This window comes from Streptococcus sanguinis, from assembly GCF_019929145.1.
Lineage (GTDB): Bacteria > Bacillota > Bacilli > Lactobacillales > Streptococcaceae > Streptococcus > Streptococcus sanguinis_U.
This window is the reverse complement of record NZ_JAHZOW010000002.1, coordinates 57672-173014: the sequence shown is the minus strand read 5'-3', so window position 1 is coordinate 173014 and position 115343 is coordinate 57672. Positions and strand designations below refer to the sequence as shown.

Genomic DNA, 115343 nt, shown 5'->3' with positions numbered 1-115343 from the left:
CCGATGATGACTGGATGCCCCTTTAGCTTAGGATTATCCCGCTCTTCCACCGAAGCGAAAAAAGCATCCATATCAATGTGGATAATCTTCCGAGATGTATCGTTAATCAGTGGAAAAATCAGCATATCCTCCTCCTTTCTCCTGCCATCAATCTCAGCTGACAAGCTTTCACAAAGTCAGCCCTTTTACTCAAATAAATCTGAAACAGTTTTTCGTTCTTGTAAAAAGTATTTTAAACGTAAGATTCTTCGTCAGCAATTTTTGTATGACATTTTAATTACTTTTATTATAACTTTTTTACCCATTTTTCCAAAATATTTGAAAAGAGTTATGTTTTTCAAATCTATAGTACACATCCGCGACTTTTTACTTTCTGTATTATAAAAGAAAGTCTTTCTTTCTGCCAAAAATGGTTTGTGAAACCGATTACCGTATGATATACTTTACTTATAAATGTAACAGTTTATGTTGCTAGAATAAAGAGGAAAATCAAATGGTTGTAAAAACAGTTGTTGAAGCTCAAGATATTTTTGACAAAGCTTGGGAAGGCTTCAAAGGTGAAGACTGGAAAGAGAAAGCAAGTGTTTCTCGCTTCGTTCAAGCTAACTACACACCTTATGATGGAGATGAAAGCTTCTTGGCAGGTCCTACTGAGCGCTCACTCCACATCAAGAAAATCGTAGAAGAAACAAAAGCTCACTACGAAGAAACTCGTTTCCCAATGGACACTCGTCCAGCATCTATCGCTGATATTGACGCTGGTTACATTGACAAGGACAACGAACTGATTTACGGTATCCAAAACGACGAACTCTTCAAATTGAACTTCATGCCAAAAGGCGGTATCCGCATGGCTGAAACTACTTTGAAAGAAAATGGATACGAACCAGATCCTGCTGTTCATGAAATCTTTACTAAATATGTTACTACAGTAAATGACGGTATCTTCCGTGCTTACACTTCTAACATCCGCCGTGCTCGTCACGCCCACACTGTAACTGGTCTTCCAGATGCTTACTCACGCGGACGTATCATCGGGGTTTACGCACGTCTTGCTCTTTATGGAGCTGACTACCTCATGGCTGAAAAAGTTCGCGACTGGAATGGTTTGACTGATATTGACGAAGAAACAATCCGTCTGCGCGAAGAAATCAACCTGCAATACCAAGCACTTGGTGAAGTTGTAAAACTTGGTGACCTTTACGGAGTAGATGTTCGCCGTCCTGCCTTTGACGTTAAAGAAGCTATCCAATGGACTAACATCGCCTTCATGGCTGTCTGCCGTGTCATCAACGGTGCTGCTACTTCTCTCGGACGTGTGCCTATCGTTCTTGACATCTACGCAGAACGTGACTTGGCTCGCGGTACTTACACTGAATCAGAAATCCAAGAATTTGTTGATGATTTCGTTATGAAACTTCGTACAGTGAAGTTTGCTCGTACGAAAGCTTACGACCAACTTTACTCTGGTGACCCAACCTTCATCACTACTTCTATGGCAGGTATGGGTAACGATGGCCGTCACCGTGTTACAAAGATGGACTACCGTTTCCTTAACACACTTGACAATATTGGTAACTCTCCAGAGCCAAACTTGACCGTTCTCTGGACTGATAAACTTCCATACTCATTCCGTCGCTACTGTATGCACATGAGCCACAAGCACTCTTCTATCCAATACGAAGGTGTAACAACAATGGCTAAAGACGGCTACGGTGAAATGAGCTGTATCTCTTGCTGTGTGTCTCCGCTTGACCCTGAAAATGAAGAACAACGCCACAATATCCAATACTTTGGTGCTCGTGTAAACGTACTGAAAGCCCTTCTGACAGGTCTCAACGGTGGTTACGACGATGTTCATAAAGACTACAAGGTATTTGACATCGAGCCTATCCGTGACGAAGTTCTTGAATTCGAATCAGTTAAAGCGAACTTTGAAAAATCACTTGACTGGTTGACTGACACTTACGTAGATGCCTTGAACATCATCCACTACATGACTGACAAGTACAACTACGAAGCTGTTCAAATGGCCTTCTTGCCAACTTACCAACGCGCTAACATGGGATTCGGTATCTGTGGATTTGCCAACACTGTTGATACCTTGTCTGCTATCAAGTATGCAACTGTTAAGCCAATCCGCGACGAAAACGGCTATATCTACGACTATGAAACAATCGGAGAATACCCACGTTGGGGTGAAGATGACCCTCGCTCAAATGAACTGGCTGAATGGTTGGTTGAAGCTTACACAACTCGTCTGCGCAGCCACAAACTTTACAAGAACGCTGAAGCAACAGTATCACTCTTGACTATCACATCTAACGTTGCTTACTCTAAACAAACTGGTAACTCACCAGTCCACAAAGGAGTTTACCTCAACGAAGATGGTAGCGTAAACTTGTCTAAATTGGAATTCTTCTCACCAGGTGCTAACCCATCAAACAAGGCAAAAGGTGGCTGGTTGCAAAACTTGAACTCTCTTGCTAGCTTGGACTTCAGTTACGCAGCTGACGGTATCTCATTGACAACTCAAGTATCACCTCGTGCGCTTGGTAAGACTCACGACGAACAAGTAGACAACTTGGTTACTATCCTGGATGGCTACTTTGAAAACGGTGGTCAGCACGTTAACTTGAACGTTATGGACTTGAAGGACGTTTACGACAAGATTATGTCTGGTGAAGACGTTATCGTTCGTATCTCAGGTTACTGTGTAAACACTAAGTACTTGACTCCAGAGCAAAAAACTGAATTGACTCAACGTGTCTTCCACGAAGTACTCTCTATGGACGATGCTTTGAGCTAATAACGACTAAGGACTTACAAACCATTTGAAAGAAGATTGGAGATTTCCAATCTTCTTTTTTGTATTTCAGACTTCGTGTGACTGCCAACTTGATGATATTTTTCAGAGGCTTTATGGTATAATGGTTCTATTGCTATACTAGGAAAAGGACTGGGGAAATGACAGAGAAAGGTATCAGGGAAGAAGCCAAAGATTTCAATCTGGCGGTAGATGTCATCATGCTGGCTGGGACACTGCTGCTACAGAGCGGCTCCGAGACCTATCGGGTGGAAGACACCATGATTCGTATCGCTCATTCGCAAGGGATTATCGACTGCAATGCCTTAGCAATGCCAGTGGCTATTTTCTTTTCGATTGAAAATACAAATGTCTCACGCATGAAGCGCAATCTCAAGACTAACTACAATATCGAAAAGGTCTGCGACGTCAATCAGGTCTCCCGTCAGTTGGTAACAGGAGAAATCAGCCTTCAGGAGGCTTTTGATGAGCTGAACCGCCTCAAAGTCAAGGAGCTGCCCTATAACAACAAGCAACTGATTGCTGCGGCAACGCTCAGTGCTCCCTTCTTCTCCATCATGTTTGGCGGAAACTTCTACGATGCTTTGGGGGCTGCTATTGCCACCTTCTTTGGCTTTGCTTTCTCTTTGTATGTTGACAAATATATCCGCATTCCTTTTGTGACAGCTTTTGCTGGAGCCTTCGTCTTCGGACTGCTGGCTCATATCTGGACGCGCTATTCCGGTTTTAACTCCACAGATGATTTGATTATTGCGGGTTCTGTCATGCCTTTTGTCCCTGGCATTGCTCTGACCAACTCTGTGCGTGACATCATGACCAACCATATCAACTCTGGGATGAGCAAGCTCTTTGAATCGCTCCTCATCACTCTTGCTCTCGGTGCAGGCACTTCTGTTGCCCTCCTTATTATGAAATAAGCCTATGACAATCTTGACATTCTTACTGCAAGCAGTTGCCAGCCTGCTGGCCATTATTACTTTTTTAATCGTTCTAAATGTCCAGCGCAGTATGCTGATTCCCGGTGGAGTACTGGGTATGGCTATTTGGCTGCTCTATCTCCTGCTCAAAGGACCGACCAATGTCATTATAGCAACCTTTGTGGCTGCTATCATTGGTTCCTGCGTCAGCCAAATTCTCAGCATCATCTACAAAACGCCTGCTGTTGTTTTTATTTTGGCTATTCTAGCCCCCTTGGTCCCAGGCTATATTTCCTATCGGACGACTGCTTTCTTTGTCACTGGTGACTATAGCCAGGCCATGATTCACGCCACTCTGGTAGTCATTCTAGCCTTGGTCATCTCGATCGGTATGGCCAGCGGCACTGTCGTACTCAAGCTCTATCACTACTTGAAAAAGCGCCAAACCAAACTCACAGCAAACAAACAGTAGAGCCATCTGCTGTTTTTATTTTGGAAAATACATCTTAAGCCTGATTTAGCTGAGATTAGATGTTTTTTGTAAGAGTTTTATTCCTAAGTATGGTAAAATAGTTTTCGGAATATACTAGAATAAAAGGATTTAAAGAGGTCTTATAATGACAATCGGAATCGACAAAATCGGTTTTGCGACCAGTAATTATGTCTTAAAATTAAATGATTTAGCGGCAGCCCGTGGGACTGACCCAGAAAAGCTTAGCAAGGGACTCTTGCTCAAAGAACTAAGTATTGCTCCTCTGACCGAGGATATTGTTACTTTGGGAGCGGCGGCAGCAGAACCCATCCTGACAACAGAGGACAAAGAAAAGATTGATATGGTCATCGTGGCTACTGAGTCAGGGATCGACCAGAGCAAGGCGGCAGCCGTTTTTGTCCACGGCCTTTTGGGCATCCAGCCTTTTGCCCGCAGCTTTGAAATCAAGGAAGCCTGCTATGGAGCTACTGCTGCACTGGACTATGCCAAGCTCCATATCGAAAAACATCCAGACAGCAAAGTTTTGGTGTTAGCTAGCGACATTGCCAAGTATGGCATTCATACACCAGGCGAGCCAACGCAGGGAGCGGGAGCTATTTCTATGCTGATTAGCAGCAATCCTCGTATCCTCGCTTTCAATGATGATAATGTAGCTCAGACACGTGATGTCATGGATTTTTGGCGCCCAAATTACTCGACAACACCTTATGTCAACGGGCTCTATTCAACCCAGCAGTATCTGGATAGCTTAAAAACAACTTGGACGGAGTACCAGAAGCGCCACAAGCTGGCTCTCAAAGATTTTGCGGCCTACTGCTTCCACTTGCCCTATCCAAAATTGGCCCTTAAAGGCCTCAATAAAATCATGGATAAAAGCCTGCCCCAAGAGCAGCAAGACCAGCTCAGAAAGAACTTTGAAGCTTCTATTCTCTACAGTCAGAAGGTTGGAAATATCTATACAGGCTCCCTCTTCCTAGGCCTCCTGTCTCTTTTAGAAAACTCTGACAACCTCAAGGCCGGCGATCGGATTGCTCTTTTCGGCTATGGCAGCGGAGCTGTCTCTGAAATCTTTAGTGCCAATTTGGTAGAGGGCTATGAAAAGCATCTATCCCAGACACGCCTAGAGGAATTAGACCAGCGTCAGGCTCTTTCCATCTCAGACTACGAGCGCATCTTTTTTGAAGAAGCTGAGCTGGATGCGGAGGGCAATGCCAGCTTCTCTGGCTATGAAGACCAAAGCTTTGCTCTGGCAGAAATTGCAGAGCACCAGCGCAAGTACATCAAAGTTGAGAAATCATCATGAAAGTAAACTGGACTGGATTTTCCAAAAAAACTCCTGCTGAACGGCTGCAGATGTTGAAAGAAAAGGGGCTTTTACAAGATGAACATTGGCAGCTGCTAGACAGTCAGCAGACTTTGCCTCTGGAAACGGCCAACCAGATGAGTGAAAATGTACTGGCCACTCTAGCCTTGCCCTACTCTCTAGTGCCAGACTTTTTGGTGGATGGCAAAAGCTATCAAGTTCCATTTGTGACAGAAGAGCCATCTGTGGTAGCAGCAGCTAGCTTTGCGGCTAAGATTATCAAACGTTCAGGCGGATTTGAGACCGAGGTTCACAAACGCCAGATGATTGGGCAAATCGCCCTCTATCAGGTTGATAATGCAGACCAAGCCATTAAAGATGTTCTCAAAAAAAAGAAAGAGTTACTGGAGCAGGCCAACCAAGCCTATCCATCGATTGTTGCCCGTGGGGGTGGTGCTAGAGATCTTTGGCTGGAGCAAAAGGATGACTTCCTCATTTTTTATCTGTCTGTGGATACGCAGGAAGCCATGGGTGCCAATATGCTCAACACTATGCTGGAGGTCCTCACCCTTCCTCTGGAAGAGCTGACTGGTGGTAAGAGTCTGATGGCTATCCTGTCAAACTATGCAACAGATAGCCTGGTAACAGCCCGCTGTGTCATCGACTATCGCTTTCTCAGTCGGGATAAGGCTGAGGCGGAACTTCTTGCGGATAAGGTGCAGCTAGCCAGCAAATTGTCCCAGGTCGACCCTTACCGGGCAGCTACCCACAATAAAGGTATCTTTAATGGTATTGATGCTTTGGTGCTGGCTACTGGAAATGACTGGAGGGCTATAGAAGCTGGCGCTCATGCCTATGCCAGCCGAGAAGGAAGCTACAGCGGCCTCTCTACTTGGACTGCAGATTCAGACAACCGACAGCTTCATGGTCAGATGACACTGCCCATGCCCATTGCAACTAAGGGAGGCTCCATCGGCCTCAATCCCGCAGTGGCAGCCAGCTTTGACTTGCTAGGGCAGCCTCAGGCCAAGGACTTGGCTTCCCTCATCGTATCGGTCGGATTGGCACAAAACTTCGCTGCCCTCAAAGCCCTGGTCAGTACTGGCATCCAAGCCGGACACATGAAATTGCAAGCCAAATCTTTAGCATTACAAGCTGGAGCCCAAGGCGAAGAAATTGCTGCTGTAGCCAATCGCTTAACAGCCAAGAAGACTTTCAACCTCGCTACTGCTCAAGAAATCCTAGCTGACTTACGAAAACAGGACAAGTAAAAAGGCCATTGATGGCCTTTTTTGTATGACTTTATGCTATTTATTGAATCTGTTCATGAGCTTCTTTTAGCCGACCGTAGAGTAGATAGGGGACACTCTTTAATTCTTGCAAATTTCGGCACGACAGGGCGCACATGATGAGGCGCAGATCCGATTTCCAGCCTTCTACAATATCAATAACCTCTTCTACTGAGTGATTTTCCACCAAGTCCAGCATAGTGCGAGAGATGCCAACCGCCTTGGCTCCTAAGACCAGAGCTTTGACCATATCCAAAGGATGGCGGACACCTCCACTAGCCAAGAGTTCGACCTCATCACGCAATGGCTGAAGCACTAATAGGCTCTGCAGAGTAGATTGCCCCCAATCATTGAGGTAGTCACGATTGCCACCCCGCTGATTTTCAATATAGGCAAAGCTAGTGCCGCCCCGGCCGGAAATATCAAAAGTCTGAATCCCCAAGGAGCGCGCTTCTTCAACAGTAGAGCGATCTATGCCAAAGCCAACTTCTTTAAGAATTAGAGGAAGATCCAGCCGCTGACTATAATCAGTCAAGTGCTGGCGCCAAGAACGAAACTCTCGCTCGCCCTCTGGCATCAGCAATTCCTGCATGAGATTGACATGGACCTGCAAAAAGAGGGGCTGCAAATCAGCTACTGCCTGCTGAGCGGCTTGAAAAGGCTTGTCCAAGCCGATATTGGTAGCCAGCAATAAATTAGGCCGACCAGTCGCCACCCGATAGGAAGGATCAGAAGGATTTTTCAAGGCTGCGCTGTAAGAGCCAGTTACAAAAAGAAGGCCGCAACTTTCAGCTACTTGAGCTAGCTTTTCATTTATTTGACCGCCTTTTGGGCTGCCGCCAGTCATGGCATTGATATAAAAAGGAAACTCCCAATCACGACCAGCAAAGTGAGTAGACAGATCAATCTCTGCCAAATCATACTTGGGCAGAGAACGGTGAACCAGTTCCATTTCATCAAAACTGTTGTAACCCAGACGCTGCTCTAAGGCGTATTTGATATGGTCGTCCTTACGATTCTGGCTCATCATGGCCCATCCTTTCTCTGTATAATAGCTCAATGCCAGCTGCTTGCCAGGCTTGAATCAGTTGCTTGCTAGATGCGGCATCAAAGCTGAAAGCAATCCCGCAGTCGCCACCACCGGCACCACTGCTCTTAGCCACACAGTTCAGTCCCTCTGCCGCTTCTTTTAAGACTTTCAGCCTGTCTGTATAAATAGCTGGACTCAGTGTTTCTAAGAGCTGACTAGCCTTTTCCAAACTGGACTGAATAGCAAGCTTCTCTCTTGCTAATAAAGCTCTCTCCAAAGCATCAACCTGCGTCCTGCTTCCTGTCAAAAAGGACTCTGAAATAGCTGACTTGACCTGATTGACCAAGTCCTTAGAGATAGCCGGCTGCTTGGTCCAACCAACCAGAAAATCCATGACTAAGCAAGGCTTAATACTACGAATTTCAAAACCCCAATTCTCTGCTAGTAATTGCTGTAAATCAACTTTGTCCATACGCTTGCGGACCAGCTCTCTATCAAAAGATTGGTAGTAAATCAGGTCTTCATAAGCAATGCAGGCTAGATCTCCCATGGAACCATTGTCTCCGCGCCTGAGGAGGACGTAGGAAGCCAGCTTAAAGAGTAGCTCTGGCTCTAAGTCCAGCTCATAAAGTACTGCCATGGCCTTGATGGTCAGAATAACAACACTACCACTGGAGCCAATCCCGAACTTCTTGCCTTCTCTTTCCATCTTGCCACTAATCTTCAGAGAAAAAGGCTGAAGTTGGTAGCCTAAGGCTAGCAAATAAGTGTTCATAACCCCTACCGCCTCCTGAATCAAGGCATAATCAGGGTCTGGCTCTAGGTTAGCACTATGATCAAACATATCTGATGTCAAGCGATAGGCAGAGGTTGTCTGGATTTCTCCTGCCATATAGATAGGAATGGCCTTGATAATGGCTGGCTGACCGGCTGTCAGCACTGCATATTCACCCGCCAGATAGAGCTTGCCACAGGTTTGGACTCTTGCACTAGCTTTCATCTGATAAGTCTTTTGTTTTGGAGACAATAAGGCGATAGTCCTTCTCAAAAATGGCCACCAGATGGTCTAGGTCTTCCTCCAAGCAGAGCACCTTGACATTGGGCCCCGCGTCCATGGTAAAGTAGCAACACTCGCCCTGGTCCCGCAGCTTTCTGACAGCATCCATAGCTTGGTAGGACTCCTCTGTCAGATAAGAAAACGGCGGATAAGCTTTTTCTGTCGTGGCATGCATCCGAAGAGCATTTTCCTCCGTCAGCTGACCAACCTTAGCAAAATCATTGTCTTGCAAATAGCCTAGCATGGCCTGATAATCCAAGGCAGACTGGGCAATCCAATCTGGGAAAATCGTGGAAGTTTTGGCACAGAGCTCCATACCATCGCGGCTGGAAATGGGCTTTTTCTCATCGTGCAGAACCAGCATAATCATGGCTAGTTTCAAATCCGTCTTGACTGGATAAATGGCCCCACTGTCCTTATCCCAGGCCGCTAGCGGACCAAAGAAAGACCGAGCAGATGATCCTGAAGCAAACTTAGCCAGCTGGGCCAGCTCTTGCGTCTGATAGCCCGTCTGAAAATAAGCATTGCAGGCCTTGACTAGAGCAGATAGACCGCTGGAGCTGGAAGACAGCCCTGCTGCAGTTGGCATATTATTGCTGGTATCAACGCGGACAAAACCATCTTCTGGAGAGCGGAAACGGTCAATAATCTTACTGATTTTGGCATGTTCTGCCAGACTTTGCAGCTGGCCGTCAATATAAAACTCATCTCCAGTCGCTGTAGCCGGCAAAGGACTCAGCTGGGTCTCAGTATACATATTTTCCAGTGTCAGCGAGATACTGCTGGTAGACGGAATCATCTTTTCTGTATCTTTCTTCCCCCAATATTTGATAATTGCAATATTGGCATAGGATTTGACACTTACAGACTTTCGATCCATGTGTTAATGGCCCCTTTCTCTCTCAATAAGGCGGCTAAGGCCTCCGCCTGACTTCTTTCTCCTACAAGAGCAATGACACAGCCGCCCAGACCGCCGCCGCTCATTTTAGCTCCCAAAGCTCCGTTTTCAAGAGCTGCCGCTACCAGCTCATCTGCTTTCTGGCAAGAAACTCCTAGCTTGGCTAGCTTCTCATGAGCCTTGGTCATAGCTTGTCCCATTGTCATCAGGTCCTTGATAGAAATGGCTTTCTCAAGGATTTTCGTTAAATTCCCTAATTCCTGAAGCAAGGGCAGAGCCTTTTGACCCTGACTTTCTACAGCACGGATAGCTTCGCGGGTATGACCGTGAATGCCAGTATCTGCAATGACTAAAAAGGCATCCAAATCCAGCTCAATTTCACTGAAACCAAAATTGCGGATAAACTTAATAGCTACATCACTGAGGCAGGTCTTGGCATCAAGGCCACTGGGATTCATATGGGCAATCATCTCTGCTCGATTGGCCAGAATCTCCAGTGTTTGGTCATCCAGTTCTTCCTCAAAGTAGTCAAAGACAGCCCGAATAGCCGCAATACTGACCGCGGCTGAAGACCCCATACCCCTCTTCTCAGGGACCATGGACTCCACCTGACAGCGTATCTTAGCTCCTTGCTGGCCTAGATGTTCTAGACAGGCAAAAACAGCCATAGACAGCGTATCCTCGGCGTAGAGGGTCCAGGCCCGCTCAGACGGAAAGACCTGACAGGTCACTTCAATACGATTAAGGGGCAGGGAAATGGCCGGATAGCCGTAGACCACCGAATGCTCTCCCATTAAAATAATTTTACTATGTGCCTTGCCGACACCGATTTCTTTTGTCATATTCTTCTCTTGTCTGTAGATTCTCTCTATCTTATTTTAATATACTTTGGCAAAAAAAGCGATTTTTATTAAGAGAAAATCACTGGGGCTAGAGACCGATATTTATATAGGCAGACACGATAAAACTCCGGGGCTTGCAGCCGGAGTCTTTTAAAGTTCTCTTCTTATCAGGTCCATCAGCTGGTTACGGTCTAAGATCCATTGAGCCCGCTCGTCTTTTTCATAGGTCCGGTTGGATAGGAAAATAGCCGCCTTTTGCTCCTTACGATTATACATGATAAAGGTTCCTGTGTAGCCAGTGTGATCCAGCCAGCTGCCCTCCAGATTCCAAGCTAGACTGCGTCTTTTGCCAGGCTCTTTGGAAAAATTCTGGGTCAGATTTGCCGCAAAGTCATCCTGCAGATAATGCTCTAGAAATATTTCCAAATCCCTGAGGGTTGAAAATAAGCCAGCACTGCCAGCATGGACACCCAATACACGCGCCTTGGGATCATGAACCTGACCATCCTGGACACCGCGAACGGTCGGCACAGCCCCTGGAACTGGTCCAAAACTAGTCTTAGCCAAACCCCAAGGCTGGAAAATCTGACTTTGAAAAATCTGATCCAAGGACTGACCGTAGATCTCTTCCAGCATAAAGCCCAAGAGCAGAAAATTCACATCCGTATAGCGGAAGGTCTTATCTTCAAGCACCGTCAAATGATTGAGCGCTGCTTTCAACTCAGGAGCTGTCAGCTGGTCACGATTGGGAATAAAGGGATCCAACCCTGACGTGTGGGTCAAGAGCTGACGCAAGGTCACATCTTCTCGATGAAAGGCCGGATAATAGTGCTGCAAGGGCAAATCCAGCTCCAGCTTGCCCTGCTCATACAAAAAGGCTGCCAGAGTACCAACTCCGACCACCTTGCTGACGCTAGCCAAGTCATAGACCAACCCCGCTTGAGTGGCCTTTCCTTCTTGCGGATCAGCTAGACCAAAGTAGAATTCCTGCCACCGTCCAGCTTGGTACAAGGCCAGACTAGCACCGGGATAGATACCATCTTTTAGCTGTTCTTTGATTTTACTGATGATGTTTTCTAGAGTCATGCTTCAAACCACAATTCAATCTTGCTCGAATCCTGACTCAGCAGGAACTTATCTGACTTGGGTACAAAGACCTCACGTCCTTCAAAGATAGGACGCAGGGCAGCAGTTTCTAAACGATTGACCTGAGCTTTGAGCATGGTCAAGTCCCAAGTTAGGGCATTGTCTGCCTGCAAGTCTTGACCCTCTGCTTCTGTAAAGGTCAGAAAGTCCAGCGCATTTTCAATCTTGCTGTAAAATTCTTGGGCTTCATCGGCATTTGGTACACGAATTTCTACCGTCTCTATCTCAAATTGACTAAGACCGATGAAGTCCTCTTGCTTTTCAAAGTCAGGCACCGCTGTGACTGCTTGCAGACTTGTTCTATTCTCTTCTGCATGCAGGAGAATTAGGTCGCCTTCTGGTGACAGAGCTTCAAAAGCATAGCCTTTCTCTCCTTGATAAAGCTTAGTCCAAGCAGGCTTTTGAGCCAATAGCGACTCGATTTCTTTAGCATCTGCAACCTTGACAACGACTCTGGCTAATTTTTTAGGACCTTTGACTCGCCGCGACCGCATACTGGGCGATTCTTCCAGCTGCAGTTTCTCAGTCTTGGTCTGATCTCCCAAGGACAGAAAAGCAGCTTCCTCTAAAAGGGCCTTCATGCCCAGCTGATTTACAAAAAACTCTTGATTTAAATGACGATTATTTATTTTTAATACAGGGATAATTCTAATAATATGATTCGCGCTCATAATTCCTCCAAACCATTTTATTGTAATGGATTTTCATCTTTTTGACAAGAAATTATGCGCAAATAAACAATTTTTAAAACAAGAAGGCCTTGGATTTATTGGTAAACAGTCTGAGCAATAACCAAACCCCTAGCGGACTCAAACTCGTACTGCAGATAGGACTGGTAGGTACCAGGTGCGATAATACCACGAATATCCAGAATATCTGTCCCAGCCTGCCCAATAATCGAATCTGCTAGCAGGCAACAGTTGGTCGACAGGACAAAATACGTCTTGAAACGACTGGTTTTAAACTTATATAGCTGCGCTCCTAGTTCATGCTTCAACTTGTAGGAGTATGTTGGCTGACCATTTTTCAGTTCTGCTGGCGGCTCCCATTCCACCAACAGCTGATCAATTTCAGCCAGGCGCTTCTCAACCGCCTCCTTCTCCTTATCCGTCAAAGCCAAAGAATAACCAAAAAGTGTTTTCTTGCTTTCTTTTTTGCAAAGCTCAATATAAGCGTCTTTAGGAACCTTGAAGAGAACACCGTCTCCAATCATGCCCTTGCATCGCTCAGAAAAAACATCATAACTGCCATAAGAAATCACTTGTCCCTGATAGCAAATATCTACATGACCAATGGCCCCTAATAAACTTGTCTTTGAAGTATGAACCAAAACCTCTAAGACCGACTTTTTATCTCCACTCTTAACAAGACTATAAACATTTTTACGATCAGAAGCTGCATCTCCCTGAATCAGTCGATTAAAGTGTTCCAGATTTTCTACCGGAATAAAGGCTGCAAAAATAATAGGTAGGTTAATACGAATTTGCCTACGCAGCCGATGTTTTTCACGGTCATTATCAAAAAAGAGGCCATCCCGGATATTGGACATTCCCAGCATCATCAAATAGATTCCCAAAATCAAAAACTGCAAGTGTCCGTCAGTCGCAGGCGAAAGAATACTGGTCAGTCCAATCCCACCATAGAGAATGGTATCAAATAGATAGCGCAAGCCGCCCTTGACATGATTTTGCTGATAAAGGAGATAGGTCACTCCGTAAATACCGGCAGTCAAGAGCTGGTAGCTACCCAAACTGATAATCACGATATTGACAGGCACATCACTGATTCGGTTGAGCCAGCTGATACCCATAGCGACTGCAATCTGAAGCAGACTATGCCAGACAGCCCCTTCTTTCTTGCGCGTAAAAACATGAAGAACAATATTTACCAAGCCAACAACTGTCAGATAAAGCGAAATAAAATCGAAGGCCAGCTTGGTAAATCTGAAGCCATTGACAATGATAATCAGGCCAAAAACAAGGGCTAAAAAACCAAAGAGTAAGGTTCTGCGGCCACTGATCTTATGATATTTTGATACTTGCATCTCCATCTTGACCTTCTCTATCGTTCGAAAAAAGAGCTGGGGAAATCCCCCAACTCTGATTTTATGTGCTTATCCGTAGATTGTTTTAAACAAGAGGACTGCTGTGATACCTGCAAGAATCGGTGCCACAACTGGAACCCAAGAATACCACCATTTTGAATCACCCTTGTGTTTACCCAAAACAGATTCTGGCAGGATGAAGTGGAGGATACGAGGTCCGAGGTCACGAGCTGGGTTCAGCCCAGGTCCAGTAGGGCCTCCCAGAGAGGTTACCAAAGCCATTACTAAGAAACCAAGTGCCAAGTGAGCGACTGAAAGGCTACCAACTTGGAATGGTGCAACTTGATCTTTAGCCTGAGATATTGCAGCAGCAATCTGTTCTTTAGGAACTGAAGTCCCTTGCGCTGCCATCTGAGCAGCTTGCGAATTGATAGTTGCTTCAGCTTTGCTCAACAATTCTGCTCCAAAGAAGTTCTTGGTCAAGCCCATAGCAGCAAAGAAAAGAACAAAAGAACCAACAAATTCATTGATAAAACCATTGAACAAGGCAGCTTTACGTGATTCAGGTGTGCCATGGTCTAGGCTAGAGATAGTAGAGAAAGTACCTAAGATATTGTTAGGATTTTCTGTTTTCAGATAGTAAGGACGGTGGGTCGCAACGACCAAAGCCTGTCCAAAGATAGCTCCCAAAATCTGCGCTGCAATGTATGGCGCAACCTGTGCCCAAGGGAAATAACCGCTGACAGCAAGTCCCAAAGTAAAGGCAGGGTTGATATGGTTACCGGACACATTACCAAACATCAAAGCTGGAATCATAACCCCCATACCGTATCCGACAGCGATGACTAACCAACCGCTCTGGTGTCCCTTAGTTCCTTTTAATTCAACGTTGGCAACAGCTCCGTTCCCCAAGACAATGAGGATAGCTGTTCCTAAAAATTCTGTGGCGTATTTAACGACCCATTCGAAATCCATTTAGTGATACTCCTTAAATATTTTTTAGACAAAGTCTATTTTATCAAGTATAATGGATAATGTAAAGGTCATTTTTTATAAAAATAAGAAAAAGAGGGAAGAATATGCGTTTTAATCAGTATAGTTATGCAAAAACGAAACGGGAAAATATGTTGCTAGAATTAGCTGAATTAGGCTTTTTTTATGACAGCAATCGCTCTGATAAGGAAAATCTTGAAGATTTTCTCCGCACCAGCTTTTTCACTTATAAAAATACAGATTATCCCTTGAAATCCTGGGCTGCTGACAGCCAAACAGACCTGCTGAGCTTTTTCCAGTCTGACAGAGAACTGACGGCGTCTGTTTTTTACACTGTGGCCTTTCAGCTGCTTGAGTTCTCGCCCTTTATTGATTTTACAGATGTTGAGGCCTTTCGCAAAGAAACGGGCTTTCCCATTACATTTGGAGACTTATTGGAAAATCTCTACCAGCTGCTCAACACTCGGACAAAAAATGGTAACCTCTTAGTTGATAAGCTAGTCAGCGAGGGGTTAATTCCTGAGGACAATACCCACCACTACTTCAACGGCAAGAGTCTGGCAACCTTTTCCAGCCATGATGCCATCCGTGAAGTGGTTTATGTGGAATCACGTGTGGACACTGATCGAGACGGCCATCCGGACCTCATCAAGGTCAGCATTATCCGCCCTCGTTACCAAGGGAAAATCCCCGCTGTCATGACTGCTTCTCCTTATCATCAAGGAACCAATGACCTTGCCAGCGACAAGGCTCTCCATGATATGAATGTGGACTTAGCAAAAAAAGAGCCCCATCAAATCACAGTACAAGATCCTGAGCTTAAATTGCTCCAACTGGATTCACCGGCTCCTGCCCAAGAAGTCTCTGAAGCCGAGGAAAAATTGGGTCATATCGGCACCTACACGCTCAATGATTACTTGCTGCCCCGCGGCTTTGCCAATCTCTATGTGTCTGGCGTAGGAACTAAAGACTCTGAAGGTCTGATGACCAGCGGCGACTATCAGCAGATCGAGGCTTATAAGAACGTTATTGATTGGCTCAACGGCCGCTGCCGAGCCTTCACCGACCACACTCGCCAACGGGAAATCAAGGCCACTTGGTCCAACGGAAAAGTGGCTACGACCGGTATCTCCTATCTGGGCACCATGTCCAACGGGCTGGCAACGACTGGCGTAGACGGGCTGGAAGTCATTATCGCCGAAGCTGGGATTTCTTCTTGGTACAACTACTACCGCGAAAACGGCCTTGTCACAAGTCCTGGCGGCTATCCAGGAGAGGATTTTGAATCCCTGACCGAACTGACCTACTCCCGCAACCTTAGGGCTGGTGACTACCTGCGCAACAACGATGCTTATCAGCGAAGCCTAGAGCAACAGCGCAAAGACCTAGACCGGCAAACCGGAGATTACAATCAATTTTGGCATGACCGCAACTACCTGCTCCACGCTGATAAGGTCATGGCCGAAGTCGTCTTCACCCACGGCTCTCAAGACTGGAATGTCAAGCCTCTCCATGTCTATAATATGTTTCGGGCCTTACCGCCCCACATCAAAAAGCATCTTTTCTTCCATAACGGTGCCCATGTTTACATGAACAACTGGCAGTCCATCGACTTCCGTGAGTCTATCAATGCTCTGCTGAGCAAAAAACTGCTGGGTTGTGAATCAGACTTTGAACTGCCAGCAGTCATCTGGCAGGACAATAGCCAAGCTCAAAGCTGGCTGACCTTGGAAGACTTCGGTGGACAAGAGCAGAATCTTCATCTCCAACTAGGCCAAGACTGCCAATCTATCAAAAATCGATATTCAGAAGAAGACTATAATCGTTTTGCTAAAAACTACCAAAGCTTTAAGACTGAGCTCTTTGACGGTAAGGTCAACCAGATTACTCTGGACTGGACCTTGGAAAAGGACCTCTTTCTCAACGGAGCGAGCCAGCTCAATCTTCGCCTCAAATCCAGCGCCGATAAGGGATTGATTTCTGCTCAATTGCTGGACTTCGGACCAGCTAAACGCCTCACACCGATTCCGACACCGCTTGAGCCTAGAGTCATGGACAACGGCCGCTACTATATGCTGGACAATCTGGTTGAACTCCCCCATACTGAAACGCCTCATCGCGTCATCACCAAAGGCTTCATCAACCTGCAAAACCGGACAAACCTACTGAGCGTCGAAGAAGTCACTCCTGACCAATGGCTGGAATTTTCCTTTGAACTGCAACCAACTATCTATAAGATGAAAAAAGGCGACCAACTGCGCCTCGTCCTCTACACTACAGACTTTGAGCATACAGTCCGCGATAAGACCGATTATCAGCTGACTGTAGATTTGAAGCAATCTAGTTTGGATTTGCCAACAATGACATCACATTAATAAAAGAAAAAGACGCTGAAATTCAGCGCTTCAGATTGAAGACAAAGTCCTAAGAACAGAAGTTTCTAAGGGCTTTTCTTTTATTGTAGATTGAGATATTCCTCTGCATATTTTTTATAATCTGGCTTTTCCTTGCGGTTCATAGCAAAGAGCATACTGCCTGTGAGATAGTCATCGTCTGAGTCAGGAATTAGCATAATAGCAATGTTTTTATCTTTCTCAGGAAAGACGATAGAAAATGTTCCGCCATTATCTTTCCGAGTCAGGCCGTAATAACTCACTCCATTCTTAAAACCAACTGCATTTTGAGTATACTCATACTCTTCTTCGTTGACAATAATGGTCTTGTCTTTTATTTCAATGGTCTTTTGTTCACCGCTAGCATCCTGTACATTCCATTTTCCCTGAATTTTGGGACTGCCACTGCAGCCAATTAGGATGAAGAGGGATGAGAGCACTACTAACAGTAAAGCTTTTATCTTCTTGTTTTTCAAGTTGTCTTCTCCTTGGTATATAGATTCATGACCATTCTACTATAAAGGCTAAATTTTTGTCAAACCTCTTAGAAATCTTCTTCTTGCCACTTTTCCAAAAAATGATATAATTTGAAGAGTGAAGATTACCAAGGGCTTAGCCCTTGTGAGAGAAAGGAAAGAAAATCTTATGATGAACATGCAAAGCATGATGAAGCAAGCACAAAAGCTTCAAAAACAAATGGAAAAAGGACAGGCAGAACTAGCTGCAACAGAATTTACCGGCAAATCAGCTCAAGACTTAGTCGTTGCTAAACTGACTGGCGATAAAAAGGTAGTCAGCATTGACTTCAATCCAGCAGTTGTGGATCCTGAAGATTTGGAAACTCTGTCAGAGATGACTGCGCAGGCCCTGAATCACGCGCTGGCTCAGATTGATGATGCTACTCAGAAGAAAATGGGCGCTTTCGCAGGCAAATTGCCATTTTAAGCAAGATAAATAACTTTCCAACTTGACTAAACATAAGTCAAGCAATACTCGAACCAGCAAAAAAGACTGAAGAATCTCAGTCTTTTTTGATTTATAGTCGTTCCCTCATCAGTCCACTACACAAAATTAAGCAAATCTGCTGCCTTACTCATCAAAAGCAGGGCATAGTCGGGATTGTTTTGCAGTTCCTTGATAGAGCTCTGCACCAGCTCCAAATCGTCGGTAATCATGCCATCGACACCCAAGCGGAAGGATTTACCAATGCTATCTGCATCATTGATGGTCCAGTCATAAAGCTTCTTATCTGTCGTCCATAGCTTATCGACAAAGTTTTCATCAAGGGTCGAGTACTCCATCGTATAGCCGGAAGCCTGTGTCCGTGGGAAAATAGTATTGTAGGGCAGGATAAAGAAGGTTGGTATGCCCTTATCATACTGGACTGTCTTGTCAATAACCTGATAGTCCAAAGACTGAATCTGGTGGCCATAAACCTTGATATTGGCTCCGTATTGACTAAGGAAACGGTCCATCATATCAGCTGAGTCCAAGTTGCTAGTCTTGATTTCTATCAAGAGTCTCTGGCCCATTTGATTGGCTCGTTTGAGATAAGCATCAAAGCTGGAAATTTTGGCAGTGTGTCCATTTTCTGAAATATCTAAAGCCGTCAGCTCTTGCAGAGTCAGCTCTTGCGGTCTGGCATCGACGCCGGCCAATGCTTCTAGATTGGCATCGTGCATCATGACAAACTGGCCATCCTTAGTCTCCTGAACATCCATTTCTATATAATCTGGCTTGAGCAGGGCAGTTTTCTCTAGCGACTCAACCGTATTCTGGACACCATTTCCCTGTGAAACTCCACGATGCGAGATAGTCAGAGGGACGTTTTCCAAGGGCAGATTGAGATAGGCAAAGCCTTCAAGGGCAAAGACAGAGCTAGTGACCAAAAGGATAAACCAGCGCATGAGTGGCAGGCCTTTCCTGTATCGGTACTCAGACAGCTTGCTGTCTGTCAGAAAAGCCACGAACTTAATCAGAAAATAGGCTACCATGAAGTAATAAGCCAGCTTGATGAGGCAGTAATTGACAACCGCTGCTATCAAGGCTATCTGATTGGACTGGCCATCCGCATACTGCTGCAACATCAAAATCGGAATACTGCTTAAAAGAAAGAAGAGAAAGCTCTTGGCCAATATCCAAAAGAGCTGCCAAGTATAGCGAATCAAGTGCCCCTTGGTCTTCTCCAAACTATACCTAATCGCGTCTCGTAGGCGGAAATGCTCAAAAAAGAGCTTGGGCAGGGCAAACATTAGTCGGACAGCTATCAAAAAAAGCAGAAAACCTAAAGCATAGATTGATAATTTCATCCATAAGGCCGTCTTGAGATAGGTCACGATAAATTCTGGAATCAGAATTTTATTTAAGTAGTAGATTTTGAGAATTTGCCGCAGAAAGGGAAAGATAAAGCCCATATACAGTGCAATAAAGAGGACCTTGCTGGGCCGGGCGTAGCGAATCAGCGAACCGCTGTATTTAAAACTTTTCTTAATAAACTGAAAGGCGCTTCGTTCTTCCTCGTCCAGAAGATTGCGGAGCCCCATAAATATCAGTCCAATCTGAAAATAAGCGACAAAGAGGTTGGCCGCAAAAAGTGCTAGAAAGGCCAAGCCAACCCAGACATTTGAAGTCAGAACCTTCAGGGCATTCGTATAAGATAAGAAGAGGTATCCTGTCTGCTTGAGCAGAGTCTCTGCTGCAAAGGAGTTGAAAGGCACCCAGGCCAGCTCCATGAGCATAAAGACTGTGAAAAAGAGCAACAAAATTTTATCAAGATTGCGATAGAGACGTAAAAGTCCCAGTCTTTGTGATTTCATTTTCCTCCTTTATTTGTGAACGATACAAAACTTGCTAAAAAGCGATTCTTATTTAAAACAAGGTTGAGACAGATGTCCCAACCTTATTTTTATTTTCCAAATAAACGTGCCCAGAAGCCCTTGCTTTCCTGCTCCTGCACCTTTTCCTTAGCTTCATCCAACTCCAACAGCAAGGTCTCACGCTCATTCATAGCCTTAGCTGTCAGCTGCTGCTGCTGGTCCAGCTGCTTGTCCTTTTCAGCAATCTGGACATCCTTGATGCGCAACTGCTCATCTTTCTTAGCCAGCTGGCTATCCTTGGCTTTAAGCTGTTCATAGAGACGCACAATCTCAGCATTTTTTTCATCCACCAAGATTTCCATCAGCTCGCGTTGCTTCACATCTTCGCTAACAGGTTCATCTTCAAAAATAGTTTTCTTATAAATCTCTTCCAGCTTAATCAAGCCGCTGCGGGTCACCACCGTGACTCCTTTTTCGTTCTTTTCCGTATCTTCTGGCGGCAGTGCCTTGACACGATTGTTAATCGCCTGGCGGCTAACTCCAAGAATCTCGGCTAACTCGCTGACTGTCTTTTCAATTGCCATAATTTCCTCAAAAACTTTTTCTAGTTTGTAGATACCTAAATCTTATCATATCAAGCCTTAACTGTCAAATTTCACAATATTTTTTGAGCCTGACTCCTATCTTTTTAGCACTTTTTTATGATACAATGAGACAGATTAGTCTAGTAAAAGAAATGAAAAAATCGAATGAATTTAGAAAACTAGAGATGTTCAGCTATAGTCTTCCAAGAACATCTGCAAGATAGCAAAATCCTGCTCACCAAGGAAGCACAAGATTTCTGACTAACTGATAGGAACCACTCTCTACGAAAGGAAACCACCAATGAACCATTTCGACACAATCATCATCGGCGGAGGACCAGCTGGCATGATGGCTGCCATTTCCAGTTCTTTCTACGGACAGAAGACCTTGCTCCTTGAGAAAAATAAACGATTGGGCAAGAAACTAGCCGGTACAGGCGGCGGGCGCTGCAATGTGACCAACAACGGAAACCTAGATGACCTCATGGCCGGTATTCCTGGCAACGGGCGCTTTCTTTACAGCGTTTTTTCCCAGTTTGACAACCATGATATCATCAACTTTTTCACTGAGAATGGTGTCAAACTCAAGGTTGAGGACCACGGACGTGTTTTCCCAGCGACAGACAAGTCCCGCACTATTATCGAAGCTTTGGAAAAGAAAATTGCAGAGCTGGATGGCACTGTCATCACCAATACCGAAATCGTCTCCGTCAAAAAAACTGATGAGCTTTTCACTGTCAGATCCAGCGACCAAACTTGGACCTGCCAGAAATTGATTGTGACGACTGGCGGCAAGTCCTACCCTTCAACAGGCTCGACAGGCTTCGGTCATGATATTGCCCGACACTTCAAGCACACAGTGACTGACCTAGAAGCTGCTGAAAGTCCTCTTCTGACTGACTTTCCTCACAAAGCGCTTCAGGGGATTTCGCTGGACGATGTGACCCTCAGCTATGGCAAGCATGTCATTACCCACGACCTGCTCTTTACTCACTTTGGCCTATCAGGCCCGGCAGCCCTGCGCTTGTCTAGCTTTGTCAAGGGTGGAGAAACCATCTTTCTGGATGTCCTTCCTCAGATGAGTCAGCAGGATCTGGCGGACTTTTTAGAAGAAAACCGGGAAAAATCGTTGAAGAACTGCCTGAAAATCCTCCTACCCGAGCGAATGGCAGACTTTTTTGCCCAGACCTTTCCCGAGAAAGTCAAACAACTCAATCTCATTGAAAAAGAAGCCCTCATCAAGCAAATCAAAGAACTAGCCATCCCTGTCACTGGCAAAATGTCCCTGGCCAAGTCCTTTGTAACCAAGGGTGGCGTCAGCCTCAAAGAAATTAATCCCAAAACTCTGGAAAGCAAACTGGTTCCCGGCCTCCACTTCGCTGGAGAGGTCCTAGACATCAATGCCCACACGGGCGGCTTCAACATCACATCTGCCCTCTGCACCGGCTGGGTGGCAGGAAGCTTGCATTATGAGTGATTAGAAAAATATTTTAAAGTAATTGAAAAAACTGGTCGAGGAACATTGCACTGCACTCTAAAAGTTAACTAACTTTTGGGGTGCAGTGCAGAATATTCTCACCAGATTTTATTCTGCATTTGTCCGAACGTAAACTGCAATCACATCTGCTGTGTACTGGGCAGTGCCTGGTCCAAATTGATCGATATTTTTCTTGAATTCTGGATTGTGGACATAGCCCTGACCGATGTGAGCAAAGACTTGCAGCGAGCAGTCAAAACCGTAAGTGCGAATGGCTTGTAAGAGACGTGTAGCCTGCTCTTGATTTTCTGCTGCCTCAACTGGCAAGCCTTGCTGCATATTCTCTGCCAGACTCTGAAAAACTTGGTTGAAGGCTGCAGCAGATTCTTCTTCCCGTCCATTTTGACGAGTTAATGCTTCTGCCATGACTTCTTGACCGTATTCTTCGACGGCTTCTTGATGATATTTGTGATTGTCTTCGTAGGTAAAGCCTGCGAATTTTTCTTTCATTGTCATCTTTCTTTCTCCCTTTTCATCTTGGATGGTTTTTTGTAAGGTGGAAATCAAGGTATCCAAGCGGTCTCTTTCCTGCTGCAAATACTCTAACTGCCTAACCAAATGCGGCAATAAGGCCTGATCGTCCTGACTCAGCAGCTCTGCTATTTTCTCCAAAGAAAAACCAAGATACTTATAGTAAAGGATGACCTGCAGCCGCTCTAAATCAGCTTGGCTGTATATCCGATAGCCATTTTCTGATTTGGCTGGGACTAACAGTCCGATTTTATCGTAATGATGCAGGGTTTTTACAGAAACACCTGACAGTTGTGCCGCTTCTTTGATGTGGTACATGTAATTGCCTCCTTGCCACTATAGTATAAACCCTGACCTAAGGGTAGAGTCAAGTTTTTTTAGAAATTTTTTTAAACCTATTTAAAGTTCCCAAAGCGTCTAGCAATTATTTACGAGAAACCATGGCTATGAAGCCCAGTTTTTCTTGATTCTTTTGGAACATCTTAAACATCTTCATAAACTGGCCGTAGTTCTCTTTTTTAAGGGCATTGAAGCAGATTTTCAGAGTGCCGCCCAGTCCTTCGTCATATATCATCCCTCGAAGACTCATCAAGGTCATTTCACCGACAAAGGTGTCTACACGGTCAAAAGCGTGAGAGCGGGCCAGCTGAATCCAAGAACCTTCTGTCAGAGGACCGACATTGACATTAATCGCACGAGATAGCTCTTCCCGGACATTCTCATCTTTTTGTTTGAGAATGACATCGTGTGTGAGGAGCACTCCGCCTGGCTTCAGCACCCGGTAGTACTCCTCCATACATTTGGCCTTCCCCTTATCTGTCTGCATGGTCAGCATGGCTTCATTGATAACGATATCAAAAGAATTATCATCATAAGGCAGCTTCATGGCATTAGCCTGCTCAAATGTGACGAGTTCACTAACACCAGCTTTGTCACCATTAAGCTTAGCCTGAGCCAGCGCAGCCTTATCCAAATCAACTGCAGTAATCTGACAGCCATATTTTTTAGCTAGCTCGATCGTTGTGGTTCCCATATTGCAGGCAACCTCTAGAACTTTCTTATCGCTGGAAAACTGCCCCTGCTCTATCAACCAGTCTGTTGCCAGCTTACCACCGGGACGAAGACGTTTCTTTCCTAATTTTGCTAAAAATTTATGACCTGCTTCTGCCATTTCCGAACCTCCATGATTTTGATTGCTTCCATTATAGCACAAAATATTATATTTTCAGACAATTCTTAGAATTTAGCAAAAAAACAGACCGAATCGACCGATTCAATCTGTCTTGTATCTTCTTTACAAGCCAAGAAATCCAGCTAGATAGCGCAACAAGGCCACCAAGACTACACCAAACACAACAGTTGCAATTAAGTTCTTATACTTAAAAGCCACATAGCAAGTCGGAAAAACAGCCAGTAAATCCAACCATTTAAAACTTGGAAACTGGCCCGTTTTAGCATTGGTGACGCTGGATAGGATAAGGGCAAAGATGATGGAAACTGGCAAATATTTGAGGAAACGCTCTGCCATAGGCGGAAGACCCTTGTACTTGACTAGGATAAAGGGCAAAATCCGCGGAATCCAAGTGACCAGGGCTGACAAAAGAATGGCCAGCAAAATATATTTACTTATCATCCAAAAGCACCCCCACTGTACAGCCTAGCAAGGTTGCAAAAAGCACCGCCAGCGAATTTTGAAGTAGCATAGTTAGGACTAAGTAGGCAAGGCCCACAACACCCAGAACTAAAAAGAGCTTCTTTATCTTGACCCGTCGCAGCATGATTGTAAACTGAGAAGAGAAGATACCGATAAACATGGAGACTAGGGCAAAATCCAGACCAAAGCTTTCAGGATTGGGCAGAAGGGCGCCGAGAGCTGTCCCAAAAACAGTTCCCACAATCCAAGAAGCATAACTCATAAAATTGTTCCCCATCATCCAGCTAACCGCAATCTCTTCTGTATGCACCTGCTCCCCCATCAAAACTCCATAAGATTCATCAGTCAAAAAAGATCCAATGACAATATTCTGCATCAAGTTAGACTTCCGAAAAAAAGTTGATGCATGCAGACAGAGCAGAAGATGCCGGATATTGATGAGAAAAACAGTCAGTGCGATGGCCAAAACCGGCGCCTGCTGGGCAAATAAACCAATCATAGCAAACTGGGCACTGCCGGCATAAACCAGAACACTCATCAACCCCATCTCCAAGGGATTCATATAAGGCGATGCCATGATGCCGCAGGCTAGACCAATCCCAATATAACCCAGAGCCGTTGGCACTGCTGCTTTTGCACCCTGTTTAAATGTCTGTCCGCGCATTCTTCTCCTTTACTCCATAGTTTCAAAAGCCAGGCTTGGCTTAGCATTCAGGTCCAAACTGGCAAAATTTTCCTTATTCCACTCACTGACACTGGCATAGGCAATCATACCAGCATTGTCACCGCAAAGGCGCAGAGGCGGAATGATCACCTTAACATCCTGAATCTCAGCTGCCAAGCGTTCTCTCAGGCCTTGATTGGCCGCAACACCGCCCGCCACGACCAGAGTCTTGACTGGATATTTTTCCAGCGCTTTCTTAGTCTTGACCATGAGAATATCCATGACCGCCGCCTGAAAGCTTGCTGACAGGTCTTGATTAGACAAGACCTCTCCTTTTTGCCGGGCATTGTGGTGCAGGTTGATAAAGGCCGACTTGAGACCAGAAAAAGAAAATTCCAGATTGTCTTCCTTAATCATGGCCCGCGGAAAATCATAAATATCCTGTCCCTCATGAGCCAGCTGATCAATCTCCCGGCCTGCTGGATAGGTCAGGCCCATGACTCGACCGACCTTATCATAGGCTTCACCGACCGCATCATCGCGAGCTTCCCCCACAATCTTATAGTCACCAGCCTGACTAACATAGACCAGCTCGGTATGGCCGCCACTGACCAAGAGAGCCAGCAAGGGAAATTCCAAGGGCTCCACGCTCTGAGCTGCCATCAGGTGTCCAGCCATGTGATTGACCGGAATCAAGGGAATATCATGAGCCCAAGCAAAAGACTTGGCCGCCGCCAAGCCGACCAGAAGCGCCCCAACCAGACCAGGACCGTAGGTAACGGCCACCGCTGTGACCTGCTCCTCGCTAATCCCTGCTTCTGCCAAAGCCTCCTCAATGCAAACCGTAATGACCTCCACATGGTGACGGCTGGCCACTTCCGGTACCACTCCGCCAAAACGCTTGTGGCTCTCAATCTGGCTGGCAATGACATTGCTCAAAAGCTCCGTCTCATTCTTCAGAACCGCCACACTGGTCTCGTCGCAAGATGTCTCAAAAGCTAAAATATATCTATCTTTCATGGATCTCTCTTTTCATGACAATCGCATCTTCCACCGGCGCATGGTAGTAGGCCTTCCGCCGCGCGATTTCTTCAAATTTTTCTTTTTTGTAAAATAGCAGAGCTGGCCTGTTCGACTCTCTCACTTCGAGGAATATTTCCTTGTCGGCAGGCAAAAAGTCAAACAAGGCTGTCGCGATTTTCTGCCCCTGATAGTTAGGCAATACAGCAATCTGCAGAACTTCTGCTTCAAAGTCTGTCTCCTGCCAGACTAAAAAGCCGACAAGCTGACTCCCATCTTCTGCTAGCGCACATCTATTCACATTCGAGAGCAGGACCTCTTCCAATTGACCCACAGTCCAAGGGCTGACCACATAGACTGCAAGTAAGAGCTGTTCCAGCTCTTCCGCTAGAACTGCCACGTCCACATCCGAGCTGTCGCTCCATTTTCTCAACTTAATCATAGGCGCTGAATGTAAGAATTACTGGATTCCTGGTGGGTCTTGAGCCAATTTTCCTCGGCTTCTACCCGCTTGAGATAGTTAGGAACAAAGTCATGAATAGACTGGGCTGGCAGGTCTAAACCGAGACGACCAATAACTGCCGCATCTGGTAAAGTCGGCTGAACCGATACCCCAGGAAGAGCAGCTTCAATCTGCTCCGTAAAAGCTGTCGTTTCTCCGACAAAGGTGACTGATTGGTTAGCAACGCCAGCTATTTCCAAAACCTCTGCCAATGGCAGATGAGCCTCCGGCCGTACAGACTGACCAGACTGATAAAAGCCAGCATAGACATTATTGCGGCGGGCATCCATGACAGGAATGACCAAACCTTCCACCTGCTCTGGGACTAAAGCCAGCAAACTAGACACACCGACCAGCTCAATCTTGAGGGTATGAGCCAGAGTCTTGGCTGTCGCCACCGCCATTCGCAGACCTGTGTAGCTGCCCGGACCCTGAGCAACTACGATACGATCCAAATCCGTCGGCTTCATGTCCAGACTATTCATCAGAAAATCAATAGCCGACATCAGGGTAATGCTGTGGTTTTTCTTTATATTTAAAGTCATCTGCGCCAGCAAGGTCTCGTCCTCTAAAATCGCGAGCGTCAGCGCCTTACTTGACGTATCAAAAGCTGCAATCTTCATGCTTATCCTCTATTTTTCCTCTTGCCGCCAAAGTGAGCGGCGTTTTAATTTGTCTTCGTAGAAACTATCTACCAAAAATTCCTCTAAAATCTGGCTAAAAGCCTCCAAATTAGGCACTTGCTGCGCCAAGTGTTTTCCAAAAATCGCTTCTTGCTCAGCAATCTTGGGCAGCAAATCCGCTCCAGCAGCAGTCAAGCTCAAGCGAGAACTGCGCTTGTCCTTGCTAGAAATTTCCTTCTTGACCAAGCCTTTTTTAATCAAAGCCTGCACCAAGCGACTAGGGCTTTTTTCCTCACAAATCAGGGATTCCCCCAAGCCCTTGAGAGACAGCGGAGCATGTTCGCCCAAAACGAGCAAGACCTCGCTTTGATTGGGCGTAATTCCCAAAGGCTCTAGCAACTTCCCATATTCTCTCGTCGCTAAGCTCTCTGCACTTCTAAACAAATAGCCAAATCGAATTCCTTCTGCTACCACGCTGCTCTCCTTTCAAAAATCACTTCTATACTATTTTACACTAGATTAGGTAAATTGTTGACAATTTTAGTTAAAAAATATAAAATCTTAAATAGATGATATATCATCTATTTGCAAAAGGAGGAAAAACGGATGACCCCAAACCCTACAAATCAAAAACCAGCTAGAACAATGACCCACGCTTTTGTGACTGGTGCGACCGGTCTTTTAGGAAATAATCTCGTGCGTGCTCTGCTAAAAGAAAACATTCAAGTGACCGCTCTCGTTCGCTCCGAGAAAAAAGCGCGCAAACAATTTGCCGACCTGCCTATCCAGATTGTCAAGGGGGATATTTTAGAGCCCGAAAGCTATCGTGACTATCTAGCAGGCTGCGACAGCCTCTTTCATACCGCTGCTTTTTTCCGCGATAATTATAAAGGCGGCAAGCACTGGCAGGAGCTCTACGACACTAATATTATAGGCACAAATAACCTCCTAGAAGCTGCTTACGAGGCTGGTATCCGCCAATTTGTCCATACTTCCTCCTGTGTCGTACTGGAAGGTGAGGCCAATCAGCTAATCGATGAAAGCATGTCTCGCTCAAAAGATACTCCTTTTGATTACTATCGCAGCAAGATTTTGAGTGAAGAGGCCGTTCGTGATTTCTTGGACAAGCATTCAGATGTTTTCGGTTGCTTTATCTTGCCGAGTGTAATGTTGGGTCCTAGAGACCTTGGTCCGACCTCCAGTGGGCAGCTGATTATCAATTTTGTAGAGCAAAAACTTCCAGGTATCTTAAAGGCTAGCTATAATATGGTGGATGCTAGAGATGTAGCAGATATTCATCTCCGCGCCATGAAATACGGACGCTCAAAGGAGCGCTATCTGGCAGTTGGACGGCAAGTGACCATGACAGAATTGTACCAAATACTGGAAAAAATCACTGGCGTTCCCGCCCCCAAGCGCAAGATCTCCCCTCTTTTCGTCAAAATCTATGCCCAAACAAGTGAGCTCTACCACCGGCTCACCAAAAAACCAATTTTGGTTACCAATGAGCTCGCTCATCTCATGGCCGAAGAATATCTCAAAAGTAATTTTAGCTTTGCCAAAACCGAGAGCGAGCTAGGCGGACAGCATCGCCCTCTCGAAGAAAGCTTAGCTGACGTGGTAGATTGGTACCGCAAGCACGGCTATTTCGCCAAATAAGCAGCCCTCAAAATCAAGTGACCAAATGTTCATCGCTTGATTTTTCTTTTTGTCAAGCCGCTTTGGCTGAAAAACCGTCTCTGAAATTCACCGTCCCGACTTGCTTCCTGCTCTTCTAATGTGGAAGCAAATCACGACCTGCAGACGTTAAAAATAAAATAGTGCTTCTTTTATCATCTTTGGATACTTCCTTGCAAATTAAGCCTTTTCTGATTAAGGATTGAACCAAACGGCTAGGACTCTTTTCCTCACAGATAATCAATTCACCCAAAGCTTTTAAAGAAATTGGAGCATATTGTCCCAAGACCAGTAGAACTTCACTTTGATTCGGAGTCACTCCCAGGGGCTTTAAAGAGTTGCTATATTCTCTCATCGCTAGATTTTCCGCACTTCTGAATAAATATCTAAAACGGTCTCCTAAAGATGACATTCTATTCCCGTCCTTTGCAAATTTCTTCTGTATCTATTTTACACTAATTCCCTTAATTGTTGACAATTAATCTTGCAAAATATAAAATAAGAGAATAGATGACATGTCATCTAAATATGATTTAAGGAGAATATCCATGCCCCCAAAACACCAAAGCCGAAGTATTCACCACGCCTTCGTTACTGGCGCAACAGGTTTATTAGGAAATAATCTAGTGCAAGCCCTTCTAAAAAAAGGAATTCAGGTGACTGCTTTAGTACGCTCTCGACAGAAAGCCTTAGAACAGTTTGGCAATTTGCCAATCCATTTCATTGAAGGAGATATTTGCCAGCCAGACAGCTATCAAAATCATATGCAAGGTTGTGATAGTCTTTTTCACACAGCTGCTTTCTTTCGAGATAGTTTGAAAGGTGGTCAGCACTGGCAAGAACTGTATAATACCAATGTGAAGGGTAGTTTGGAACTTTTTGAAGCCGCTTATAAAGCTGGCATTCGTCAGGCGGTCCATACCTCATCAATTGCAGTTCTCTATGGTGAACAAAATCAACTGATTGATGAAAGCATGCTACGCAGCAGGAATACAAGCAATGACTACTACCGCAGTAAGATATTAAGCGAAGAGGTCCTCTTAGATTTTTCAAAAAAACATCCTGATTTTTTTGTTAGTTTTGTCCTGCCTGGATTTATGTTTGGGCCAGGCGATATCGGTCCCACCTCTGCGGGACAGTTGATTTTCGATTTTGTTCATAAAAAACTGCCTGGAATCATTCCCGGTAGCTACAGCGTCGTAGATGCCCGAGACGTAGCAGACTGCGAAATCCTGGCTATGCAGTATGGCCGACAAGGAGAACGATATTTAGCAGCTGGTAGGCATATGACGATGGAAGAATTATTGAAAAACCTAGAAGCGGTCAGCGGAGTTGCCGCTCCAACTAGACGGATTCCTCTTTTTATTCTAAAGATAATTGCTCAGTCCAATGAACTATATCATCGCCTAACAAAACGTCCTATTTTATTGAGTAAGGCTGCTGTGACCTCTACCGAAGAGGAATATCTCCGGACACATTTCAATTCTGCAAAATCCCAAAATGAGTTGGGAGCCCATTTCCGTCCCTTTGAAGAAACTCTCAAAGATGTCCTAGCTTGGTACAAAGAGCACGGCTATCTCTCATAAGATTAAAAATATCCAGAACAGGCATTTCAGAAATATGGAATCCGAATGCTTTTAGACTAAATCACTCTTACATTTTCTTATCTCCACCTTTTACTATTCCCTTATTTTATGTTATAATCATTATAATTGTAACGAATCAGGATTAATCTACTACTCAGAATTAAATAAAAGAAAACAGCTAATCAGCTGTTGTTTTCTGCAGGTTAATCATGAAAATATGAAAGGAAATGTAATGATTTACAAAGTTTTTTATCAGGAAACAAAAGAGCGCAGTCCGCGCCGTGAAAAGACACGTGCCCTCTATTTGGATATTCAAGCTGACAGCGAGTTGGAAGGCCGCATTCAGGCTCGTAAGTTAGTCGAAGAAAATACCCCTTACAATATTGAATTTATCGAGCTCTTGTCTGACAAACACCTCGAATACGAAAAAGAGTCAGGCACTTTTGAATTGACGGAGTTCTAACCCATGGCATATACCTTAAAACCCAAAGAAGTTGGCGTTTTTGCGATTGGTGGGTTAGGCGAAATCGGTAAAAACACCTACGGGATTGAATACCAAAATGAAATCATCATCGTGGATGCCGGTATCAAATTCCCAGAAGACGACCTGCTAGGAATTGACTATGTCATTCCCGACTACTCTTATATCGTGGAAAATATTGACCGCGTAAAAGCTGTCCTCATCACCCACGGGCACGAGGACCATATCGGCGGTATTCCTTTCCTGCTCAAGCAAGCCAATGTTCCTATCTATGCCGGTCCTTTGGCCTTGGCCCTCATTCGCGGCAAGCTAGAAGAACATGGACTTTTGCGCGATGCCAAGCTCTATGAAATCAATCAAAACACAGAACTGCAGTTCAAGCATCTGAAAGCTACTTTCTTCCGGACAACCCACTCTATTCCAGAGCCTTTGGGAATTGTCATCCATACCCCGCAGGGTAAGATTGTCTGTACCGGTGACTTCAAGTTTGACTTTACACCAGTCGGTGAGCCGGCAGACTTGCACCGTATGGCCGCTCTGGGCGAGGAAGGTGTGCTCTGTCTCCTATCTGACTCGACCAATGCTGAAGTTCCGACCTTTACCAATTCCGAAAAAGTGGTCGGACAGTCTATCATGAAGATTATCGAAGGCATCCACGGGCGGATTATTTTCGCCTCCTTTGCTTCAAACATCTTCCGGCTCCAGCAGGCAGCAGATGCAGCTGTCAAGACCGGTCGTAAGATTGCGGTCTTTGGCCGATCCATGGAAAAGGCTATTGTCAACGGGATTGAACTGGGCTATATCAAGGTTCCTAAAGATACCTTCATCGAGCCAAATGAACTCAAGGACTATCCAGCTGGCGAAGTGCTGATTATGTGTACCGGAAGTCAGGGTGAGCCGATGGCAGCCCTGTCTCGGATTGCCAATGGTACCCATCGTCAGGTTCAGCTGCAGCCAGGAGATACAGTTATCTTCTCATCTAGCCCTATCCCTGGTAATACGACCAGCGTTAACAAGCTGATTAATATCATTTCCGAGGCTGGTGTAGAAGTGATTCACGGTAAGATTAACAACATCCACACCTCTGGACACGGTGGCCAACAAGAGCAGAAACTCATGCTTCGCTTGATTAAGCCAAAATATTTCATGCCAGTCCATGGGGAATACCGTATGCAGAAAGTCCATGCAGGTCTAGCCGTTGATACTGGAGTACCAAAAGACAATATCTTCATCATGAGCAATGGTGATGTGCTGGCTCTGACAGCTGACTCAGCTCGTATTGCCGGCAGCTTCAACGCTCAGGATATTTATGTTGATGGGAACCGCATTGGTGAAATCGGAGCTGCAGTCCTGCGCGACCGTAAAGACCTGTCAGAGGATGGTGTTGTCCTGGCTGTTGCGACGGTTGACTTTGAGTCCAAGATGATTTTAGCCGGTCCAGATATTCTCAGCCGTGGCTTTATCTACATGCGCGAATCAGGTGACCTCATTCGCCAAAGCCAGCGCATCCTCTTCAATGCCATTCGCATTGCTCTCAAGAATAAAGATGCCAGCGTCCAATCTGTCAGCGGCGCTATCGTCAACGCCTTGCGTCCTTTCCTCTACGAAAGTACCGAGCGCGAACCTATTATTATTCCGATGGTGCTTACACCAGACGAAGACAACTAAAAATAAGCTTTGCTAGACTAGCAAAGCTTATTTTTCTGCTTTATTTTTTGTTCGCGAAGCATGCTTGATAATCCAAGCGCAACTCGGACTCAATTTTTCCTCTTGCCAAGATCCAATAACCCTCTCAAACTTTTCAGGATCTTCTTTATATAAATCATTCAGATTATTAGCGACACTTTTTTGGATTGATTTATCCTCATCATCCTTTAGATTCCTTAAAATAGCGGTAAACTCATCAAAATAATCTAAAACCACAGTCTGCTTCTTAGCCCAGGGCAGACGAATCCGCATACACTCGCTAGCTAATCTGCGGACGCGCATATTCTCATCTCGGCTCCACTCTAGCAGTAAATACATCGTAGCTCTAGGATAATTAGCCAGCAAGGGCCGCATGGAAAATTCTCCAGTAAATCGCTTGGTTAATTCCTTACTAAAGGCTGCACTTAACTCGAATTCCTGACCTCCGTAAAGTTCTACGTATTTGCCAATCGGCCACAACCAGTATCCTTCTGAAAACATGCCCAAGCCACCCTCTAACTCTGGACCAAGTATCTGCTCAAAAACCTTCAGAGAATCAGCATAAGAAAGCGGCAAGCATTCTTTGATACTCCTTGCCAGCAGCTCCTGACGCTGAGTAAATTCCAAAGCCTCTAAGTCGCTTTCAACTAGAGACATAAAATGCTGAGCATCAAACTTATCTGTGACTTTTTGCAAACGACGGCTCAAATCCTCCGCATAAACCAAATCATAATAATCTTTAACCTTTTTCGCCATGATTTTTAAATCCCCTTAACAGACTTCTCACTGCTCCTCTGACTTCTGCTTCTTCCTCTTTCTCAGCCAGAAAAAGAGACAACTCGTTCAAGGCACCTGAAATCATGTGAGCTGCCATATCCAGATCAATAGAGACAAGTTTCCCTTCTTTAGATAAAATGTCTAATTGTTCTCTCAAATGAAAGAAAGAATTAGCCTCGTCCTGACGACGCCACTCTTTCCACTCAACGACATTGGGACCATCGAGCAGGAGAATACGTCTATTTTCGGTCAAGGTCGCAAAACGAACAAAAGCAACACAGCCTTCCACCAACTGCTCCCAAGAATCGTGTGCTTCCAGGGCATTTTTTTCTACATAAAATCCCAGTTCGGACTGAATTTGTGCCAGTACGGCGGTAAATAAAGTTTTCTTATTCCCGAAATGATGATAAAGTGCGCCTCTTGTCATTCCCAATTCATCTACAATTTCTTCCAAGGAAGTTTCTGCATAACCCTTTAAAGAAAAATGTTTCCGGGCGATAGCTAATATTTTCTTGCTTGTCTCTAGAGAAGCCTGCTGTTTTTTATTCATCTTCACTCTCCAAATAATTTGCCGCAAACTCAGCGCTAGGTGGAATTACTTGAATCACATCAACCAAAACAGAACCCGGCGCTTCCACAATGAAATGGCGCTGACCAAAATCTTCACTCTTAATAGGAAGAAGGAACTCCATTTCTTCTTGCTGACGCAATTCTTCATAAAAACAATCCACATTGTCAACTTCGATATTGATGATTAGGCCACTCGCCTCAGACTGGTAGGCTTGTGGCACTGTACCATGCTTGCTATCAATAAAAGCAAGCTCAAAACCACTCTCGATATTCTTTAAACTAATATACCAATCTGAACGGAAGGTTTCCTGAAATTGGAAATGCTCAATGAAAAATTGTGCTGATTGATGGACATCTTCACTCATTAATACCGGATATAAACTAGTAATCATTTGTGCTCCTTTTCTTAAGCTATATTTTAACATACATACTGAATGTATGCAAATGAATATTAAAAAACAGAAGCCAAATTGGCTTCCATCTATTTGAGAATGACTCCGTTTAATCGTTTGATAAAATGATATTTGGTAATGCCCTTTTGTGGGACACCTGTTAGACTGGCGTAGATTTCATAGCCTTGCTTGATATAAAAATCCTTGGCTTGATAAGATTTAGTGGACAAGGTAATGCTAGTTACTCCAGCTTCTACAGCCTTTTCTTCTAATTCTGCCAGCAGACTGGCTCCCAAACCTTTTTTCTGATGTTCTTTATCCACCACCAAAGCCTTGACATGAATATTTTCCAGCACCTGTTGGGCATGGAGCAAGGCAATTAACTGGCCATCTTCCTCCCGACTTAAATAATAATCTTGAGGTTCAAGTTTTTCAAGCATATCTGGACCAAAATAGGCTTCATATTGCTCATCAAAAACACGCTTAATAAAATCATGAAATTTTTCCATCTTTCTCCTCCTCCACGAAAAAGCAGGGGATATGCCAATCCTCCTGCTCTAAGTTTAGTATAAATCCAGATAATTATCCACTTCCCATTGGGAGACAAAGGTTGCATAGCTAGCCCACTCGATACGCTTAGCTTCTAAGAAGCTCGTATAGATATGCTCGCCAAGAGCCGCTTTAACGACTTCATCTTCTGTCAAGGCCTTCAAGGCATTGTGAAGAGTTGATGGTAGGTCTGTAATTCCAGCTTCCTTACGCTCCTCTGGAGTCATGATATAGATATTCTCTTCAATTGGTGCTGGAGCTTCGATTTTATTTTCGACACCGTGCAGGCCAACTTCCAAGAGAACTGCCATAGCAATATATGGATTGGCCATCGGATCAACCGAACGCAGCTCCAAGCGAGTACCCATACCACGAGAGGCTGGCACGCGCACCAACGGTGAACGATTACGTCCTGCCCAAGCAATATAAACTGGTGCTTCATATCCAGGAACCAGACGTTTGTATGAGTTGACCGTTGGATTCATGATAGCTGTGTAGTTATAAGCATGGTTAATCAAACCACCCAAGAAATGGTAGGCTGTTTCTGACAGTTGCATACCTTTTGGATCTTCTGGATCGAAGAAAGCATTATTGCCGTCTTGATCAAAGAGAGACATATTACAGTGCATACCAGATCCCGCAATGCCAAACTTAGGCTTAGCCATAAAGGTTGCATAAAGACCGTGCTTACGAGCAATAGTTTTCACAACCAGCTTAAAAATCTGAATTTTATCACAAGCACGAAGCACTTCATCATATTTAAAGTCAATCTCGTGCTGGCCGACTGCTACCTCATGGTGACTAGCTTCTACTTCAAAGCCCATCTTAGTTAGGACATTGACGATTTCCCGGCGAGTATTGTCTGCCAAATCTGTCGGCGCCAAGTCAAAATAACCGCCCTTGTCATTTACTTCCAGCGTCGGATCGCCATTTTCATCCAGCTTAAAAAGGAAAAATTCTGGCTCTGGTCCGAGGTTAAAGGACTTGAATCCCAGCTCTTCCATATGCTTGAGTGCGCGCTTGAGGTTACTGCGAGGATCCCCTAGAAACGGTACATGATCCGTCGTGTAAACATCACAAATCAGACCCGCTACACTGCCGTTTTCATCTCCCCAGGGAAAGACTGTCCAAGTATCTAGATCAGGATAAAGATACATATCTGATTCATTGATACGGACAAAACCTTCGATGGAAGAACCATCAAACATGGCTTTATTGGATAAGACCTTGTCAAGCTGTTCATCCGTGGCAGGAATTTCCACATTCTTCATAGTCCCTAAAATATCAGAGAACATAAGACGAATAAAGGTAACATTTTTCTCTTTTACTTCGCGACGGATATCAGCTGCTGTAATAGACATTAAATTTCTCCTTGTAATTCAAACAAAATAGCTATGGTCGACGCATCTGACCAAAGGTTGGCAGAGAAGAAGCAAAACGGCCTTGCTGCAAGATGTCATGATGCAGGGCACGGCGGACATCTTTGTCACTAATGGTCTTGCGGGACTTAGCTTCACGCTCAGCATATTTCCTCTTAATCGCAGCGATATTATAACCTTCTGAAATATAATCCTTAATTTCTAAAAGGCGGTCCATATCATTCAAAGAATACATCCGACGATTGCCCTCATTCCGAGCAGGGGTAATCAGGTTCTGGTCTTCATAATAACGGATCTGACGGGCAGATAGGTCCGTCAGTTTCATAACACTGCCGATGGGAAAGACTGCCATGTTTCGGCGAAACTCTTTTTCCTTCATTCAAATTCCTCTCTACGCACTATTATAGGACGAAATAAATCTTATGTCAAGAAATAATGTTAGATTTTCTTACACAGATTTTATTTTTTCTTTTCAAAGATGGCTCGCAGCCGATCTATATCAGAATTTACCAGAATCGCGACAAAGACCCCCATGAAGGTTTCAAAGATTCTGGCAAAGACATACAGGATGGTATCTTCCGGCCGAATGGACAGAGTAATAATCAGCATGGCAGATACTCCACCAATGACTCCAGCCTTGTTGTTCATGGCGACATTGGTCATAATTGTCAGCATAGTACAGACCGGCACCAAAAGGAGGGTGACCCAATACTGCTCCTTAAAAACACTATTGGCAATGAAAAATAGCAGAGCGTAAAAACCACCGATGCTGTTTCCCAAGATTCGCGATGTCCCGAAGTGGACACTCTGATCAAAATCCTCACGAAGACTAAAGACTGCAGTCAAAGCACCGATTTGCAGGCCTTTCCAACCAAAAAGCCCAAAGAGCAATAGGATGATGAAGACAGCCAGACCGGTCTTAAAGGTACGCATGCCCAGACGAAATTTCGATTTATCAAACTTGTACTTATTGAAATAACTCATTAGTCTCCTTCCAGGAAATCCTCCCTCTCTTCATTTTAACATATTTCGTCTCAAAAAAACTCTTTCTGCTCAGGACTTTTCCCGCACAAAGAAAAAGCCCTATCAGCTACCGCATCAAGAGCTATCGACTATTTAAAAGCTGAGACATTATCTGTCCCAGCCTCGTTTTTATTATCTTTAGTTTGGATAAATATAAGTAACGCCACCCATAAATTCATTCGGGTTAAAGTAGCCACGATAGTTGTTAATCTGCTTTTGGTGATTGTAGTTCGCTTCCAAGACTTGGATAGAGCTGTCGCTTTGCACATCTGTCACATAAGCAACATGTCCGTATTCGCCACCATCCCAAACTGCAATAGCGCCTGCTACTGGGACATTTCCTGTTGCATAACCCTGAGCACCAGCATTGATTGCCCAAGTATTAGCATTGCCCCACCAGTTGCTTGCCCAAGGAGCCATTTCTTTCACGCCCCAAGTACATTGGCCGATTGGGTAAGAATTGCCATAGTCAGTTGGTGTATTTAAGACAACATCTTCAGTATCAGATACCAAAGCAGCATCGCTTGTCGCTTCATAAGCTGGAGCACTGTATGGATTGTAAGTCTGTGCCAAAGCTGTACCATTTACTTGCAGCACATCTCCTGGGTTAATCGTATCAAAAATTGATTTTCCATTATTGGCAGCCAGTTCGTAAGGATTCATCCCATTGGCGCTAGCAATGGCAAAAAAAGAGTCCCCTTGCTGGACAACGTAAGAATCTGCATTGACAGCTTGAGCGCCGATTGTCGCTAACAAAGCTGTGGAAGTTAAACCAAGAGTCGCTTTAGCAAATGTTTTTTTCATAACTGTTTTTCTCCGTATAATTTGATGATAAAAAAATCATACCTCATTTACATGTCAGTTTTTTTAGAGTTATGTTTTTGTCATGTTACAAATGATTTAGACTTTTGCTACATGAGATTTTGCAGTATTTTTAAAGATAAAAAGGCTAGGGACTTCCTAGCCTCATCTATTATCAGTCTTCTTTACCTTTCAATTTTCCTAGACCTAAAGCACCAATAATGGCTGCTAAACCTAGATATAGCAGATAGACAGTATCTTTGGCTCCCGTTTCTGGCAGAAGAGAAACAGGAATCTTTTTAGCCACTGGAGTTGGATTGGCTCTTCTTGGATCGTTTACACCCGAAACAATCAGATGCTGTGACTTAGGAGTGACTGTTGTAACTGTATTTGAAGCATAGACTACATGATTGACAGTATTGATGTAGGTATTTTCAAAAGTACCCGCAGCAATCCGCTTCATCTGTAGATAGGTTTCAGCCTGAAAAGCTGAATCCAGAGAAATAGTCTCTAAAAATTCTTCCTTGAACCGAATAGAAATCAAGCCTTTCTCAAGATCAATATTCGCAGCTGTATACTCAGTCAAATCTGTACCAGCCTTTATCACCTTACCATCTTTGAGTCTGATATCTACTTTGGCAAAGGTTTTGTAAGCACCCGTGTACTCATCGCCTCGTTGATCATAATCATCCACAAAGCTATAGTCTGTCAAATCTTCAGAGTGGTTAGCAGGGATCAAGCCGCCGATGAGACGGTAGTTAAAGTGCCGTCCCAAAGTCAGTTCCTTGCCATCCAAGTTCTCTGCACTTGTTGGATCCAAACTCAGGGTAATATCTTTTTCAGGACTGATTTTAGGAACATTGTTGACGACTACGTCTGTCGCATAACCATTTCCAAAATCGATTTGATAAGCCCGGTTCTCGAATTTACCGCCTGTGCGGCCCATTCCTTCTTTGACAGCCATAGGGCTTGTTATCGTCAAAGACTTACCTGTTACGACATATTGGTCATAAAAGGCTTGGGCATCGTCTGCTGCAAAGAGTTGGAAAGAACCTTTAATAGTGATATTGGCCTTTTGAAGGAGCTCTCGAACTACTGCAGGGGCTGTTTCAAGGTTCTCGTAGTGGGTCACTGTCACACCTGCCACAGCTTTGCCATCCGCATCTACTAGCTTGACTAATTCCGGACGAAGTTCAAGTGCTTCTTCCGGATAGTCATCTACATAGTAGAAACCTTTTTGAATCGTGCTCTTAGATGACTTGTCACCCTTATACTGATCCAAATCCCAAGTCAGCTCGTAGTAATTAGTCGAACCAGCCAAGACTTCCTTACCATCAATCACCAATCCTGCCTTATTTTTATTGACCTTGGTTGGCTTAATGTAATTATTGCTAGGATTATCTGAATCATCAGGCTTGCCTGGCGTAGTCACGCGTACTACGTTTGAACGGACACCATAGGCATCATTGACTGTCAGGGTGAAATTATTGGTATAAGTCGCGCCATCATTGAGAACTCGACCGACTACTGTTGGAAAGAGCGTAGTAACTTCTTTGGTCCTATCAGCGTTATAAGTAGCTAGCGTTGCTGCAGTTGCCTTGAATGTTACTGTGTGACTAGCCTTATCATAGCTGACGTCAAAACCTGCACTAGCAGCTTTTGTTGCTTCTAAGTCAAATTCGTAGCCACTTGGTAATGGATCAACAATGACAAAAGAAGTCGTCTCGCTGCGTCCAGCTGGAAGAGCTTCTGTCTTTAAGGCAAACTGAACGACAGACTGCTTAGCTACAAGAGTCTTATCAATATTGGTGCCTTGGTCATTTTGAATTTCTTTATTGATCAGCGGCTGAGATTGTAAAAGAGCATAATGATAATGCACAGTCGGTACTACTGGCGCTGCTGGCTCTTTTTGATAAACAGGCTCCGCTGGTCTAGTTGGAAGCGGGCTATAAGTTGGTTCTACCGGCTTATTAGGCTCCGGTGTATCTGGTGTAGGAGTTGGCGCTTCCGGCTCCTTCTCATAAGTCGGTGCTGCCGGAGGTGTTGGCTCTTTTTCATAGGTCGGTTCTACCACTGCTGGCCGGACAGTTTTTTCTACTTCATAGCTTGGCTCAGATGGCTTACTAGGCTCTTGTGTATCTGGTGTACGCGTCGGTGGCGTCGGATCTTTTTCATAAGTCGGTGCTGCCGGAGGTGTTGGAAGAGCCTTCGGTGTTGGTGTAGTTGGAGCTGGATCCAAAGGCTTAAGCGCTTCTTCAGTTGGCACTGCAGGAGCTGTAGGAGCTACTGGCACTTCCGGTTCTTCTACTGTGATGATTGGCAGATCATTCGCTCGAACATCACCATTAATCGCAAACCAAATATTTGGTTTCTTAGGAGCTAGCTTGTCAGCCCTACGTGGATCAGTAGCCTCTGGCTGGCCTAACACTTCAGAAGAGGAAATCGTTCCAATCGTCATGCTGTTGGTTGTACCAGAAATTTCCACCGCTCCTGCCCCATACCATGAGTTAGGAGCATCTGTAGTGTCCCAGCCTGAGTCTGGCTGAGCATTCTTATACATGGTAAAGCGAGATCCGCCAACTCCTTTTTTGAAGTTTTCAGACTCAGTCGCATAGATTTGGCCGTTCTTTTCACCAATAGATGAACCCGAAATCTTGTTGAAAGTTCCGGTATAATCTTTGGCCATTTCGATAGAGTTAGCTTCACGGTTGAGGGAAGCCACGGACATCAAGGCCTGATCAAAATTAATCGGTTGGCCTTTATCATCATAAAAGACAAATTCCGTCTTCACAAAGAGAGAGGTTGCATCTTCAAAATTTCCTGTATAAGCTGAAGCAAAAACTCCCATGGTTGGATCTTTAAAAATACCTAACCAGGCCTTATCATTGCGGAATCGGGAGCTTGGATCAAGAGTATAAGTATAGACGATTTTAGAAACTTTTTTCCCTCGATAATAAGTTCCCTGAAGATTTGTATAGGTTGCTGTTGCAGACTGACCGCGGCTCAGCAAAACAGAAGACCATTCAGTCGGACCTTTACCACTTGTTACGTTAGAACTATAGTCTGCATACTTGCCAACTGTACCAAAACTTTCCTGCTGGTTGGTCTGATAGTTGGCATTTTGAATGTCTGTTACTTTGAAGTTATCCAACTGGAAGAGTTTCTTAGAAAACTCTGCAGTATTCTTCACAGCGGCTTCCATGCCAGCATAGCTGACGAACTCACCAGTTGTAGTCAGTGACAGATCAGCATTAGGTTCTGATTTGAAAACCAGACTTTGCGCAATTGGACGGCTCAGATGCCCGTCTTCAGTCTTCTTTGCTTCTGCGATAGCCAGTCCAGCCTTAATCTTGGCCTGTTCGGCATCATACTTAGCCTTATCTTGCTGATACTTGGCTAATTTTGTATTATAGACAGCCAAATCAGCATTATACTGGGCCAACTGAGCTTGATAATTTGCTTGGGCTTGAGCATTACGCTTCTTGATTTCTTCATTTTCAGCTGCTATAGTGGCATTCTTAGCTTGGTTCTCTGCCAGCTTTTGCTCATATTCTTTTTGAGCTGCCGCATTTTCAGCTTCAATTTGAGTCTTTTTAGCTTCATAAGCTGCTAAATCTGCTTCATATTGAGCTTTTTTATCTTGTTTTTCCTTTTGGATACGGGCCAATTCTGCCTGATAATTCGCCTGAGCAGCTTGATATGCCGCTTCATTATCAGCATTGGTCTTTTGAACCATTGCTAAATCTGTTTTATATTTACTAAGGGCAGCTTCATAAGCTGCCTTCAGCTGAGCATTGTCTGCTGTGATCCGAGCTACTTCTGCTTGATGAGCAGCCAAATCTTTAGCGTATTGCTCCGCTGTAGCTTTGTTTTCTGCTGTAACCCGAGCCACTTCCGCCTCGTAGACTGATACTTTTTCTTTGTACTCCTTGACCTTGGCATCAATTTCGGTTACTTGTGCTTGATAATCTGCTGCAATCTCCGATTTTTTGTCTGCTATTTCTTGAGCAGTCTGGACTGCTCCTTTGTCAACAGCTGGATCTTTGACCACTGTCAGCCCAGCTTCTTGAGCTTTTTTGGCGCTTTCATCTAAACCAGCTGTTGGAACAGTCACTGTCACACCGCCATCTGCCTGACCTGCTCGCGCCTGACTCTCTTTAGATGCCTGACTGGCTGATCCTTGAGCCTGAGGCAGATTGGTCGCTGCATTTCCAGTACCCACCATTTCAGTATTGACAGGACTATTGGTATCAGTTACTACTTCATCTGCTCTTACTTGCATCGTTGACGTTAAAAAAGCCGCACCCAGAACAGCACCGCATAACGTTTTAACAGCCTTATTTTTCCGAAAACCAAAAACTTCTTTTTTCTTCATTTTTCTCCTCCCTCTGCTAACTTCTAAAGTCAGCAGTTTTCCCATGCCCTCAGAACATCAAAAAGTAATGGAAACCTCCAATCGGAAGTTTCTTTCTCATTTTGATCCTCTTTAAGCATCAGAATATATATGTATCTTAATCCTAACAAGTTTTGCCTCGTTTTGCAAGCATTTTTTGCTCCTTTTATTTACCTCGAAACAAAAATAGACACGTATCTATAAATTGTCTATTTTGTTCTTCTTTGCTCTGTCTTCCTTCAAATGAACAATGAAAATACAAGAAAAAGACCAGCTTTCGCTAGTCTTTCCTTATTACAGTTTTGTACTTGTTCTCTACAAGATCAAAGTTTCCAAACTTACTGCTTATTTTTCAGTCAATGCTGCAAGTCCTGGCAATACTTTACCTTCAAGGAGTTCCATTGATGCACCACCACCAGTAGAAATCCATGAGAACTTGTCTGCACGGCCAAGGTTGATGGCTGCGGCAGCTGAGTCACCACCACCGATGATTGATTTCACGCCTGGTTGTTTCACGATAGCGTCCATAACACCGATTGTACCAGCTTGGAAGTCTGGGTTTTCAAAGACACCCATAGGGCCATTCCAGACAACAGTTTTCGCGCCAGTCAAAGCTTCATCAAATTTAGCGATAGATTTAGGACCGATATCCAAACCAAGGAAGCCTGGATCCACTGCTTCACCTTCAGTGTCTTTCACTTCAGTGTAATCCGCAAATGCATTTGCTTCTTTTGAGTCAACTGGCAAGATCAATTTACCGTTTGCTTTTTCAAGAAGAGCTTTGGCAACATCCAATTTGTCTTCTTCTACAAGTGAGTTACCGATTTCGATACCTTGTGCTTTGTAGAATGTGTAAGTCATACCACCACCGATAAGGACTTTATCAGCTTTTTCAAGCAAGTTTTCGATAACACCGATCTTGTCAGATACTTTTGAACCACCAAGGATTGCTACGAATGGACGTTCTGGAGTTTCAACTGCTTCTTGGATGTAGGCAATTTCGTTTTCAAGAAGGAAACCAGCAACTGCTTTTTCAACGTTTGCTGAGATACCGACGTTAGATGCGTGTGCGCGGTGAGCTGTACCAAATGCATCATTTACGAAGATACCATCTCCAAGAGATGCCCAATATTTACCAAGTTCAGGATCGTTTTTAGATTCTTTCTTGCCGTCAACATCTTCAAAACGAGTGTTTTCAACTAAAAGAACTTGCCCATCTTCAAGAGCATTGATAGCTGCTTCCAATTCAGCACCACGAGTGACACCTGGGAAAACAACGTCCTGACCCAATTTAGCAGCCAAGTCTGCAGCTACTGGCGCAAGAGATTTACCTTCTTTGTCCGCTTCTTCTTTGACACGTCCAAGGTGAGAGAAGAGAATTGCGCGACCGCCTTGCTCGATGATGTATTTAATAGTTGGAAGAGCTGCAGTGATACGGTTGTCATTCGTAATCACTCCGTCTTTCAATGGTACGTTAAAGTCTACACGAACGAGGACTTTTTTACCTTTCAAATCAACGTCTTTAACAGTAAGTTTTGCCATGTTACAAAAACTCCTTTTCATATTTTATACGCAACTATTATATCATATTTTCCAAAAGTTTTCTTGATATAAAGAAAATTTTCACAAAAAAGAAGTGCCACGCACTTCTTTCTCTCGAACTTTGGAATTAGAGAATGAGAAAAGGGTTCTGAACTCATTCAGACAATCGTTAAAGCTGGATTTTTCTCTAAGTTTGACAAGTCAAAAAGCCAGTAAAACTAATGACTTTAACTCTTCTCATTACTAAATTGCAAAAGCCTGCCCTACTGCATAGGTGACCGCCATGGTTAAAAGTCCGATCACGAGGTTGCGAATCATAGCATTTTTGAGTGGTGCTTTGCCTAGCTTAGCACTAGTATAGCCGGTTCCCAAAAGAGCCAAGGCCACGATTAGAACGGTTGCCCAGATACGGACGATGGCAGGAAGCAGGATAATGGTAATCATAGGAAAAAGTGCACCAACAGCAAAGGCTAAAAAGCTTGATACGGCAGCATGCCAAGGATTAGTGAACTCCTCAATCTCGATTCCATATTTTTCCTGTACCAAAGCCTCCAACGGCTCCTGGAGAAAAGCCCGATTGGTCATGAGCTGGGCAGAAGTCTCACACTCGCCATTTTGAACATAGGCAGCATAGAGCGACTGCCTAGCGATATCTGGATTTTTCTCTAAAAGCTCTCGCTCTCTGGCAACAGCAGCTTCCTCTGTATCCTTTTGAGTAGAAACTGATACATATTCTCCTCCAGCCATAGAAAAGGCACCCGCAAAGACTGCCGCCAAACCAGACAGAAAGATAATCCAGACATCGTCCGTCGCACTAGCTACCCCAATAACCACACCTGCTATGGAAATAATGCCGTCATTAGCTCCTAAAACCCCTGCCCGCAATATATTCAGCCGTCCACTAAAGTTCGTATCAATTTTATGTTCTTCCACTATTTAATTTTCTCTTTCTTTTTTATTTATAATGATTATAAATAAAATCCAGAACGAATACAAGAAAAAATCGAAAAATAAGAAAAGTTCTACTATTTAAGAGAAGAAAGGCACCAGATTTCTACTATCTGATACCTTTCAAGTTAAATTTATATTTTAGGATTGCTTCTGAATCTCTTCTCGATACTCCGATATCGTCTTTCCTGTCCACTTTTTAAAGGCTCGTGAGAAGGAAGATACTTCCGAATAACCAAGCAAATAGGCTACATCATCCGTTGTCATGTCAGGATTTTTGAAGTAACCAAAGGCTAGAATCTTCTGCACATTTTGCAATTCTTGGTTAAACTTAGTCCCTTCTGTCGTCAGGTTTCGTTGCAAGGTTCGGCTACTGATACCGAGATTCGCTGCGATATCCTCAATACCAAAGGCACCACTTGGGATGGCCTGGTAGAGTTTTTGCTGGACAATTCCTGTGAAACTTTCACTCGTCGTAGCTTCTGCCAAGCGCTCTTTGAGTTTAGGCTCCAGGTAATCCAACATGACATTATTTGCTGTCAGGAATGGCTTCTCCAAATCTGACTTTTTAAAGACAACTTCATTTCCTTCCATTTCTTCCACATGACAGCCAAATACCGTAAGGCTCGCTTCTTCATAAGTATAAGGAGCGCCCACATGTACTGGAATGATATTTTCTCCTGTACCTGTCCGAATCAAATCGACCAATAAAAGCTGTTCATTGAGAAGGGCGAAACGAGGCAAGTCAAGTCCTGAATAATCATAGCGGTAGCTAACACGTACAAGATCATCAAAAGTTTCGATGTTGACAACAATGGGACCTGTAATTTTCTTGTATTTGGCAAAATGTTCAATAGCTGCGAGACCATTTTTTGACGAAAGTGCCGCAAAGAAAGGAGGCATGAACATTTGAATATCCTTGATGCGGCTCATAGCGATAATCTGCTCATCATTGGCTAGCTTGTCAAAAGTCGTCAAAAGATGGTAATAGTCCAGAGTTGAGAGGTTCATCTCTTCCTTCCAGGTGGTATCTGGAAGATTGGCTAGTTCCAGAATCATATTCAGATCTAGGCCAATCAATTTCAAATTGTCAATATACTGCTGACTGAGATTCAGACGCATAGCATTTCTCCTTTTTATCTTAAGAAGCACGCTTCATGATAGCATCAAACCAACGGTCTGGTAAGATAGCATGCAAGAATACCAATGGTTTAGCTCCCATACCTACTAAGTAGCGCGTTTTAGGACGACGGCTGTTGACTGCTTTTGAAATGGCATTTGAAATAACTTTAGGATTTGACATCATATTGCCAGAGTATTGCTTCCGCATCCCTTCTGCTGCCTTGGTGGCTGCTACTTCATAAGCACCACCTTTAGCTGATTCGGCCAGTTTGTCAGCAGCGATGAAGCCCCAGTCCGTTTTAATACCGCCTGGTTCGATGATAGAGATATCAATGCCATAATCAGATACTTCCATACGAAGACCATCTGAAAAAGCTTCAAGAGCATATTTGGTCGCATGATACCAAGCACCAAAGTAGGATGTCAAACGACCACCCATTGAGCCCACATTAATAATGCGACCTGATTTTTGGTTACGCATATAAGGGAGAACGAGTTGGGTCAAGCGAGCTAGACCAAAGATATTGACTTCGAACTGCATCTTAGCTTCCTCAATCGTTACATCTTCAACTGCACCATATGAACCGTAACCAGCATTATTGACTAAGACATCAATACGATTTTCTTTCTTGATGATGAGATTAAGAGCTTCTTTAATGCTAACTTCGTCTGTAATATCCAAACGAACTGGTGTCACGCCAAAGACTTCAAGTGGTTTCATGGCATCCACACGGCGGGCAGCGCCATAGACAATATGACCTTCTTTAGCAAGTTGTTCAGCAGTTTGGTAGCCGATACCTGATGAAGCGCCTGTGACTAAGATAACTTTTTTGTTTGACATGTTTATTTCCTCTTTTGTTTCATTTGATTGATGAGATTATTATACGATACAGAATCCGACAAGTAAATGATAATAACTGACAGGGCGATGACAATTTACGACATAAGCAAGCGTATTTCTTCTACTATATCATTTTTAACCGGTCAAATACTCGAATTGCAATATCTTGTAAAATTTTTAAAAAAATCATTGACATGGAACGCGTTCCACAGGATATACTTTAGAAAAACACCAAACGGAGGCTCATAATATGACAATCAAACGTATTTTTTGCGATATGGATGGAACGCTATTGAATAGCCAAGGCAGACTGACTGACAGTAATGCTAAACTTATTTCTCAGGCCAATCTTCCCTTCACCTTGGTTTCCGCACGTGCACCTATGGAAATGAAAGAGGCCATTAATAAATTAGAACTGACTGGTCCCCAGATTGGTTTCAATGGTGGATTGATTTATACCTACAAGCAAAATCAAATCAAGATCCTGCATCAGCAAGCTTTAGAAAGAAATGATTCCACTTATTTAGTCAACTTTATCAACCAGCATTTTCCTCACTTAAGTCAATCTTACTACGACTTAGAAAACTGGTATACATATAAAATGGACAATGGAATCGACTATGAGCAACAATTGACCAGACTAGAGGCAACTATTATCGGGGAGGAGAAATACCTAAAAGTTCAAACAAGTATTTTTAAAATTATGCTCATCACTTTTGATGGAAACGAAATGAGAGCATTAAAAGCTAAACTCGAAGAATTAGATCTTCCAAATGTTTCTATACAGCAAGCTGGTGACTTCTATCTAGAAATTACACACAAAAAAGCTAAAAAATCAGTTGGCATTGACTATATAATCAAAGAAGAAAAGCTACATAAAAAAGAACTAGTCGCCTTCGGTGATGGTCACAACGATCTCCCTATGTTTGAACGGGTTGGACTGAGTATTGCAATGGAAAATGCTAGTCAAGCAATCAAAGACAAAGTCAGTCTCATTACCAAAACTAACGATGAAGACGGTGTTGGCTATGGTATCCATCACTTTCTTCTGTAAATCCAAGCTTGCCAACAACTCCTATCATTTGGTATAGTGTATAAAGAAAGGGGGCACTATGGTTTCCATACGCGACATCGCCAAACAATCTGGCTATTCTATCTCAACTGTTTCTCGCTACATCAACAAATCAGGTTATGTCTCAAAAGAAGCTGCCGAAACAATTTCAGCTATTATAAATGAACTAGATTATAGCCCTAGTCAGATTGCTAGAGACTTAAGTGCTGGCCATACTCGAAAAATCGGTGTTGTAGTGCCTCATGTTCGACATACCTACTTTACTGAATTGATAAAGGGGTTGCTAGACGCAGCCCTAGAGAGTCATTACCAGCTCCTATTTTTACCATCGGATTACAGTATTGAAGCTGAGAAAGCCTATCTGGAACAGCTACGGAGCAATGCTTTTGATGCACTAATCTTTACTTCTCGGGCTATTGATATACAGACCATAGCTAGCTACCGAAAATATGGCTCCATTGTCTGTCTGGAAGAAACAGACTTACCTGAGTTAATTTCTATCTCAGTGGATCGAAAAACCTGGATATCAAGCTCTCTTTAAATGGATCCAGAAGCATAACCCCCAGAAAGTAGCCTTGTTATTCTCTCGAAACAGTCCAATCAGCCCCACTTTTCGTGAAACCCTATCAGTCTTTGAGGAAATTTTCAAGGGCTTGGAGTATGTAACTTTTGGGGGATTGATGCGATACGAGGATGCAGGATGGATTTTTGAAAAGCTGTGTATGCAAAAAGGTTTAGACTGCATTGTTTCCAATAGCGATGACTTAGCAGTCGGACTACTAGAATTCTATAAAAAAGCTGGTATAGAACCGCCACTCATTGTCAGTCAAACCAGTCAGTTGTCTGGGAAACTGCTCAATATCCCCAGCATTGACAACTATTCTTACCAACTTGGCACACTTGCTTTTAAGGCGGCTATTGCAAAAAATCACCAGTCAATCTGCTTGCCATCAAAATTTCTAATCAAAAGATAATAAAAGTGGTTTAGGCCACTTTTTTAGTTTTGCTAGTTTACTTGTATCTCTTGATACCCATTTTCTGTTATAATAAATTGTTAGAAATTACCGCGAAAGGTCTTACAATGACAAATCTCATCAAACACAAACGGGTGGAATTTAGCGAGCTTTTTTATGACTTGGTTTTTGTCTATGCGATTTCCAAAACAACTGCCCTCATTCATCACCTTCACCACGGAGTCTTATCATTAGATGCTATCTTTGGTTTTCTCATGACACTTCTGGTTCTGGTCAATTCTTGGATGATTCAGACCGTCTACACTAATCGTTATGGAAAGAATTCTCTTTTCAATATGGTCGTTATGTTCGTCAATATGGCCATGCTGCTCTTGATATCAAACATGATTACTAATGACTGGCAGTCCTATTTCCATACCTTCTGCTGGACGATTGGGACACTGACCCTGACCTTATTTTTCCAATACTTGGTTGAATATCTTCGAAAATCTACAAGCTCTGCCAATCGTAAAAGTATCAAAGGATTTCTTTGGATGACCGGTCTCAGAACCGTCCTAGTCTATCTGGCTGCTCTCTTACCAATTCATCTTGGGATTCATGTCTACATGACTGGGATTCTCCTGACCTTTATCATGCCCGTCCTATTGACTCGAAAAGTTTCTCATTTTCAAATCAACCTGCCCCATCTCATCGAACGCATTTCACTGCTGGTCATTATTACCTTTGGTGAGATGATTATGGGTCTAGCAGATTTCTTTACACTGGAACATTTTTCCATTCATTCTATCCTATACTTTATCATCATGGTCAACCTCTTTATGAATTACTTTGGTCAGTTTGACCATGCTATTGATGAGAATGGGGAGAATAAAGGAATCTTCCTAATTTATAGCCACTATCCGATTTTTATCGGCTTAATTATGGTCACTGTTTCCATGAGCTTTCTGGTTAATCCAGAAGCCAATCGTTTCTTTGCGACTAGCTTCTTCTATGCTGGTATCGGACTCTTCCAAGCTGCGGTCTTGTCAAATGGTCGCTTCAACAAGAGTTATCTCCGCTATAACAAGACATTTTACGGACTCCAAGCTGGAATGTTTCTTCTCGGATTGACCTTTTCACTCCTTTTCTCAGCCAACTCAACTATTGTCATTGCTATCGCAACCCTGATGACCTTAGCAATGGAAATTCATTTTACTCATTTTTATATGACACAGACCAAGAAATTCTCAACACCTAATTGGGAATTGTTCTAACAAAAGACCTTGAGAAAATTTTCTCAAGGTCTTCTTTGTATTTGATAACAATAGCATTTGTTGTCTAATGAGGACTTGATTGAAATCTCCTGTAAATGCAATAAGCAAACTAATTATTTCACTACAATATTAACCAGTTTATTCGGCACGCTAATCACTTTTACAACTTCTTTGCCAGCAATTTCAGATTTAATTTTCTCATCTGCCAGAGCGATTTCCTGCAGTTCCTCACGGCTCAGGTCCTTAGCTACGACTAGCTTAGCACGAACTTTACCCTTGATTTGAACTACGATTTCGACCTCTGCTTCGACCAGTTTGCTTTCGTCATAAGTTGGCCAAGCTACATAGGAAATGCTCTCGCCAGTTTGAGCGACTGCCTGCCAGAGTTCTTCAGCCAAGTGCGGTGCAAAAGGTGCCAGCAATTGGATAAAGCCTTTGGCATATTCGACATAGAGCTTCTCTTCCTTGTTAGCTGCATTGACAAAGATCATGAGCTGGGCAATGGCTGTGTTAAACTTGAGCTCCTCAATCTGCTCTGTGACAGACTTGACCGTTTCATGGTAGACCTTGTCCAAAGCTCCGCTATTTTCAGTGACCAGCTCCTTAGAGTTAAGGAGACGATAAACCCGATCAAGGAACTTACGGCTGCCTTCTAACCCTTCTTCGCTCCAAGCGATAGATGCATCCAGCGGCCCCATGAACATTTCATAGACACGAAGCGTATCGGCACCATATTGCTCCACTACATCGTCTGGGTTGACTACATTCTTCAGAGACTTAGACATCTTAGCAGGCGCTTGCTCCAGTTCTTCTCCAGTTTCGATATTGAAGAAAGAACCATCGCGTTTTTCCACCTTGTCTGTCGCCACTAGAGCACCGCGACTATCACGGTAGCTAGTCCCCAGAATCATCCCTTGGTTAAAGAGTTTTTGGAAAGGCTCTTTGGTCGGAACCACTCCGATATCATAAAGGAACTTGTGCCAGAAGCGAGCGTAGAGAAGATGGAGCACGGCGTGCTCCGCACCTCCGATGTAAATGTCAACTGGGAGCCAAGCCTTGAGCAAGTCTTCGTCTGCTAATTTCTCATTGTTGTGCGGGTCAATGTAACGCAGGTAATACCAGCTGGAACCAGCCCATTGAGGCATGGTGTTGGTTTCGCGGCGTCCTTTGACACCATCTTCCCGAGTCACTTCCAGCCAATCAGTCAGATTGGCCAGAGGGCTTTCACCGGTACCAGAAGGGCGGATATCCTTGGTTACAGGCAGAACAAGTGGCAATTCATTTTCAGGAACAGCTGTTGAGGTGCCATCCTCCCAATGAATGATTGGAATCGGCTCACCCCAGTAGCGCTGACGGCTAAAGAGCCAGTCGCGCAGACGATAGGTGACTTTTTCATTTCCGACACCTTCTGCTTCCAGCCAAGCAACCATCTTTTCGATAGCGGCAGCCTTGTCTAAGCCATCTAGGAAGCCGGAGTTAATATGCGGACCGTCTTCTGTGTAAGCAGCGTCAGCAACATTGCCACCCTCTAGAACCGGAATAATCTCTAAATCAAACTGCTTAGCAAACTCCCAGTCGCGCTCGTCGTGGGCAGGAACAGCCATGATAGCCCCTGTTCCGTAGCTTGCAAGCACATAGTCGGCAATCCAGATTGGGATTTCCTTGCCGTTGACAGGGTTGATGGCATAAGCTCCTGTCCATACCCCAGTCTTCTCCTTAGCCAAATCAGTCCGAGCTAGGTCAGATTTGAGACTGGCTGCATGTTTGTAGTCTGCAACTGCTTGGGCTTGTTCTGCACTCGTAATAGCATCAACGAGAGCATGCTCTGGAGCCAAAACAGCATAGGTCGCACCAAAAAGGGTGTCCGGACGAGTCGTAAAGACAGTAAAATCCTTGTCTGTATCCTTAATTTTGAAGGTTACATTGGCACCGGTTGACTTACCAATCCAGTTGCGCTGCATATCCTTGATAGACTCCGGCCAGTCCAGCTCTTCTAAATCATTGAGTAAACGTTCTGCATAGGCTGTGATTTTCAGCATCCACTGACGCATGGGTTTTCGGACAACTGGATAGCCACCGCGCTCAGATGTGCCATCTGGCAGAACTTCCTCATTGGCAATAGCCGTTCCCAGCTCTTCAACCCAGTTTACTGGCACTTCAGCTTCATAGGCCAAACCTTCTTCGTAAAGCTTGGTGAAAATCCACTGGGTCCACTTATAGTAGTTAGGGTCAGTTGTATTGATTTCTCGGTCCCAGTCATAGGAGAAGCCAAGAGCGTTGATTTGACGCTTAAAGTTGGCAATGTTTTCCGCTGTAAAGTCAGCTGGGTCATTGCCTGTATCCATGGCGTATTGTTCAGCCGGCAGACCAAAGGCATCCCAGCCCATAGGATGCAGGACATTATAGCCCTGAGCCCGCTTGTAGCGGCTAAGGATATCTGTCGCCGTGTAGCCCTCTGGATGCCCTACATGGAGCCCCGCTCCTGATGGGTAAGGAAACATGTCCAGCGCATAAAAGTTAGGCTTGTCCTTGTCCGTACCTGTCTTAAATGTATGGTGCTCTGCCCAATATTTCTGCCACTTGGGTTCGATTTCTTTGTGATTATAATAAGCCATTCTTTTCTCCATTTTTTGTACTGTTTCTATTATACCATTTTCAAGGGATTTTGAAAGACGGAATCCAGTTTTCACTGACAAAAACTATAACTCATCTCTAAAGCGTTAGTCTCTGATTGACCTCTAAAATTAAAAGTTGTATAATTCTGACCGGAGGAATAATCATGAATTTACAAACTATTTTCACTTATGTTTTCTTTGTTGTTTTTATTAGCACAGAAATGTGGATTAAAAATAAAACTAAGTCAAACAATGTAAACGACTCTGCAGATAAAGGGAGCCGCTACATCATTATTGGCAGTGTTATCTGTTGCTTATTTTTGATAAACGGACAATTTCTCGACTTTGTCCTCCACTTACCCAGCCTCACTATCTATCTTGGAATCCTCATCTCCCTAGCAGGGTTCGTATTGCGGGTCTATGCAGTCAATTATCTCGGAAAAAACTTTACACTGGCCGTTCAAACAACTGATAATCAACAATTAGTAGACCATGGTCCTTATGCTATTGTGAGAAATCCTGCCTATACTGGCAGTATCTTGTCTATCCTTGGTCTATCTATCACATCACTAAATCCTCTGACAATCATTATCAGTCTTATTTTACTCGTGGTAGGATATAGCATTCGACTTAGAGTAGAAGAAAAAGCTTTAGGCAATCACTTTGGGAAAAATTACGAAGCTTATTGCCAAAAGGTTAGATACCGAGTTTTCCCTTATATCTGGTAATCTCATTAAAAAACAAGCCGCCTCATCAGCCTTATGGTTGAAAAGTGGCTTGTTTTGTATTTTGCTTTTATTTATCCAAATCCCTAACATATTGGTCAACTGCTAGGATGGCACCTGCAATGTCAGAAGCTGAAATCTCAAATGGCATCTGATGGATGGTTTCGCCCTCAATCGTCGCTTGCTTACCAACTTTGAGCAAATCTTCATAGCTAGCATTTTCCAAATGCATTTCTTTCAGAGTGGTCGGCATACCAATCTTTTGATAGAAGCGAATATACTTTTCCAATTCTTCTTTAGGTCGGTTTTCTAAGAAGAGCTGGGTCAAAGTTCCATAGGCAACTTTTTCGCCGTGGGTCAAGTGATGAATATCGCCTGTGAGAGCTGTAAAGCCATTGTGGATAGCATGGGCTGCTGCTAAACCGCCGCTCTCAAAGCCGACGCCACTGAGAAGGGTATTAGCTTCAATGATATTTTCCAGAGCTGGGGTCACGACTTTCGCTTCACAGGCTGCGATAGCCTGCAGGCCATCTGCAAACAGTGTTTCTTCACACTTTTTCGCAATTGCTGCACCAGCTAGACTCTGTCTTTGTCCCAACATGGTAGTGCCATTTTTTTGCTGGACAGCACGCGCCTCTACCCAAGTCGCTAAACCATCTGCAATCCCAGAAGCCAAAAGCCGTTTTGGCGCTCCAGCAATTACTTTCGTATCCACCAAGACGAGTTCAGGGTTTTTACTATAGAAAATGTATTTTTCAAAGGCGCCATCTTCTGTATAGATAACAGAAAGTGCTGAAGTTGGGGCATCTGTAGAGGCAATGGTTGGCGCAATGACCACAGGACGTCCTAGTATGTCTGCAATCGCCTTCGCACTGTCAATCGTTTTCCCACCGCCTAGACCAATAACTAAGTCTGCTCCGTCTTTTTCAGCCAGAGCAACGACCCGTTCTATTTCAGCGTCAGAAGCTTCTCCGTTAAAAGCGACATGCAGCACATGAAAACCATAACGAGTAAGATAGTCATGGAACTTCTCCCCAACAATCTGGTAAACCACATCATCACAAAGCAAGACTGGATGGCTTCCTAACTGAAGAATCTGTTTTGCATTTTCAAACAGGGCATTTTCTCCCTGAATATAACGAGACGGGCTTGCAAAAATTCTCATAGAACACCTCTTTCTTTTTTATAGATAGAGCATTATATATACCTTTTAAATGTATTCCTGATTGTGAATTGCTGACCAGTCAGTAGCAAAGTCATCTACTGCCTTAGCGATAGACGGCATGGCAAAGGCTGCTGCAAAGATATCTGGTCCAGCTGTAATGGCTTGAGCCCCATCAGCAAAAGCACGATTGATTTGTCCAACATTCTTAAAGGAAGCTGCCAATATTTTGCTGGCGGAATGATCCCGCTCAATCGCCTGAGCCAGCTGGCTGATGACAGCATCTGAATCAATATTGAGATTTTCCATGCGGTTATAGTAAGGAGCAAGATAGTCAGCCCCCGCTTCAATAGCTAATAGACCTTGAAAGGTTGTATAAATGGCTGTCGCTGTAATCTTGTAGCCCTCTGCTTTGAGAGTTTTGATAGCTGCTAGCCCAGCCGGTGTGACCGGAACTTTAATGTAGACAGCATCGCCGCATTTTTTTCGAATTTCAGCAGCATCTTTCAAGATTCCCTCATAATCCTTGGCAACAACCTGCACATGGATAGATGGACCTTCTCCTATGATTTCCCGAACAGCGCGAATCCGTTCAAAGAAATCTATTTTTCCTTCTTTTTTTGCGATGGTCGGATTGGAAGTCACTCCCGCCAAAGGGAGGACTTCCGACCATTTTTTTATCTCCTCTAAATTTAAGGTATCAAGCATGAATTCCATAAATTGGACCTCTTTTACAATGTGTGCTCCGTACGTCCAATAATATCATCTTGCGTCGCCTTGGAAAGCACATTGAAGAAAGCAGAGTACCCTGCAACACGAACAATCAAATCGCGGTGTTTTTCAGGATGCTTCTGAGCATCAATCAATGTTTCCCGAGAAACGACATTGTATTGGATATGATAGCCATGCAGACGGTTAAAGAATGTACGAAGCAAAGCAATAAGTTTCACTTTATCTTCTTCCTTAGACAGGGTCTGAGGATTGACTTTTTGATTGAGCAGAACGCCACCAACGATTTCGTCTGTCGGTAATTTAGAAACAGATTTCAATACAGAGGTCGGGCCGTTCTTGTCCATATTGTGGGATGGAGAGCAACCTTCAGCGAGTGGTGTTCCGGCATTGCGGCCATCTGGTGTCGCCAAAGTACCGCGACCTTGACCTACATTGGCTGAAATAGAAGATGTTCCAGAGTATCGGATACCGCCAATTGGACCACGGCCATAACGGGTATTTGGATATTTAGCGATTTCATCAACATAAATATCATAAGCATCTGTCACTAGCTTATCTGCGTAATCATCATCATTACCATATTTCGGTGCATCATGAATCAGCATTTCTTGAATTTCTTTACCACGCTCACCTGCATAGTCCGTTTCAAGTGCATGCCAGAGTTCAGCTGGAGCCAGCCTGCCTTCCTCAAAGACCAGCTTCTTGATAGCCGCCAGTGAGTCTGATAGATTGGCAATACCGACTTGAAGACCGGAAATATAGTCATAGACAGCTCCGCCCTCTTTCAAATGCTTGCCGCGTCCGATACAGTCATCTGTCAAAGCTGAGCAGAGGATATCCGGCACTTCTCTTTCAAGAGATAGGTCGATAGAATTTTCCACGATGACACTCATGCGGGTCAAGTGGCGCAAGGTCTTGTCCCAAGCCGTTTGCAGCTCAGCAAAGCTCTTCATATCTTTAAAGTGACCGAAGCTTGGCGCAAAGCGCTTGCCAGATGCTGGATCAATCCCATCGTTCATAGTGATAAGGAGCACCTTAGGGAAGTTCATGTAGCTCATACCTGTACAACGGTAGCCCCATTTACCAGGCACAGCAGTTTCCACACAGCCGATAGCACTGTAGTCGTATGCGTCTTCTTCCAAAACTCCTTTGGCGATAAAGGACGGAATGATGATTTCATCATTATTGAAGGCTGGCATACCGAAACCAAGCTTCATGACCTCAATACACTCATTCATAAAGCGAGCATCTAAGCCTGCATGATAGCGAACAGTTAGATTAGGCTGAGGAAGATGAGTTTGAGCTACAGATTTCAACACAAGGTAGGAAAGCGGGTTGACTGCATCTCTCTTATCTCTCGTTTGGCCACCGATTGTCACATTTTGATAAAGGGGACTGCCCGCAGATGAGAATGTGTGGGCCTGGCTGCGCACTTTATTAATGGTAATCGTCTTAATCCAAAGATTGGTTAAGCGTTCCACAATACTAGCCTCTGTCTCACGTCCAGCTTCCAAATCTGCCTTGACATAAGGATACATGTACTGGTCAAAGCGGCCATAAGAGAGCGAGTGTCCGTTGGACTCAATCTGAAGGATACACTGGATAAACCAAACAGACTGAACAGCTTCAGCAAAGGTTGATGCTGGCTCGTACGGCACTTTAGAACAAATTCTAGCAATTTCTAAGAGTTCTTGACGGCGCTTAGGCTCTGCTTTTTCAGCCAGCTGATTGGCCAAGGCCACAAAACGCTCCGCATAAGCTTTCACAGCATCCACAACGATGAAAATGGAATCATAGAAGTGGTATTTGTCAATACTAGCCGGATCGGTCAAATCCAAAGCTTCCTTAGCTGCACGAGCTTTTTCTTCAAAACCTTTCAGCCCATAGGCCAAGAGTTTTTGATAGTTGACCGCCAAGTGGGCGTCCCCAGAGTTCATCTTTCCTTCCATACCAAAGAAGCCAGTTTCCATATAAACCTGAACTTCTTCTGGAAGTAGAGCACCTGCTCGAGCACGGAGGTTATTGTTTTCCCAGAAAGGAGCGATGCTGCGGAGCTGCTCTTTGGTCTCCTCTGTGATGTAGAAGACGTCTCCGTCCCGCTTCTCAAAAAGATCTAGTTCATTGAGTACAAACTCTAAAGTATACTCTGGGAAAATAGGCGCGTCTTTATTAGATGAAGCCTGATTACCGACAATCATCGTTTCATCTTCGATATAAAGCGTCATATTTTCCAAAATCTCTTTGAGCATGTAAGCACGTTTCAACACATTCGGTTTTTCCTTATGCTTATCATAAGCCTTGGTAGCTAGGACAGCACGCTCTGCGTCAATATAGGGCTTTTTATTCAAAACATCTTCCCGATATTTATTCATCCGCTCTGTTAAGCTGCCAAAATAGTCTGTTTTTATTGTTGTTCTTTCTACTTCTTTTACTTGAATCATTTGGTCACGACCTTTCTTATGAAATTTAATTTATTTCTTTCGTAACTATTGTAACACGCAAAATCCTAGAATTCAATCATTTATAGGCGATTACTGAATTAAAGATTTTTTGCACATTTGTGCCATCTGAGCCAAGAAACTTTTGTGTTTTTATCCAACAAAATCAGATTATTCTTCATTTTTTAATTCGTTATTGTAGGCAATCTTATCCTGAAACTTCACAAATGGGAAATAGACAAAGGCAGACATAGCTAGGATGACAATTTGAATGACTGCCCCTTGCCAGCCAGCGACCATAAAGCCAGAAATGATAGCCGGTGTACTCCAAGGCAAAGTCACACCTGCGAATGGTTGCATAAAGCCGACCGCAATCGCCATGTAGACAATCAAAGCAGCCAAAACCGGAACCAAAACAAAGGGCAGGAACATGACCGGATTCATCACAATCGGAAAACCAAAGACAACTGGCTCATTGACATTAAAGATTGCTGGGAAAGCAGCAACTTTTCCTAGAGCCTTATACTGCTTGGACTTGGCGGCAAAGAGCATGGCCACGACCACTCCAAAAGTGATACCTGAGCCCGATAAGATAAGAAAGCTATCTAAAAATTGCTGGGTCACAATATGAGCACCTTGACTGACAGACAGCTTATCTGCAGCAAGCAGGGCTTTATTAGCATCCAGATTTGACAGCAGCAAGGCTGTTACGACACCATTGACAACGGACTGGCCGTGGACGCCAAACCACCATAAGAAAGAAATGAAGAAAGCAATACCGATAGCTCCATACAGAGAGCCTGTCAGACCTTGCAGAGGCACCTGAATGACATCGTAAATCATCTCAATAAAGGTACCGCCACCAGTCGCTATCTTGGCAATAATGTAAACAACCATTGACAGCAAGAAAATAACGAAAGCTGGAATCATGGCTTCAAACTGCTTGGCAATCGCTTGAGGAACTTGCTCTGGCATTTTGATGACAATATGCTTTTGAATGAAAATCGTATAGATACTGCCAACTGCCAGACCAATGAGAATGGCCCCAATGATTCCTTGTCCGCCAAACCAGACCTTGGCAATCGCATCTGCAATCGCCTCACCCTTTTCTGGTATGTAGGAGGATTTCAAAAGGATAAAGAAAGAAGAAAGAGACAACACCCCTGCCGGCAGAGGCTCTACACCGCTGTTCTTGGCATAAGAATAACCAATTGAAAAACAGGAAATCAGCCCCATAATGGCAAAGGTACCTGAATAAACCTGCATAAACGGTTCTGTCCAGTCTGCCCCAAACACACCAGCAATGGCTTGATTTAGACCTTCAAACGGCAATTGCCCTACAATCAAGAATAGACTTCCCACAACTGTAAGAGGCAAAATTGCCAACATACCGTCTTTTAAGGCGATAATCCCGCGCATATTGACAAACTTCATAATCGGCGCAATGATTTTTTGAGTATCCACTTTAGACATAACGAAGCTCCTTGATTTTAATGTTTATCCAACAAACTCAAAGCGAGGTTTAACACTTTTTCGCCATCTAGCATACCGTAATCAGCCATCGGAATAACTGCAATCGGAGTATGGCAGCTGTCGCAAATAGCTGTAGATTTGTCCAGAGTATAAGCTACCTGCGGGCCCAATAAAGCGACATCCAGATCCGCTGCATAATCAGCCAACTTAGCCTGAGAGTAGGCTTCAATCTCAGCTTCCATCCCTTTTTCAGCTGCAGCTATTTTCATATTGTTGACCAACATTCCTGTTGAAAAACCTGCCGCGCAAAACAAACCAATCTTAACCATCTTTTCATCCTCCTGATGATTTATTTTTCCCCTTGTAATTCTCTTCTCAAGTCGATGATTTCTTTGATGAGGTTAATCTCTGTAATGCTAGTCATCAAATGATCTTGAGAATGAACAAACAGTGCTGTAATCTCTGTTTTCGTTCCTCCAGCTTCCTGAGCTAGGAACTTGGTCTGCAAGTTATGGGCCTCTAACAGCGCCTTATCTGCCAGCTCAATCTGCTCATCGCATTCTGAAAACTTACCATCTTTAGCTAGTGATAAAGCTTGATAAATATGCTGCTTGGCATCACCAGCGTCTAAGATAAGACCCATGATAATTTGATCTGCTACAATCATTTCCATATGTTACAATCGCTCCTATCTTTATGATTAACAAAAACTTGTTCTTTTGTTTGAAAGTGATTTATTTTTGTTTGTAACTAGAATGTATCACCTTTATCTCAGTCCGTCAATACATTATAGAACAAATTAGCTTATTTAAATTATTTTGCACATTTGTGCAGAATAAAAACTCCCCCCATAAAGGACAGTTCTGTACAGCTGTATTCATCTGCGATTCAAAGGCACTCTATTAGATAAGAACGATAAGCAGATTCGGCACAAAAAAGAAGCAGCGGCTATTTGCTTCTACTTCCTCATATATGCTATTTTAAGAAACCGAAACTTATCTTTTTATACGGCCTTCTCAATTTCCTTTGCTATTTTACTTTTCCGCAATTTCCTCTGGAGGTTGTATTTCAATAAAACAGCAGGATTCAGACTGTAGGATAATTGCCATTTAAAATAATTAATCCACTCGATGACAGCAAAAAACCAAATTGCTAAAAAGATTATGGATGTGGGAAATTCACTGTAATTTAAAATAATTATCAGGGCTCCCACACCCAGTAAAATAAGGTCTAAGAGCTTTAGTATCTTGTAAATTTTGCCTGTATATCTTTCCGCAAATCCTGGATTGGAAATCCTTTTTATCAAAATCCACCAGAAAACAGAGCCCTGTATCAGAATAAAACTAAGTACAAACAAGGAGAAAGAAATAGAAATCAAAGCTCCAGTAGTAAGAATCCATTTTTTGAGCAGGAAAAAATTCATCCAAAATACTAGCACAGCGACTAGCTCTCCTGTGGCTAAACTAGTCAATTTTTGTTTCATAAGCTTTTTCAAATCAACAATCCACCTCCATACATAGCTGCTAATTCACTATTAAAAAATAGGATTCCTGAATTTAGTTTTGGAAATCTTATTTCACCTGAGATTCTACTGCCATCAAGAAGTGAGGAAACTCCTATCTCCATCCAGTTCTAGCAGCTTTAAAATAGTCGCTTCATCTGTGACCAAGTGATTGACATAGCCAGCTCGCAACACAGCTAATATAGCAGCAGACTTTTGACTGCCATAAGCAAAGGCTAGACTAAGCGGCACTTTTTTCAAATTTTCCAAAGAGATGGCAATCGTTCGATTTTGCAAATGCTGGTAGACCATGTCCCCTTTTTTATTGAAGAAGCGACAGCAGATTTCTCCGACAGCGGCCTGGCTCTCTAGAGCAAAAAAATCCTCTGAGGTTAGCATGTCCAGCCATTGACGATTTCTCGTGTCAACCTGCCCGCCAATACCAATCACAGCCACATCCAGCTCCTGCCAGCTGCTTTTTAGATCTTCAAAATATTTAGAAGCTAAAATTCCATTTGTCAGCTGCTCATTTTCCTGAATAATCGTGGAATTTATAAAACTGCAGGCCCCATGGTATTTCCCAGCCATGCTATAGATGAGGGTGTTCACATGATAGCGTGCATGGATATGACTGGGGCCGCCCGCCAAAGGAAAGAAATGGACATTTGTCAAATGCTTGCTGCTGGAGTGCTCTGCCAAAAGGCTCAAACTCTTCCCCCAAGAAAATCCCACTTTATCATTGTCTTTAATCAGGCCGCGCAGCATACCCGCAGCAGCTTGAGCCAGCCTTTCTTCTAGGTCTGCTGGAGATTCATCCACTAAATTACTGACAATCTCGATTCCCTTGAGCCCGTATTTTTCTTTTACATAATTTTCCAAGTGGAACAAGCGGGTATCAAAGTCTTCAATCTCAATCTTTACAATGCCCTCTTTTTTAGCTTCTGCCAGCATTCGGCTGATGGTGGTGCGATAAATCCCTGTCTCAGCCGCAATGTCAGACTGGCTTCTTTCTTCGATATAGTAGAGATAAGCAATTTTTGCCAATAGTTTTTTTCTTTCATTTTTCATCTTATCTCCTTCTCTCTGCTAGATTAGAGTCAGCTTGATATCCGCAGCTTTCAAGCGCTCAACAGCCTCTTTAGGAATCGCTTTGTCAGTCACCACTTGGGCAATCTGCTTGAAGCCGAATCTCTTAACCGTACCTTTTTTGGTGAACTTGCTTGAATCCGTCAAAACAATCATCTGGTCAGATGCCTCTGACATATACTGTACAACCTCACTCCGCATCAGGTCCTTGCCTGTAAAGCCTAGATTTTCATCATAGCCATCTGTTCCGACAAAAGCATGTTCTACGTGGAAAAAGCGAATCATTTCCTTGAGAAGAGGCCCTACTGTCACCTGCGAATCTTTCTGAAATTCTCCACCCAGCAAGATAATTTTACAAGAATCAGCTTGCTTTATATAATCCGCAATAAAATAAGAATTGGTAATAATCTTGACATTCTTCTTCGTTCGGCAGATTTCCTCAGCTAGTAAGGCACAGGTAGATCCAGATTCAATCATAATGGTTTCATTATCCTGAACGATTTTTGCTGCTTCCTGGGCAATCCGGCGTTTTGTATCATAATGAAAGGAAAGTCTGACATTCAGATCATCGCCGCTATTTAAAACAGCATAGCCATGCTCTCTGCGCAGCAGACCTTTGGTTTCCAGCTTATCCAAGTCCTTGCGAATCGTTACTTTGGACACTTTTAAGCGGTCAGATAAAGTATTGACATCGATTCGTTCAAATTCAGATACTAATTTAACAATTTCATCTAAACGTTCCATTCTATCACCTCTGCTATTATTGTAACAAAAGACGCCTTAAAAATAAAATAAAAATAACTTTCATTCGTAATTGTTTTTCTTTCTAAAATAAGTTATAATGATTGTATCCAAAGGAGGTCTGAGTATGGAAACAACAAAAGGAATTATTTTCAACATCCAACATTTCAGTATTCATGATGGACCAGGGATTCGTACAACGGTTTTCCTCAAGGGCTGTCCTCTACGCTGCCCTTGGTGCTCTAATCCAGAATCACAGCAACTCAGGCCCGAGCCTATGCTGGATGCGACTACCAAAAAAAGCATCACTATGGGGGAAGAAAGAAGCGTTGAGGAGATTATCGACGAAGTCCTAAAGGACAGAGATTTTTATGAAGAATCTGGCGGTGGCCTAACCTTATCTGGCGGAGAGATTTTCGCTCAGTTTGAATTTGCCAAGGCCATTCTCAAAGCCGCTAAGGACAAAGGGATTCATACCGCTATCGAAACAACTGCCTTTGTAGAACACGAAAAATTCGTGGATCTCATCCAATACGTTGATTTTATCTATACAGACCTGAAGCATTATAACTCTGTCAACCACCGCAAGGTGACTGGAGTAAAAAACGAATTGATTGTTCAGAATATCCACTACGCCTTTACTCATCAAAAAACAATTGTTCTGCGTATCCCTGTCATTCCAGATTTTAACGACTCTTTGGAGGATGCGGAGCAGTTTGCGACTCTCTTCAATGACCTATCCATCGATCAAGTCCAGCTGCTGCCTTTCCATCAATTTGGCGAAAATAAATACAAATTACTCGGCCGAAAGTATGCCATGGAAGATGTCAAGGCCTTACACCCTGAAGACTTATTTGAATACCAAGGTGTCTTTTTGAAGCATGACATTAATTGTTATTTTTAGTCTTCAATTTTTAAAACACTAAAAAACAAGCCACGCTTTCAGCCCTATGGTTGAAAGGTAGCTTGTTTTATTTATTCTCCAAATAGTTTGAGTTTGCTTTCAATTTCCTGATAGACCAGACTGGACTGCATACCGACGGCTGCAGCGCTGTCGCGACAATACTGGAGCAGGAAGGTGTAGTACTTGTAGTAGAAGCTCAGGTCATAGCCCAGCTTACCTAGAATGGCTAGCTGCTCCTCAAAACCTACAATCAAGTCTCGGAACCACTGCTCATTCCAAGTCATGGAGATGCTATTTGGACGTAAGCGATAGTAATAGAGCGGTTCATTGAGGTAGATAATCTTCTCTGACTGAAGGTAAAGCTTATAAGTCGTGGAGGCATCTTCAGCCACTCGGCCGACTGGATAGCGCACTGTATCAAAGAGCTTACGCTTATAGAGCTTGGCCCAGGCACAGAGAAAGACACCGTCTAGCATGCGCCGTCTAGGATACTCCTCAATTATCTCTTCTCGCGTATAGAGGGTTTCAAAATGCTCTGTCGAATAGTAGAGGAAGGCTGAATCCTCTGCACGAAAGCTACAGTGGTGACCAATGACAATATCCGCATCGTACTCCTTGAGCTTTTCATAAAGGCGGGTAACATGCTGCTCAGGCAGCCAGTCATCCGAATCCACAAAAATCAAATAGTCTGCACTAGAGTGCTCAATCCCTGTGTTGCGGGCACCGGACAAGCCTTGATTTTCCTGATGAATAAGACGAATCCTCGCATCCTGATCAGCCAGCTCTTGGCAAATCTGGCCAGAAGCATCTGTTGAACCATCATTGACTAGAATAATTTCCAGATTTTGATAGGTCTGACGACAGACGCTATTCACACATTCTGCTAAATACTGCTCAACATTGTAAACAGGGATGATAACACTGATTAATTCCTGAGACATGATAACTCCTATTCTTTTCCTGTCTTTTTATTATACATGATTTTTTAGGTTTGTGAGGTGTTTTTGGAAAATAAGTTTTTAAAGGATAGCTTTCTATTTTTAGACATATTTTAATCTATTGTTCAATTGCTGTGTTTTTACACTTATAAAAATCTTCCGTCCATTATTTTGTGCTATACTCAAAATAGGGATTTTAAGGGAGATTAGGAAATGTTTGGATTCTTTTTCGTTGCATTTGTGGCTGTCTTTGGCATCGTCTTTTTTATCAGTTATAAGCTACTCGAAGACAGGGAAGATACGGACTCGGATTGGTCGTCCAGCCAAAGCCCAGAGCCTGACTATTTCCAGCAAACCCAGACTGCCCCTTGGGAACTCAAATATAACAAGGGAAAACAGGGAGAGTACCAGCTTGGTCAGGTCTTGAATCAACTCTATGGCTATAAAAAGATTTTGTACAATCTCTACATCTTCAAAGAAGATGGCACTACCACTGAGATTGATGCTTTGCTGATTCATCCATCTGGGATTTACATTTTTGAGTCCAAAAACTACAAGGGCTGGATCTTCGGCTCAGAAAACCAGCAATACTGGACTCAGGTTCTTTCCGGTGGCCGCGGAAAATCCTACAAACATTCTTTTTTCAATCCCATTATTCAAAATAAGGTTCATCTCAAATGGCTCAGCTACTATCTCAACCAATACACGCCAAATCTATATTCCTATATCGTCTTTGGCAATGACTGTCAGCTTAAGGAAATCCATCTAAACAGTGACAGACATAAGGTTATTCAGACCTGGCAAGTGATTGGGGCAATTGACCGACAGGCCTGCCAAAGTCAAGTCTACCTGTCGCCTGAGCAGATTGACGACCTCTATCGTATGCTCCTGCCCTTGACCAAGCGAAAGCAGGTCGTCAAAGAGCGCCATATTAACAGCATTGCTCAGAATAAACAACGTAGAGAAGCAGAAAAGATCTGCCCCCGCTGCCAGCATAAATTGGTGCTCCGTACAGCAGCCAAAGGATCTAATGCCGGTCAGCAATTTTGGGGCTGCTCCAACTTTCCAAGATGCAGCTTTACTCAAAAATACCAAGAACCTGTCTGCAGTCCACTTGCAGATCAGGTTGTGCAAGTACCTAATTTCGAACAGCCTGTCGTGCAAAACCTAAACCAAACACAAAGCAACAGCTAGAAACTGCTGTTGCTTTTTTGTAGATTATCTTTCCTCTAGCTCGCAAAACTAAGATTTTTTCTTCAAGCCAAGGAAGCCAGCTCCCAGCCCTAAGAGTCCGAGTCCAAGCAGATTGGTCAATAGACTGCTTTGGCTGCCGGTCTTAGGTAGTTGTTTGGAAGAAGCTTGTTGAAGAATTGGCTCTTGAGACGATGCTTGAGGGTCCGTCTGGCCGTTTGCTTTGTAGGTTAGATTTTCCACCTGGCTACTCTTTGAATCAGGACTTGCAGGAGTTTGCTGCTGGGCTTGATTTTGAGAGGCCTGCTCCATATCGGCCAACGGTACGATACTCTTCATAAACTCATCTTGTGAAATGGCCCTTTCTTCAACTGCATCTTGAATACCAGTGAGGCTGACAAAATAGTAACGAGCCCAATCCTTGGTCAGTCGCTGAATACCAGCCAGACCAGCTCCTGGATACCAGAGCGGCTTACTCACTTCTTCAGCAAACTTCCAGTCACCGCCAACTTGAATACCAAGCTTGGCATCTGGATCAGATTTTTCAGAAATACGAGCTTCTACGGAAACTAAAACAGCCCGAATGGTTTGAGGATTTGGAATATCACGGGCTTGATCAGAGCCCCAGTGGGCAACCCGATCCTGCTTAGGTAATACCTCAATAGCTGTACCCCCGCCAGCCAAGGCTTCCTGCCGGGCATCTCCTACGTTGCTGGACATATTCCCCTTGAATTGAGAAACCCATTGAACTCCTTGAGGGTGATCCACAATTTTCTCCCAGACATTGGAATCTTTCCGGAGCACGAAAGCCTGCATGTTACGAATATCCGCCCAAGCATTGCTGACCTTATTGTCCGTCATTTCCATCACAACGCCCCAAGGATCAAATTCATTCATCCATTTGCCACGTTCCTTGTCAAAGACAGCCTGTGCTTCTTCGTCGGTCATCCCTTCGCCTTTATAAGCTAGGTAGTACCAATCAGCTGCTGGGTCATAAGTCGGACGGCCGCCTAACACGACGGCTCCGCCATTAAATTGGCCAGGACCGCCATTAGGACCGCGCTTTTGACGCTCCCCATTTTCTTCAACGACATTTTCCTCCGACCAAACCCAGACATCCCCTTGATTGGCTCCCATCTGAACAATGGCGCGTTGCTTCTGCTCATCAGACATGACCTGACTGGCTGGCAACTCGCTGGCAGCTGATTCGGTCTGATTTGCAGGAACTGCTTGGGGTTCAGTTGAAGCTGGATTTTCAGCCTCAGGACTTGCTTGCGCTGCTGGAGATGCCGGCGTTTCAGCTACTGCGGCAGGGGCAGGCGCAACATCTTCTGCTTCCACTCTTGAGATACTCGTCAAAGCTGCTAAGGACAAGAGGGAAGCACATAGCAGCAAGCTGCTCCCATACTTGGCAGCAGAAGCAGATTTTGCTAGGCCTTGCCAAGAAAACTTATTATTCATATCATTCTCCTTTCATAAGACACAGAGTCACGCTTAATCAATGAAGTATGCAGACTGATTCGCTGCTCTTAACCTTCATTGATTCTGAATAACAAATAATCTCCCTGCAAAAACAAGCTTAGGGCAGAGGATTCCCCGCGCTCTTGTATATCTTATACCAGTCAGCCCGAGAGAGCTCAATATCAAAAGCAGCCACCATTGAGTGAATTCGCTGTGGATTCATGGAGCCAACAATCGGCTGCATTTGTGCTGGATGACGCAAAATCCAGGCGAGAACTAAGGCTTCAAAAGCAACTTGATAGTCTGACGCAAAGGCATGCAGAGTTTCTGTAAGCTGAGCATATTTAGGATGCTCCATAAAGAGTCCCTGGTTCAAGTCGACCTGAAATGGTGACCAAGGCTGAATCGTGATATGATGCAATCGACAATAGTCCAGCACACTACCATCCCGAACGATTGCTAAAGGATTGAGCATATTGGCATTGAGCCCAGCATCCAGCATCGGAGTATGGGCTGGACCAAACTGCAGTTGGTTGGCAATCAAGGGCTGCTCCACACTCTTCTGAAGCAGCTCCATTTGATAAGGATTTTGATTGCTGACTCCGAAATAACGGACCTTCCCAGCTTGGTGTAGCTGTGAGAAAGCTTCAGCTACCTCTTCTGGCTCCACAAGAGCATCTGGCCGGTGCAGGAGGAGCACATCCAGATAGTCTGTCTGCAAACGCTCCAAGCTGTCTTCAACCGAGCTGATGATGTAATCCTTAGAAAAGTCAAAATGGTAGTTAGAGTGAACATCCCGCAGTCCGCACTTGGACTGGATGAGAACTCGGTCCCGGGGAATCTTAGCCGAGCGAAGAGCCTGCGCAAACTTGGCTTCAGATTGGCCACCAGCATAAACATCTGAGTGGTCAAATAAATTAATTCCCATTTCTACCGCTGTTTCAAGAACGGAAACGACCTTTTCGGGAGCATGCTCTGCCAGACGCATGCAACCCAAAACCAGCTGACTGGCTCCTTCCAGTTCATTCCCGACTGTCATATATTTCATCGCAGCACCTCATTTCTTATAGACTGGATGGTCAAGCAAGGTCAACTCTTCAATCTTGACATTTTCTGTTTCAAAGACGATAAACTCATTCTTTTCCTTGAGCAAGCCAGACGGCACATAGAGATAGTGAATCGGCCCTTCATTCCAGTAGCGGCCAAGGTTGAAGCCATTGACCGAAATACAGCCCTTCCCATACTTAGAGCAGTCAATGAAGGTGTCAGCGATATCATCCAACTCCGCTTCAAAGCGATAGAAGGTCGGTGCTTTGACACTTTCAGGTGGAGCTGAGTAGCAGTCTAGCTTGGCCAGCATTTCCTGGTCAAACTTGAGCGCATAATGCTTCCAGCCCTTGCGGAACTGGTGGTTAATCATGATACCGCCCTTGACTCCCTTGGATTGACTGGGTGCGCCTAGCTTGTAACCATAGTTGACCCGCCCCATATTTTCCACCAGCACATCAATCTGAATTCGCTCGGTGTCAGCTGAGAAGAGCATCTCATCACCGATTTCTTCCCGATACTGGGTAGCTAGGTGCTCCTGATTGACATAGAAATGGCAGCGGTCATGAGTCTCCAATGCCTTGAGCCTTTCCTCATGGTATTGATTTTTGATATCGGAACGATAGAGGATATAGCCGTGATTCTGCCCAATCTGCTCCATAGGCTGCGGATAATCCAGCAGAATTTCCTCTGTGATGTCCGCTGCAACATCCAGCAGATTTGCAGTCCCAAGCAGCGGAAAACTGCCATAGGCCTTAGCCTGTCGGCTAATAGGCTCCATCTGCTCAAGCTCTGGAAAGACCTCGTGGGTCACCCGCTGAACAGCGTAGTATTTCTCGGTCGGCTGCCCCCACTCAGTAATAGGAGCGTCAAAATCATAGGAAGTAATCTGCGGCAAATCCTTGGTCTTGCGTGCCGAACAGCCGCTGATAAAACCAAAATTGGTCCCACCTCTCAATAGGAAGAGGTTCATACTGCCCAGCTGCAGCATTTCTTTGACATCCTGGGCCAAATCTTCGGCTTCTCGCCGAACGATTTCCTCGCTCCAGCGGCTAAACCAGCCGTCCCAAAACTCAGTACACATAAGAGGCCATTTCTTGCCATAGCGCTCCATGAAAGCTCGTAGATTGTCTGTATTTTCTTTGGGTTGGGAGCCAAAATTCCCCGTCACAAAAATATCATCCTCAATCAAAGTTCCAGACTCCAAAGCCTCTATCCATGTCCCGTCAGAGGTAAAGAGGGGAACCGTAACGCCACGTACCTTCATCATCTGCGCAATGCTGCGCATGTAGGCCTTGTCCTCGGCGTAAGAACCGTATTCATTTTCCACCTGCATCATGAGGATAGGGCCGCCCTGATCACTTTGATAGGGCAGAAGCTTGGGAAAGAGCCAGTCATAAAAATGACTGACCTTTTCCAGAAACAGCGGATGATTGACCCGCAGGCGCATCGAAGGATATCTCAAGAGCCAGGCCGGCAGACCGCCAAAGTCAAACTCTGCACAGATATAAGGCGTCGGACGGACAATGAGATAAAGCCCCATCTCCTCAACCAACTTGAAGTATGCTTCAAAATCCAGCATGCCCTCTGCCTGAAACTGACCTTCTTGAGGCTCATGCAACGCCCAAGGAATATAGGTTTCTACCGTATTAAAGCCTAAAGCTTTAAGATTGTAAAGGGTATCTCGCCACTGGTCTGGATGAAGCCGAAAATACTGAATAGCTCCCGATAAAATCTTAAAAGGCTTGCCATCCAAGTAAAATTCTTCTTTAATTTCAAATTTTGCCATCTATCCAAGCTCCTCCTGTTTATCTGCCATCTTGACAAAGGGCAGATATATAGCGGTTGAAATAGCGATATTAACCAGCGAAAGAATAATTGCCCGCCAGTCGAAGGCTGTCGCAAAGAAACCGTAGAGAATCGGTGGCATGACCCAGGTGACGTTTTGAGTAACCGGCGCAACCAAGCCCATAGAGGTTGCAAAGTAGGCTACTGTCACCATGACCATTGGCGTCAGGACGTATGGAATAAACATAATTGGATTCAAAACGATTGGCAGACCGTACATGACCGGCTCACCGATGTTAAAGACCATTGGGAAAATTCCCAACTTGGCCACTTCGCGATAGTGCTTGTTACGAGATTGCCAGAGAATGGCAATGGCAACCCCAATCGCATCAAACCAGACAAAAGCACCGAAAGAATTATCCGTCCACATGTAAGGAATCGCATGCCCAGCCTGATAAGCTTCCAGATTGGCCAGCATGGTCACACCAAAGAGACTGGCCATAACCGGCGCCAGCACATTACCACCGTGCAGTCCGAAGAACCAGAAAATCTTATTGAGAAAGACAATGAGCAGTACAGCCCAGAAGCTTTGAGACAAGCTGAGAAGCGGTGCCTGCAAAATCTTGTAAATCCAGTCAATCAACAGCTCGCCTGTCACCAGATTAAAGAGGTAGGTCGCAATCCCCACGACATACATGGCAATCGCAGCCGGAATGATAGACAGGAATGGCTTCATGATAGCTGGCGGAACAGAATCTGGCAGTTTAATCGTCCAGTTACGATTCATGACCTTACAAAAGATGATGACAGATACAAAACCAATTAGAATAGCAGTAAAGTAGCCACGCGCACTAATCTGGTCACCTGGAATGACACTGTTAATCGTCACAGACAGGTTACTGCCGTCAAGTTTTAGCTCTGGAAGTTTTGAAATCGCCTTGCTCAGCCCTGGTGTTTTGCCAGCTAACTCAAAGGTTTTAGTAACTGAGCCACCAATGGTAATGATGTAGGAAGCCACAGCTACCAGACCAGCAGACACCTTATCAGTATTGTAAATCTTAGCGATATTGACACCGAAGGTAAAGAGGAACAAGAGGGTAACGATAGGAATACTGCCCTTAAATACCAGCCAGTTAATATCAATCAGCCACTGGAAGGTAGAGGAAATCCAAGTCCAGCCGAACTGTCCTGGCAAGTCAGATAGAAAGGCATTTACCATGAGGGCGAAAGAGCCCGTCATAATCACAGGCATGGTCCCAATAAAGGAATCCCGCAGGGCAACCAGAAATTTTTGGTTGCCGATTTTATTGGCAATAGGCATGAGACGCGCTTGCCATTTATCAACCAAACTACTCATCTGCATTTCTCCTATTCATCAAATTTTTTATGCAAATCAACAATCTCCTTTGCCAAATCAACAAAGGCGATACTGGTCATGAGATGATCCTGCCCATGCACCATAAATAAACTAAGTTCTGTCTTCTCTCCTTGTGCCTCCTTGCTCAGCATTTCAGCTTGAGCGTGATGGGCTTGCAGCAGGGCCTTCTGAGCCTGACTCAGCCTCTCCTGAGCTCGGTCAAAGTCCTGCTTTTTAGCTGCTGCAATGGCTTCGATAGCACAAGACTTGGCCTCTCCGCCATACATAATGAGGGTCATAGCGACCTCTAAGGAATCTTTATTTTCCATAAAAGCACCTACTTCATGAGCGACTCTGCCAAATCCAGAACCTTATCCCCCTTCATCATTCCGTAGTCCGTCATAGGAATGACATCGACCGGAATGCCTTTTGAAGCTAATTTTTCCTGTAAATCCTCCAACAGATAGCGGACCTGAGGTCCCAGCAACAGGACATCAACCTTTTTCTCGCTTAGATAGTCTTCTGCTTCTGACACTGGCACCGCAAATATCGTCGCAGCCAAGCCGCGCTCCTCTGCAGCTTTCTGCATTTTATTGACCATGAGACTGGTGCTCATCCCAGCCGCACAGACTAACATAATTTGTTTTGTTTCCATCAGCATCCTCCTTTATGAATCTGACCTAGCCTGCAACGACGCTTGCTATTTATTTTCAATATATAAACAAAAATCCAAAAACAGAATATTTTTCACTATGTTATTAATATTCTATAAACATTATAACTATTTTTCTGTACTATGTCAACGCTTACATTTGAGATTTTAAGCTTTTTTTGATAGTATAGCAGCAGAGGAAACAAGATGACACGAACTAGAAAACAAAACGAGCTAAGGGCAACTGTTCTGGATCAGCTCTACGCCAAACGACCGATTTCTCGGATTGACATTTCAAAAGAAACTCAAATCACACCAGCCACGACCGGCAGTATCATCAATGAACTGATCAAGGAAGGCTTGGTACTGGAGCTGGGTGAGCTCAATGATGAGAGCGTAGGCCGCAAGAAAACCCTGCTGGATATTGCGCCTCGTAGCCGCTACTATCTAGGCTTTGAGATTTCTGAAAAGCAGCTGGCCATAGTCATCGCTGACAATACCGGTGAGATTGCAGAAAGCAGCATTCGGATTTATCAGGTCGAGGTGACAGGCGGTCCGTCTGACCAGGAAATTATCCGGCTGATTCAAGATTTTCTGAAAAAGAATAGCCAATACTCCATCTCAGCGATTGCCCTCGGACTACCGGGACATGTGAATCTCTCTGAAAGTGATTTTATCATTTCTAAAAATCCCCACTGGGGACAGATTAACCTGCAGACTATTCAAGAAGCCTTTGACCTTCCTGTCTACTTTGCCAATAAGTCCCACTGTTTGACAATGGCTGAACGCCTCTTTAGCTATCATCCTACAGACAGTAATTTTATCGTCTATCATGTCGCTAGAGGTATTCATTGCTCCTACATGTACAAGGGCAGTATTTACAGTCAGGAAAATTATCTTATCGGGGAGGTGGGGCATACCGTCATCAATCCTGAAGGCGAGCGCTGTCCTTGCGGCAAGCACGGCTGCCTGCAGGTTTATGCCAGCGAGAGTGCTCTGATTGATAAAGCAGCTATCCTGTATCGGGCTTCCCAGACCTCGCTCTTAAAGACCCTTGTAGAGGATGCTAATGACATTGATTTGACAAGTTTGATGACTGCCTATCGCTTAGGAGACTTAGGCAGCATTGAGTTGATTCATACTGCCTGTCGCTACCTGGCCATTTCCATTTCCAACCTCTGCCAGCTTATTGATAGCGAAAGGATTTATCTGGACGGCCAGCTCTTTTCCTATCCGGTGATTGCCGAGCAGGTCCTGGCTCAGTTAGAGCAGGAAGTGCCTCTCTTTCCAAAGCAAAAACAAGCAGAGATTGTCATTATCCCCTATTCTAAATACAGCATTGCCCGCTCTGCAGTCAGCCTCTGTGTCTATCATGAATTTTTAGATAAAAAAGGAAACCTATAAAGGCCGAGACAAGAATCTCGGTCTTTTTTTTACAAAAAAAGAGACAGGCTTTCTAGGAGCTTCCCCCTAAAAAGTCTATCTCATTTTACTATCTATTAATCGAACGTGAAATCATGGAAATGGTGTGGCGCTGCCCTCTGAGAGCCTTGCTCATGGCAAAGATATTTTCCACCGGAGCCAGACAGCCGTAACCAGAATCCCCGATATGCTGGATATCTACACCGCAGATTTTGTTGCGGATAGCCATTTGCTTGACAATATCCTCATCAGCACTCTCCTGGCTGGTACCGATTGCACTCATAACCAGAGCCCCCTTTTGATGGGCCAGTCGGACAATCTGCTTCAAGTCCTGCTCATCAAAGCCCGGCACACTGCCGACTGCCGGTGCTAGGACAATATCAACACCAGCTTCGATAAATTGAGCGATTGCTTCCAGGTCTGCTACTGGCTCATCCACACCTGAAGCATGCATTTTGCCTGCAATCAGGAGGCCTGAAAAATTCTCCTTGACCACTCGAATGGTGTCAATAATGGCTTGATTGGTGACACCAGTTCCCGGATTACCCGTCAGGCAGATAAAGTCAACGCCCAACTCTTCTGCTCGCTGAATGGTCGCTAGACTAGCCTGACGCCCCTCATCGATGATTAGGCGTTCTCCTGCCATCTGGGCCTGACTGTCCACCGGCTCTAGATTGATACCGATAGGACGGCCCACTAAGCGGTGCAACTCCTCAACAAAATCTTCCTTGGCATCCAGACCAGCCACAAAAGGCTGGAAGATATCAATCCCATTCAGCAAAATCAAGTCAGCACCAAAAGACCGAGCAATCTCTGCATTGGTCACATCACCGATATAAGATTCTTTAAAAGCTACGTTTTCAGACAGGATAACACGGCCCTCACTGGCCTTGATGCTCTGTTTCAGCTCCGGCGCAGTCATACTTAAAATTTCTGAAGCATTTGAACTAATGAATCGTTTTACCATAAGAACATCTCTTTTCTTTATTATTCATTAATAAACACTTTGAAATCTATTCTATTTGGATATTTTGTTTGTTTTTTGTTATCAACTACAGTATAGCACAAGGTCATAGAAATGTAAACGCTTTATATATTCTTTGACAAAATAGCCTGCTTTCACAAACAAAAGCAGACTATTGAAATGCACTCGATTATTTTTGAACTGAGCAGGATGCGATAAGCGTTTTATCTCTGCATCACCAGATGACCACCCGCTCTTCTGGGCTCCGCCACATGCCGTCTCCTTCTTGCACATCAAAGGTCGTAAAGAAGTCGTCAAAGTTTGGCAGCTGAACATTCGTCCGAAGCTTGGCTGGTGCATGGACATCGACGCTTGCCAGGAGCTTCATATACTCTTCGCGTCCCTTCATTCGCCAGATGCGGGCAAAGTTGGTAAAGAATTCCTCAGCAGAGAAATCCGCTTCTTTCTTGGCTGCTTCTAGGGCTGCTGCAATGCCGCCCAGATCTGCCACGTTTTCTGAAACGGTCAGCTTGCCATTGACCTTAGCACCATAGGAATCCTGTCCTTCGAACTGATCAATGACCTTTTGAGTCCGCTCGGTAAAGGCTTGATAGTCGTGCTCCGTCCACCAATTATTAAGGCTGCCATTTTCATCAAAGGAAGCGCCGTTGGTATCAAAAGCATGAGAAATCTCATGGGCGATGACCGCTCCGATACCACCGTAATTGGCTGATGAGGATTGGTGCAGGTCATAGAAAGGCGCCTGCAGGATAGCCGCTGGAAAGACGATCAGATTCTTCTGTGGATTATAGTAGGCATTGACCATATGGGCTGGCATTCCCCATTCCTTGTAATCTACTGGTTGATTCCACTTGCTCCAGCTGTAAGCAATATCAATCTGGCTCAGCTTCTGAGCATTTTCAAAGAGAGTCAGATTTTCATCCACAACCTTGCGGGAATAGCGTTCAGGCAGCTCGTCAGGATAGCCAATATAAGGCTTGATGACATTGAGTTTGACAATAGCCTTGTCCCGAGTTTCTGGTGTCAGCCAGTCATTCTGGGCCAGGCGATTTTTGTAAACTTCAATCATCGTCGCCACTTTTTGCTCCACATCAGCCTTGGCTTCTGGCGAGAACTTCTGACCGGCATACCAGAGACCGACAGCTTGATTAAAGGGACCTTGGGCTAGGTAAAAGGCTGCTTTTTTCTTGTCCTGAGCCTGAGGAGTCCCTGATAGAGCACGATGATAAGCTCCTGCCAAGACACGGATGTCATCCGTTAGATAAGGTGTCGTATTGCGGACCGCAGAGAGAATCAGCAGAGCATGGAGTTTGTCCCAGTTAGCGGCTGTATAGATATCCTTAGCTGCCTGCCAAAAACGCTCTTCTGGCACAATGACTTGGTCGGGTTCTTGACCGATTAACTTGGTGAAAATATCCGCCAGAGGCAACTCTGGTACCAAGGCTTTGAAATCATCCCACTTATAAGGATGATAGAGCTTAGCATACTCAGAGCTTTCTTCACTAGACAGAACATACTGAGCAAAAACAGAATCCAGCTCCAATACCTTATCCAAAAGATCCTTGATTTCCTCTTCAGCAAAGTCAAATTTTGCTAGCAAATCTTCCTGAGCCTTGCGCCATTTTGCAAGAAGATCCGCCTTCTGCGGATGGTCCTCAGCATAGTAGGTCGTATCTGGCAAAATTGTTCCCGGTCCGTCTGCCCAGAGGACATTGATACGAGCGTCCATAAAGTCAGGTGCCACACCAAAGGGGAAATAAGTCGGCTTGCCAGCCAGTTCAAAATCAGCAATCTTAGAAGCATAGTCTTCAAAAGACGCTAGATTGCGAATTTCATCAATGTAAGCACGCGCAGGCTCAATCCCTGCCGCTTCCCTTTTGTCATAATCCGCTGCTAGGCGATGGTAAGCAACAAAGTTCTGCAAAATAGCATCTTCTGGCACTCCATCGCCAGCCAGCCATTTGTCTGTCGTGGCAAGCATAAGATCTTCAATCTCATCAGCCAGATCCATGAAGCCGCCCGTCACTGGCTTATCATCAGGAATAGCCGCCGTCTTAGCCCACTCGCCATTAACCGCATCATAGAAATCATCTTGTAGTCGTGTCATCTTCTTCTCACTTTCATGCTTTTGATATAACCTTATCAAAATCCACTTCTTTTTTCAAACATTTCTTATATTAATTTTAAAAATTTACTAAAAATTAACTTGACTTAATTTTTGTTTTAATGTATATTAAGATCATAGAGGTGTATGAGATGATTACGATTAAAGATTTGACTGTCAGCTATCAGGATACGCTGGCTCTTGAGCCCCTTTCATTAACCATTAAGGAGCCAACCATTACCGGGATTATTGGTCCTAACGGAGCCGGAAAATCCACCCTGCTCAAGGGTATGCTAGGGATTATTGACCACCAAGGCCAGACTCTGCTGGAGCAAAAGCCACTGCAGAACTCTCTCCAACGGGTTGCCTATGTGGAGCAAAAGATCAATATTGATTATCATTTTCCTATCAAAGTCAAAGAGTGTGTCTCTTTGGGGCTTTACCCTCAGCTCAAGCTTTTTCAGGGGCTAAAGAGTTCCCATTGGAACAAGGTGGCTGAGGCATTGAAAATTGTCGGTTTAGAAGACTTGGCAGAGCGTCAGATTAGCCAGCTGTCCGGCGGCCAATTCCAGCGAGTCTTGATTGCTCGCTGCTTGGTTCAAGAGGCGGATTGCATCTTTTTGGACGAGCCCTTCGTCGGAATTGACTCTGTCAGCGAAGAGATTATCATGGCTACGCTGCGGAGTCTCAAAGCTGCAGGCAAGATCATCCTGATTGTCCATCATGACCTGAGCAAAGTTGTTGATTATTTCGATCAGGTCATCCTGCTCAATCGTAAGCTGATTGCCTTCGGTCCTACTGAGACCAGCTTTACCAAGAACAATATGAAAAAGACTTACGGCTCCCAGCTCTTTATGAATGGAGGTGCCTAGAATGATTTTAGAATTTTTCCAAGGGCTGCGGGACTTTCACTTTCTGCAAAACGCCCTCATTACAGCCATCGTCATTGGGATTGTTGCTGGAGCTGTCGGCTGCTTTATCATTCTGCGCGGCATGTCGCTCATGGGGGACGCTATCTCTCATGCGGTTCTGCCCGGTGTGGCCCTGTCCTACATTTTAGGGATTAATTTCTTTATCGGAGCCATCACCTTCGGACTTTTGGCCTCGATTATTATCACCTACATCAAGGGCAATTCCATTATCAAAAGCGATACGGCCATTGGGATTACCTTTTCTTCCTTTCTAGCTCTGGGTGTGATCCTAATCGGCGTTGCCAATAGCTCCACTGACCTCTTTCATATTCTCTTTGGGAATATTTTGGCCGTACAGGACATTGATATGTGGATCAGTATTGGAGTCGGAATAGCTGTGCTCTTAATCATCATCCTCTTTTTCAAACAGCTTTTGATTACTTCCTTTGACCCCCTGCTGGCTCAGGCCATGGGCATGCCAGTCAGCTTCTATCACTATCTGCTGATGATTCTCTTGACCTTGGTCTCTGTGACAGCCATGCAGAGCGTGGGAACCATTCTGATTGTCGCTCTCTTGATTACGCCAGCAGCAACGGCCTACCTCTATGCCAACAGTCTGAAAACCATGATTCTGCTGTCCTCAGGACTGGGCGCTCTAGCTTCTGTACTAGGACTCTTTATCGGCTACAGCTTTAATGTCGCTGCAGGATCCAGCATTGTCCTGACCTCGGCCCTCATCTTTCTCATCTCTTTCTTTATTGCACCTAAGCAACGCTATTTAAAACTTAAAAACCGACCTAAACTAAAATAAAATTTGATGGAGGAATCCCATGAAAAAATTAGGTTTTTTATCCCTGCTTTTGCTAGCAGTCTGCACTCTCTTTGCCTGCTCCGGTCAGAAGAAGGCATCCAGTGACTCGTCCAAGCTCAAGGTTGTTGCGACCAACTCAATTATCGCTGATATTACCAAAAATATAGCTGGCGATAAGATTGACCTGCACAGCATTGTACCAGTCGGCAAAGACCCCCACGAATACGAGCCCCTGCCTGAGGATGTCAAAAAGACTTCTCAAGCAGACCTCATCTTCTACAACGGTATCAACCTAGAAACCGGCGGCAATGCTTGGTTCACCAAGTTGGTCAAAAATGCCAATAAGGAAGAAAACAAGGACTACTATGCTGTCAGCGATGGCGTTGACGTCATTTACCTTGAAGGGCAAAGTGAAAAGGGCAAAGAAGACCCTCATGCTTGGCTCAACTTGGAAAACGGTATTATCTATGCGCAAAACATTGCCAAGCGTTTGATTGAAAAAGACCCTAACAATAAGGCTACTTACGAGAAAAATCTCAAAGCCTATGTGGAAAAACTGACCGCTTTGGATAAGGAAGCCAAGGAGAAATTCAACAATATCCCAGAAGAAAAGAAAATGATTGTGACTAGCGAAGGCTGCTTCAAGTACTTCTCTAAAGCCTACAATGTACCATCAGCCTACATTTGGGAAATCAATACCGAAGAAGAAGGAACTCCAGACCAAATCAAAAGCTTGGTTGAAAAACTACGCAAGACCAAAGTGCCATCTCTCTTTGTCGAATCAAGTGTGGACGACCGTCCAATGAAGACTGTTTCTAAAGACACCAACATCCCAATCCACGCTAAAATCTTCACTGATTCAATCGCTGATCAAGGCGAAGAAGGAGATAGCTACTACAGCATGATGAAATACAATCTGGATAAAATTTCTGAAGGATTGGCCAAATAACGATAAAAGGTTAGGAAGACAAAATCCTAACCTCTTTATTTTTGGAGAAGGAGCTTCACATGGAGTCGCTATCAAATTTCCAGTCAAATTATTCGAAAAAAATCACTATTCGCTGTACAATGAAGCTATCAAACAAGAATGGAGACTTCCTATGACAACTTTTCTCGGAAATCCTGTAACCTTTACTGGAAAGCAACTGCAAGTCGGCGAAACAGCCCACGATTTTAGCTTGACAGCCACTGATCTTTCAAAGAAAACTCTGGCTGACTTTGCTGGCAAAAAGAAAGTCCTGAGTATCATCCCATCTATCGATACTGGTGTCTGTTCAACTCAGACTCGTCGTTTTAACCAAGAACTCTCTGACTTGGACAATACCGTTGTTATCACGGTTTCAGTTGATTTGCCTTTTGCTCAAGGCAAGTGGTGTGCTGCTGAAGGCATTGAGAATGCTGTCATGCTCTCTGACTACTTCGATCATTCTTTCGGCCGTGACTATGCTGTCCTCATCAATGAATGGCACCTTTTGGCTCGCGCAGTTCTAGTTCTGGATGAAAATAACACTGTGACCTACGCTGAATATGTCGACAATATCAATACCGAGCCTGACTTCGAAGCAGCTATCGCCGCAGTTAAGAGCTTGTAAGAGATAAAAATACGGATTTGCTAGTCCGTATTTTTTTGTACAAAAAACTTCTGCCAAAACTGACGGAACCAAGCCCAAGAACGCAAGAGAAAGGATGGTCGATTCAGTAATTTCTTGAACCGAGCAATCTCTGCCTTTACCTGTTTATAAGCACTCCGCCCCTTTCGAGCATAAGGGCTCTTAGCCGAACGATAGCCCAGCGGACCACGATTATTCTGAGGTGATTTGAACTTGCGGCCACCATTTTCAATGCCAAGCCTGCGAAAGCGAGGATCCCAAACTGCAGGCGTTTTGACATCATAGCGAGTATGAGAAGCCTGATTGCCCGGCCGGTTATGCTCACCATAGTTAAAGCTGGCGCCATTCACAATACCATTTTGGCTAGCCCTCTCTGGATCGATAATATTGAGAAAACGACCTGTCTGATCCAAAATAAACTCTGTATGAAAATCAATCAGGATTTTTATATTAGCCTGACTTGCTTGACCATCCGGATAGATAGCTTGCTCTGACCTCTTATCAATATGGGCTTTATTGTGCAAGCGAGAGGATTCTTGAAAGCTATAAGGCAGCGCAGACCAATCCTTTAGATAGGAGGCCAAGGCTTCTGCATCTGTCATACCAGTCTGACGGTAGTGATCTCTGACCCACTGGGCCTGCTGGCAGGAAATGACATAGCGAAACTGATGTAGCTGTCTTTTAAGCTTTTGATTGCCATCCCTTTGGCTGAAATCATCTGCTGGAAAAGCCTGGCGCAAGGTCCTTGAGAAAATTTTCCAAAAGCCATCATGAGGTGTTAGGTTTGGAGCAATCCGAGCCAGTAAAAGATCCGTCTCTGCCTTATCTCCACTCAGCTCCTCAGGCATATTAACAAGATTCATAGCCAGAACCAGCAGCTCCTGAGCTCCTAACCTGCTGTTCTGAGCATCCTCAGCCAGCCAAAGATCTTGAAAAAAGGGACTGCCAAAAAGCTGAGCCTCCTGCAGGTAATATCCTTCTTCTGGCACTGTTTTCCCTTGCACACTAATCTCTGCAAAAACTTGTTCCAGTGCTACCTGAGACCAGCCGATTGATTGCAATTGCTGAAAGAGATGTTCTTTCCCTTCTTTCGGATACATGGCTTCCCTCCTTTCTGTTAGCTCTAATAGTTCAAAACTGTAGGGATTATAATAAAAAATCTAATCTACATAGAACAATTAGATTTTATCACAAACTCACATGATAGCAAAGAACAAAATATGAACCCTTGGAGTGCTAACAATAAAGATGTTCTTAACAAATTACTCAATAAATAAAGAGAAGACCAAACCGGTCCTCTCTCAGTATGAGTTTTGTTTAAATGAGCTGTTCCAACTTTGATTTTGCTACAATTCATCTAGAATTCGATTTTATCAATAAATGCTCTTAAGCTTTACGACGTTTTGCAAAAGCCAGTCCCAGCATAGAGAGCAATCCCAATCCTGCAAGCGCTAGAGAAGATTCAGCAGATCCTGTTTTTGGAAGAGCTGCTGGAGCCTGATAGGTCTGAACTGGTTTCTTTCCGTTCTTCACTCCTGTTGTAGTGACTTTCAGAACCTTTCGCTCATTCTTAGAAACGAGGTTGGTTGGGTCGTCTGTCTCAAGGGCTGCAAGAGCTGCTTTCAAAGCTTCAAGTTTGGCATTTTCGACTCTATAGGTTTCTTCCTTACTTGCCAAGTTTGCTTTAGCATCATTGAGAGACGCTTCTGCTTCTTTTAGAAGAGCAGGGGCGTTTTGCAAGCGAGTAACATAGTCTTTAGCAGCTTGAACAGCGCGTTGAGCCTCTTCCAGAGCTGTAGCCGCAGCAGTTGCCTTTTCTTGAGCGGTCGCTGTAGCTGCTTTCAATTCAGCAAGCTTGGCATTAGCTTCCTCAGCTGTTTTTTGCGCAGTTGCTTGGGCTGCTTCTTTTTCTTTCAAGCTTGCTTGAGCTTTAGCTAAAACTGCAAGCTTAGCCTTGGTTTCTTCAGAAGCCGAATTCTTGCTATTTTCGAGTTCAGCTTGGTAAGTACGTTCCGCCTTGGCCAACTTGTCCTTAGCAGTTTTCACAACCTCACGCAGTAATGGTGCTGTCTCCTGCTTATTCTGAGCATTTGTCAACGTACGTTGAGCAGCGTCCAACTTAGCTTGTGAAGCCGCCAAATCTTTACGAGCAGCGTCTGCCTCTTGATTATTGGGATTTGGATTGATCAAAGCTGGCGTAATTTTGGAAGGGTCGACGATATCCCAAGTCCCAAAAACAACAAATTGAATTCGGTTAAATTTACCATTGTTGCTAAAACCAACTCCCATATATGCAACTTTATCATGTCCTATTTTGTATCCAACTACTTTTTGAGCCCAATCTAGCATTGTACCAAATCCATATCTAGTACTTTCCTTTATATCAAACAACTGAAATTTAACATTCTCATAAACTACTTTTTTCAAGTAATCAACAGATACATTCTCTTGATTATCTAGAACAGGATAATAATCAAACTGAGGAAATCTATGGTTTGTGTATCCAAACTGATCGAGTCCAAATTTAGCAACTGCATCAGTAGATTCAATTACACCAAGAGTTAAATCCCGTCCATTATTTTCATGCGAAACCAATGCATCTTCACGGCCAGCTCGGCTTAGAGCTGCTGCATAATCAATAGTATTTTGCGTTAGTTTGACTGGCCCTGTACCAGCCTGCTTACGAATTTGATTTAGCAAATCTTGTGCATAGTAGTTAATTTCCATCAGAACATCATTTGGAATGGCATTGATATTGACCATGCGTTGTGTATCTTTTGGATTACTAATGTAATTATTAATTAATTTTAATTTTGTAACTTCTTCTTTAAAAATTCTTTGTGCTTCAGGTGATCGTTTAATAGAATCGCTTTTAAGTGCATTTATATATGCTTGCGATAGGGTAAAGGTATTGTGTACTTGGTCCTGGGAAGAAAGTTTCGCTTCTTTTTCTTTGATTTCTGCTTGAGCTGCTTTAATGTCTGCTTGGGCTTGATCAATCGACGATTGTCGTTTCGCATCTTCGGATTCAGCTGTCTTCAACTGATCTTGGTAAGAAACCAGGTTCTTTTGTTCCTTGTCAAGCTCCTCCTTTGCCTTCGTTACCTTTTCGCTTACCAGTTTGTTGTCCACATCTTTTTGAGCTGTATTCACAGCATCTTGGGCTGCTTGGGTTTCAGTTTGTGCCTTAGCTGCTTGAGCTTGAGCATCCTGAGCTACAGCCGCCTGTGTGTTTTCTACTTTTTTAGCTGTATCAAGAGCTGCTTGGGCTTGCTTGGCCGCGTTTTCTGCTGGAGCAACTTTCTTCTCAGCTTCTGTCACAGCTGCTTGAGCTTCCGCAATTTTTTGTACACTTGTATCAGCATTATCTTTCTTGGCTGTTTCAACCTTAGTCTCAGCAGTCGCAACCTGTTCTTTGGCTTGGTCAACAGCCGCTTTCACTTGATTAACCTGCTCAGTTTGCTGTTTAAGAGCTTCTGGACTTGCAGATAGAGCCTTATCTTGGTTTGCAGGTGCATTTGCATCCACTGGAGTTGTATCTGCAGCAACAGTTTGAGCAAAGCCAGCACTAGCAAGAACTGCTGCACCTAGAATGACATGTTTTTGGATTTTTTTCATGGGTTTCCTCCTGATATGTTAACAGTATAATGAGAAAAACTTTGTTTGTCAAACTATTTACATGTTTTTTTGAGAACATTCATCGCAAATGTGTCCAAAAAACCTATGTGTCTGTCCAAAATCATAAAATGATTTTTACTCTTACTGACCTTGCCAATGATAAAGTCCTAACTGATTACAAACATACTAGTCATAGAAAGCAGAAAACCGCCCGTCAAGCAACGAGCGGTCTTCTTATTCACGAATTTCTTATCCTTTGATGGCAATAAAGGGTGAGCCTTCTGTATTATCCGTCGGATCGACACTCTTGACTCCAAAGAGATAGTCTACTGGATACCAGCCATTATTAGCTGCATTATAAGGGTCACGGACATAGGTTTTTCCATTGTCATAGCCCTTGAGAACCAGCTCATGAGTGACTGGATAATGGGCAAAGATGCTAGTACCAACGGCACCTAGGACATGATGCCCCTGCGAAAGCACTTCTTTAACCGCAGAAGCTGTAAACAGGGTCTCCGTCGTCAGATCCCAGTGCTGGGCAGCGCGAACAATACCACGGCTGCTGGTGCCAAATCCATCTTTATTAAATTCACTGGTATTATTATATAGGTAATCCGCAACAGTTGTCGGAAGCACTTCTGTCCCAGTAATCCCTGAAATAACCATAGCTAGCGTTGTCGGCACGCATCCTGTCGCATCCATGCTGTAAGGACCATACTTCCTGCCACCCCAGCGACCATCACGCTGTGAGTAGTACGGAGTATTGTAAACTGCTTTGGAGACCTGGGTCGTAGTAGCATCAACAGCGATGAGCTGACCATTGTCCTGCTTATAGTAAAGATGAATCTTGTACTCGCCAGTAGAAAGCTTATGGTCGCTAGCTCGGACTGTGATCTTATAGGTGCCATTCGCCTGCTTTTGAGCTAAATACCACTTGACATCATCCTGATCCTTATCTGTTGACCAAGTTGGCAGATAGACTGCTTGAATCCCTCCAGGATTGGATACATTTGTCACAACCACATCAAAAGTTCCTGTTCGCGCATTATTGTTTTGGATATTGATTTTTCCGGTCGCACGGATATTCTCAGGTGCTACAGAAACCATCAGCTTCTCGCCACCTGCACCTTGCATCTGGCCATCCTCATTCAGATAGTAAAGATGAACCTTGTACTCACCTACTGAAAACTTATGATCCTGAGCTCGGACATGTTTTTTATAGGTACCGTCAGCTTGGCGCTCAGCGATATACCACTGCACATCGTCTTGGTCATCCTTGCTGGACCAAGTCGGCAGGTAGACCGCCTTCAGACCATCCGGGGCGACAATATCTGACACGACTATATCAAATTCACCTGTCTGCGGATTGTTGTTCTGAATGGTGATCTTACCTTGAGGCTGCGCGCGAGTAACCTCTGTCTTAGCCGAACCTGCACCCTGCAGCTGGCCTGCATCATTCACGAAATAGAGGTGAACATTATACTCGCCCAAGGAGTTCTTATGATTGCGGTAGCTGACATGTTTGAAATAGGTCCCATCAGCTCGTCTTTCAGCAGTGTACCACTGCACGTCGTCTTGGTCGTTAGCGGTGGACCAGGTTGGAAGACTAACAGACTTCAGACCATCTGGGGCAACAATGTCAGAAACGACTATATCAAATTCGCCTGTCTGCGGATTATTATTCTGAATGGTGATTTTACCATGAGGCTGGGCGCGAGTAACTACCGTCTTAGCCGAGCCTGCACCCTGCAGCTGGCCTGCATCATTTACAAAATAGAGGTGCACATTATACTCACCTAGAGAGTTCTTGTGGTTGCGGTAGCTGACATGTTTGAAATAGGTCCCATCGGCTCGTCTTTCAGCGGTATACCACTGCACATCGTCTTGGTCGTTAGCGGTGGACCAGGTTGGAAGACTAACAGACTTCAGACCATCTGGGGCGACAATATCTGACACGACAATATCAAATTCGCCTGTCTGCGGATTGTTGTTCTGAATGGTGATTTTTCCCTGTGGCTGGGCGCGAGTAACTACCGTCTTAGCCGAACCTGCACCCTGCAGCTGTCCTGCATCATTCACAAAATAGAGGTGAACATTATACTCACCCAAGGAGTTCTTGTGGTTGCGGTAGCTGACATGTTTGAAATAGGTCCCATCAGCTCGTCTTTCAGCAGTGTACCACTGCACGTCGTCTTGGTCGTTAGCAGCTGACCAAGTCGGCAGATAGACCGCCTTCAGGCCATCTGGGGCGACAATATCGGATACGACAATATCAAATTCGCCTGTCTGCGGATTGTTGTTCTGAATGGTGATCTTGCCTTGAGGCTGCGCGCGAGTAACCACTGTCTTAGCCGAACCTGCTCCCTGTAGCTGACCTGCATCATTCACGAAATAAAGGTGAACATTGTAATCGCCCAAGGAGTTCTTATGATTGCGGTAACTGACATGTTTGAAATAGGTCCCATCAGCGCGTCTTTCAGCAGTGTACCACTGCACATCGTCTTGGTCGTTAGCAGCTGACCATGTCGGCAAGTAAACGGACTTCAGACCATCTGGGGCAATAATATCAGAAACGACAATATCAAATTCACCTGTCTGCGGATTGTTGTTCTGAATGGTAATCTTACCTTGAGGCTTTTTGACTTCTGCTGCTGCCAATGGACGCTCTGTAGCAGAAACTGCTTGCGCTAGCTGATTAGAAGCATCACTTTTTTCTGAGTTCTCAGCCACAGCAGGTTGATTTTCTGTCGAAGCTACAGTATCACTTTTCGGATGGGCATTTTCTACAGGATCTGATGAAGTAGGCCGATCACTGGTATCGGAAGACGTAGGTATCTGACTAGCGTCAGGAGTAGCAGCCTCCGGTGCTGGTGCAGCCTTATCCATACTTGACGGACTGGTTTCTGTTACAATCGGAGTTGTAGCTGTGCTAGCTTGGTTCTCCACAGCCTGGCTGACAGCGACACTATCAGCTGTCTGACTAGGTGCCAGCTGATCTGCCTGAGCCGCTCCACTTCCAAGAAAGGCCAGACCAGTCGCAATCGCTACCGAGACTGCTCCCAGACTGCATTTGCGAATGCCAAAACGAGTAAACTTCTCTGCTCGTGACGCCATCATTCGTCTTTTTTTCATAATAGGATTCTCCTTTTGAAAAAAAGTAAAAAGCAAGCCAATTTTCTGCAAACCAGCTAAAGAATTTTTACTTTTTATTTTTTAAATTGTACGCTTTGATTATATAATAATCGCAAAACGATTACAAGCGAATAAAGAAAAACTAAACATCAAAGAAAGGCTTAGACACTGTATTCTTACAGTGATTTTTGTTATACTAGTGATAGAAAGTTCAGCGAGGATGCAAGATGACCCCAAATAAAGAAGACTATCTCAAGTGTATCTATGAGATTGGCAGCCGCCACAAAAAAATCACCAATAAAGAAATCGCCCAGCTCATGCAGGTTTCACCTCCGGCTGTGACGGAAATGATGAAAAAAATGCTGGCGGAAGAACTTCTGGTCAAGGATAAAAAAGCCGGCTACCTGCTGACTGATTTGGGGCTAAGGCTAGTTTCTGACCTCTACCGCAAGCACCGGCTGATTGAAGTCTTTCTGGTCAACCATCTCGGCTACTCGACTGATGAAATCCATGAGGAAGCCGAAGTCCTAGAGCACACTGTTTCTGAGCGTTTCGTTGAGCGTCTGGATGCCATGCTCCAGTACCCCAAGACTTGTCCTCACGGAGGCACCATCCCAGCTAAGGGAGAGCTTCTGGACGAAGAAAACCAACTGACTCTGGAAGAGGCTTCTGTCCCTGGCGACTATATCATCAAACGCGTACACGACGACTTTGACTTGCTCAAATACTTGGAAAAATATAACCTGCAAATCGGCCAAACCATCACCTTCATCCAATACGATTCTTTCGCTCAGGCTTATCTCCTCAAGACAGAAACCCAAGAAATCCAAATCAATCCTATGATTGCCCAGCAGATTTATGTAGAAAAACTATAAACAGAACCCAGTTCGGACTTTTTAGTCTAAACTGGGTTTTTATTGACAAAAATAAGATGTCGGATTATAATAAGTGCACTTACAAAATATCTAGAAGGAAAGCTAATGGAAAAATCGCAGTTTAACTCCATCTACAAGGATGAATATCAAAACTCAACCCGTCTGCTCTTTATCCGTGCCTACCACAAGTGGCATGGGCTGATAAAAAACAAACTGAGAACGATTGATTTGACCCATCCTCAGTTTGTCGTTCTGACCACTCTTGCTGCACTCCTGCGCCAGCAAGAATGGGTTAGTCAAACCGATATTGCCCAATTTTCTGACATGGATGTTATGACCGTATCCCAAATCATCCGCCTCTTGGTCAAGAAAGGTTTGATCATGCGGGAAGTCCATCCCAAGGACAGCCGCGCCAACATCATACTTCTAACGGATACGGGGCTGCAAAAGGTCAACCAAGCCCTCCCTCTAGTAGAAGGCATTGATCAGGCTTTCTTTGGAAAATTAGGAAATAATACAGAAATATTGAATCAACTCTTAATGGAACTGGAGGCAGAAAATGACTAGATTTTGGATTGGTGTCGTATCAAAAGAACATGTACTAAGAGGTGTAGAAGGTGGATTTTGCCAAGTTTGCCATGGAAAGAAAGCACCATTGAACCGAATGAAAAAGGGGGACTATCTTCTGTACTACAGTCCCAAGTATCAGCTGAATGGTCAGGAAAAGCTGCAGGCCTTTACAGCAGTTGGCAAGATTCTAGATGACACTGCCTACCAAGTAGAGATGTTTGAAGGTTTTGTCCCATTTCGGCGAGATGTCAGCTACTACCAGCCTGTCAAAGACTGTCCCATTGAGCAAGTTCGGCAGCATCCTCAGTGGCGCCAATATACTTCTCAGATAAGATACGGACATTTCGAAGTTTCGAAAGACTTCTTCCTTTATGTTTTTGAGCAAATGAAACTGGACAGCCCTGCAAATCAGTAGAAGCAGCTTCGTTTGACTTACACCTAAACCTTTGCTCACCTGTCATTAAATCTAAAGTTCCGATTCTCAAGGAAAATCGGAACTTTTTGATTTGAAGTGAAATTATCGATTTATCAAATCAGCATAAAAGCAAATAAACTACCCGTAATCACATTTACTAAAGCATGTATAATCCAGCTAGCTAAAATGGAGCCATCAGATTTCTTTTCATTGACAAAGCCCATATAAGCCGCGATGCCACCCGTACACAAAATGATGAGCAGGGTTTGCTGCCAAGAGAGCACTGTTATAGACATTAAGCCATGGAGCAGACCAAAAAGAGCAGCTTGTATGGTGTTGGCTACCACAAAGGATAAGCGACTAGCCAATCTCTTTAAAAGAAAACCTCTGAATAGCAGTTCTTCCGACAGAGCAGTTTGAAACAGACCATAAATCAGAATAGCTGGCAAGGCTTGGAAGCCTAGGCCTGAGAAATTCGAAGTCGCTGTATCCAGATTTTTTACAGCAGGATATACTAGCAAAAACGAAAGAAGCAAGAAAGATAGCGAACCCAACAAAATCCACAGCCAGATCTTCCGGCTGCCAGCATCTTTTAGTGGTTTTAAGCCAAGCCATTCTAAAAATGGACTTTTTCTTCTAGCACTTATCAACCACCAAACAAAAGGAAGAAAAGCAAACAAAACAATTTGAATCAGAGCATTCAGCATCTGTTGAACTAGATTTTCCATGATAAGAGACTCCTTTCTTTTCTTTAATATGATTATACAAGACAAACTTCAAGAATTTATAAAGTAATTCTAAAATATTTCTAAAGAATAAAAGAAATCATAAACATAAACAAATCAAGGATTATCGCCACTTCAACTTGTTTGCTATGCTCATCATTTTTGGACTAAATGATGTCAAAAAAATCTTTAAAGACCTATCTCAAAAATCTAAGAAAAGTTGCAGATAAAAATAAGGCGATGAGTTTAAAAAATAGAAAACTAACAATGAATTAAAGAAAGAAAAAAGTCCTAAAATTTTAGCACACAAAGTTAAATTTTCAGCCTATCTATCCTAGATGATTTTCTTTTTAGTCAAATTCTCCCAACTCCTGCTTATCCACTTCCTACCCCTAGGGGTCTCAATTTTGCAGGCTTAGTACCATGCCAAAAGCTGTTTTTCCCTTCTTGCCAACCCGCTTACATTTTGCTACAATGATGTCAAAAATCAGTAAGGAAAAATTATGCCACAACAACTCTTTAAAGAATTTGCCCAGCTAGATCAAGTGGAAGCTATTGTTCTCGGTGGCTCTCGTGCTGGACAGCATTTTGACAAAGACTCAGACTATGATGTTTATATCTACTTGACAGATTCTATCGCTCCCATGACCCGACGCGATATCCTCAGCAAGTACTGCTCCTACATGGAAATCGGCAATCAGTTTTGGGAACTAGAGGATGACTGTGTACTGAAGAGCAAGATCGAAATTGAGCTCATTTACCGTACACTGGACAGCTTCGATAAAGACCTGCAGACTGTCGTCCTAGACCACCAAGCCCAGAATGCCTATACTACCTGTATGTGGCACAATCTGCTCCACAGCAAAATCATCTACGACCGAAATGGTCGCTACGAGGCACTTCAGAACAAGTACAGACTACCTTATCCAGCTGAACTGAAAAAGAATATTATCAAGAAGCAGCTCCTCTTACTCGATCAAGCCATGCCAGCTTTCTCCAAACAAATAGAAAAAGCGCTCAAGCGTCAGGACCTGCTCAGCATCAATCACCGCAGCAGTGAATTTTTTGCTTCCTATTTTGACTTGCTCTTCGCCCTAAACGAACAGACGCACCCTGGAGAAAAGAGAATGCTGGAGTTTGCAAAAACCAACTGCTCGCTATTGCCTCGACACTTCGAAGAAAATATACAGACCTATTTTCAAAAACTCTACACAGATCCCGCTGAAGCCATAATCCTTATCAATCAGCTAGTGACGACCATCAAAGAAATCATTCCTCAAGAAATGATTGATGATTTTTAGTAATGTTGTAGAAAACTATACATTCATTGCTGCGGAAGCAAAAAAATTAGGAGTTTGAACACTAGTGTTCAAACTCCTTTTCATGCTTCTTATCAGCGATTCTTCGTATCCAAGATAATGGTTACTGGCCCATCATTGACTAGTTCTACCTGCATGTCTGCTCCAAAAATCCCCGTCCGAGTCGGCACCTCCTGCTGCAAGGCAAGATTGAAGGCATCATAAAAATTGCTGGCCATCTCTGGCGGAGCAGCCTTGACAAAGGCTGGCCGATTACCCTTTTTGGTATCTGCATGCAGAGTGAACTGGGAAATCGACAAAATTTCTCCGGCAATGTCCTTGATAGACAGGTTCATCTTACCCTCAGCATCGGAAAAAATCCGCATATTGACAATCTTTCTGACTGCATAATCCATATCCTCCTGACTATCGTCAAGGCCTACGCCGACTAAGAGCAGAAGACCTTGTCCAATACTGCTGTGCAGTTGCTGGTCAATGCTGACCTGAGCACGTTTCACGCGTTGAATCACTATTTTCATATCTTTTCCTTTGATTTAAGCAAGTCACCAAGGGTAACTTACAGCTCGATAATGATTTCCGAAAAGAATCAGCCATTGGTCCGCTTGACCGAGTAGACCTCTGGCACGCTTTTGATTTTATCCACCACCGTCGTCAGCATAGACAGATTAGCAATACCAAAAGAAACGTGGATATTAGCAAATTTCATATCCTTGGTCGGCTGGGCATTGACTGTTGAAATATTTTTGGTGGTATTGGACAGAACCTGCAACACATCGTTGAGGAGACCAGAGCGGTTGAGACCGTAAATATCAATATGTGCCGTGTACTCTTTGGTCGTGTTGTTGTCTTCCCATTCCACATCAATCAGTCGCTGCTCGTAATTTTCCTGGGCCTTGAGATTCATGCAGTCCTGCCGGTGAATGGCTACACCTCGTCCTTTGGTAATATAGCCAACAATATCATCACCCGGTACAGGGTTACAGCATTTGGCAATCCGGATAAGGAGACCAGAAGCCCCCTGAATGACTACACCGCCTTCATGCTTAACCTTGAGAGTGTCTTTTTTGTTTTCGACCTTGACTTCGCCGCCCTTGACCAATTCCTCCGCTTCTGCTCTGGCCTTGGCCCGTTCTTCCTCACGGCGCTCTTTTTCTGTCAAACGATTGAAAATACTAATGGCACCAATCTCACCGAAGCCAATCGCAGCAAAAAGCGCCTCTTCGGTCTTATAGCTAGTCTTTTGCAGCACTTCTTCCATGTGCTTCTTGTCCATGTACTTATTAGCTACATAGCCATGCTCCTGAAATTGAGCCTGCAAGAGTTCCCGCCCTTTGGAGATAGATAGCTCCTTGTCTTGATTTTTAAAGAACTGACGGATTTTATTTCTGGCCTTGCTGGTCTTGACAATATTGAGCCAGTCGCGGCTCGGTCCGAAGGAGTTAGCGTTGGTGATGATTTCCACCTGATCACCTGTCCTAAGCTTGGTTGTCAGGGGCACCATGCGGCCATTGACCTTGGCTCCCGTGGCTTTCTCTCCAACCTTAGTGTGGATCTCATAGGCAAAGTCAATGGGACCCGAGTCCTTAGGCAGAGAGCGCACTGCTCCATCCGGTGTGAAGACGTAGATTTCCTCAGCCAGATAGCTTTCCTTGACCGAGTCAACGAAATCCTTGGCATTGTTAGACTGGTCTTGCAGCTCCATCAGCTCCTTGATCCAGTTCATCCCGATAGCTGATTCTTTGCTGTCTACCTGTCCCTTGACCCCTTTCTTGTAAGCCCAGTGAGCCGCAACCCCATACTCAGCGACCTCATGCATTTCCTTGGTCCGAATCTGAAATTCAATCGGACCTTTGGGTCCATAAACGGTCGTATGGATAGACTGGTAACCATTGGCCTTGCGATTGGCAATATAATCCTTGAACCGTCCGGGCATAGGCCGCCAAAGTTCATGAATGTAGCCCAGCATGGCATAAACATCACTCTGAGTATCCAAGATACAGCGAATAGCAATCAGATCATAAATCTCATCAAAACGCTTCTTCTTGTCCTGCATCTTGCGATAGATCGAGTAGATATGCTTGGGCCGACCATAAATCTTACCATGCAGATTGCGCTCGCCAGCATAGGTCTCAATCTTCTGAACCACCCCTTCTACCAGTTCTTCACGCTCCCGACGCTTCTCCTTCATCATGTGGGAAATTTTGTAAAATTCCACTTCATTGAGATAACGGAAGGACAAATCTTCCAGCTCCCACTTGACACTGGAAATTCCCAGGCGATGAGCCAAGGGTGCGTAGATTTCCATTGTTTCTCGGGAAATCCGCTCCTGCTTATCCTTGCGCAGATGCTTCAGCGTCCGCATATTGTGGAGACGGTCTGCCAATTTGACCAAAATAACCCGAATATCCTCCGACATGGCCATCAGCATCTTACGGTGATTTTCTGCCAGCTGCTCCTCGTGGGATTTGTACTTGACCTTACCCAGCTTGGTAACTCCATCCACAATCACGCGCACATCAGTCCCAAACTCTCTTTCCAAATCATCCAGCGTCGCACGGGTATCCTCGACCACATCATGTAGAAAGCCGCAAGCAACCGTTACCGCGTCCAGCTTGAGCGTGGCCAAAATCCCTGCCACCTGAATAGGATGCACGATATAAGGCTCACCTGACCTGCGAAACTGCCCGCTGTGACAGTCAATCGCATAGATCAAAGCCTTCTGTATAAAGGCCACATCCTCCGCAGCCAGATATTTTCTAGTAAGGGCCAATACCTGATCGCCCGTCAAATTCACTTCTTTTGGCATCTCGTCTCTCCAATTCCTGCCTACTATTTTATCACTTTTAGCCCGATATGAAAACCTAGAAGACGGTTCATATAAAAACCCGCCTTAAACGGGCGGGCTGTGGTGAAATGTAACACTATCAGATGATATCTTTCTGTTAAAAAACGAAGAGGCTAATCTTTCTGTTTCAGTGATTCCTTATATCTCTGAGAATCATTACCGTACCATTCTTCAACAGAGTACCCTGATAGTTGTCGGTAATCTTCTAAGTATTTTTGAAGATAGTAACCTTGGAAATTGTCAACTGCTAAAGCATACCCAAAATAAATAAAGGGAAGAAAAAATAGTGGAATAATGGCCTTCCCGATTGAATTAATAATTCCATCTTGTTGGATAATATCAGAAATTGGAAAAACAATACGTAAAATAATTGATATTAAAATAATGAGTCCACCGTACTTTTTAGCAAACGAAACAAAGCGATTGATGAAATCAGCCGTTGGATTTGAATAATTTCGCTGTTTATACAAAATTTCAAGTGTATTTCTCTGGAAGCTTTGAAATAATCCAATAAAAAAGATGATGAAAAAGGAAGTATACAACACACTAGATAAAATTCCACCTAATATCATTCCTGCACCTGATATTCCTATTACTAAAAATTGCGTATAGAGGATTGTAATCATAAGATACATCCACTTATTGAAATAGTAGTAAGATAAAACTGACTGATTCTTTATTTTCCTCACATCATTTAAGTAGGAAAAAAGAATGATAAATCCTAAACCAAATACAATACCGTTTATTAAGCCTATATTCAATGAGAAAAACTGCAATTTTTTAGAACCAAGAGAAATACTTAGAAGAAAGAATAAAAATAGAAAAAATTGCATTGTAAAAAATCCCAAAATCTTTTTCCCATAACCTTTTTCATTAAAATCCTCTAGTGAAGTTTTGATATACTTGTCTGTTACTAGGTTCATACTTTCTTCTAGTGAAGCATTAAAAATCGTTTGTTTCAAAATTGTAAGTCTCCTTTTAATAAAATCATCTCAAATTTACTTTTTGAGGTGAAGAGCATTCTCATGGTCAAAGTTAATATTTAGTGTGAACTCGTGTTTCAGCCAATTAAGCATTTAACTATTTATGAATCATTCCCCTACCAAAGCTTGCAAACCTGCTGATTCATCCATACCTACTGAACTTAGTTGCTTACTTCCGCCATCTTTTTGAATTCCCATTTTCCCAACCATACTTATACTATCATTGATGATAATATCAAACATAATGCCTCCCATCGGATTATAACGAATGGTTGTATCATCTATTTTATAAGAGCGAATCTTCCCCTTATCCGTTAAAGCATTAGGATCGATTGCTTTTAATTCTTCCACAATCAATTTCTTTACTTCCTCACTGTGGACAATTCTTATCATCTCATTCTGGAATTCTTGATTTTTGTGCGCCATATACATTCCTCCTCCCAGACAAAGAGCTAAAAACAAACTGACAACCGATAAGATAATTTTATGCTTTTGCTTCATGAGATACTCCTACGACTATTATAATTTAGTATGTGGTATAGGTTTTGCAATTCCAATTAAAGCAAGAAATTGTCGCTATAACTAGAATAGTGAATCACTTGTCGTCACTTTCCAACAACGCCCGCAAACCCGCTGATTCACTCATACCAACCGTACGAATTTTCCCATTCTCACCATCCATTCGAAGACCAGTCTTCCCAACCATACTTATACTATCATTAATGATAATATGAAACATAATTCCTCCCATCGGATTATGCTTAATGGAGCTATCATCTATTTTATAAGAGTGAATCTTCCCTTTGTCTGTTAACGCATTTGGATCTTTTCTTTTTAAATCTTCTTCAATCAACTCCCTCACTTCCTCACTATGGACAATTCTGAACATTTCATTCTGGAATTCTTGGTTTTTGTGAGCTAGGTAGAGACCTACTCCTATGCAAGCAGCCACAAACAAGCTGATAACTGATAAGATAATTTTATGTTTTTTCTTCATGTATTCACCTCTAAAAAAAGAAATCTCTTTATGACTCTTTGGCCATCACTCCCCTAGCAACTTCTGAAGACCTTTTGACCTATCCATACCAACAGTTCGTATGTCCTCATTCTCTCCATATTTTCTAAGGCCTGTTGACCCAACAATATCAGGGTCATCATTAATGATAATATCAAACATAATGCCTCCCATTGGATTGTAACGAATGCTCTTATCATCTATTTTATAAGAACGAATTTTCCCCTTATCCGTTAAAGCATGAGAATCTAATTTTTTTAATTTCTTTTCTATTAGATTCTTCACTCCCTTACTATGAACAATTCTGAACATTTCATTTTGAAATTCTTGATTTTTATGAGCTAGGTAGAGGCCTCCTCCCAGCAATATCAATACACTTAGGCCAATAAGCCCCTTAATCCTATTTCTTCTCTTAGACATATAAACACTCCTCAATCTTTGTCAGTTTCATTATATAATATAAACTATTTTACCAAAAGCAAAAACCCGCCTTAAACGAGCGGGTTGTGGTGAAGAAAGTGATGAACTTCTTCCTTGATAAATTGACAATAAGCGTAGACAAGGTAGCAAGTAGATGCCACACCTAAAAGGGCGACAAATAACTCAAATAAGGCAGACATAGTCATGGCGAACCTCCTCTCCTTATCAGGCAAAGAATGCAGATACGCTTCTCAGCTTAGGCAGTCTGATTTTTTCCGTTTTATTTTCCTTTCCGACTTACCTAAGCGAGCTCACCACTATTATACCAAAATACAAAAACGGATACAATAGTGGTAAATCTTGGAGCATTCTGTTTTAGTTTATATTCTCATATTTGCAACTTATGAAGCTTCCAGTCAATTTTATTAAGTTTTAATTTATGATCTTCTCTTGATGAGAGCGCTTTAATATAGTATAATATAAGTCTGAAATTCATTTTAACAAAGGAGATATTATGTCCAAATCATCCCTTCAAAAAACGGTTGTGCTTTTAAGTACAGCAGCTCTTGCGGCAGCTGTAAATGCTGTTCAGGCTGATGAGAATACTCCAGCAGTAACTGCTAATCCTGCTGCAGTAGAAAGCAGCGCAGCAGAAGCAAAACCAACGGCTGCTGCAAGTCCTACTGAAGCTACTGCGACACCAGAGAGCACGGAGCCTAGCTCTGCTATTTCCCCAGAAAATGCCAGTGGAAATACTGATGCTTTGATGGCTATGGCTCGCAATGTAGCAGCTACTGAGGATACTAAGCCAGTGGAGGGACAGACTGTCGATCTTCGTATCTTGGCAACGACCGACCTCCATACCAACTTGGTCAACTACGACTACTATCAGGACAAGCCAGTTGAGACTCTGGGACTGGCTAAAACAGCCGTGCTGATCGAGAAGGCCAAGAAAGAAAATCCAAACGTCCTTTTGGTAGACAATGGCGATACCATTCAAGGAACGCCGCTTGGAACCTATAAGGCCATTGTTGATCCTGTGGAGAAGGGCGAACAGCATCCTATGTACGCTGCTCTGCAGGCTCTGGGCTTTGAAGCTGGTACGCTAGGGAACCATGAGTTCAACTACGGTCTGGACTATCTGAATCGCGTGATTGAGACAGCTGGCCTGCCTATTGTCAATGCCAATGTGCTGGATCCAGCGACTGGTAAATTCATCTATCAGCCTTACAAAATCATCGAAAAGACCTTTACGGATACTCAGGGACGCTTGACGACCGTCAAGATTGGTGTGACAGGGATTGTACCGCCACAGATCCTCAACTGGGATAAGGCGAACCTAGAAGGAAAAGTGGTCGTTCGCGATTCTGTTGAGGCTATTCGAGACATCATTCCTGAGATGCGTAAGGCAGGTGCAGACATCACTTTGGTGCTTTCTCACTCTGGTATCGGAGATGACAAGTATGAAAAAGGAGAGGAAAATGAAGGCTATCAAATCGCCAGCCTGCCAGGTGTGGATGCTGTCGTAACGGGCCACTCCCACGCAGAATTTCCAAGCGGTAATGGAACTGGCTTCTACGAAAAATATCCTGGCGTAGACGGTGTCAACGGTAAAATCAACGGTACTCCAGTAACCATGGCTGGAAAATACGGCGACCATCTGGGCGTCATTGACCTCAAGCTAAACTATACCGACGGCAAATGGAAAGTCACTGACAGCAAAGGCTCCATCCGCAAGGTAGATACCAAGTCTAATGTAGCCGATCAGCGCGTCATTGACATTGCCAAAGAATCCCACCAAGGGACTATCAACTATGTCCGCCAGCAAGTCGGTACTACGACTGCACCGATTACAAGCTACTTCTCTCTGGTCAAAGACGATCCATCTGTGCAAATCGTCAATAATGCTCAGCTTTGGTATGCTAAGCAAGAGCTGGCTGGCACGCCTGAAGCCAATCTTCCTATCCTGTCTGCAGCAGCTCCTTTCAAGGCAGGAACTCGTGGGGACGCAACGGCTTACACAGACATTCCAGCTGGTCCTATTGCCATCAAGAACGTAGCAGACCTCTATCTCTACGACAATGTGACTGCTATCCTCAAGGTCAACGGTTCCCAACTCAAAGAATGGTTGGAAATGTCAGCTGGACAATTCAATACCATTGACCCAAATAATAACCAACCGCAAAATCTGGTCAATACTGACTACCGGACTTATAACTTTGATGTTATCGACGGTGTTACCTATGAGTTTGACATTACCCAGCCTAATAAATACGACCGCGAAGGCAAACTGGCAAACCCAACTGCCAGTCGGGTCCGCAACCTGAAATACCAAGGTAAGGAGATTGACCCAAATCAGGAATTTATCGTCGTGACCAACAACTACCGGTCTAACGGTAACTTCCCTGGTGTTCGAGAAGCCAGCCTCAATCGTCTCCTCAATCTGGAAAACCGTCAAGCTATCATCAACTATATCTTGGCTGTCAAAAATATCAATCCAAGTGCAGATCAGAACTGGCATTTCGCTGATACCATCAAGGGACTGGACCTGCGCTTCCTGACAGCTGATAAGGCCAAGAACTTGATTGGTACTGACGGAGACATCGTCTATCTAGCGGCATCTGCCCAAGAAGGATTCGGCGAATACAAATTCGTCTACGTCGCACCGAAAACTGAACCGGTTCCTATTGAGCAACCAAGCTCTCCGACTATCGCAGTCGAAGCAGCCAACCTGCAGCATAGTAGAGTAGACTTCCCTGTCTTGACTGCTGTTGACCCTAGCACAAACAAGCAAGCGTCCCATAGACAGGCAGGAGCAGAAAGCCTCCCAGCAACCGGAGAAAAGACATCCTCGCTCGGACTCTTGGGACTTGTCATGACCGGACTTGCAGGAATCTTCGCCTTTAAAAAACGTGAAAGACAATAATGATTAAAAAATCAGCAGCCAAAATGGCTGCTGATTTTGCTTTTTAAAGACTGTCCTTGCTCAATTCCGACAAAACACTGACTGCTGTCAAGGCATAAAGCGGAGCGGTTTCAGCCCGCAGGATACGTGGACCTAGACCAGCGGAGACTGCCCCTGCTTGGCCAAAGGCTACTATTTCCTCTGGCGATAAACCGCCCTCCGGTCCGAAGATAAAGAGAACTTTTGCGCCGGCTGCTAAGTCTGACAGAGCACGAACTAGAGCTGCAGATTCTCCTTCTTTTGCCGATTCTTCATAGGCCACGACGATGGTATCAAAGTCTGCCAAGGTCGCCAGAAAGTCTGCCTTTTTATCAAAGAGCCGAACTTCTGGTATCAGATTGCGTTTGCTCTGCTCTGCTGCTCCCTGAGCAATTTTCTCTAGTTTTTCACTCTTTTTAGCCAGCTTTTTACCATCCCACTTGGCCACCGACCAGTCCGCTGGGAAAGCCCAGATAGCACTGGCTCCTAGCTCCGTTGCTTTTTGAGTGATAAATTCCAACTTATCGCCCTTTGGAAAGCCCGAAGCAATGGTCACTTGGACTGGCAGTTCGGTATTGTCCGCTAACTCCTCCACGATTTCCAAGCTCTGCTGACTGGGGTCCAACACCCGAGCCAGTCGTTTCACGCCATCATCAAAGACCAGTGTGACTTGATCGCCCTCTTTGAGCCGCATGACCGAAAACATATGTCTGGCCGTGTCCTTATCCGTGACAACCAGAGGAGACTGAGGATTTCCTTTTATAAAATACTGCTGCATCTAACCACCTATCACGCCTGAAATATCCTGCGTTTTCTTAAAGACACAGGCATTCCATTCGCCCTGAATCATATGCGTTTCCAGGAAAAAACCTGCTGCTTCTGCTGACTCGCGCACCATTTCCCACTTCTCAGAAATGATTCCACTCATAATCAGATAACCCTCGTCCTTGACCAAACGATAGGCATCCTCTGTCAGATGGATGAGAATATCGGCCAAGATATTGGCAACTATGACATCCGCCTTGATTTCTACACCTCGGAGAAGATCCCCCGGCGCCACATGGATGTTCTCCATACCAGGGTTGAGCTCAATATTTTCCTGCGCCACGCGCACAGCCACCTCGTCTAAATCATAGGCGTAGATGTCCTTGGCCCCCAAGAGTGAGCTAGCAATAGAGAGAACTCCGCTGCCTGTACCCACATCCAACACCGTTTCTCCACCCCGCAGGACCTGCTCCAGCGCAAAGAGGCTCATCTTGGTCGTCGGGTGAGTGCCCGTACCAAAGGCCATGCCAGGATCCAGCTTGATAATCTTCTCACCAGCTGTTGCCTCATACTTCGTCCAGGACGGTACAATTGTCAAGTCATGGGTGATCCGAGCCGGCTCAAAGTACTTCTTCCAGTTGTGCGCCCAATCTTCCTCAGCCAGTTCCTGCCGAGTCAGCTGAATATCTCCCGTCTCCAATCCGAAGCCATCCAGCTCAGCCAGGCGCTCATTGGCCTGGGCCGCAACAGCCTCTATATCCACAGAATCCGGATAGTAGCCCGTAACCCTGACCCATTCGCTCTGCTCAACTTCTGGAAAAAGCTCACCATATTGGTCAACCTGCCCCAGATAATCTGCGCTGTCATCGATAGCCACACCCTGACTGCCCAGCTCAATCAGAATATTCGAGGCCGCTTCCTCCGCCTCACGCTTCACTTCAATCGTTAATTCCTGCCAAGTGTCCATTTAAAATCTCCTTATTCATCAATTAGTTCTTCTAATTCTTTTAATGTTCTACCATTTTTATCTCTCCAGTCAGTCCGTCCATTTGTATTCATTCCTAGAACAAAAGCCGCTGCATAAGAGGGACTAGAAAAAAGTTGTTTTTCTTGTAAAATACCATCTCTAATTATATTTGCTTCGATTAACTCCTTACGCAGTTCTTGAAGACTAGCTGGTATCGCGGATGAGTCAATCACCTCCACATGACTTCCTTCCAAAACAACAAACCCTTCCGAAGTACGTTCACAGATTGCCTCAATAATTCTATTTGATTTCTTAGTTTTTCGCTTTAAGTACAAATAAGTTGAATGATCATTAGATAAATCCTGCACTGCTTTCTTTACCATAGGAACAAAAACTCGATATCCCAAAGTACCAACTATCATCAAGGTATTCTCTACAACTTCATCTAACTCAGACTGTTTTTCTTCAGTTACATTTCCAGAATTTGGTTCATTACTATTTTTTACAATAAAGCGGCCAGATTCTTTAGCTAGTTGAGTAAATTTATTTTCCAAATAACTAATTTCTGTAGGTCCAAAAGAGTTATTTTGTGTAGTTAAAATAATGACATCGTTAAAATAATCTGCATGAGTATCACGAGTATGTTCTTGAACTCGTAATAATACTCCTTCACCATTTTTTCGCGTAGTTGCTTGTCCAATGTATGTTGCATCTTTTTGCTTATCTTCATCGCGTCCAAATAAGAAATAAATTCCACTCTGCTTCATCTCATCACGTGACTTTAAGTCTGCTAATTGAATACGGGGAATTTTGTAAATCACTCCTGTCCAGTTTGACAAAGTACACTTGATTTTCCCAGTTACTTCTCCATCCATGAGAAACATATTGATATTTTTACTACGACCCACCATACACTTCCTCCAAATAATCGCTCAACCTATCCTGTAACTGCGGAATGACCTTGTCATCTACTAAAAACCGGCTCACATCCATCATCTGATAAGCCTGTCCCTCATCGCCAAAGGCGATACTGGCACATTCTTCCTGAGTGATGGTTCCCACCATAAAAATAGAGGTTTTGTCAGGATCAAGCATTCCTTGATATTCCTTAGCCCAGACAATATCCACTTCTTCGAGCTTCAAACCAAGTTCTTCAAAAACCTCTCTTTGGACGCATTCAAAAGGCGTCTCCTCACCCTCGCGGCCACCGCCCGGCAACTCCCACATATTGGGCCAAGGAATGGTTGAAATATCGTCTCGCAAGATAGTCAGTAGCTTATCATCACAGAGCAAGGCAATCTTGCAGCCAGAAAACTCCATCTGTTTGTGCAGCAAATCTAGTCCTTCTTCATCTGTCATCAGCGCCTCCTAATACCTCGGATAAGGATAAAAGTCTGTCTCAGTCAAATCTGCTCTGCCATTTTCAAAAGCCTCAGCATTCCAAGCTATCTCAAACTCTACTGCCTCTGGATTTGCTAAAAAGTCCATGAGTGCATCAAGGCCAGACTCAGCCGTTTGGGTTAGGAAATCCACGAAATAAGCTAGAAACTCCCGTGACAGCCCTTTCTTCGGCTCATAGGGTAGGGCTGCCAGATAGTCCTTTGCCTCAAAACGAGACTTGGTTGGATTATAGAAAAGCACGGCTTCCTCAAAGTAAATATCCTCAGCCGAGGCATTTCCCTCAGCATCAACCGTCTCAATCCCACCTGGATTTTGCACCTCAAGGAGAAAGGAAACCTCAACTGCGTGATTCTTCTTGTCCCAGTTTATCTCATAGTCAAAAGGAAAGCTCTTCCCCATTTCCTCGTCCAATATCTCCAAAAAACCGTACTTAGCCATGATTTCCTCTTTTCATTGTGATAAAATATTACTATCTACAATAGTAACACAAAAAGCCAAGAAAAACACTTGCAGAAAGGAAATCTTATGCCAGAAAACCTAGCCCTGCGCATGCGGCCTACTGACATTGATCAGATCATTGGCCAGCAGCATCTGGTCGGCCCCGGGAAAATCATCCGTCGCATGGTTGAAGCCAACCGCCTGTCCTCGATGATTCTCTACGGACCACCTGGTATCGGCAAAACCTCTATCGCCTCAGCTATTGCCGGAACAACAAAGTTCGCCTTTCGGACCTTTAACGCTACCGTAGATAGCAAGAAGCGTCTGCAAGAAGTCGCTGAAGAGGCTAAATTTTCCGGCGGACTGGTGCTCCTACTGGACGAGATTCACCGTTTGGATAAAACAAAACAAGACTTTCTACTGCCACTATTAGAAAGCGGTCTGGTCATCATGATTGGAGCGACGACGGAAAATCCTTTCTTTTCTGTCACCCCTGCCATCCGAAGCCGAGTTCAGATATTTGAGCTTGAGCCCCTCAGCAACGAAGACATCCGGACAGCCATTCAGCTAGCCTTGACGGATAAGGAACGAGGATTTGATTTCCCAGTGGAGCTAGACGATGAAGCTTTGGATTTCATTGCCATCTCTACCAACGGAGACCTGCGCTCCGCCTATAACTCGCTGGACCTAGCCGTACTCTCTACCCCAGAAGATGACAAGGGCATCCGCCACATTACGCTTGATGTCATGGAAAACAGCCTGCAAAAGAGCTACATCACCATGGATAAGGATGGAGACGGCCATTACGATGTCCTCTCTGCCCTACAGAAGTCCATCCGTGGCTCCGATGTCAATGCCAGTCTCCACTACGCAGCTCGCCTCGTTGAGGCAGGAGACTTGCCTAGCCTAGCTCGACGCTTGACCGTTATCGCTTATGAGGATATTGGTCTGGCAAATCCTGACGCTCAAGTCCATACCGTTACTGCTCTGGAAGCGGCACAACGGATCGGTTTTCCTGAAGCCCGTATCCTTATTGCCAATATTGTCATCGATCTGGCTCTATCGCCCAAGTCCAACTCAGCCTATCTGGCCATGGACAAGGCCTTAGCTGACTTACGAAAGAATGGAAATCTTCCCATTCCCCGCCACTTACGCGACGGACACTATGCCGGCAGCAAGGAATTGGGCAACGCACAGGACTATCTCTACCCTCACTCCTATCCTGGCAATTGGGTCAAGCAGGACTATCTGCCCGACAAGATAAAAGATGCCAATTACTTCACACCTAATGAGAATGGCAAATACGAGCGAGCCCTTGGGATGACTAAGGATAAGATTGATGACTTAAAAAAATGATGACATCGTTTGCAAAAAATCACATTTTTCTCTTGAATTTTTCAAAATTTATGGTATTATAATTATAGAAACGCTGTGGTGTACGACTTCACACTTAAGTGTTGACCGACTATTTTTTGTATTATTAGGGAAACAAAAGACTTCTAACAGCGTGCAAGCCGTGTCACGCGGAAGCAGCTTCAGTTAGAGCGAGTTGCCCACCTGCTTAATTGCGCGGGTTCAATACAAATCGTGAAGGTCCGGCACCAATACAGCTTTTTCTATTGCCTCCTTAGCTCAGCTGGCAGAGCAGCGGACTCTTAATCCGTGGGTCGCAGGTTCGATCCCTGCAGGGGGCATAGAAATAGATAAGAAAAAGCCTTGGTTTCAGGGCTTTTTTGTTTGTACTTTTATTGGTTATTCGAATCTTTCTCAATTTTAAAACGTATATCACAGCTTCCCTTCCTCTATCTCTTTTAAAAATCTTGTCATATAGTTCAAGTGTCCTTTATTTGTATGTACATTAGCATCTAGGTATTCCAAGCATTTCCTAGCTCTAGGAGTGACTGAATATAGAGCCTTTACCTTTTCCCTCATTTCTAATGCCTCTAATACCAGCTCTTCATCTTTCTTTGCTTCTTCTTGGGATTGCTTCAATTCTGATTGTTTTAGATCCTTTAATACCTTTACTTTTTCAGCAAGATCTGTTAAATTACTCAGCTTTTCTTCATATTCGCTTCTTATATTGTTTCCTTGTTGTTGTAGCCATTTTTTAATTCTTCATAGCTCTCATAAAGGTTCTTCCGTTTTAGCAGCTTCATTTCCTCTTCTCTTTGGAGCCGCTCCTCCTCTAATTTCCTTTCCTCTTCTAACTTATTTTTCCGTTCAATTTCCTCTTGTTCCCGCAACCGAGCAAGCCTATCCTCTTCTTTTTGTTTAGCAATTCTATTCCTCTTCTCAGCCTCCTGCTCCTCTTGCTTCGCCTCCTCTCTCCACTGTTTCAATTTTTCTTTGTAGCTTTCAATATCAAATATTTCATTGAGTTCTGGATGAAGATAATCATTTATGACATAAATGATACGCTCAATCTTATTATACGCCAACTGACGTTCCTCATTTTTTCTGCTTAAAGCCATTTTAAAAAGAATATAATCGTTCCATGGATTAAACTCATTTTCTTTATCCTCTTTAAAATAACCCTTACTATAAAAATCTTCCAGCATCTCTTCATCCATCACTTCACGAAGATCTTCAAACTTTAGATTCTTTTTTAATTTATAAGTTTTTTCTGCTCTCTTTATACTTTTAGTTAGTTCTTCATTTTCAAACTTCTCAATACAGGAAGAACCGATTGGAGAAAGCTCTATACCAGAGCCATCATTCCTAGTAATAGCAAATACTTTCTTGAGGCTTTTATGACCACATAAACAACTTTGTTTTCTATCAGCATCAATTTTTACAAGTTCTGCTTTTGTCCACTCCATTTTTGCCTCTTCCCAATTATCCGCAATACTCAGTTCAACAACTGTCTCTTTCAATAGTTCCTCTGACATTTTTATATCTCCTTATTCCAAATGTTGGTTCCTCAAATTGAGTGAATCTTTTCCTCAGATTTCTAGTACAAGTATAACAGAAAAGAAGATAATTGAAAACGCATACATATAATCCTCTAGATAATTTCCACAAAAAAATCCCCTTCCTTTAGATAAAAAGAAAGAAGGGGCATCGCATAGAAAAAACTACGAGAGAAGACTGAAGCAAAATATGTTTGACGAAAACCTGATAAAGATGGTTACACACCGAGCATATTCCTAAGGATGTCTTATAATTTTATTGATTTAGGAATTAAGAAAGATTATATATATCAAGTTTTGATGTACTTCACGATTGCACATCAAAGCGGCCTTCCCCGTAGTTCTGAGCAACTAATTTGTTCTAGGAAACATCTTAGTTGCTTTTTATTTTAAAACAACTATATTACGGAACATCACAGTCTTGATTAACAAAAGGATACAAGATAGTGACTGATTGTAAAAAAGCATTTTTTGCTTTCTAAAAAATGGCTATAGCTAATCCGAGTTTGGAGTAAAAAATCTCTGTCCCTTAAGGGAACAGAGATAAAATTTATTTCTTCTTCGCACGGAAGACAATGAAGCCTACCAAGCCTACTAGAGCTACTCCAGCAGCAATCATGATCCAGCTAGCATTCTCACCCGCTTTAGGGAGAACTTTCTTGGTTCCAACATTAGAGGCATTTCCTCCGCCAGTACCATTGTCTGATTCGATGATCACAACAGTGCTTCCTGTAGTGCTGCTTGAGCTAGAAGTCGTGCTACTGCTACTTGAGCTAGAGCTAGAACTACTACTGCTGCTCTTAGAGCTATTGTCCGAGCTAGGTTTCGGCGGTTGCGGAACTCCCGGAACTGGTGTATTGGTAATGTTCATACCATCAACAGTAGCTGTATAACCATAAACACGGTCTTCAGTAACTGAGTAGACAATATCTTTTCCATCTTCACCAGTCGCTGGCAAGTCAGTGAACTCATACTTCCACTCACCCTTATCATTCGGACCAACTTCTTTATGATCGACTTCAACGCCATTTGCATAGAGACGAACGGTAATCTTGTCTGGGCGTTTACCATCTTTATCGTTATCATCATTCCAAGTCTTGGTACCTGAAGCAGTAATCAATGCCTTACGGTTGGTAAAGTCTTTGTAAATAATACCAGAGCCATAATTCTTGAGCTGAGCGGCATTGACCTGAATCTCTTCATCTGACAGTTGGTAACCTTCTGGTGCCTTGGTTTCCTTAATCAGATAATGCTCCTTAATCAAGTTGCTGAAAGAAGCAATTCCATTAGCATCACTAGTTGCTTTTTGAACAATTGTCACACCATCTTCATCGTACAATGTGAATTCAGCACCTGCCAAGGCTTTACCAGCTTCGTCTTTTTTAGTCACCTGCACACCGTAGACATCCCCATGTGCATAGCCGTTTGCACGTTGGTAGCGGACAGCAACTGATGATTTTTGCTCTTCAATATTATCTGCTCGCATGATTGCTTCGTTCGGGAAGAGTGTTCCATCAGTCGGAACTGTAGGGAAGTTAACACGGTAGCGAACATAGAATCCTTCGTTGGCACCGATATGCCCCATGTTAATGGTAAAGGAACGCTTGTCAGCAGCAAGATTAATCGTATAATTTGCTGTCACATCCTCGCGTTGCTGGCTTAGTCGGTAAGAGTTATCAGCCGGGTCAACAACCCATGAGCCTTTAAGAATTTGGAAGCTGTTGAGATCAATTTCTCCGGTATTAAAGCCCAGAGTATCTGAAATAACAACATTATCCAGTTCTTGATTTTGTTGGTTGATATTCAGGCTGTAAGTAATGCTCTTGATATTATCCGCATTATTCCAGCCGTATTTTATGAAAGTATAAGGAGTTGCTTGGCCAGGAAGACCTTTGTAGTCAATTTTCCCATATTCAACAATCTTCTTGCCAACGATAAGTTTCAGAGGAATAGAGCCTTTATCTCTTGCTACTGTATGATCAACGCGAGCTAAGAGATGAACTTTCCCTTCAATATGAGAGCGAGTCAGGACATAGTCTGTATAAGTCAGTGTAAGCTGTTTAGAGCTTGCATCAACCACAGCTGTCGCTACGAGATTGCCGTCATCATCTTTGACTTCAAAATCAGCTCCCTCCAAGGCAAATTCAGCAGGAAGTCCAATGGTCGTAGTATCTCCTGGCTGAACCTTGCCATAATTAAAGGCAAAGTTTGCGTCAATTTGGAATTTTTCCCAAGGGGAAAGGCCGTCAGTCAGTTCTTCACCCTTTTGATTGTAAACATTTACTGAGGTGATAACATCGTCTACCGTGTTGGCTCTGGCAGATTGACTGCTAGAAAACAAGCTAAAGAGGAGCACAAAGGCTACTGAGAAAAAGCGCGCAATAGTCTGAGATATTCTTTTCATAAATAATCCCTCCGTTTTTTTCCTTTTTTCCTTTTTATTGAACATGTAAAAATATTAAAATTCCTTTACATTTCCAATATACTACATATATTAGACTAGCATACGATTGACTATAAGTCAACTATTTACCTTTACCAGTTCAGCTTTTGTCGACAATGTGTAAACCAGTTTATTTCTCCAAAAACCTTGTCATATAAGAATTGAAAACCATTTCCTCCGTCATCTCCTTGTATTTTCTTGAAACAAAAATGTAATATTTGGCCGCATAATAAATGAACAAATATGAATTATATGACCATAAATATTCATATATATAAATTTGTTTTTAAAAGCAAGCATAATTATTAATGCTTGCTACATAACTAGTCACAATAAAAAAACTGAACAAAGCTGCTCAGTTTTCTAATTGATAAATGTAAGACAAAGATTATACCTAATTTATACGAATATATAATCCCGTTATTTTTCTACATCATTCCGCCCATCATGCCTGGATCCATAGCTGGAGCTGGGCTTGCTGGTTCTGGTTGATTAGCCACAACTGCTTCGGTTGTCAAGATAAGACTGGCAACAGAAGCGGCATTTTGCAAGGCTGAACGAGTCACCTTAACTGGGTCAATGATTCCAGCCTCAATCATGTTAACCCATTCGCCAGTCGCGGCATTAAAACCTGTACCAACTTCAGAGTTTTTCAGACGGTCAATGACGATTGAACCTTCAAAGCCTGCATTCAGAGCGATTTGACGGACAGGCTCTTCCAAGGCGCGAAGAACGATGTTACGTCCAGTCCCTTCATCCCCTGCCAACTCAAGACCTGCGACAGCGTCCAGTACGTTGATATAGGCCGTACCACCACCTGAGACGATTCCTTCTTCTACCGCTGCACGGGTTGCGTTAAGGGCATCTTCGATGCGGAGTTTCATTTCTTTGAGTTCTGTTTCTGTGGCAGCTCCAACCTTAATCACAGCTACACCACCGGACAATTTAGCCAGACGTTCTTGCAGTTTTTCACGGTCAAATTCAGAAGTGCTGCTTTCAATTTGCGACTTAATGACTGCCACACGGTTAGCAATGGCTTCAGGATTGCCTGAACCTTCTACAATCACAGTGCTGTCCTTATCAACAGTGACTTTAGAAGCTTGTCCAAGCGCTTCAATTGTAGCATCTTTGAGCTCTAGACCAAGATCATCTGTAATCACTGTACCGCCTGTCAAAATAGCGATATCTTCCAACATAGCCTTACGACGATCACCAAAGCCTGGTGCCTTGACAGCTACGACATTAAAGGTTCCGCGAATCTTGTTAAGAACCAATGTTGGCAGAGCTTCACCATCCACATCATCCGCAACAATCAAAAGCGGACGATTGGTTTTCAAGATATTTTCCAATAAAGGAAGAATCTCTTGAATGTTAGAAATTTTCTTGTCAGTAATCAAGATGTAAGGATTGTCCAGTTCGGCTACCATTTTTTCATTGTCGGTTACCATATATTGAGACAAGTAGCCACGGTCAAACTGCATTCCCTCAACTACATCCAGCTCAGTTTCCATTCCTTTGGACTCTTCAATGGTAATAACGCCATCATTGCCAACTTTTTCCATAGCTTCAGAGATGTACTCGCCGACTTTCTCGCTGCGAGAAGAAACGGCAGCAACCTGAGCAATAGCTTCCTTGTTGGAAACTGGTACTGAGTTAGATTTCAGAGCTTCAACAGCTGTCGCAACGGCTGCTTCAATCCCACGGCGGATACCAATTGGATTAGCACCAGCTGTAACATTTTTAATCCCTTCGCGGACGATAGCCTGTGTCAAAACAGTTGCTGTTGTTGTTCCGTCACCAGCGATATCGTTGGTCTTTGAAGCAACTTCTGACACCAGCTTAGCGCCCATATTTTCAAAATGGTCTTCTAATTCGATTTCCTTGGCAATGGTCACACCGTCATTGGTGATCAGAGGTGAGCCAAAGGATTTTTCCAAAACGACATTGCGGCCTTTAGGACCCAAAGTCACCTTGACAGTATTTGCCAAGATGTCAACTCCACGAACCATGCTGCTTCTTGCATCTGCTGAAAATTTAATATCTTTTGCCATTTTATTATTCCTCTCTTCTAATCTTACTCGACAACTGCTAGAATATTGGCTTCACTGACTAAGAGATAAGCTTCATCTCCGTCCTTGACTTCCACGCCTGCGTGATTTTCTACGAGAACCTTGTCCCCTTCCTTAACGCTCAGGGCTACCAGCTCACCGTTCAAAGTACGAATACCTTGTCCGACTGCTACAACTTCAGCTGTCTTAGTCGCTGCTTGGCCGTTGCCTGCAATAACAAATCCGCCAACTTTCTGCTCTTTTTCTTCTACTTTCAAGACCACACGGTCTCCTAATGGTTTTAACATAGTTTTCCTCCAAAGATTGAATTTTTAGCACTCTAAACTATCGAGTGCTAATCTATAGTTATTATTTTATCACTTGGTCAGAAATAGTCAAGAAAAAAACCGGCTAGATGAAAGAAAAATTTTATTTTTTTGATTTACTTGCTCCCAAAGTCAAAGAAAAACAAGTCCGAGCTAAAATTCTCTCAGACTTGTCTTTAGGGGGAATGTTTATCTTGCAAGTTTTAGTTTTGCTTCAAAATCATCAATCACTTTTTGCAGATTTAGGCGTCCTCTATAGATACCATAGCCAAACAAAAGCATGGCTAAGATTCCTAGTAGAGCTAGGACGATTCCTGCAATCAGTGCTAGGAGATTGGTCTCATGAAAGAGATAAATCAGAACAAGACCGATGCTGGCAATGGCAAAGAAGAGACTGAACCAGCGTCCTAGATTTTCAATCATATGCTTCTGGTAGTGAATTTCTGTTTCATAGCCTTGAATCAATTCTTGTTCTGTCATAATTTTCTCCTTTTAATATTTCAATCCTGGGTTGAAGAAACCAACTAATACACCAACAAAAGCAACTACAACGAGGATGAGCATAACTTTGATTGGAGAAAAGTTTTTCTTCGCCATCAGCCACCAACAGAAGACGATAAAGAGTGCTGTCAAGAGACCAGGGTATACACCATCTAACTGATCTTGCATGACCAAAAATGCTTTACCAGATGAATCTTTCAATTGGAAAGCCGTTTTTACTGGAACCCAAGTAGCAGCAACTGCTCCGATAACCATACCACCAACAATAGATACTGATTTACGGATAGCCTGTCCTTGAGGACCTACCAAAAATTCAACAGCCTTATCACCTAATTCATAACCTTTGAAATAGGCGAATTTCATACCTGCATAGGCAAGTAAATTCCATACTACAATGTAGAAGATTGCACCTAGAGGTGAACCGCCATTAGAGAGTCCTAGGGCAATCCCTAGAATAATCGGAATCAAGGTACCAACAATAAGGGAATCCCCAATACCTGCAACCGGTCCCATAAGACCAGCCCGCAGTCCATTTATAGTTTCATCATCAACTCCATCAGCACCATTGGCACGTGCTTCTTCAAGACCAGCTGTAATCCCAACAATCAAAGCTCCCAGCTGAGGTTCTGTATTAAAGAAAGCAGTATATGTTTGCATAGCCTTTGCCTGCTCTTCTTTATCCTTATAAAGCTCCTCCACCACTGGCAACATAGAAGCTAAATAACCAAAGGTCTGCATGTGTTCTTGTGAAAAACAGGTTAGATTCCCATAGTACCAATGATGGAAAGATTTGCCTAAAGTTTTTCTTGTTAATTTCACCATTTTAAATATCCTCCTCATCATCGTCTTCAACAAAATCTGCATTTGTTACCGCAGTAGCTTGCGCTCTTATATTTTTAGCCATTTGAATTTCATAAAACAGAACAGCGAAAATCAGAGAAACAACAGCACAGGAAACAAGATTCAGACCCAGAGAAGCTGCCAATGTAAAACCGACAAAGAAAGGAATGAAATCAACAGCTTTTTCAACAATTTGTTTTAAAAGGATAGCGATTCCGACACATGGAAGCAATGAACCAACTGTAAAGAGAGTTTTCATAGGAATTCCATCCAACGGTAGGGCTGATTTCAAAGTTGTTACAGCCTCAGCACCTAGTTTACACATGATGAGTGTAGGCAGGAATGAAAAAACCAAGTGTGAAATCCAAGGGAAACCCCAATCGACTACATATAGCTTTTTAAAATCCTTTTTTTCTACTGCTTTCCAACCAATATGCTGCCAAAGCAGATTCATAGTTGCTGTACCATAGAAGAGTACTGTCCCAACTGTTCCTACCAGAGTTCCCATTGATTTTGCAAGGTTTGCTGCATCAGCAGAATCTAAAGTTAAACCTTGTGTCTTAATGGCAACCATAGCGAGTGGAATCCCGATGTAAGAAACAGCTCGCACATCAGCAGAGACAGTACCACCAGGAGTGACCAAAGCGATGTAAACCAATTGCATAGCAACTCCACAAACAATACCGAGCTTAATATCACCTAAGATAAGACCAGATATTAAACCTCCAACTAAGGGACGTCCTAATGTATAGTTACCAATAGATGTACCACCCAAACCAGGCATAGATGACAGACATGCAAATAATCCCAGTAAAGCGGCTTGCAGCCAAGAAATTGTCATAATAGACTCTCCTTTTCATTATTGTAATTAAAAACCAAATTTAGACTTGAAATCGCTCCAGTAACCGATGGAAACATCTGGTAAGAGCTGGAATTTGACTTTGTAGCCAGCTTTTTCGATCGCCTCAATCGCTTCTGCTTCTTCCTGAGTGATGGACTGGTTGTTGCCCAGTTTAACAGCTCCCGGACGGTCATTAGCAGGACCGATGATGATTTCCTTAACATCCCCAGGTACAAAACCTTGGTCCACTAGGATTTCCTTCATGTCTACAGGATTTTTCGTAATGAGGAAATAGCGGCTGTCTGACTCTGTAACCTTGCCTGATTTTTCCTTGAAGGCTTCCTTGGTCCAAACAAAAGTCTTCTTGTCAGAAGCTCCCTTGTAGGCCTGAATCAAAACCTTGTTTCCTGCTGCAGCATTATTAACTGCAATCAAGCCATCACAAGGGTATTCCTTAGCCCAGCGAGTGACTGTTTGACCGTGGATCATGCGGTCGTCAATCCGTACAAATGATACTGTCATCTTTAAAATCTCCTTTTATCTTTTATAATGTATGGCTGAAGCACTAAATGTCGTCTTCATCTTCGTCAGCTGCATCACTTACGACTTCAAATTCCTGCAAAGCAGCTGTAGCCTCGGAAAGGATAGCCTGAGCCAGCTCTTTTCCGTCTAAGATGTCTTTCATAACCAAGCCAGTCAGTCCCATGGTCAGGTTCAAACCGCCCAAGATAACTGCTGAGTCGAGCTTATCCATGTCAGCTAAGACGCTAGCTGCTGTCGTCAGAGGACTGCCTCCTACAATATCAGCCAGAACTAAGACACTGTCATCAGAGCTTAAGCCAGCCAAGGCCTGAGTAAAATCAACTGCAAAATCATCAACTGACTTGCCTTCCTGAAGACCGACCGCAATCACCTGATCCGTCTTGTCTCCGGCAAACATCTTCAAGGAACTCTGCACGCCTGCAGCCAGTCCCCCATGGCTGACCAGTACAAGGTATTTCATCTTTCCTGCCTCCTTTATCCTTCAACTTCTTAGCCAAGTCAGGCTTTAGATGACGAAGGATTTATTGATGATTTTATTGTACAGAATATGGAACCGGTTTCATATTGTCAAATGTCATTTTGCCCAGATGACATTTGTTAGGAAAAATATGACAATTGTCATATTGGTCTAGGCAGCTGTACTTTTTTCTGACTTAATTAGCAATAAAAAAGAAAGCAGATTATTTTCCGCTTTCTATTTCTCTTTGAATGCTCGGCAAGGCACTGTCAATCTCTTGATTCTGCATAGCATTTTGAATCAGATAGTCCATCCGGTCCATTGTATGACGGTCTACTTCAAGACTGATGTCAATGATGGAGCGATTCATCATATGGTCTAACCTCTCAGAAGTCAAGGAATCCAAGCCAAAATCATCGGCCTGTAAGATTTCTCTAGCCTGTTGACTTTTCACCACAGATGGCAAGACTGAGGTCCCCTGCGATTTTTCAAACAAGGCCTGCTGGCTTTCTTTGTCCTGTGACAGCAAGAGCATAAATTCCCAAGCCAGCTTCTCTTGCTTGGTATTGGAAGACATGGCAAAGAGCGAAGTCTTAACCTGTGTTCCCATCACCTGGCTATTGGCTGTCGGCATCGGGATACAGGTCCAAGAAAAGCTAGAATACTTGGCAACATGGTATGGGTAGGGCTTGTAGGTCCGATACTGAGCCAGACTCATAGGATAGAAGGCCACCCGCCCCTCATCAAAGTCATTAGAAGTCACCTTATAATGCTGGCTGAGCATGTCTAGCTTGCTCATAAAGGCCAAGGCTTGGTGCATCTCTGAACTGTCTACATTGATACCGGATTTATCGATAAGGTGGCCGCCATAAGCTACCAGAGCCTGCTGCCAAGTGTAATCCGTAATACCGTACTGATCCACCACACCATCGCCATTGGTATCCTTGGTTACTTTCTTGCAAATCGCATAGAAATCCGCCAGGGTCCAACCTGACTCAGGAATGCTAATCCCTTCTTTTTCAAGCAGGTCTTTATTGACACACATCATGATAGGATTGCTCTCAACTGGAAGAGCATAGCTGACTCCCTGATATCGCCCAGCTTCATAAGCCACCGGATAAAAAGCCTTTCGTTCATCATCCGTTAGGAGGGTATCCAAGGATTTAAGCGCGCCAGTCGAAGCCAACATGCTAAAGTCGTTTTCCGGTACCATAAAGAGATCCGGCTGCTCGCCTTTCAAGACTTGCTCTGCCAGCCAGTCAGCGTAATCATCCTTGGGAATACCGCTTTCATAGACGACCTTGACATGAGGATGCGTCTTTTCAAATTTTTTAATCAGGCTGTCCAAGACCTTGTTTTCCCGGCTGTTAGGCACATCCCAGCTAGAGCCAGCATAGACCCCGATACGCAGGACTTTTTCCTGAGCTGAGGCCCAAAAGACAAAAGCCAAAGCAACAGATATAATCAGGACAACCAGTAGGGCCAAATGTCTCAGTCTCCACTTCATTTGTCGCTTTCCTTACTAAAATCTCTCTGGGTGACTCCGGTCTGCACAGCCCAGATAGCCAGCTGGGTTCGATCGCGCAAGTTGAGCTTAGCTAGGATGCCTGACAGGTAATTTCGGACTGTCCCTTCTGATAGAAAGAGCTTGGCTGCAATTTCTTTATTAGAAATCCCGAAGCCAATCTGCTGGATAATCTTCCACTCCGTCCGGCTCATGTCCTCTATATTTTCCTCCGTCACTGTAATAGCAAAATTGGACTGGGCCATCTGTGAAAAGATTTTGAAGACCTTGGTGGCAATATTGGGATTGATCATAGCTCCGCCTCGATAGACTGTCTGAATGGCTTCGTGAAGTTCTTCTGTCGAAACCCCTTTGAGAATATAACCAGATGCACCGTATTTGAGAGCGGAGAAGATAAATTCATCGTCATCAAAGGTCGTCAGAATGATAATCTTAACATCCGGATACTGCTCTTTGACAGCCTTAGTACAGAGAACACCGTCCATGACTGGCATGCGAATATCCATCAGAATCACATCTGGGCGTACCCGATGAAGCTTTTCCAGCACTTCCTTGCCGTCTCCGACCGTCCCGACCACCTCAATATCTGCGTGGGCTGACAGGATGATTTGCAGAGACTCGCGAATCAAGGCCTGATCGTCTGCTATTAAAACCT

108 protein-coding genes, 1 tRNA gene and 2 pseudogenes (3 of these 111 running past the window's edge) are annotated in these 115343 nt (G+C 43.9%); 30 read left to right on the top strand and 81 right to left on the bottom strand.

The features are described 5' to 3' along the window. Positions 1-125, bottom strand: the start of a protein-coding gene (gene dinB / locus K1I94_RS06595) for a DNA polymerase IV (protein WP_008808266.1). 940 nt of this gene lie to the left of the window's left edge; the window shows 125 of its 1065 coding nt (coding positions 1-125); the start codon lies at positions 123-125; its stop codon lies off the left edge, out of view. A gap of 368 nt (positions 126-493) precedes the next feature. Here dinB and pflB point away from each other — a divergent pair, with 368 nt between their 5' ends. The 5 genes from pflB (at position 494) to K1I94_RS06570 (ending at position 6811) form a co-directional block, all read left to right on the top strand. Further along, positions 494-2809, top strand: a complete 2316-nt coding sequence (pflB, locus tag K1I94_RS06590; RefSeq protein WP_002896602.1) for a formate C-acetyltransferase — start codon at positions 494-496, stop codon at positions 2807-2809. 158 nt (positions 2810-2967) lie between these two features. Continuing rightward, the gene (locus tag K1I94_RS06585; RefSeq protein WP_002901514.1) at positions 2968-3744 is read left to right on the top strand and encodes a threonine/serine exporter family protein; all 777 of its coding nucleotides are present in this window, start codon (positions 2968-2970) and stop codon (positions 3742-3744) included. A gap of 4 nt (positions 3745-3748) precedes the next feature. Further along, positions 3749-4216: a threonine/serine exporter family protein gene (locus K1I94_RS06580; protein ID WP_002903393.1), complete on the top strand. Its 468-nt coding sequence runs from the start codon at positions 3749-3751 to the stop codon at positions 4214-4216. Between the two features lie 145 nt (positions 4217-4361). Then, entirely contained in the window at positions 4362-5540 is a 1179-nt protein-coding gene (locus tag K1I94_RS06575) for a hydroxymethylglutaryl-CoA synthase (RefSeq protein WP_223314818.1), read from the top strand. After that, the gene (locus K1I94_RS06570; RefSeq protein ID WP_223314817.1) at positions 5537-6811 is read left to right on the top strand and encodes a hydroxymethylglutaryl-CoA reductase, degradative; all 1275 of its coding nucleotides are present in this window, start codon (positions 5537-5539) and stop codon (positions 6809-6811) included. Before K1I94_RS06575 ends, K1I94_RS06570 begins: the two co-directional genes overlap by 4 nt. A gap of 40 nt (positions 6812-6851) precedes the next feature. Here K1I94_RS06570 and fni read toward each other — a convergent pair whose 3' ends face one another. The 8 genes from fni to gla all read right to left on the bottom strand — a co-directional run bounded on the left by fni (position 6852) and on the right by gla (position 14821). After that, entirely contained in the window at positions 6852-7859 is a 1008-nt protein-coding gene (gene fni / locus K1I94_RS06565) for a type 2 isopentenyl-diphosphate Delta-isomerase (protein WP_223314816.1), read from the bottom strand. Next, complete coding sequence (locus tag K1I94_RS06560) at positions 7840-8859, bottom strand: phosphomevalonate kinase (RefSeq protein WP_223314815.1); 1020 nt, start codon at positions 8857-8859, stop codon at positions 7840-7842. Before K1I94_RS06560 ends, fni begins: the two co-directional genes overlap by 20 nt. Next, positions 8849-9796 carry a diphosphomevalonate decarboxylase gene (mvaD, locus tag K1I94_RS06555; RefSeq protein WP_223314814.1) on the bottom strand — a complete coding sequence of 316 codons (948 nt, stop codon included), beginning with the start codon at positions 9794-9796 and terminating at the stop codon, positions 8849-8851. Before mvaD ends, K1I94_RS06560 begins: the two co-directional genes overlap by 11 nt. Then, positions 9778-10656, bottom strand: a complete 879-nt coding sequence (gene mvk, locus K1I94_RS06550) for a mevalonate kinase (RefSeq protein ID WP_223314813.1) — start codon at positions 10654-10656, stop codon at positions 9778-9780. Before mvk ends, mvaD begins: the two co-directional genes overlap by 19 nt. A 150-nt stretch (positions 10657-10806) precedes the next feature. Further along, the gene (locus tag K1I94_RS06545; protein ID WP_223314812.1) at positions 10807-11742 is read right to left on the bottom strand and encodes a serine hydrolase domain-containing protein; all 936 of its coding nucleotides are present in this window, start codon (positions 11740-11742) and stop codon (positions 10807-10809) included. Then, positions 11739-12473, bottom strand: coding sequence for a CppA family protein (locus K1I94_RS06540; protein WP_223314811.1), 735 nt, complete (start codon positions 12471-12473; stop codon positions 11739-11741). Before K1I94_RS06540 ends, K1I94_RS06545 begins: the two co-directional genes overlap by 4 nt. Positions 12474-12568: 95 nt before the next feature. Next, positions 12569-13852, bottom strand: coding sequence for a DUF308 domain-containing protein (locus tag K1I94_RS06535; RefSeq protein ID WP_223314810.1), 1284 nt, complete (start codon positions 13850-13852; stop codon positions 12569-12571). 63 nt (positions 13853-13915) lie between these two features. Then, a complete protein-coding gene (gene gla / locus K1I94_RS06530; RefSeq protein WP_168955910.1) occupies positions 13916-14821 on the bottom strand; it encodes an aquaglyceroporin Gla in 906 nt (301 codons plus the stop codon). Between the two features lie 104 nt (positions 14822-14925). Here gla and K1I94_RS06525 point away from each other — a divergent pair, with 104 nt between their 5' ends. Next, entirely contained in the window at positions 14926-17214 is a 2289-nt protein-coding gene (locus K1I94_RS06525) for a Xaa-Pro dipeptidyl-peptidase (RefSeq protein WP_223314809.1), read from the top strand. 80 nt (positions 17215-17294) lie between these two features. Here K1I94_RS06525 and K1I94_RS06520 read toward each other — a convergent pair whose 3' ends face one another. Beyond that, entirely contained in the window at positions 17295-17708 is a 414-nt protein-coding gene (locus K1I94_RS06520; protein ID WP_002896620.1) for a hypothetical protein, read from the bottom strand. Between the two features lie 169 nt (positions 17709-17877). Between K1I94_RS06520 and K1I94_RS06515 the strand changes: the two genes are divergently transcribed. Beyond that, positions 17878-18177: a YbaB/EbfC family nucleoid-associated protein gene (locus K1I94_RS06515; protein ID WP_002919734.1), complete on the top strand. Its 300-nt coding sequence runs from the start codon at positions 17878-17880 to the stop codon at positions 18175-18177. Positions 18178-18293: 116 nt separating this feature from the next. Here the strand turns inward: K1I94_RS06515 and K1I94_RS06510 are convergent, their stop codons facing one another. Next, entirely contained in the window at positions 18294-20048 is a 1755-nt protein-coding gene (locus K1I94_RS06510) for a glycerophosphoryl diester phosphodiesterase membrane domain-containing protein (protein ID WP_223314808.1), read from the bottom strand. 89 nt (positions 20049-20137) lie between these two features. Beyond that, entirely contained in the window at positions 20138-20632 is a 495-nt protein-coding gene (locus tag K1I94_RS06505; RefSeq protein ID WP_002896624.1) for a DUF536 domain-containing protein, read from the bottom strand. A gap of 301 nt (positions 20633-20933) precedes the next feature. Between K1I94_RS06505 and K1I94_RS06500 the strand changes: the two genes are divergently transcribed. Continuing rightward, entirely contained in the window at positions 20934-22109 is a 1176-nt protein-coding gene (locus K1I94_RS06500) for a BaiN/RdsA family NAD(P)/FAD-dependent oxidoreductase (RefSeq protein WP_223314807.1), read from the top strand. 108 nt (positions 22110-22217) lie between these two features. Here K1I94_RS06500 and K1I94_RS06495 read toward each other — a convergent pair whose 3' ends face one another. From K1I94_RS06495 to K1I94_RS06460, 8 genes are all read right to left on the bottom strand, one after another. Next, positions 22218-22958: a MerR family transcriptional regulator gene (locus K1I94_RS06495; RefSeq protein ID WP_223314806.1), complete on the bottom strand. Its 741-nt coding sequence runs from the start codon at positions 22956-22958 to the stop codon at positions 22218-22220. Positions 22959-23064: 106 nt separating this feature from the next. Continuing rightward, positions 23065-23811, bottom strand: a complete 747-nt coding sequence (locus tag K1I94_RS06490) for a class I SAM-dependent methyltransferase (RefSeq protein ID WP_002901543.1) — start codon at positions 23809-23811, stop codon at positions 23065-23067. A 123-nt stretch (positions 23812-23934) separates the two neighbouring features. Next, positions 23935-24273, bottom strand: a complete 339-nt coding sequence (locus K1I94_RS06485; RefSeq protein WP_223314805.1) for an AzlD domain-containing protein — start codon at positions 24271-24273, stop codon at positions 23935-23937. Then, on the bottom strand, positions 24263-24958 hold the full coding sequence (locus K1I94_RS06480; RefSeq protein WP_223314804.1) for an AzlC family ABC transporter permease: 696 nt from the start codon (positions 24956-24958) through the stop codon (positions 24263-24265). Before K1I94_RS06480 ends, K1I94_RS06485 begins: the two co-directional genes overlap by 11 nt. A gap of 9 nt (positions 24959-24967) precedes the next feature. Continuing rightward, positions 24968-25978, bottom strand: a complete 1011-nt coding sequence (tsaD, locus tag K1I94_RS06475; RefSeq protein WP_223314803.1) for a tRNA (adenosine(37)-N6)-threonylcarbamoyltransferase complex transferase subunit TsaD — start codon at positions 25976-25978, stop codon at positions 24968-24970. Further along, positions 25968-26420 carry a ribosomal protein S18-alanine N-acetyltransferase gene (gene rimI, locus K1I94_RS06470; protein ID WP_223314802.1) on the bottom strand — a complete coding sequence of 151 codons (453 nt, stop codon included), beginning with the start codon at positions 26418-26420 and terminating at the stop codon, positions 25968-25970. Before rimI ends, tsaD begins: the two co-directional genes overlap by 11 nt. Further along, complete coding sequence (tsaB, locus tag K1I94_RS06465; RefSeq protein WP_223314801.1) at positions 26417-27103, bottom strand: tRNA (adenosine(37)-N6)-threonylcarbamoyltransferase complex dimerization subunit type 1 TsaB; 687 nt, start codon at positions 27101-27103, stop codon at positions 26417-26419. The genes rimI and tsaB overlap by 4 nt, the downstream gene beginning before the upstream one ends. A gap of 9 nt (positions 27104-27112) precedes the next feature. Then, a complete protein-coding gene (locus K1I94_RS06460; RefSeq protein WP_000225125.1) occupies positions 27113-27577 on the bottom strand; it encodes a MarR family winged helix-turn-helix transcriptional regulator in 465 nt (154 codons plus the stop codon). 132 nt (positions 27578-27709) lie between these two features. On the opposite strand from K1I94_RS06460, the gene K1I94_RS06455 reads away from it, so the two are divergent. Then, positions 27710-28762 (top strand): SDR family oxidoreductase, encoded by a 1053-nt coding sequence (locus tag K1I94_RS06455; protein ID WP_223314800.1) that lies wholly within the window; start codon positions 27710-27712, stop codon positions 28760-28762. Positions 28763-28883: 121 nt separating this feature from the next. Here K1I94_RS06455 and K1I94_RS06450 read toward each other — a convergent pair. Then, positions 28884-29192, bottom strand: a pseudogene (locus K1I94_RS06450) (MarR family winged helix-turn-helix transcriptional regulator); the annotation flags it as partial. Positions 29193-29328: 136 nt separating this feature from the next. Here K1I94_RS06450 and K1I94_RS06445 point away from each other — a divergent pair. The 3 genes from K1I94_RS06445 to rnjA all read left to right on the top strand — a co-directional run bounded on the left by K1I94_RS06445 (position 29329) and on the right by rnjA (position 32515). Continuing rightward, positions 29329-30366 (top strand): SDR family oxidoreductase, encoded by a 1038-nt coding sequence (locus K1I94_RS06445; protein WP_223314799.1) that lies wholly within the window; start codon positions 29329-29331, stop codon positions 30364-30366. A 232-nt stretch (positions 30367-30598) separates the two neighbouring features. Further along, positions 30599-30829 carry a DNA-dependent RNA polymerase subunit epsilon gene (locus K1I94_RS06440; RefSeq protein WP_048772151.1) on the top strand — a complete coding sequence of 77 codons (231 nt, stop codon included), beginning with the start codon at positions 30599-30601 and terminating at the stop codon, positions 30827-30829. Positions 30830-30832: 3 nt separating this feature from the next. Next, a complete protein-coding gene (rnjA, locus tag K1I94_RS06435) occupies positions 30833-32515 on the top strand; it encodes a ribonuclease J1 (RefSeq protein WP_002898451.1) in 1683 nt (560 codons plus the stop codon). Positions 32516-32542: 27 nt separating this feature from the next. Here rnjA and K1I94_RS06430 read toward each other — a convergent pair whose 3' ends face one another. The 13 genes from K1I94_RS06430 to K1I94_RS06370 all read right to left on the bottom strand — a co-directional run bounded on the left by K1I94_RS06430 (position 32543) and on the right by K1I94_RS06370 (position 46870). Further along, on the bottom strand, positions 32543-33289 hold the full coding sequence (locus K1I94_RS06430; RefSeq protein ID WP_223314798.1) for a DNA alkylation repair protein: 747 nt from the start codon (positions 33287-33289) through the stop codon (positions 32543-32545). Further along, entirely contained in the window at positions 33273-33860 is a 588-nt protein-coding gene (locus K1I94_RS06425; protein WP_223314797.1) for a TetR/AcrR family transcriptional regulator, read from the bottom strand. The genes K1I94_RS06430 and K1I94_RS06425 overlap by 17 nt, the downstream gene beginning before the upstream one ends. Further along, complete coding sequence (locus K1I94_RS06420) at positions 33853-34272, bottom strand: VOC family protein (RefSeq protein WP_125342602.1); 420 nt, start codon at positions 34270-34272, stop codon at positions 33853-33855. Before K1I94_RS06420 ends, K1I94_RS06425 begins: the two co-directional genes overlap by 8 nt. A gap of 89 nt (positions 34273-34361) precedes the next feature. Further along, positions 34362-34781: a GNAT family N-acetyltransferase gene (locus K1I94_RS06415; protein ID WP_223314796.1), complete on the bottom strand. Its 420-nt coding sequence runs from the start codon at positions 34779-34781 to the stop codon at positions 34362-34364. A gap of 54 nt (positions 34782-34835) precedes the next feature. Further along, a complete protein-coding gene (gene glnA / locus K1I94_RS06410) occupies positions 34836-36182 on the bottom strand; it encodes a type I glutamate--ammonia ligase (protein WP_002896640.1) in 1347 nt (448 codons plus the stop codon). Between the two features lie 31 nt (positions 36183-36213). Further along, complete coding sequence (locus K1I94_RS06405) at positions 36214-36579, bottom strand: MerR family transcriptional regulator (protein ID WP_002896641.1); 366 nt, start codon at positions 36577-36579, stop codon at positions 36214-36216. A gap of 80 nt (positions 36580-36659) precedes the next feature. Then, entirely contained in the window at positions 36660-37184 is a 525-nt protein-coding gene (locus K1I94_RS06400) for an FUSC family protein (protein ID WP_223314795.1), read from the bottom strand. Between the two features lie 177 nt (positions 37185-37361). Next, entirely contained in the window at positions 37362-38027 is a 666-nt protein-coding gene (locus K1I94_RS06395) for a COG3942 and LysM peptidoglycan-binding domain-containing protein (protein ID WP_223314794.1), read from the bottom strand. A 172-nt stretch (positions 38028-38199) separates the two neighbouring features. Beyond that, positions 38200-42444, bottom strand: coding sequence for an antigen I/II family LPXTG-anchored adhesin (locus K1I94_RS06390; protein WP_317627934.1), 4245 nt, complete (start codon positions 42442-42444; stop codon positions 38200-38202). 318 nt (positions 42445-42762) lie between these two features. Continuing rightward, positions 42763-43959, bottom strand: coding sequence for a phosphoglycerate kinase (locus K1I94_RS06385; RefSeq protein WP_002910741.1), 1197 nt, complete (start codon positions 43957-43959; stop codon positions 42763-42765). Between the two features lie 243 nt (positions 43960-44202). Then, positions 44203-44892: a VIT1/CCC1 transporter family protein gene (locus K1I94_RS06380; protein ID WP_223314792.1), complete on the bottom strand. Its 690-nt coding sequence runs from the start codon at positions 44890-44892 to the stop codon at positions 44203-44205. A 156-nt stretch (positions 44893-45048) separates the two neighbouring features. After that, entirely contained in the window at positions 45049-46029 is a 981-nt protein-coding gene (locus K1I94_RS06375) for a helix-turn-helix domain-containing protein (protein ID WP_223314791.1), read from the bottom strand. 19 nt (positions 46030-46048) lie between these two features. Next, entirely contained in the window at positions 46049-46870 is an 822-nt protein-coding gene (locus tag K1I94_RS06370; RefSeq protein WP_223314790.1) for an oxidoreductase, read from the bottom strand. A 250-nt stretch (positions 46871-47120) separates the two neighbouring features. Between K1I94_RS06370 and K1I94_RS06365 the strand changes: the two genes are divergently transcribed. From K1I94_RS06365 to K1I94_RS06350, 3 genes and pseudogenes are all read left to right on the top strand, one after another. Further along, entirely contained in the window at positions 47121-47924 is an 804-nt protein-coding gene (locus K1I94_RS06365) for a Cof-type HAD-IIB family hydrolase (RefSeq protein ID WP_223314789.1), read from the top strand. 58 nt (positions 47925-47982) lie between these two features. After that, a pseudogene (locus tag K1I94_RS11400) lies at positions 47983-48916 on the top strand (LacI family DNA-binding transcriptional regulator). A 107-nt stretch (positions 48917-49023) separates the two neighbouring features. Beyond that, positions 49024-50169 carry a low temperature requirement protein A gene (locus K1I94_RS06350; RefSeq protein WP_223314786.1) on the top strand — a complete coding sequence of 382 codons (1146 nt, stop codon included), beginning with the start codon at positions 49024-49026 and terminating at the stop codon, positions 50167-50169. A 113-nt stretch (positions 50170-50282) separates the two neighbouring features. Here K1I94_RS06350 and leuS read toward each other — a convergent pair whose 3' ends face one another. Further along, positions 50283-52784 carry a leucine--tRNA ligase gene (leuS, locus tag K1I94_RS06345; RefSeq protein WP_223314785.1) on the bottom strand — a complete coding sequence of 834 codons (2502 nt, stop codon included), beginning with the start codon at positions 52782-52784 and terminating at the stop codon, positions 50283-50285. Between the two features lie 164 nt (positions 52785-52948). On the opposite strand from leuS, the gene K1I94_RS06340 reads away from it, so the two are divergent. Then, positions 52949-53512: a methyltransferase family protein gene (locus K1I94_RS06340; RefSeq protein ID WP_223314784.1), complete on the top strand. Its 564-nt coding sequence runs from the start codon at positions 52949-52951 to the stop codon at positions 53510-53512. Between the two features lie 67 nt (positions 53513-53579). Here K1I94_RS06340 and K1I94_RS06335 read toward each other — a convergent pair whose 3' ends face one another. From K1I94_RS06335 to K1I94_RS06295, 9 genes are all read right to left on the bottom strand, one after another. After that, positions 53580-54674: a glycerol dehydrogenase gene (locus tag K1I94_RS06335; RefSeq protein ID WP_223314783.1), complete on the bottom strand. Its 1095-nt coding sequence runs from the start codon at positions 54672-54674 to the stop codon at positions 53580-53582. A 45-nt stretch (positions 54675-54719) separates the two neighbouring features. Further along, positions 54720-55388 (bottom strand): fructose-6-phosphate aldolase, encoded by a 669-nt coding sequence (locus K1I94_RS06330; RefSeq protein WP_223314782.1) that lies wholly within the window; start codon positions 55386-55388, stop codon positions 54720-54722. A gap of 14 nt (positions 55389-55402) precedes the next feature. After that, complete coding sequence (locus K1I94_RS06325) at positions 55403-57844, bottom strand: glycyl radical protein (RefSeq protein WP_223314781.1); 2442 nt, start codon at positions 57842-57844, stop codon at positions 55403-55405. 168 nt (positions 57845-58012) lie between these two features. Next, complete coding sequence (locus tag K1I94_RS06320; RefSeq protein ID WP_002911151.1) at positions 58013-59314, bottom strand: PTS sugar transporter subunit IIC; 1302 nt, start codon at positions 59312-59314, stop codon at positions 58013-58015. Between the two features lie 17 nt (positions 59315-59331). Next, positions 59332-59643 carry a PTS sugar transporter subunit IIB gene (locus tag K1I94_RS06315; RefSeq protein ID WP_223314780.1) on the bottom strand — a complete coding sequence of 104 codons (312 nt, stop codon included), beginning with the start codon at positions 59641-59643 and terminating at the stop codon, positions 59332-59334. Positions 59644-59663: 20 nt separating this feature from the next. Further along, positions 59664-59987, bottom strand: a complete 324-nt coding sequence (locus tag K1I94_RS06310) for a PTS lactose/cellobiose transporter subunit IIA (protein WP_002896659.1) — start codon at positions 59985-59987, stop codon at positions 59664-59666. Between the two features lie 330 nt (positions 59988-60317). Beyond that, positions 60318-60809 (bottom strand): hypothetical protein, encoded by a 492-nt coding sequence (locus K1I94_RS06305; RefSeq protein WP_223314779.1) that lies wholly within the window; start codon positions 60807-60809, stop codon positions 60318-60320. 102 nt (positions 60810-60911) lie between these two features. Next, positions 60912-61883, bottom strand: a complete 972-nt coding sequence (locus K1I94_RS06300) for a sugar-binding transcriptional regulator (RefSeq protein ID WP_223314778.1) — start codon at positions 61881-61883, stop codon at positions 60912-60914. An 18-nt stretch (positions 61884-61901) separates the two neighbouring features. Beyond that, positions 61902-62645 carry a DeoR/GlpR family DNA-binding transcription regulator gene (locus K1I94_RS06295; protein WP_223314777.1) on the bottom strand — a complete coding sequence of 248 codons (744 nt, stop codon included), beginning with the start codon at positions 62643-62645 and terminating at the stop codon, positions 61902-61904. 124 nt (positions 62646-62769) lie between these two features. Here K1I94_RS06295 and K1I94_RS06290 point away from each other — a divergent pair, with 124 nt between their 5' ends. Continuing rightward, entirely contained in the window at positions 62770-63546 is a 777-nt protein-coding gene (locus K1I94_RS06290; RefSeq protein WP_223314776.1) for a glycyl-radical enzyme activating protein, read from the top strand. 71 nt (positions 63547-63617) lie between these two features. Here the strand turns inward: K1I94_RS06290 and K1I94_RS06285 are convergent, their stop codons facing one another. After that, the gene (locus K1I94_RS06285) at positions 63618-64487 is read right to left on the bottom strand and encodes a glycosyltransferase family 2 protein (RefSeq protein WP_223314775.1); all 870 of its coding nucleotides are present in this window, start codon (positions 64485-64487) and stop codon (positions 63618-63620) included. A 210-nt stretch (positions 64488-64697) separates the two neighbouring features. Between K1I94_RS06285 and K1I94_RS06280 the strand changes: the two genes are divergently transcribed. Further along, on the top strand, positions 64698-65678 hold the full coding sequence (locus K1I94_RS06280) for a nuclease-related domain-containing protein (protein WP_223314774.1): 981 nt from the start codon (positions 64698-64700) through the stop codon (positions 65676-65678). Positions 65679-65726: 48 nt separating this feature from the next. On the opposite strand, the gene K1I94_RS06275 is transcribed toward K1I94_RS06280, so the two are convergent. The 6 genes from K1I94_RS06275 to K1I94_RS06250 all read right to left on the bottom strand — a co-directional run bounded on the left by K1I94_RS06275 (position 65727) and on the right by K1I94_RS06250 (position 71983). Then, positions 65727-67136, bottom strand: coding sequence for an LPXTG cell wall anchor domain-containing protein (locus tag K1I94_RS06275; RefSeq protein WP_223314773.1), 1410 nt, complete (start codon positions 67134-67136; stop codon positions 65727-65729). A gap of 118 nt (positions 67137-67254) precedes the next feature. Beyond that, positions 67255-68184 carry an aldo/keto reductase gene (locus K1I94_RS06270; protein WP_223314772.1) on the bottom strand — a complete coding sequence of 310 codons (930 nt, stop codon included), beginning with the start codon at positions 68182-68184 and terminating at the stop codon, positions 67255-67257. A gap of 9 nt (positions 68185-68193) precedes the next feature. After that, entirely contained in the window at positions 68194-69972 is a 1779-nt protein-coding gene (locus K1I94_RS06265) for a glycoside hydrolase family 35 protein (protein WP_223314771.1), read from the bottom strand. Further along, on the bottom strand, positions 69973-71334 hold the full coding sequence (locus K1I94_RS06260; protein ID WP_002896670.1) for a PTS sugar transporter subunit IIC: 1362 nt from the start codon (positions 71332-71334) through the stop codon (positions 69973-69975). It lies immediately after the preceding gene. Between the two features lie 5 nt (positions 71335-71339). Continuing rightward, positions 71340-71657 (bottom strand): PTS lactose/cellobiose transporter subunit IIA, encoded by a 318-nt coding sequence (locus K1I94_RS06255; RefSeq protein WP_002898520.1) that lies wholly within the window; start codon positions 71655-71657, stop codon positions 71340-71342. Between the two features lie 8 nt (positions 71658-71665). After that, positions 71666-71983, bottom strand: coding sequence for a PTS sugar transporter subunit IIB (locus K1I94_RS06250; protein ID WP_004188921.1), 318 nt, complete (start codon positions 71981-71983; stop codon positions 71666-71668). Between the two features lie 204 nt (positions 71984-72187). Here K1I94_RS06250 and K1I94_RS06245 point away from each other — a divergent pair, with 204 nt between their 5' ends. Continuing rightward, positions 72188-73384: an ROK family protein gene (locus tag K1I94_RS06245; RefSeq protein ID WP_223314770.1), complete on the top strand. Its 1197-nt coding sequence runs from the start codon at positions 72188-72190 to the stop codon at positions 73382-73384. Between the two features lie 88 nt (positions 73385-73472). On the opposite strand, the gene K1I94_RS06240 is transcribed toward K1I94_RS06245, so the two are convergent. Next, positions 73473-74369, bottom strand: coding sequence for a DUF7916 family protein (locus tag K1I94_RS06240; RefSeq protein WP_002903651.1), 897 nt, complete (start codon positions 74367-74369; stop codon positions 73473-73475). A gap of 232 nt (positions 74370-74601) precedes the next feature. Further along, on the bottom strand, positions 74602-76494 hold the full coding sequence (locus K1I94_RS06235) for a M13 family metallopeptidase (protein WP_223314769.1): 1893 nt from the start codon (positions 76492-76494) through the stop codon (positions 74602-74604). 149 nt (positions 76495-76643) lie between these two features. Between K1I94_RS06235 and K1I94_RS06230 the strand changes: the two genes are divergently transcribed. From K1I94_RS06230 to tpx, 4 genes are all read left to right on the top strand, one after another. Then, on the top strand, positions 76644-77363 hold the full coding sequence (locus K1I94_RS06230) for a metal ABC transporter ATP-binding protein (RefSeq protein ID WP_317627933.1): 720 nt from the start codon (positions 76644-76646) through the stop codon (positions 77361-77363). A gap of 1 nt (position 77364) precedes the next feature. Next, positions 77365-78213 carry a metal ABC transporter permease gene (locus K1I94_RS06225; RefSeq protein WP_032909605.1) on the top strand — a complete coding sequence of 283 codons (849 nt, stop codon included), beginning with the start codon at positions 77365-77367 and terminating at the stop codon, positions 78211-78213. Positions 78214-78232: 19 nt separating this feature from the next. Further along, positions 78233-79162 carry a metal ABC transporter substrate-binding lipoprotein/adhesin SsaB gene (gene ssaB, locus K1I94_RS06220; RefSeq protein ID WP_223311918.1) on the top strand — a complete coding sequence of 310 codons (930 nt, stop codon included), beginning with the start codon at positions 78233-78235 and terminating at the stop codon, positions 79160-79162. Positions 79163-79313: 151 nt separating this feature from the next. Then, positions 79314-79805: a thiol peroxidase gene (gene tpx / locus K1I94_RS06215; protein ID WP_061602621.1), complete on the top strand. Its 492-nt coding sequence runs from the start codon at positions 79314-79316 to the stop codon at positions 79803-79805. 20 nt (positions 79806-79825) lie between these two features. On the opposite strand, the gene K1I94_RS06210 is transcribed toward tpx, so the two are convergent. The 3 genes from K1I94_RS06210 to K1I94_RS06200 all read right to left on the bottom strand — a co-directional run bounded on the left by K1I94_RS06210 (position 79826) and on the right by K1I94_RS06200 (position 86573). Continuing rightward, entirely contained in the window at positions 79826-80923 is a 1098-nt protein-coding gene (locus K1I94_RS06210) for a DUF3114 domain-containing protein (RefSeq protein ID WP_002907383.1), read from the bottom strand. A 286-nt stretch (positions 80924-81209) separates the two neighbouring features. Then, complete coding sequence (locus K1I94_RS06205) at positions 81210-83441, bottom strand: SEC10/PgrA surface exclusion domain-containing protein (protein WP_223314767.1); 2232 nt, start codon at positions 83439-83441, stop codon at positions 81210-81212. A gap of 249 nt (positions 83442-83690) precedes the next feature. Next, positions 83691-86573: a GBS Bsp-like repeat-containing protein gene (locus K1I94_RS06200; protein WP_223314766.1), complete on the bottom strand. Its 2883-nt coding sequence runs from the start codon at positions 86571-86573 to the stop codon at positions 83691-83693. 227 nt (positions 86574-86800) lie between these two features. On the opposite strand from K1I94_RS06200, the gene K1I94_RS06195 reads away from it, so the two are divergent. The 3 genes from K1I94_RS06195 (at position 86801) to K1I94_RS06185 (ending at position 88433) form a co-directional block, all read left to right on the top strand. Then, positions 86801-87448: a metal-dependent transcriptional regulator gene (locus K1I94_RS06195; protein WP_223314765.1), complete on the top strand. Its 648-nt coding sequence runs from the start codon at positions 86801-86803 to the stop codon at positions 87446-87448. Between the two features lie 105 nt (positions 87449-87553). Next, complete coding sequence (locus K1I94_RS06190) at positions 87554-88015, top strand: MarR family winged helix-turn-helix transcriptional regulator (RefSeq protein WP_223314764.1); 462 nt, start codon at positions 87554-87556, stop codon at positions 88013-88015. Further along, positions 88008-88433: an EVE domain-containing protein gene (locus K1I94_RS06185; protein ID WP_223314763.1), complete on the top strand. Its 426-nt coding sequence runs from the start codon at positions 88008-88010 to the stop codon at positions 88431-88433. The genes K1I94_RS06190 and K1I94_RS06185 overlap by 8 nt, the downstream gene beginning before the upstream one ends. A 113-nt stretch (positions 88434-88546) precedes the next feature. Here K1I94_RS06185 and K1I94_RS06180 read toward each other — a convergent pair whose 3' ends face one another. Continuing rightward, positions 88547-89161, bottom strand: coding sequence for a CPBP family intramembrane glutamic endopeptidase (locus tag K1I94_RS06180; protein ID WP_223314762.1), 615 nt, complete (start codon positions 89159-89161; stop codon positions 88547-88549). A gap of 500 nt (positions 89162-89661) precedes the next feature. On the opposite strand from K1I94_RS06180, the gene K1I94_RS06175 reads away from it, so the two are divergent. Beyond that, positions 89662-90459 (top strand): DUF4037 domain-containing protein, encoded by a 798-nt coding sequence (locus K1I94_RS06175; protein ID WP_223314761.1) that lies wholly within the window; start codon positions 89662-89664, stop codon positions 90457-90459. A gap of 92 nt (positions 90460-90551) precedes the next feature. Here K1I94_RS06175 and dtd read toward each other — a convergent pair whose 3' ends face one another. From dtd to K1I94_RS11355, 7 genes are all read right to left on the bottom strand, one after another. Continuing rightward, positions 90552-90995: a D-aminoacyl-tRNA deacylase gene (gene dtd, locus K1I94_RS06170; protein WP_223314760.1), complete on the bottom strand. Its 444-nt coding sequence runs from the start codon at positions 90993-90995 to the stop codon at positions 90552-90554. A 68-nt stretch (positions 90996-91063) separates the two neighbouring features. Then, positions 91064-93283 (bottom strand): RelA/SpoT family protein, encoded by a 2220-nt coding sequence (locus K1I94_RS06165; RefSeq protein WP_223314759.1) that lies wholly within the window; start codon positions 93281-93283, stop codon positions 91064-91066. A gap of 152 nt (positions 93284-93435) precedes the next feature. Next, complete coding sequence (locus K1I94_RS06160; protein ID WP_125402165.1) at positions 93436-94284, bottom strand: hypothetical protein; 849 nt, start codon at positions 94282-94284, stop codon at positions 93436-93438. A gap of 129 nt (positions 94285-94413) precedes the next feature. Continuing rightward, complete coding sequence (locus K1I94_RS06155) at positions 94414-94806, bottom strand: DUF1310 family protein (RefSeq protein WP_125402163.1); 393 nt, start codon at positions 94804-94806, stop codon at positions 94414-94416. Between the two features lie 94 nt (positions 94807-94900). Next, entirely contained in the window at positions 94901-95302 is a 402-nt protein-coding gene (locus tag K1I94_RS06150) for a DUF1310 family protein (protein ID WP_223314758.1), read from the bottom strand. A gap of 45 nt (positions 95303-95347) precedes the next feature. Then, positions 95348-95740, bottom strand: coding sequence for a DUF1310 family protein (locus K1I94_RS06145; RefSeq protein ID WP_223314757.1), 393 nt, complete (start codon positions 95738-95740; stop codon positions 95348-95350). A gap of 71 nt (positions 95741-95811) precedes the next feature. Next, positions 95812-95940 carry a hypothetical protein gene (locus K1I94_RS11355; RefSeq protein ID WP_260467942.1) on the bottom strand — a complete coding sequence of 43 codons (129 nt, stop codon included), beginning with the start codon at positions 95938-95940 and terminating at the stop codon, positions 95812-95814. Positions 95941-96254: 314 nt separating this feature from the next. Here K1I94_RS11355 and K1I94_RS06140 point away from each other — a divergent pair, with 314 nt between their 5' ends. Next, complete coding sequence (locus tag K1I94_RS06140) at positions 96255-98666, top strand: bifunctional 2',3'-cyclic-nucleotide 2'-phosphodiesterase/3'-nucleotidase (protein ID WP_223314756.1); 2412 nt, start codon at positions 96255-96257, stop codon at positions 98664-98666. Positions 98667-98709: 43 nt separating this feature from the next. Here K1I94_RS06140 and K1I94_RS06135 read toward each other — a convergent pair whose 3' ends face one another. Genes K1I94_RS06135 through K1I94_RS06115 form a run of 5 tightly spaced genes read right to left on the bottom strand, consistent with a single transcriptional unit; the run spans position 98710 to position 102255 of the window. Continuing rightward, positions 98710-99462 carry a 16S rRNA (uracil(1498)-N(3))-methyltransferase gene (locus K1I94_RS06135; RefSeq protein ID WP_223314755.1) on the bottom strand — a complete coding sequence of 251 codons (753 nt, stop codon included), beginning with the start codon at positions 99460-99462 and terminating at the stop codon, positions 98710-98712. Next, a complete protein-coding gene (prmA, locus tag K1I94_RS06130; protein ID WP_223314754.1) occupies positions 99463-100416 on the bottom strand; it encodes a 50S ribosomal protein L11 methyltransferase in 954 nt (317 codons plus the stop codon). A gap of 11 nt (positions 100417-100427) precedes the next feature. Beyond that, on the bottom strand, positions 100428-101327 hold the full coding sequence (locus K1I94_RS06125) for a GIY-YIG nuclease family protein (RefSeq protein ID WP_125347178.1): 900 nt from the start codon (positions 101325-101327) through the stop codon (positions 100428-100430). Next, on the bottom strand, positions 101314-101775 hold the full coding sequence (locus K1I94_RS06120; protein WP_223314753.1) for an NUDIX hydrolase: 462 nt from the start codon (positions 101773-101775) through the stop codon (positions 101314-101316). Before K1I94_RS06120 ends, K1I94_RS06125 begins: the two co-directional genes overlap by 14 nt. A gap of 9 nt (positions 101776-101784) precedes the next feature. After that, positions 101785-102255 carry a DUF3013 family protein gene (locus K1I94_RS06115; protein ID WP_223314752.1) on the bottom strand — a complete coding sequence of 157 codons (471 nt, stop codon included), beginning with the start codon at positions 102253-102255 and terminating at the stop codon, positions 101785-101787. Between the two features lie 87 nt (positions 102256-102342). Here K1I94_RS06115 and K1I94_RS06110 point away from each other — a divergent pair, with 87 nt between their 5' ends. Continuing rightward, positions 102343-103611: a replication-associated recombination protein A gene (locus tag K1I94_RS06110; protein ID WP_223314751.1), complete on the top strand. Its 1269-nt coding sequence runs from the start codon at positions 102343-102345 to the stop codon at positions 103609-103611. Between the two features lie 265 nt (positions 103612-103876). After that, a tRNA-Lys gene (locus tag K1I94_RS06100) sits at positions 103877-103949 on the top strand. 381 nt (positions 103950-104330) lie between these two features. Here K1I94_RS06100 and K1I94_RS06095 read toward each other — a convergent pair. Then, positions 104331-105143 (bottom strand): hypothetical protein, encoded by an 813-nt coding sequence (locus tag K1I94_RS06095; RefSeq protein WP_223314750.1) that lies wholly within the window; start codon positions 105141-105143, stop codon positions 104331-104333. Positions 105144-105714: 571 nt separating this feature from the next. Then, positions 105715-107568 (bottom strand): Cna B-type domain-containing protein, encoded by a 1854-nt coding sequence (locus K1I94_RS06090; RefSeq protein ID WP_223314749.1) that lies wholly within the window; start codon positions 107566-107568, stop codon positions 105715-105717. A gap of 467 nt (positions 107569-108035) precedes the next feature. Beyond that, a complete protein-coding gene (gene groL, locus K1I94_RS06085) occupies positions 108036-109658 on the bottom strand; it encodes a chaperonin GroEL (RefSeq protein ID WP_002914472.1) in 1623 nt (540 codons plus the stop codon). A 23-nt stretch (positions 109659-109681) separates the two neighbouring features. Continuing rightward, complete coding sequence (gene groES, locus K1I94_RS06080; RefSeq protein ID WP_002898579.1) at positions 109682-109963, bottom strand: co-chaperone GroES; 282 nt, start codon at positions 109961-109963, stop codon at positions 109682-109684. 207 nt (positions 109964-110170) lie between these two features. Then, the gene (locus tag K1I94_RS06075; RefSeq protein ID WP_002901670.1) at positions 110171-110461 is read right to left on the bottom strand and encodes a hypothetical protein; all 291 of its coding nucleotides are present in this window, start codon (positions 110459-110461) and stop codon (positions 110171-110173) included. A 12-nt stretch (positions 110462-110473) separates the two neighbouring features. Beyond that, positions 110474-111304, bottom strand: a complete 831-nt coding sequence (locus K1I94_RS06070) for a PTS system mannose/fructose/sorbose family transporter subunit IID (RefSeq protein WP_002923061.1) — start codon at positions 111302-111304, stop codon at positions 110474-110476. A 1-nt stretch (position 111305) separates the two neighbouring features. Continuing rightward, a complete protein-coding gene (locus K1I94_RS06065) occupies positions 111306-112163 on the bottom strand; it encodes a PTS mannose/fructose/sorbose/N-acetylgalactosamine transporter subunit IIC (RefSeq protein WP_101771836.1) in 858 nt (285 codons plus the stop codon). A 27-nt stretch (positions 112164-112190) separates the two neighbouring features. Then, positions 112191-112685, bottom strand: a complete 495-nt coding sequence (locus tag K1I94_RS06060; protein WP_126435978.1) for a PTS system mannose/fructose/N-acetylgalactosamine-transporter subunit IIB — start codon at positions 112683-112685, stop codon at positions 112191-112193. A 43-nt stretch (positions 112686-112728) separates the two neighbouring features. Next, on the bottom strand, positions 112729-113166 hold the full coding sequence (locus tag K1I94_RS06055; RefSeq protein ID WP_223314748.1) for a PTS sugar transporter subunit IIA: 438 nt from the start codon (positions 113164-113166) through the stop codon (positions 112729-112731). 220 nt (positions 113167-113386) lie between these two features. After that, on the bottom strand, positions 113387-114670 hold the full coding sequence (locus K1I94_RS06050; protein ID WP_223314747.1) for an ABC transporter substrate-binding protein: 1284 nt from the start codon (positions 114668-114670) through the stop codon (positions 113387-113389). Next, a protein-coding gene (locus K1I94_RS06045) for a response regulator transcription factor (RefSeq protein WP_002896732.1) crosses the window boundary here: on the bottom strand, positions 114667-115343 show its 3' portion. Its footprint extends 7 nt past the window's final position; the window shows 677 of its 684 coding nt (coding positions 8-684); its start codon lies off the right edge, out of view; it ends in the stop codon at positions 114667-114669. Before K1I94_RS06045 ends, K1I94_RS06050 begins: the two co-directional genes overlap by 4 nt. Beyond that, on the bottom strand, position 115343 holds a 1-nt sliver of the coding sequence (locus K1I94_RS06040) for a sensor histidine kinase (RefSeq protein ID WP_223314746.1). 1316 nt of this gene lie beyond the right edge of the window; just 1 of its 1317 coding nucleotides falls inside the window; the start codon falls outside the window, past its right edge; its stop codon straddles the right edge of the window (only 1 of its three bases is visible, at position 115343). The genes K1I94_RS06045 and K1I94_RS06040 overlap by 8 nt, the downstream gene beginning before the upstream one ends.

Coding starts and splice junctions, on each gene's coding strand:
- K1I94_RS06505 (WP_002896624.1), bottom strand. CDS start 20,632: ATGGCAATTGAAAAGACAGTCAGCGAGTTAGCCGAGATTCTTGGAGTT.
- dtd (WP_223314760.1), bottom strand. CDS start 90,995: ATGAAAATAGTGATTCAACGCGTGAAACGTGCTCAGGTCAGCATTGAC.
- K1I94_RS06255 (WP_002898520.1), bottom strand. CDS start 71,657: ATGGAAAATAAAGATTCCTTAGAGGTCGCTATGACCCTCATTATGTAT.
- K1I94_RS06515 (WP_002919734.1), top strand. CDS start 17,878: ATGATGAACATGCAAAGCATGATGAAGCAAGCACAAAAGCTTCAAAAA.
- tpx (WP_061602621.1), top strand. CDS start 79,314: ATGACAACTTTTCTCGGAAATCCTGTAACCTTTACTGGAAAGCAACTG.
- leuS (WP_223314785.1), bottom strand. CDS start 52,784: ATGGCTTATTATAATCACAAAGAAATCGAACCCAAGTGGCAGAAATAT.
- K1I94_RS06440 (WP_048772151.1), top strand. CDS start 30,599: ATGATTTACAAAGTTTTTTATCAGGAAACAAAAGAGCGCAGTCCGCGC.
- K1I94_RS06525 (WP_223314809.1), top strand. CDS start 14,926: ATGCGTTTTAATCAGTATAGTTATGCAAAAACGAAACGGGAAAATATG.
- K1I94_RS06500 (WP_223314807.1), top strand. CDS start 20,934: ATGAACCATTTCGACACAATCATCATCGGCGGAGGACCAGCTGGCATG.
- K1I94_RS06535 (WP_223314810.1), bottom strand. CDS start 13,852: ATGGAGATGCAAGTATCAAAATATCATAAGATCAGTGGCCGCAGAACC.
- K1I94_RS06385 (WP_002910741.1), bottom strand. CDS start 43,959: ATGGCAAAACTTACTGTTAAAGACGTTGATTTGAAAGGTAAAAAAGTC.
- K1I94_RS06270 (WP_223314772.1), bottom strand. CDS start 68,184: ATGAAATATATGACAGTCGGGAATGAACTGGAAGGAGCCAGTCAGCTG.
- rimI (WP_223314802.1), bottom strand. CDS start 26,420: ATGATTAAGTTGAGAAAATGGAGCGACAGCTCGGATGTGGACGTGGCA.
- K1I94_RS06415 (WP_223314796.1), bottom strand. CDS start 34,781: ATGGAAAAATTTCATGATTTTATTAAGCGTGTTTTTGATGAGCAATAT.
- K1I94_RS06095 (WP_223314750.1), bottom strand. CDS start 105,143: ATGTCAGAGGAACTATTGAAAGAGACAGTTGTTGAACTGAGTATTGCG.
- K1I94_RS06125 (WP_125347178.1), bottom strand. CDS start 101,327: ATGGTGGGTCGTAGTAAAAATATCAATATGTTTCTCATGGATGGAGAA.
- mvk (WP_223314813.1), bottom strand. CDS start 10,656: ATGACAAAAGAAATCGGTGTCGGCAAGGCACATAGTAAAATTATTTTA.
- K1I94_RS06075 (WP_002901670.1), bottom strand. CDS start 110,461: ATGACAGAACAAGAATTGATTCAAGGCTATGAAACAGAAATTCACTAC.
- K1I94_RS06235 (WP_223314769.1), bottom strand. CDS start 76,494: ATGACACGACTACAAGATGATTTCTATGATGCGGTTAATGGCGAGTGG.
- ssaB (WP_223311918.1), top strand. CDS start 78,233: ATGAAAAAATTAGGTTTTTTATCCCTGCTTTTGCTAGCAGTCTGCACT.
- groL (WP_002914472.1), bottom strand. CDS start 109,658: ATGGCAAAAGATATTAAATTTTCAGCAGATGCAAGAAGCAGCATGGTT.
- K1I94_RS06400 (WP_223314795.1), bottom strand. CDS start 37,184: ATGAGTTATTTCAATAAGTACAAGTTTGATAAATCGAAATTTCGTCTG.
- K1I94_RS06210 (WP_002907383.1), bottom strand. CDS start 80,923: ATGTATCCGAAAGAAGGGAAAGAACATCTCTTTCAGCAATTGCAATCA.
- K1I94_RS06300 (WP_223314778.1), bottom strand. CDS start 61,883: ATGAAAAATGAAAGAAAAAAACTATTGGCAAAAATTGCTTATCTCTAC.
- K1I94_RS06310 (WP_002896659.1), bottom strand. CDS start 59,987: ATGGAAATGATTGTAGCAGATCAAATTATCATGGGTCTTATCTTAGAC.
- K1I94_RS06050 (WP_223314747.1), bottom strand. CDS start 114,670: ATGAAGTGGAGACTGAGACATTTGGCCCTACTGGTTGTCCTGATTATA.
- K1I94_RS06110 (WP_223314751.1), top strand. CDS start 102,343: ATGCCAGAAAACCTAGCCCTGCGCATGCGGCCTACTGACATTGATCAG.
- K1I94_RS06155 (WP_125402163.1), bottom strand. CDS start 94,806: ATGAAGCAAAAGCATAAAATTATCTTATCGGTTGTCAGTTTGTTTTTA.
- K1I94_RS06165 (WP_223314759.1), bottom strand. CDS start 93,283: ATGCCAAAAGAAGTGAATTTGACGGGCGATCAGGTATTGGCCCTTACT.
- groES (WP_002898579.1), bottom strand. CDS start 109,963: ATGTTAAAACCATTAGGAGACCGTGTGGTCTTGAAAGTAGAAGAAAAA.
- K1I94_RS06445 (WP_223314799.1), top strand. CDS start 29,329: ATGCCCCCAAAACACCAAAGCCGAAGTATTCACCACGCCTTCGTTACT.
- K1I94_RS06140 (WP_223314756.1), top strand. CDS start 96,255: ATGTCCAAATCATCCCTTCAAAAAACGGTTGTGCTTTTAAGTACAGCA.
- K1I94_RS06370 (WP_223314790.1), bottom strand. CDS start 46,870: ATGTCAAACAAAAAAGTTATCTTAGTCACAGGCGCTTCATCAGGTATC.
- K1I94_RS06225 (WP_032909605.1), top strand. CDS start 77,365: ATGATTTTAGAATTTTTCCAAGGGCTGCGGGACTTTCACTTTCTGCAA.
- K1I94_RS06285 (WP_223314775.1), bottom strand. CDS start 64,487: ATGTCTCAGGAATTAATCAGTGTTATCATCCCTGTTTACAATGTTGAG.
- K1I94_RS06580 (WP_002903393.1), top strand. CDS start 3,749: ATGACAATCTTGACATTCTTACTGCAAGCAGTTGCCAGCCTGCTGGCC.
- K1I94_RS06185 (WP_223314763.1), top strand. CDS start 88,008: ATGACTAGATTTTGGATTGGTGTCGTATCAAAAGAACATGTACTAAGA.
- K1I94_RS06395 (WP_223314794.1), bottom strand. CDS start 38,027: ATGAAAAAAACATTTGCTAAAGCGACTCTTGGTTTAACTTCCACAGCT.
- K1I94_RS06245 (WP_223314770.1), top strand. CDS start 72,188: ATGACACGAACTAGAAAACAAAACGAGCTAAGGGCAACTGTTCTGGAT.
- K1I94_RS06090 (WP_223314749.1), bottom strand. CDS start 107,568: ATGAAAAGAATATCTCAGACTATTGCGCGCTTTTTCTCAGTAGCCTTT.
- tsaB (WP_223314801.1), bottom strand. CDS start 27,103: ATGAAGATTGCAGCTTTTGATACGTCAAGTAAGGCGCTGACGCTCGCG.
- K1I94_RS06200 (WP_223314766.1), bottom strand. CDS start 86,573: ATGAAAAAAAGACGAATGATGGCGTCACGAGCAGAGAAGTTTACTCGT.
- K1I94_RS06295 (WP_223314777.1), bottom strand. CDS start 62,645: ATGGAACGTTTAGATGAAATTGTTAAATTAGTATCTGAATTTGAACGA.
- K1I94_RS06455 (WP_223314800.1), top strand. CDS start 27,710: ATGACCCCAAACCCTACAAATCAAAAACCAGCTAGAACAATGACCCAC.
- K1I94_RS06315 (WP_223314780.1), bottom strand. CDS start 59,643: ATGGTTAAGATTGGTTTGTTTTGCGCGGCAGGTTTTTCAACAGGAATG.
- K1I94_RS06290 (WP_223314776.1), top strand. CDS start 62,770: ATGGAAACAACAAAAGGAATTATTTTCAACATCCAACATTTCAGTATT.
- K1I94_RS06150 (WP_223314758.1), bottom strand. CDS start 95,302: ATGAAGAAAAAACATAAAATTATCTTATCAGTTATCAGCTTGTTTGTG.
- K1I94_RS06060 (WP_126435978.1), bottom strand. CDS start 112,685: ATGACAGTATCATTTGTACGGATTGACGACCGCATGATCCACGGTCAA.
- K1I94_RS06230 (WP_317627933.1), top strand. CDS start 76,644: ATGATTACGATTAAAGATTTGACTGTCAGCTATCAGGATACGCTGGCT.
- K1I94_RS06375 (WP_223314791.1), bottom strand. CDS start 46,029: ATGCGTCTGAATCTCAGTCAGCAGTATATTGACAATTTGAAATTGATT.
- K1I94_RS06325 (WP_223314781.1), bottom strand. CDS start 57,844: ATGATTCAAGTAAAAGAAGTAGAAAGAACAACAATAAAAACAGACTAT.
- gla (WP_168955910.1), bottom strand. CDS start 14,821: ATGGATTTCGAATGGGTCGTTAAATACGCCACAGAATTTTTAGGAACA.
- K1I94_RS06350 (WP_223314786.1), top strand. CDS start 49,024: ATGACAAATCTCATCAAACACAAACGGGTGGAATTTAGCGAGCTTTTT.
- K1I94_RS06425 (WP_223314797.1), bottom strand. CDS start 33,860: ATGAATAAAAAACAGCAGGCTTCTCTAGAGACAAGCAAGAAAATATTA.
- K1I94_RS06545 (WP_223314812.1), bottom strand. CDS start 11,742: ATGACTCTAGAAAACATCATCAGTAAAATCAAAGAACAGCTAAAAGAT.
- K1I94_RS06070 (WP_002923061.1), bottom strand. CDS start 111,304: ATGGTGAAATTAACAAGAAAAACTTTAGGCAAATCTTTCCATCATTGG.
- K1I94_RS06340 (WP_223314784.1), top strand. CDS start 52,949: ATGAATTTACAAACTATTTTCACTTATGTTTTCTTTGTTGTTTTTATT.
- rnjA (WP_002898451.1), top strand. CDS start 30,833: ATGGCATATACCTTAAAACCCAAAGAAGTTGGCGTTTTTGCGATTGGT.
- K1I94_RS06195 (WP_223314765.1), top strand. CDS start 86,801: ATGACCCCAAATAAAGAAGACTATCTCAAGTGTATCTATGAGATTGGC.
- mvaD (WP_223314814.1), bottom strand. CDS start 9,796: ATGGATCGAAAGTCTGTAAGTGTCAAATCCTATGCCAATATTGCAATT.
- K1I94_RS06120 (WP_223314753.1), bottom strand. CDS start 101,775: ATGACAGATGAAGAAGGACTAGATTTGCTGCACAAACAGATGGAGTTT.
- K1I94_RS06320 (WP_002911151.1), bottom strand. CDS start 59,314: ATGTCTAAAGTGGATACTCAAAAAATCATTGCGCCGATTATGAAGTTT.
- K1I94_RS06575 (WP_223314818.1), top strand. CDS start 4,362: ATGACAATCGGAATCGACAAAATCGGTTTTGCGACCAGTAATTATGTC.
- K1I94_RS06495 (WP_223314806.1), bottom strand. CDS start 22,958: ATGTACCACATCAAAGAAGCGGCACAACTGTCAGGTGTTTCTGTAAAA.
- K1I94_RS06485 (WP_223314805.1), bottom strand. CDS start 24,273: ATGATAAGTAAATATATTTTGCTGGCCATTCTTTTGTCAGCCCTGGTC.
- pflB (WP_002896602.1), top strand. CDS start 494: ATGGTTGTAAAAACAGTTGTTGAAGCTCAAGATATTTTTGACAAAGCT.
- K1I94_RS06250 (WP_004188921.1), bottom strand. CDS start 71,983: ATGGAAACAAAACAAATTATGTTAGTCTGTGCGGCTGGGATGAGCACC.
- K1I94_RS06570 (WP_223314817.1), top strand. CDS start 5,537: ATGAAAGTAAACTGGACTGGATTTTCCAAAAAAACTCCTGCTGAACGG.
- K1I94_RS06480 (WP_223314804.1), bottom strand. CDS start 24,958: ATGCGCGGACAGACATTTAAACAGGGTGCAAAAGCAGCAGTGCCAACG.
- K1I94_RS06585 (WP_002901514.1), top strand. CDS start 2,968: ATGACAGAGAAAGGTATCAGGGAAGAAGCCAAAGATTTCAATCTGGCG.
- K1I94_RS06115 (WP_223314752.1), bottom strand. CDS start 102,255: ATGGCTAAGTACGGTTTTTTGGAGATATTGGACGAGGAAATGGGGAAG.
- K1I94_RS06280 (WP_223314774.1), top strand. CDS start 64,698: ATGTTTGGATTCTTTTTCGTTGCATTTGTGGCTGTCTTTGGCATCGTC.
- K1I94_RS06180 (WP_223314762.1), bottom strand. CDS start 89,161: ATGGAAAATCTAGTTCAACAGATGCTGAATGCTCTGATTCAAATTGTT.
- K1I94_RS06420 (WP_125342602.1), bottom strand. CDS start 34,272: ATGATTACTAGTTTATATCCGGTATTAATGAGTGAAGATGTCCATCAA.
- K1I94_RS06145 (WP_223314757.1), bottom strand. CDS start 95,740: ATGTCTAAGAGAAGAAATAGGATTAAGGGGCTTATTGGCCTAAGTGTA.
- K1I94_RS06275 (WP_223314773.1), bottom strand. CDS start 67,136: ATGAATAATAAGTTTTCTTGGCAAGGCCTAGCAAAATCTGCTTCTGCT.
- K1I94_RS06430 (WP_223314798.1), bottom strand. CDS start 33,289: ATGGCGAAAAAGGTTAAAGATTATTATGATTTGGTTTATGCGGAGGAT.
- K1I94_RS06055 (WP_223314748.1), bottom strand. CDS start 113,166: ATGAAATACCTTGTACTGGTCAGCCATGGGGGACTGGCTGCAGGCGTG.
- K1I94_RS06205 (WP_223314767.1), bottom strand. CDS start 83,441: ATGAAAAAAATCCAAAAACATGTCATTCTAGGTGCAGCAGTTCTTGCT.
- glnA (WP_002896640.1), bottom strand. CDS start 36,182: ATGTCTATTACAGCAGCTGATATCCGTCGCGAAGTAAAAGAGAAAAAT.
- K1I94_RS06510 (WP_223314808.1), bottom strand. CDS start 20,048: ATGAAATCACAAAGACTGGGACTTTTACGTCTCTATCGCAATCTTGAT.
- K1I94_RS06065 (WP_101771836.1), bottom strand. CDS start 112,163: ATGACAATTTCTTGGCTGCAAGCCGCTTTACTGGGATTATTTGCATGT.
- K1I94_RS06540 (WP_223314811.1), bottom strand. CDS start 12,473: ATGAGCGCGAATCATATTATTAGAATTATCCCTGTATTAAAAATAAAT.
- K1I94_RS06365 (WP_223314789.1), top strand. CDS start 47,121: ATGACAATCAAACGTATTTTTTGCGATATGGATGGAACGCTATTGAAT.
- K1I94_RS06405 (WP_002896641.1), bottom strand. CDS start 36,579: ATGAAGGAAAAAGAGTTTCGCCGAAACATGGCAGTCTTTCCCATCGGC.
- K1I94_RS06335 (WP_223314783.1), bottom strand. CDS start 54,674: ATGAGAATTTTTGCAAGCCCGTCTCGTTATATTCAGGGAGAAAATGCC.
- K1I94_RS06265 (WP_223314771.1), bottom strand. CDS start 69,972: ATGGCAAAATTTGAAATTAAAGAAGAATTTTACTTGGATGGCAAGCCT.
- K1I94_RS11355 (WP_260467942.1), bottom strand. CDS start 95,940: ATGTCTGCCTTATTTGAGTTATTTGTCGCCCTTTTAGGTGTGGCATCT.
- K1I94_RS06135 (WP_223314755.1), bottom strand. CDS start 99,462: ATGCAGCAGTATTTTATAAAAGGAAATCCTCAGTCTCCTCTGGTTGTC.
- K1I94_RS06260 (WP_002896670.1), bottom strand. CDS start 71,334: ATGCAGATGAGTAGTTTGGTTGATAAATGGCAAGCGCGTCTCATGCCT.
- K1I94_RS06490 (WP_002901543.1), bottom strand. CDS start 23,811: ATGGCAGAAGCAGGTCATAAATTTTTAGCAAAATTAGGAAAGAAACGT.
- K1I94_RS06190 (WP_223314764.1), top strand. CDS start 87,554: ATGGAAAAATCGCAGTTTAACTCCATCTACAAGGATGAATATCAAAAC.
- K1I94_RS06390 (WP_317627934.1), bottom strand. CDS start 42,444: ATGGGAAAACTGCTGACTTTAGAAGTTAGCAGAGGGAGGAGAAAAATG.
- K1I94_RS06240 (WP_002903651.1), bottom strand. CDS start 74,369: ATGGTAAAACGATTCATTAGTTCAAATGCTTCAGAAATTTTAAGTATG.
- K1I94_RS06175 (WP_223314761.1), top strand. CDS start 89,662: ATGCCACAACAACTCTTTAAAGAATTTGCCCAGCTAGATCAAGTGGAA.
- prmA (WP_223314754.1), bottom strand. CDS start 100,416: ATGGACACTTGGCAGGAATTAACGATTGAAGTGAAGCGTGAGGCGGAG.
- K1I94_RS06330 (WP_223314782.1), bottom strand. CDS start 55,388: ATGGAATTCATGCTTGATACCTTAAATTTAGAGGAGATAAAAAAATGG.
- K1I94_RS06560 (WP_223314815.1), bottom strand. CDS start 8,859: ATGAAAGCTAGTGCAAGAGTCCAAACCTGTGGCAAGCTCTATCTGGCG.
- tsaD (WP_223314803.1), bottom strand. CDS start 25,978: ATGAAAGATAGATATATTTTAGCTTTTGAGACATCTTGCGACGAGACC.
- fni (WP_223314816.1), bottom strand. CDS start 7,859: ATGATGAGCCAGAATCGTAAGGACGACCATATCAAATACGCCTTAGAG.